Origin of the sequence: Streptomyces lothianensis (assembly GCF_047779955.1) — a bacterium.
Classification (GTDB): Bacteria; Actinomycetota; Actinomycetes; order Streptomycetales; family Streptomycetaceae; genus Streptomyces.
The window spans coordinates 1-93,792 of the sequence record NZ_JBLMKT010000066.1; the positions used below are offsets into that span (position 1 = coordinate 1).

Here is a 93,792-nt window from a genome sequence, read left to right on the forward strand (position 1 = left end):
TCGAGCCGCCGCCGCGCCGCCGCAGGCAGCGCGGGGCGCGCGTCGGGCCGCGCCGGTTCGGGCGGCGTGGCGGCGGGCCCGGGACGCAGCCCCGCCCTGCGGTGCACGGTGTGCAGCGCGGCTTCGTCGAGCAGGGCGGCGGCCGCGTCCTTGCGCCCCCGCGAGGTCGTACGCACACCGCCCTGCCCGGCCGCACGCGCATCGCCTTGTTCGGCCGCACGTGCACCGCCCTCCCCCGCGGCGTGTGCGCCGCCCTGCCCAGCCCCCTGCGTACTGCCCGGCACACCGCCCTGCCCGGCGCCCTGCGTACTGCCCGGCCCAACGCCCTGCGTACTGCCCGGCCCCGCCGGGTACGCGCTGCCCTGCCCCGCCTGGCGCGTGCCCCCGCGGCGGTCCGTGCCGAGCAGGGCGGTCGTGACGAGCTCCTCCCAGGTGCTCGTCAGCCCGTTCCCCGACTCCATCCGAGTCCCCCTTTCCTCGTGCATCAGCACAGCGACACCGCACCCCCGTCGTTCTCCCCGTCTCCCGCCCACACCGTGAGCGGAGTGAATCCGCGGTGACCGCACTCGCCGAACACGGTCACCCCGTGCCCGCCCGAGACGGCCGCAAGCCGCCACAGGCCGGGCCGGGACACCGGCACGACCGGCAGCGCACCCGAACCGTCCGCGTCGGCTAGCTGCATGCCCTCCCCGGACGGCACGGGTATGACGTTCCGCAGCATCACCGGCCAGGACTTCAGCCAGGGGTCCTCGCACAGCGCCGCACCGTACGCGGCAGCCGCCGCGTGCGTGCCCACCCCGGCCGGGCGCTCCCGGGCCGGGTGCACTTCGGTCGACGTGGCTGGTGCGACCGCTGCGACCCCTGCGACCGCTGCGGCCGGTGCGGCCCCTGTGGCCGCTGCGGCCCCTGCGACCGCTGTGGCCGGTGCGGCCCCTGCGACCGCTGTGGCCGGTGCGGCCGGTGCGAAACGCTCGCCCAGCGCGTGGCGGTGCCCACTGCCCGGATACGCGGACAGCTCGGCGTCGAGCGACAGCCCGACCGGCAGCGCCAGTTCGGGTGCGCGTCCGGCCGCCCCGTAGGACAGGAGCAGCGCCGTCGTGCCGGACTCCGCCCCGTACAGCCATATCCGGCGTGTGGTGAGCCGGGAGTCCGCCGTGTCGTACTGGGCGAGCACGAGCCACCGGTCGCGGCGCGCCGGGCCTTCGGCCGACAAGGGCAACCCGATCCGCGAACGCACCGTCGCCGCGAGGCGCTCGGGCAACTGCTCCCGGCGCAGCCAGGCCTGGTCGAGCAGCCGCAGCAGCGCGCACTCCTCCAGCAGCCGCACCGGCCAGTCGGGCCCGGACGCCGGTATCACCTCCAGTTCCCGTACCCGCGAGGCGAGTCCGGGCGCCTGCGCGTCGACCATCCTGCGGGCCGTCTCCTCACCGAGCCCTGATCCGGCCTGCTCGGCGGTGGCGAGGCCGCCGCGCAGCAGATCCGCGAGCCGCTGCTCGAGCTCGGTCACCCCCGCGGTGACCCGCTCGGCCCGCTGCGCCGCCCGGCGCCGCGCCCCCTCCTCGTCAGCCCGCTTTCCGTCCCCCCTTCCCGAAGCCGCCTTCTCCTCCGTGCGTCTGCGCCGTCCCGCAAGCCACTGCTCAGCCCACTCGGGCGCCTCCGCCTCCTCGATCACCGGGCCGGCCTCCTCGTCGCCGGCCCAGAGCAGCAGCAGCCCCAGCGCGTGCTTGCACGGGAACTTCCGGCTGGGGCAACTGCACTTGTACGCAGGCCCCGCCGTATCGACCACGGTCCGATAGGGCTTGCTGCCGCTGCCCTTGCACAAACCCCATACCGCCCCCTCCTTGGAACTGCCCGCCTCGGACCACGGACCGGCCGCCCCGAGCTTGCTTCCCGCTTTGCGTGAGGCGGCGTCAGGCGCCAGTGCCAGCACCTGATCAGCCGTCCAGCGCGCCCCCTGCTGAGTCATGTCTGCGAAGGTAGAACCCGCCACTGACAATCGCCTCTGACCTGCGAATTCATCGATGAGTGAGGCGGGTTGGGGCGGTCGCCGAGGCCGATTGTCAGTGGCGTGGTGCACCTTGGATGCAGCGCCGGGAACGGCCGCGGGGCGAGCGCTCCGCGTGAACCTGAGGGGGACCCATGACCATGCTCGACAACGGGACGCAGCGCGCTCCCGAAGGCACCGCCGAAGCCACCGCCGCCGAGGCCATCGCCGATGACGCCACGGAGGTGCTGCGCCCGCACGCGGAGGACGCGTTCGCGGACGAGCTCGCCGCGCTCGCCGCCGCCGACGACCGCCCGCGGCCCGAGCGCTGGCGCCTCTCGCCCTGGGCGGTCGCCACCTATCTCCTCGGCGGCACGCTGCCCGACGGCACCTTGATCACACCGAAGTACGTCGGACCCCGCCGCATCGTCGAGGTCGCCGTGACCACCCTGGCCACCGACCGCGCCCTGCTCCTGCTCGGCGTCCCGGGCACCGCGAAGACCTGGGTCTCCGAGCACCTCGCGGCCGCCGTCAGCGGCGATTCCACACTTCTCGTGCAGGGGACGGCGGGCACGCCCGAGGAGTCCATCCGGTACGGGTGGAACTACGCGCAGCTGCTCGCCCACGGCCCCAGCCGCGAGGCCCTTGTGCCCAGCCCGGTGATGCGCGCGATGGCCCAGGGCATGACGGCCCGCGTCGAGGAGCTCACCCGTATCCCCGCCGACGTCCAGGACACGCTGATCACCGTCCTGTCCGAGAAGACCCTGCCCATACCGGAGCTGGGCCAGGAGGTGCAGGCGGTCCGCGGGTTCAACCTGATCGCCACGGCCAACGACCGCGACCGTGGGGTCAACGAGCTGTCCAGCGCGCTGCGGCGCCGGTTCAACACGGTGGTCCTGCCGCTGCCCGAGACCGTCGACGCCGAGGTCGACATCGTCTCGCGCCGCGTGGACCAGCTGGGCCGCTCGCTCGACCTGCCGCACGGGCTCGACGGGATCGCCGAGATCCGCCGCGTCGTCACCGTCTTCCGCGAGCTGCGCGACGGAGTCACGGCCGATGGCCGCACCAAGCTCAAGTCCCCGAGCGGCACGCTCTCCACGGCCGAGGCGATCTCCGTGGTCACCAACGGTCTTGCCCTCGCCACCCACTTCGGCGACGGCGTGCTGCGCCCCGGTGATGTCGCGGCGGGCATCCTCGGCGCGGTCGTCCGCGACCCGGCGGCGGACCGGGTGGTCTGGAAGGAGTACCTGGAGGCGGTCGTGCGTGAACGGGACGGCTGGAAGGACTTCTACCGGGCCTGCCGCGAGGTGAGCGGCTGAGGGCGCGGGCGGGGCGCCGGGCGCGCGGGGGACGGCCGGCCGAGGAGCGGCCCGCGGTTCGGCTGAAGCAGTGGATGCGTCACAAGGGTGAGTACGTCACAAGGGTGAGTACGTCACAAGCGTGAGTACGTCACGAAGGCGAGTACGTCACGAAGGTGAAAGGGGGAGGCTTGATGAACGGGGAGCCGGTGCACGCCGGGGCCACGGAGGGTCCGTGGATCCTCGGGGTGCGCCATCACGGGCCCGGATCGGCGAGGGCGGTGAGGGCCGCGCTCGACGCGCAGCGCCCGCGGGCCGTACTGATCGAAGGGCCGCCCGAGGCAGACGCCCTGGTGGCGTTGGCCGCCGACGAGGAGATGCGGCCGCCGGTCGCGCTGCTCGCGCATGTCGTGGACGATCCGGGGCACTCGGCGTTCTGGCCGTTCGCGGAGTTCTCGCCGGAGTGGGTGGCCCTCACGTGGGCGCTGGAACACGGGATTCCGGTGCGTTTCATCGACCTTCCGGCGGCGCACTCGCTTGCGCTGAGGGCGCAGGAGGAGCGGGAGGCCGAGCAGAGGGCCGAGCCGGAGCGGGAGGCTGAGCAGTCGGCGTGGGAGGAGCCCGGTTCCGCGGCGGATCCGGGCCACACAACGGCGGATCCGGGCGACGGGACAGCGGATCCGGGGGAAAACGGGACGGCGGATCCGGGTGAAGTCGTGGCCGAGGCGCCCGTCGAGGACCTGCGGGTCGATCCGATCGCCGTGCTCGCCGAGACCGCCGGGTACGACGATCCGGAGCGCTGGTGGGAGGACGTCGTCGAATACCGGCGGCGGACCACACCCGACGGGGACGCCCTCGCGCCCTTCGCCGCGCTCGACGAAGCCATGGGCGCGCTGCGCGAGGTGTACGGAGCGGGCGGGCACGACCGCGACCTCGTACGCGAGGCGTATATGCGGCTGCAGATGCGCGCCGCCGCCAAGGAGTTCGGCTCCGCGTACGCCGTGGTCTGCGGCGCCTGGCACGCCCCTGCACTGCGGGCGAGGACCACCCTCACAGCGGACCGTGCACTACTCAGAGGCCTGCCCAAGGCGAAGACCGACATGACCTGGGTCCCCTGGACGCACCGCAGGCTCGCCCGCGCCGGCGGCTACGGGGCGGGCATCGACTCACCCGGCTGGTACGCGCACCTGTTCGCCGCCCCCGACCGGCCCGTCGAACGCTGGCTGACCAAGGTCGCGGGACTGCTGCGCGACGAGGACCGGTTCGTCTCCTCGGCCCATGTCATCGAGGCCGTACGCCTCGCGGAGACCCTCGCCGTGCTGCGCGGCCGCCCGCTGCCGGGCCTGTCCGAGACCACGGACGCCATGCGGGCGGTGCTCTGCGAAGGCTCCGACGTACCGCTCGCGCTCATCCACGACCGCCTCGTCGTAGGCGATGTGCTCGGCGAGGTGCCCGCATCCGCCCCCGCCGTACCGCTGCAGCGCGATCTGAACCGGATCCAGAAGCGCCTCCGGCTCAAACCGGAGGCGCTGGAGCGGGAGCTGGAGCTCGACCTGCGCAAGCCCGGTGATGCCGAGCGCAGCCGCCTCCTGCACCGGCTGCGGCTCCTCGGCATCGGCTGGGGCGAGCCCGCGGTGGCCACCCGCGGCAGTACCGGCACCTTCCGGGAGAGCTGGCGGCTGCGCTGGGAGCCCGAACTCGCCGTCCGGGTAGCCGAGGCAGGCGTCTGGGGCACGACCGTCCTCGGCGCCGCCACCGCGAAGGCCGAGGCGGACGCGGTGGGCGCGGCGGCGCTCGCCGATGTGACGGCCCTCGCCGAGCGCTGCCTCCTGGCCGAACTGCCCGCCGCGCTGCCCGTGGTGATGCAGGTGCTCGCCGACCGCGCGGCGCTCGACGCGGACGTCGGCCACCTCGCCCAGGCCCTGCCCGCGCTGGTCCGCTCGCTGCGGTACGGCGACGTACGCGGCACCGACACCGGCGCACTCACCGAGGTAGCGGCCGGGCTGGCCGAGCGGCTCTTCGTCGGCCTCGCCCCGGCCTGCGCGGGCCTGGACGCGGACGGCGCGGCCGAGATGCGTTCCCATGTGGACGCGGTCCACGCGGCGGTCTCACTCCTCGACGACGCCGCGGAGTCGGCGGGGGCGACGGGGGGCGGCGACCGCGGCGCGCCCGGGGACACCGGCAACCCCGGCGGCCCCGACGACTCGGCTCCGGACGGCATACGCCCGCGCTGGCACGGCGTCCTGCACACCCTCGCCACCCGTGACACCGTGCCCGGAGTGATCCGAGGGCGGGCGGTGCGCCTGCTGCTCGACGAGGGAGAGTTGAGCGCGGATGAAGCCGGGCGGCTGATGGGGCTCGCGCTCTCGGCCGGTACCCCGCCCGCCGAGGCGGCCACGTGGATCGACGGCTTCGTCGGCGGAGGCTCCGGCGGCATGCTGCTCGTCCATGACGAGCGGCTGCTCGGCCTGGTCGACGCCTGGCTGGTCTCGGTGCCGGACACCGCCTTCACCGACGTACTGCCGTTGCTGCGGCGCACGTTCTCCGCCTACGAAGCGGGGGTCCGCCGCACTCTCGGAGAGCTGGTGCGCCGCGACCCGGCCGCACGGCCCGCCGCGCAGCGGACGGCCGGGGTGCCCGGCTTCGCGGACGAGCCGGACGAGGAACGCGCGGCGGCCGCCCTGCCCGTGGTGCGCCTGCTGCTCGGCCTCGACGCACCACAGGCCGCCGCCGATGGCCCGGCCCGAACCGCGGCCGGAGCGACGACGGACACTCCCGACCCGACGACGGACACAGCCGACGCAATGACGGACACCGCCGACCCACCCGCCCCCGACCGTGATCGCACACCGCACAGCAACGACCTCGCGGAGGTTGCCGGATGAGCACCCACACCCCACCGACGGCCGAAGACACCGAGCGGCTGCGCCGCTGGCGGATGGTCCTCGGCGGCCAGGAGGCCGACGGCACCGGCTGCCACCTGGCCGGACGTGACGCCGCGATGGACTCCGCGCTCGAATCGCTCTACGGAAAGCGCGGCGGGGGAGGGGGCGGCCGGGAACGTTCCGCGGGGCTCGGCGCCTCCGCGCCCTCCGTTGCCCGCTGGCTCGGCGACATCCGTACGTACTTCCCGTCCAGCGTCGTGCAGGTGATGCAGCGCGATGCCATCGACCGGCTCGGCCTGTCCACGCTGCTGCTCGAACCGGAGATGCTGGAAGCCGTCGAACCGGACGTCCACCTCGTCGGCACGCTGCTCTCGCTCAACAAGGCGATGCCCGAGACCACGAAGGAAACCGCACGGGCCGTTGTCCGCAAGGTCGTCGAGGACCTGGAGAAACGCCTGGCCACCCGCACCCGGGCCACCCTCACCGGCGCCCTCGACCGCAGCGCGAGGATCAACAGGCCCCGCCACCACGACATCGACTGGAACCGCACGATCGCGGCCAACCTCAAGCACTACCTGCCTGAATACGGGACCGTCGTCCCAGAACGGCTCATCGGCTACGGGCGGGCCGCGCAGTCCGTCAAGAAGGAAGTCGTCCTCTGCATCGACCAGTCCGGGTCGATGGCCGCCTCCGTCGTCTACGCCTCGGTCTTCGGCGCGGTGCTCGCCTCGATGCGCTCGATCAACACGCGCCTCGTCGTCTTCGACACCTCGGTCGCCGACCTCACCGACCAGCTCGACGACCCGGTCGACGTCCTCTTCGGCACCCAGCTCGGCGGCGGCACCGACATCAACCGCGCGCTCGCCTACTGCCAGGCGCAGATCACCCGCCCCGCCGAGACCGTCGTCGTCCTCATCTCCGACCTCTACGAGGGCGGGATACGCAACGAGATGCTGAAGCGGGTCGCCGCGATGAAGGCCTCGGGAGTGCAGTTCGTGACGCTGCTCGCGCTCTCCGACGAAGGCGCGCCCGCCTACGACCGTGAGCACGCGGCGGCGCTCGCGGAGCTCGGTGCTCCGGCGTTCGCCTGCACGCCGGACCTTTTCCCCGAAGTGATGGCGGCGGCGATCGAGAAGCGCTCACTGCCCATACCGGACAAGGAGACCCATCGGTAACAGGGGGCTTGCGCGGGACCGGTTGCCGCGTGCGAGTATCGGCCGCGTCGCCGGAGCGAACGGTTCCGTCCCCCCACCACGCCACGCTCCCGCCTCCCCACGACATGGAGTCCTGTTGACCCACGCAGCCACGCTGTTCCCGGCCGTCCGGCGCCTGTTGCGCCCGACGGCGGTGCGGCGTGCGCTGCGGCTGGCGCTGCTGCTCGGCGCGTTCCTGGCGTTCGGAGTGCTGTGCGGGGAGCGGGCCGAAGCGGCGGAAGCCGACCCTGCGGCGCCCGCGCAGGAACAGCTCACCGAGCCGGTACGGCACGAAGCGCCCACCGAGCCCATACGCGAGTGGCGCATTGCCGAGCCCGTGGCGGCCCTCGGTGAGCCGATACGCGAACTCGCCGACCCCGCACCCGAGCCCGTACGTGAGCACGCCGAGCCCGTACGTGAGCACGCCGAGCCCGTACGCGAACTCACTGCGCCCGCACGTGAGCTCACCGAGCCCGTGCCCGACCTCGGCGTGGCCACCCCCGTCCGGGATGTCGTCGCTCCGGTGACCGCCTCCGTGACCGCCCCGGTGACCGCGGTGGCCGGCTCCCTGGAGGAGCCGATACGGGAGGCCGCCGAGCCGCTGGCCGAGCGGACCGTGCGGGTCGCCGAAGGCGTGGCCGGGGTGCTCGAACCCGTGGGGCTGCCCGAGCTGCCGCTCCCGTACGACCTGCTGCCGACCGGCGGCACCGGCGGCGACACCGCCGACGGCACGCAGCCGCAGCCGCAGCCGCAGCCGGTGAACGGCGGGGACGAGCCCGCCGATGCCACCGACCTCCCGCGCACCGACGCCTCGCAGCACCCCCTCACCCGGCGCGGCCCGACAGCCGCCCCGCATCCCTCCATACCCGAGCACCCGGCCCACCCCGCCGCCCACCCGGCGGGCGGGACCGGCGCGCCGTCCGGCGCCGCGCCCGTGCCGGGCGCGCCCCAGGGCCTCGGAGCCCACAGCACCGCCGAGTCCGGTGCCCAGCGGCACGCCGATGCGCAGGCCGCGACCCTCCCGGACCGGCACCCCGGTGCGCGGCTCCTCGTCGGCGGCGGTGACTCCACCTCGTACGACCGGATCCGCGACCGTCATCGCGACGTACTCGAATTCCCCGGCTAGGGCAGCCCCTTCCCCCGCCTGAGAGCCGGCCACCGGCTCTCGTGACCTGCCGCGCGGGGGCGGGACAGGTCTGCCCGCTGCGAAGGAGAGCCGCCGACGGCCCCTTCGTACCCTCGAATTCGAAGGATCCGAAGCCACCATGAGCAAGCACAAGAAGCCGAGCGCGGCCTCCGTCAACGCACGGAAGCTCCGCAGCTCCATCGTCATCACCGCCGCGGGCGCCACCGGCGTGGTCGGTCTCGCCTCGGCGAGCGCGAGCGCCGCCGAGCTGCCCGTCTCCGCACCGGTCAGCACCCCGGACGCCGCCGTCGACGGGTTCGACACCGCGCGCGACGGCGCCGGGACCGTCGAGGACAAGGCGAAGGCGGCGGCGGGCGGCGCCGAGGCCGTCTCGCACGTCGAGGGCGTCGAGGGCGTGGACCTCGGTGCCGAGCGGGCCGCCCTGCCGGACGGCGCGCTTGAGGCCGCGGGCCAGGCCCAGGCCGCCGTCGGCGAGATCGACTACCTCTTCGGTTCGCTCGAGGACTTCGCCCCCGAGCTGGTCGACCGGGCCCCGGGCCGGGCCACCGCACACGCACAGGCCGCGACCCGGGCCGCGGCGCCCGTGGTCGACGAGACCGCCGCCGCCGTGCTGCCGCCGGTCGCCGCGGCCGCCGTCGCGCATGTGCTCCCCGTCGCGCACCAGGCGGTCACGGATGCCGGGACGCTGGTGGACGGCGTGGCCGGCGATGTCACGCCGCTCGCGCAGGGCGTCACCTCCGAGGTGCAGCCCTTCGCCGAAGGCGTCGTCGGCGAGGTGCGCCCGGTGGCCGATGCCGTCGTCGACCAGGTGCAGCCGCTGGTCGAGGACGTCTCCACGGCCGCGACCGGCCTGGCGACGGGCGTCGGCGGCGAGGCCGACGGCCTGGCGCGCGGGGTCACCTCCGAGGTGGGTTCGTTCTCGCAGGACCTCACGGGCACCGTCACCTCGGACGCGGACCCGCTGCTCTCGAACCTCGCCTCCGGCATCGACGGCACGGCCGACGCGGTGGCTCCCAGCTACACCCCCGGCTTCTGAGCGAGCCGCAACCGAGTCGGACCGGTCACCTATTCGGCCGGTCCTGACCGACGGGGGACCGGCCCGCCAGGCCGGTCCCCGCGCGGCCGCGGGCCGGGGCGTCCTCCTCTCGTACGGTGGCGGGGACCCACCACGCGAGCGGGTGCCACGGCCCGTGGCCGGGCTGGGATTCCGTGACCTTCCGGGCCGGATCCTGTGACCGTTATCACCGCCGCAGTGTGATCTGCGATTTAGGGACCTACGTCCGGCGGCGATAACCTGCGAGACGGACATGCCGCGTCCACGGACACCGTGTACGCACTCCCTCTGTGACAGCGCCGTCACGTTGCCCTTCGCGGCACGCCCACGCAGACAACGAACGCGACAGAAGCGATCGCGATCAGCGCAACGCAATCGGCCTCGGTGCGATGACGTCGACGACGATGCAATGAGAGCGATCGCGGTGTACGTGATACCGACGCGACACGGAAAAGGGACGGACGCGCGTGGACCTGTTCGAGTACCAGGCGAGGGACCTCTTCGCCAAGCACGGTGTACCGGTGCTGGCCGGTGAAGTCATCGACACGCCTGAGGCGGCGCGCGCGGTGACCGAGCGTCTCGGCGGCAAGTCCGTCGTCAAGGCGCAGGTGAAGGTCGGCGGCCGCGGCAAGGCGGGCGGCGTCAAGCTGGCCGGCAACGCCGATGAGGCGGTCGAGCACGCGACCAACATCCTCGGCATGGACATCAAGGGCCACACGGTCCACAAGGTCATGCTGGCGGAGATGGCGCCGGGCATCGCGGAGGAGTACTACGTCTCCTTCCTGCTCGACCGCACCAACCGCACCTTCCTCTCCATCGCCTCCGTCGAGGGCGGCGTGGAGATCGAGCAGGTGGCGGAGGAGCGCCCGGAGGCCGTCGCCAAGACCCCGATCGACGCCAACGAGGGTGTGACCCCCGAGAAGGCCCGCGAGATCGTCGAGGCCGCGAAGTTCCCGGCCGACGTGGCCGACCAGATCGTCGAGATCCTGCAGACGCTGTGGAAGACCTTCGTCGAGGAGGACGCCCTCCTGGTCGAGGTCAACCCGCTGGCCAAGACCGAGTCCGGCAAGGTCCTCGCGCTCGACGGCAAGGTCTCGCTCGACGAGAACGCCGCCTTCCGTCAGCCCGGCCACGAGGCCCTCGAGGACAAGGCCGCAGCCAACCCGCTCGAGGCTGCTGCCAAGGCCAAGGACCTCAACTACGTCAAGCTCGACGGCGAGGTGGGCATCATCGGCAACGGCGCCGGTCTGGTCATGTCGACCCTGGACGTCGTCGCGTACGCCGGTGAGAACCACTCGGGCGTCAAGCCCGCGAACTTCCTCGACATCGGCGGCGGCGCCTCCGCCGAGGTCATGGCGAACGGTCTCGAGATCATCCTCGGCGACCCGGACGTCAAGTCCGTCTTCGTCAACGTCTTCGGCGGCATCACCGCCTGCGACGAGGTCGCCAACGGCATCGTCCAGGCCCTGGAGCTCCTCAAGTCCAAGGGCGAAGAGGTCACCAAGCCGCTGGTCGTGCGCCTCGACGGCAACAACGCGGAGCTGGGTCGCAAGATCCTCAGCGACGCCAACCACCCGCTCGTACAGCGCGTGGACACCATGGACGGCGCGGCCGACAAGGCCGCCGAGCTCGCTGCGGCTGCGAAGTAAGGGAAGAGGGACTGTAGAACCATGGCTATCTTCCTGAACAAGGACAGCAAGGTCATCGTCCAGGGCATGACCGGTGCCACGGGCATGAAGCACACCAAGCTCATGCTCGGTGACGGCACCAACATCGTCGGCGGCGTGAACCCCCGCAAGGCGGGCACGTCGGTCGACATCGACGGCAACGACATCCCGGTCTTCGGCACCGTCGCCGAGGCGATGGAGAAGACGGGAGCCAACGTCTCCGTCCTCTTCGTCCCGCCGGCCTTCTCCAAGGCCGCGGTCGTCGAGGCGATCGACGCCGAGATCCCGCTCGCCGTCGTCATCACCGAGGGCATCGCCGTCCACGACTCCGCCGCGTTCTACGCGTACGCGAAGTCGAAGGGCGACAAGACCCGCATCATCGGCCCGAACTGCCCCGGCCTCATCACGCCGGGCCAGTCCAACGCCGGCATCATCCCGGGCGACATCACCAAGCCGGGCCGCATCGGCCTGGTCTCGAAGTCCGGCACGCTGACGTACCAGATGATGTACGAGCTCCGTGACATCGGCTTCTCGTCCGCCGTCGGCATCGGTGGCGACCCGGTCATCGGCACGACGCACATCGACGCCCTGGCGGCCTTCGAGGCCGACCCGGACACCGACCTGATCGTCATGATCGGCGAGATCGGTGGCGATGCCGAGGAGCGCGCGGCCGACTTCATCAAGGCCAACGTGACCAAGCCGGTCGTCGGCTACGTCGCCGGCTTCACCGCGCCCGAGGGCAAGACCATGGGCCACGCCGGCGCCATCGTCTCCGGCTCCTCCGGCACGGCCGCCGCGAAGAAGGAGGCCCTCGAGGCCGCGGGCGTCAAGGTCGGCAAGACCCCGACCGAGACGGCCAAGCTCGCGCGCGCTGCCCTTAGCGCCTAGGGGGCGTCCGGCGGATCATGCCGCCCTCGGACTGCGGTGCCTTGAAAGGCTGGCTGTTGCGGTCCGTGGTGGGTGCGACACCGGATGGACAACGACGAAGGCCCGTACTCCTCCTTGGAAGGGGTGCGGGCCTTCGGCGTGCGTGAGTGGGGCGTTGTCAGTGGCGGGCGATAGCCTTGAAAAGGGCTCGGCCCCCAGGGCGGGAGGGGTCTGCCCAGGGAAACCCGGGCGCGGCCCGGCCCCCGACCCGGCACCCGCCGTGCCCTACCCCACCACCGGATGGATCCGCTCCGGCCCCGCCCCCGGCTCCCCCTGCAGCTTCTTCCGCAGCTTCTTCTCCTTCCGGTCGAGGGACTCCGGGCCGGGCATCGGAGGCACACCGGTGACCGTCTGGCCCGGGGCCTGCGGGGGCTCGTAGTCCTTCGCCGAGGTGACCCAGGTGATCGCCGAGGCGCCGATGATCAAGGCGGTGAACGCGATCGCCGCCCGCGTCCAGAACCGCACCCGCCGCTCGCCCTCCCCGCGCACGGCCGGCGCCTTGCGCGTGCCGAGCTTCTCGGCGCACGCCAACTCCTCCAGCCTGCGGTGCAGCGCGTCCGGGTCGGACAGCTCCGGCAGCCGCGCGGCCACCGCCTCGCGCGCATGCACCAGGCGGTTCGCCGCGGCCGGGGTGCTCGCCTCGGTCTCCGCCGCGGTCTCCGGCAGGCCGAGCCCCACGCCGTCGTGGAGGACGAGCGTGCGGCGGTACGAGGGCGGCAGGCTGAGCAGCGTGTCGAGCAGCCTGCGGTCCTCCGGCTCGGCGGGCGGTACGTCGGGGTGCCCGTGGCTGCGGCGCAGCCGGTGCCACGGCGAGAGCGCGTACTCGTACGCGGCCGCCCGCACCCAGCCCACCGGGTCACGGTCGCGGGCGACCTCGGGCCACTGCTCCCACGCCTTGTGGAACGCCCGCTCCACGGCCTCCTTCGCGAGCGCGCGCCGCCCGGTCAGCAGGTACGTCTGCCGTACGAGGCCGGGGGCGGTGAAGGCGTACAGCGCATCGAATGCCTGAGCGGGCGTCAGCCCTGAGCCTTCCTCCACACCCACACCCGCACCGGGGTCGGCGCCGGTCGCGGCACCCGTATCGGGCGCGACACCCGCACCCGTCTCGACACCCGCACCCGTCTTGGCGCCCGCACCCGCTTTGGCGCCCGCACCAGGCCCGGCACCGGCTCCGACCTCCCCGCGTACGCCCGATGCGGGCGACCGCTCGATGCTCCGCCCGTCACGGCCCCGTCGCCGATGCCCGGCCCGCCGATCGCAGGCCGATCCGGCGCGGGTCTGCCCGTCGCCGCCCGATCCGTCGAGGGCCGGCCCGCCACGTGCCCGGCCGTCACCGGTCTGGACGTCAAGGACTCGCCCGTCCGTGGCCTGTGTCGCCCGGGGACCGGTGCCTCCGTGTTCCCCGTGGTGGTCGCGGGGCACGCCGCTGTGTTCGTCGCGCGCCGGACCGGTGCCCGCCGGCTTCGCCGCGCGCTTGCTCGCGGGCTTCGGGCGCGTCCGGGCACCCTTGCGGCCCTTGCGCTCACGCCCGCGCTCGTCCCCCTTGACGAGATCGACGACTTCGGCGGTCCGGGGGAGTACGGCGGCCTCGGCGGCCGTGTGGGACTGACTGTGCTCGCCACGCTGGGCGGGTTCGACGGGCTTCACGGACATGGTGTGCTCGACAGCCTTTGCGGAGTGGACTGGCCGGGACGTGTGAACGGGCGCCGCCGCGGCGATATCGCCCGGCGCTGGCTTCGACGGTTTCGCCGTATTCGCGGATTTCGCGGGCTCGGAAGGCTTCGCGGGTTGAGCGAGTTCGGCCGGTTCCGAGGGTTCGGCTGGGGGCCGGGCGTCCGGGGGCGGCGCGTCGGTGGACGCCGGGGCGGTGGCGGCTCGGTCCGGGGCATCGGGCCGACGGGCCGCGTCGGCCCGGCCGCGGCTCTGCTTCCGGCGCGGTCCGGTGCCCGGCTGCGAGGTGGCGCCACGCCCACCCGTGCGAGGACCGGAGGTTTCGCCCTCGCCCTCGCCCTCGCCCTTGGCCGCTGCCGCTGCCGCTGCCGCTGCCGCGGGCCGCGTCTGCGGACGCTCGCCGTCCGGTTCCCTCGGCCCCGCCCGCCGTTTGGTGAACTCGGCCAGCAGGGCGGGCGTGGGCCGGGCCGCCGAGGCCCTGTCAACCGCGGCCCCGGGCTGCTCCCCCCTCGTACGGCTGTCCTCGGCCGCCCCCGCGCCGCCGCCCGCGGCTCCTTCCGTACGGTCGTTCCCCGCTCCCTCAGTACGACTGCTCCTTGCCGCCCCCGCCCCCGCCGCCGCGCCATGTGCCCCCCTTGCTCCACCCCGGGAAGCCCCCGCCCCAGCTCCCGTCCCGGCCGCCTTCGCGCGACCGTCCGCCCCCGAACCCTGCGCCCCCGTCCCTCGCCCACCCGCACCCTCACGCCCACCCGCATCCTCACGCCCACCCGCATCCTCACGCTCACGCGGGCCCGCACCCGCACACCCACCCGCACGCCACCCCGCCACCACCTCCGCGTACACCTCCCGCGTCCGCCCCCGCGGGGACGTGCGGCCCGTTTCCCAGGAGCGGATCGTTTCGCGGGTGACGCCGATGTGCTTGGCGAGCTGGGACTGGGAGAGGCCGTTGGCCTCCCGGAGGCGACGGCGTTCCGCGGGGCCGGGCAGGGGTGCTGCGGGGCTCTGGGGCATCTGGGACTCTCCACACCGTGTGCCGTGGCACGGGGCGCACGGCGGTACAGAGCCCCGAGCCCCGATAAGTACATAAACGTATATTGATCGACACTTCGGGCAATCGCCCGTTACCCGATGTGCACGCGTGTCGTTGGGACCATGGCGGGCGTGACCCGGACGACCGACCGCAGCGCACACCCCCAGGGCCTGGCGCCGACACCGCAGACGGCCTCCTCGAAGGCAGCGAACGCGCCCGCGGCGCCGCCGCGGACCACGACCCCGCAGACCCTGCTCAGAGCACTCGCCACCCGGCGCAGACCGGCCGCCCTGCTGCCCTGTCTCCTGGGCGGCGTCCTCGCCGCGGTCCTCGGCCTCGGCGCCTTCGCGGTTCTGGTGATGGCCTTCTGGACCACCTCGCCGTACCCGGGCAGCACCCCCGGCCAGGCCCTACACATCGCGGCCGGCCTGTGGCTGCTCGCCCACGGCACCGAACTCGTCCGCCCCGAGACCCTCACCGGCGCCCCCGCGCCCGTGGGCCTCACCCCGCTGCTCCTGCTCGCCCTGCCCGCCCTCCTCCTGCACCGCGCGGCCCGTGACGCCGCCGATGCCACGCCCGACGCGCGGACCGCGGTCTGCGGAGTGGTGGGCGGCTACCTCCTCGTGGGCACCGGCGTGCTGTTCTACGTGGCCGGCGGCCCCGTCACCGCGAACCCGTTCAGCGCCGCCGTCCACCTGCCGCTGCTCGCCCTCGCCGTCACGGCCATCGGGCTGTGGACGGCGTACGGCCGTCCGTTCGGCCGGCTGCCGGAGTCCGCGTACGGCCTGCGGAACTCCGCCCCCGTACGCACCCTCCTGGCCCGCAGGGACCAGCTGGCCGCCGCCGTACGCGCGGCGGCCGCCGGCACGCTCGTGCTCGCGGGCGGCGGCGCGCTGCTCGTGGCGGTCTCACTCGCGCTGCACCTCGATGCCGTACAGGCTTCGTTCCTGCAGCTCACGGGCGCCTGGTCGGGTCGCGCCGCGGTACTGCTGCTCGCCGTGGCGCTGGTGCCGAACGCGGCGGTCTGGGGCGCGGCCTACGCGCTCGGCCCGGGCGTCCTGCTCGGCACCGGCCAGCTCGCCTGGCCCCTCGGCGCCCCGGCCGCCGCCGCCGACGGCGGCCCGCTGCTGCCGACGTTCCCGCTGCTCGCCGCCGTGCCCTCGCCCGGTCCCGGAACCGCGCTGAACTGGGCCTGCACCGGTGTGGCCGCGCTCGCCGGCCTGAGCGCCGGCTGGTGGGTGGCCCGCGCGGCAGCCCCGGCGGGCGGCGAGCGGACCCAGGCCTGGAGCAGTGGGACCACTGCCCTGACCACCGCGTTCGCGGCCCTCGCCACCGGCCTCGCCTTCGCTCTCCTCGCCACCCTCGCGGGCGGCCCGCTCGGCACCGGCAGGCTGGCGGACTTCGGGCCGGTTTGGTGGCAGACGGGGGCCGCGGCCTGCGGCTGGGTGCTGCTTGCCGGGATGCCGGTGGCTCTGGGCGTACGGGGATGGCGGGCGCGGCTGCCGAAGGTGAGGTCGGGCGAGGTGGCGCCAGGCGAGGCGACGTCGGACGGGAGCAGGCCGGGCGAGGCGGCGTCGGACAAGGTGGCGTCGGAAGCGGAGGCCATGACCGGCGAAGCCGACGCGTCCCCGGCCCCCGGGTCCGGCCCGTCCGGCCGGTACTTCGTCGCACGCGTGCGACGGCTGCCCCGTTGGTGGCCGCGGCGGAGCTCGGAGCAGCCGGAGGCGCAGCAGCCGGACGATCCGGACGAGGAGCAGCCGGTCGGCTCGGATGCGGAGCAGCCGGACTCGCCGGCCGCGTCCGTCACGGCGCCCCCACCCGTGAAAGCGCCCCCGCCCGTACCGTCCTTCGAGCCGTACGACTTCCTCAGCGCGGTCCCGGCGACCGATCCCCCCGATCCCCCCGATCCGACCGATCCCGCCATTCCCGCCGCCCCCACCGAACAGGCCAAGCCGGCTCCGGCCCCCGATCCCACCGACGTGCCGGACAAGCCCGAAGCCCCGTAGCCGCGCACCCGCCGGAAAACCCTTGGCGCGACGCGCCGAGCGGTTGTTACCCTGCCGGCGGCCGTGCGACAGAACGAGGAGGTGGTACCCGTGACCGCAACAACGACATGGGTGCTCCCCTCAGGGGTCACGGTCGGACGGTAGGCAGGTCGTCCGGGAGCGCCGTTCCACGAGCTCTCCCGAAAGGCACGACCATGAGCCTTCACTTCACCTCCGACCACCGCCTCGACGGCAACATCCGCGAACGCGCCTTCACCCTCGACGGCATCCCCGGCTACCTGTGGACCCCCGCAGCAGCAGAGTCGGCGGCGGAACCAGCCGCAGAGGCAGAACCCGGCACCACTGCCACTGCCACTGCCACCGGCACCGGCACCGGCACCGGCATTGGCACCGGCACCGGCATTGACACCGGCACCGACACCCCACTGATCCTCCTCGGCCTCCCGCCCCTCGGCCTCAACCGCATGTACCCCCGCCTCATGGCCCGCGCCCGCCAAGCCGTCGGCGAGGGCTTCGCCGCCGCGACCCTCGAACTCCCCGGCAGTGGCGACCGCCCCCGCCTCCCCGTCGTCGACCAGGCGCGCGCCGATCTGCGCCGGGCCCTCGAAGCCGGTGAACCGGTCGGCGACGAGATCGTCGACCGCCTGGTCCTGCCGCTGGTCGACCGGGCGGTCCCGGAAGCGCGGGCCGCCCTGGACGCGCTGCTCGCGCTGCCCGGGATCGGCGGCCCGGTCGGTTACTCGGGCGGTGTGATCGCTGTCGGGGTCCGGCTCGCGGTGACCGATCCACGGATCGCGGCCGCCGGACTGTTCGCCGGGAGTTTCGTGCCGCGTGCCACCTTCGAGGAGGCACGGCAGGTCACCATTCCGCTGTACGTCCTGCTGCAGTGGGACGACGAGGGCAACGACCGGCAGGCCGCCCTCGACCTGTTCGACGCCTTCGGCTCGAAGGAGAAGGCCCTGGAAGCGAACATGGGCGGCCACACCGGCGTCCCGCAGCACGCGGGAGTGGCCGCGCAGCGCTTCTTCGCCCGGCACCTGAAGCAGCCGTGAGACACGGGCGGGGTCCGGGAGTGCGAACTCCCGGACCCCGCCCGCTCACGCGTACGCGTACCGGTACGCGTATGTGCGTACCGCTCAGTGGAAGAAGTGCCGCGTCCCCGTGAGGTACATCGTCACGCCCGCCGCCTTCGCCGCCTCGACGACCTGCTCGTCGCGGACCGAACCGCCGGGCTGGACGACCGCCTTGACGCCCGCGGCGGTCAGGATCTCCAGGCCGTCGGGGAAGGGGAAGAACGCGTCGGAGGCCGCGTACGCGCCGGCCGCCCGCTCCTCGCCGGCCCGCTCGACCGCGAGCTTCGCCGAGTCGACGCGGTTGACCTGGCCCATGCCGACGCCGACCGAGGCGCCGTCCTTGGCGAGCAGGATCGCGTTGGACTTGACCGCGCGGCAGGCCTTCCAGGCGAAGGCGAGCTCGGCGAGCTCTTCGGCGGAGAGCGCCTCGCCGGTGGCAAGCGTCCAGTTCGCCGGGTCGTCGCCGTCGGCCTGGAGCCGGTCGGTGACCTGGAGCAGCGCGCCGCCGTCGATGGGCTTGACCTCGACGGCGGAGGCGGGCGCGTCGGCGCAGCGCAGGACGCGGATGTTCTTCTTGCGGGCCAGGACCTCGACGGCGCCGTCCTCGTAGTCCGGGGCCACGATGACCTCGGTGAAGATCTCGGCGACCTGCTCGGCCATCGCCACCGACACCGGCCGGTTCACGGCGATCACGCCGCCGAAGGCGGAGAGCGGGTCGCAGGCGTGCGCCTTGCGGTGGGCCTCCGCCACGTCCGCGCCGATGGCGATCCCGCACGGGTTGGCGTGCTTGATGATGGCGACGCAGGGCTCGGTGTGGTCGTACGCGGCACGGCGGGCGGCGTCCGTGTCCGTGTAGTTGTTGTACGACATCTCCTTGCCGTGCAGCTGCTCGGCGGCGGCCAGGCCACCCGTGCCGTCCACGTACAGCGCGGCCGGCTGATGCGGGTTCTCGCCATAGCGCAGGACGTTCGCGCGTTCGTAGGCCGAGCCCAGGAAGTCCGGGAGGCCGCCCGCGGCGGAGCCGCTGATGGATGCCGTGTCGGCCGCCGCGTAGTCATCGGCGAACCACGAGGCCACCGCCACGTCGTAGGAGGCGGTGTGCTGGAAGGCCTCCGCCGCAAGGCGCTTGCGGGCGGTGAGGTCGAAGCCCCCGTCGCGTACGGCCGAGAGCACGTCCGCGTAGCGGGCGGGGCTGGTGACCACGGCGACCGAGGGGTGGTTCTTGGCGGCGGCGCGGACCATCGAGGGCCCGCCGATGTCGATCTGCTCCACGCACTCGTCGGGCGAGGCGCCCGAGGCGACGGTCTGCTTGAACGGGTACAGGTTCACGACGACCAGGTCGAAGGGCTCCACACCCAGTTCCTCGAGCTGCTCGCGGTGCGCGTCGAGGCGCAGGTCGGCGAGGATCCCGGCGTGCACCCGCGGGTGCAGCGTCTTGACCCGGCCGTCCAGGCACTCGGGGAAGCCGGTCAGCTCCTCGACCTTGGTGACGGGCACCCCGGCCGCGGCGATCCGGCCGGCGGTGGAGCCGGTCGAGACCAGCTGGACACCGGCCCCGTGCAGGCCCTGCGCCAGCTCCTCGAGGCCGGTCTTGTCGTAGACGCTGATCAGGGCCCTGCGGATCGGGCGCTGTCCGGAAGTGGCGGCGGTCTCGGCCGAAGCGGCGGTCCCAGAAGAAGCGGCGGTCACGGGATGGATACCTTTCGTCCCTCAATACGGTGGCCGTGGCGGGCGAGCCGTCCCACGACCTCGACGAGCAGCTTGCGCTCGACTTCCTTGATGCGCTCGTGGAGCGCGGATTCGTCGTCCTCGTCCAGGATCTCCACCACGCCCTGCGCGATGATCGGCCCGGTGTCGACACCGTCGTCGACGAAGTGGACGGTGCAGCCGGTGACCTTCGCGCCGTACGCGAGCGCGTCGCGTACGCCGTGGGCCCCGGGGAAAGACGGCAGCAGCGCCGGATGCGTATTGACCGTGCGCCCGCCGAACCGGGCCAGGAACTCCTTGCCCAGGATCTTCATGAACCCCGCCGACACCACCAGATCCGGCTCGTACGCCGCCGTGGCCCGGGTCAGCTCGCGGTCCCAGTCGGCGCGCGAGTCGAAGTCCTTCACCCGGCAGACGAAGGTCGGCAGCCCGGCCTTCTCCGCGCGCTCCAGACCGGCGATGTGCCCGCGGTCGGCGCCCACCGCCACGATCTCGGCCCCGAAACCGGGGTCGGCCACCGCGTCGAGCAGGGCCTGCAGATTGGTGCCCGAGCCCGAGACGAGTACGACAAGCCGCTTCGGCCGGGCGCAGGCGGGGGTTCGGGAACGGGCTGTTACGGGGGTGGCCACGGCGGGGCCCTTTCACATCGGCGGCGCAGGCTGCCTGGCGCATGCTGGGTGCACCAGTGCTTTGTACGGTCATACGAATGCTTCGGGGTTCCCGATACGGGGAACTCTACGAAGCGCCCGACCGTCAGCAACGATACCGGCACACACGGGAGCCCCCACGGGACGGTGGCGTGACCGGCAGGTAGCGTCTGGGGAGCATGGCGCTGCTTGACAAGCCTTGCAGCACGCCTTGTACGAACCGCAGCCGGGCGCGACAGCGAGCTGGGCGCCGCCGACCACGACCATGGGGAAGACGCACACCTGATGCCGGACCGCATGCCCTCGCCCTCGTCGCCGCAGGATGAGTCCACCCCTCAGTCCTCCCCGCAGGCCTCACCCCAGTCCGCCTCCCAGGTGTCCCCGCAGTCCGCGCGGGACGGCGGGACGGACCGCGAGGGCGGTGACAACCCCTTCGCACCGCCGCCCGAGGGCACCCCGGAGCAGCCCTGGCGGCCGCGCCAGCCAGAGAACGGCGGGGACGGCGAGGGCCGGAACGGTTCGGGGCCGGGCTGGAGCGACCGGCAGCCCGGGCGTTCCTCCGGCGGCTTCGGCCAGCGTCCCGGCGGATCCGAGGGCGGTTCCGGTGGTTCGGGCGGTCCGATGGGCCCGATGCGCTGGGATCCGACGGATCCGGTGCAGCGCAAGGCGCGCTATGCGCTGCTCGCCGGCATGTGGGGATTCTTCTTCGGCCTGTTCGGCTGGCCGTATCTGGCGCTGCCGCTCGGCGCGTTCGCCGTGTACTGGGCCCTGACCTCGCTGCGCGGCAAGGCCCGCACCCCCGATCCCACGCAGGCCGCCGCGGCGCGGCCCGACGCCGCCGCCAAGCCGCAGCGGACCGCCGCGATGGGCGGCCTCGTGGCGGGCGGCCTGGCGCTGGCCCTGGTCGGGCTGACCTTCCTGGCCCAGTTGGTCTACCGCGACTACTACGTCTGCGAGCGCGATGCGAACACGCATGCCGCGCAGCAGCAGTGCGAGGAGCTGCTGCCCGGCCCGCTGAGGTCGGTCCTCGGCGACCAGGACTGAATGGTCCCCGCGTCTGCTGCGTGGTTTCCGTGTCTGCCCGGCCCCTTGGACGAAGCTTCGCCCGGGGTCGGGCAGACCTGTGTCCGGCCCCGGGCAGACGGGTGTGGCCGCCCGGCCTCGGGCGGTGGCCGCTCAGGTCGAACTGCGCAGGGCCGCCCAGGTGTTCGGGCCCACCATGCCGTCGACGCCCAGGCCCTTGGCGCTCTGGAACTTCTTCACCGCGGTCCGCGTGTCCGGGCCGAACTCGCCGTCCACCCCCGCGGCGCCGACGCTGTAGCCCCGCTTGGTGAGCATGCACTGCACCTGGACCACGCGCTGGCCCTTGTCGCCGTAGACGGTCTCCGTGGTGCCCGAGTAGTACGTGCACTGGGAGATCCACGGCGGGGTGGCCGGCTTCGTCGTGGTCTTGGTGGGCGCGGGCTCCGGATCGCCGCCGGAGCCCGAACCGCCGGAGGTACCGCCGCTGGTGCCGCCCTCGGCGGGTTTGTCGGCCTCGCCGCCCGTCGATCCGGTCGGCTGGGCACCTGAGCCGCCCGAGCCGCCCTGGCCGGTGTCCCCGGACGCGCTGTCGTCGCCGCTGCCGCCCTCGTCCCCCTTGTCCTTGTCCTTGTCTGTCTCCTTCGACGACGGGGACGTGCCGATGTCCTCGGGGTGGGGCGCGTTGCCGTTCTCGGGGAGCGATGCGCTGCCGGTCACGGCCGGCCGGTCCGCGGCGTTCTGCCCGCCGTCGTCCGAGCCCTGCCGCGTCAGCGCGAACGCCCCGACGGCCACGGCGCATACGGCGACGGCGGCCACGACGGCGAACTGCACCCGCCGCCTGCCGGGTGCGCGGGTACGCGAGGTCGATGCGGCCGCGTGCGGGCCGGGGTGTGCGTGCCCCTCCGGTGCGCCGGGCACCGCGAAGGCGCCGGGCGGGGTTCCTGGTGCGTACGAACCCGGCGGTGTCCGGGGACCGTACGCGCCGGGCGGTGTCTGGAGACCGTACGCGCCGGGCGGGGTCTGCGGCCCGAACGAGCCGGGCGGGGTCTGCGGTCCGTAGGATCCCGGCGGCGTCTGCCCACCGTTCGCGCCGGGCGGCACCGGCGCCCCGTACGCGCCCTGAGTAACCGGCGGACCGAAGCCCGCTCCGGACCCCGCTCCGGACCCCGCTCCGGACCCCGACCCGGATCCTGCTCCGGATCCCGCCCCGCTTCCCGGCCCCGGACCGAACCCGGGTCCCGGCTCCGCGCCCGTCACCCGCTGCGTCGGCGCCCGGAAGTGGCCGGTCTCCTGGGCGGTGGCACGTACGAGCACCTCGTGGGCCTGCTGCCGTTCCCGGAGGCGCGCGCCGAGAGCTCCGGGCCAGGGCCGCGGCCCGTTCTGCAGGTGTCCCGAGGCCTGCGCGGCCTGGATCAGCTGCTGCGAGGTGGGTCGCCCGCCCGGGTCCTTGGCCAGGCAGGCCGCGAGCAGGGCGCCGAGCGCGGGATCGAGCGCCGCCACCTGTGCCATGACCTCGGCCTTGGGCTCCTCGAAGGCGACGCGGTGCATGACGTCCACCCCCGTGCCGTCGCCGAACGGCGCGTATCCGGTGGCCGCGTAGATCAGCGTTCCCGCGAGCGAGAAAACGTCGGACGGCGCCTCGCAGCGCCCTTCGCGCAGATACTCGGGCGCCATGTAGGCGGGCGTGCCGACCCGCGCACCGGTGGTGGTGATGGCGCTGGCGTCCGCGGCCTGGGAGATGCCGAAGTCGATGAGGTGCACGCCGTGCTGCGTGAGGATGACGTTCGAGGGCTTGAGGTCGCGGTGCACGACACCGGCCGCCGCCAGATCAGTGAGCGCCCGCCCGAGCCCGTCGACGAGCCGCCACACCCCGGCCGCGTCCAGCGTCCCGCAGTCGCGCCCGGCCTGGGCGAGATCGAGGCCGGGCAGATACTCGGCGGCCATCCACAGCAGCGAAGCGTCGAAGCCGGTGCCGAGGAACCTCGGCGCGTACGAGGTCTGCACCCGCGCGTGCACGGCCGCCTCGCGCTCGAACCGCCGCCGGAACTCGGGGTCGTCGGCGTACTCGGCCCGGATCACCTTCACCGCGGCGAGCCCCGGCGCGTCATCGGCCGGGCGGGCCAGATACACCCGCCCCATCCCGCCGCTGCCGAGCTTCCCGAGCGGTGCGTACGGCCCGATCCGCTCCGGATCACCGGACTGCAGCGGGTCCGCCCCTGCCTGTTCCCGTGCCGCACGGCCCGCCTCGGGCGTGTACGGCGCGTCCGTGGGCCGCTGGTCAGTCATCTGGAGTCCCCCGACTCTGCGCGCTGTTCATCGGCTGCGTCCGCGGCGCAGCAACAGGGCGGAGATTACCGTCCGTTGACGGGGGAAGCTGCCGCATCCGGTGCAGATCCGGGAAGAGACGGGCTGGCACGGGCCGGTGCGGGAAGCCATTTGGGGCCGCGGCGTCTCAGGGGACGCCGCGGCCACAGCGAGCGCCCCTTCCCCCGTTGGGGCGCGCACACCCCACCGTGCCCGCACGGCGGCAGGAAGGGAACCTGGAACTTTCCAGGGTCGGGATATGGAGGGGCCGACGGATCAGGCGTGCAGAGTCCGGCCGGGCGGCGCCGGGTAGCCGGAGGCGCCGTAGCCCGGCATCGCGGGCTGCTGCGGGAGCGCGGCGGGCGGCACGGCAGCCGGGGTGCGGCGCGCGGAGCCGATCGATATGGCCGCCGCGCCGACCATCAGGCCGAGCCCGGCCAGTGCGCTGACCATGGGCTCGTCCGTGCCGGGCAGATACATGCTGTTCTCGCCGATCGTCTGGCAGGTCTCCTTGGGCCTGGGCCGCTCGGCCGTCCCGGTGTTGACGGTGGTGCACTCGTAACGGAAGCTCACCGGGCTCCGCTTGCCGTTGCTCGACGAGTCGTCCAGGGCGTAGCCGAACATGCCGAGCCCGGCGAGCAGGAAGAGGATCTGGAAGGTGCGGGCCACGGGATGCATGCGGCAACTCCGGTTTCGGTGGGACGAGATCGACCGCCCATGATCTCCCGTGCCTGCCCTCGGACGGAACCTGCAATCTTCCAGGATCGCAGCCGACCTCAGCCGATCTCAGTCGCCCTCAGCCGACCTCAGCCGATCTCAGTCGCCCTCAGCTGTCCGCGCTGTCCGCGCTGTCCGCGCCGACCCCGCAGTGCTCGATGAAGCGGTGTGAGCGGGGAGCGTACGTGCCCGCCAGGTTGCCCTGGGCGCGTTGGGCGGTGCACCCGGTGCGCATCCGGGAGTCGGGGCGGGTGATGTCCTCGCCGACCGGAGTGAAGTCGCGGCCCCGGTAGTACGCGACACCGGCCCGGCCCGAGGATTCACCGCTGTTGTAGAAGATCGAGCGGACCGGTTTCTCCCGCGTCCAGAGGCAGTGCTCCTTGCCGGAGAGCCAGTCGCGGTCGTCCTGTTCCCAGGCGCACATGTCGCCCATCCCGTTCTGCTCGCTGAAGAAGCAGACGGATCCGAGCGGGCAGCGGGCATAGCCGTACGAGAGCCCGTCACCGCTCTGCGGGCGCAGCCCGAGATAGGTGAAGGCCGAGGCGGCCAGCAGGGCCACGACCGCGGTGACGGTGGCGAGCAGGGCGGGACGGCGGATCCGGCGGGTGCGGGGCCGGCGGGCGCGGGACAGTTGGGTGTGGGACGGGTGGGGCGAGCGCAACAGCCGGGGCGGGCGGAACAGCCGGGGCGGGCGACCCGTGCCCGTGACCGCCTCGACCCGCCGCAGCAGCGTGGCCGAGTCGAGCGCCGAGCGTCCGGTGTGCGTGGGCGCGAGACAGTCGGTGATGATCTCCCGCCAGGCATCGGTGAGTTCGGGCGAGAGACGCAGTGTGTCGGTACCGCGCGCATAACGTGTCGCCGCGTCGACGCGCGCCTCGGTCGTGGCGCCGGGCAGCGGATACGTGCCGGTGAGCACGAGGTGCGCGAGCACCCCGAAGGCCCAGATGTCGGCGCTCGGACGGATCCGTGCGCCGCGCTCGTCCATCTCGGGCCAGAGCAGCTCGGGCGGAGTGTAGTCGGGCGTCGCGAACGCGGGCGTGTACGCATGCGTGCCCTCCAGTTCGGCGGCCATGTTGAAGTCCGCGAGCCGCACCGAACCGTCCGCCATCACCAGGACGTTGGCGGGCTTGAGGTCCCCGTGCACCCAGCCCGCTTCATGCAGCTGGTGGATGCCCTCGGCGACCTGCGCGAGCAGCGCGGGCGCCCCGGGCGCCGGTCCGTCGGCGAGCAGGTCCTCGACGGACTGCCCGGCCTTCTCCAGTACGAGCACGGTGGCGCCGTCGAGTTCGGGATCCTCCGGGGCCTCGGCCGTCCGGGTCTCGTACATCCGGATCAGCCTGGGCGCGCGCAGCCGGCTCAGCAGCTCGACCTCGCGCTCGGCGAGTTCGCGCAGGTGGCGCAGCTGGCGGGGGGTGCGGGTGCCGGTGGGCAGGAACTTCAGCGCCACCTCGCCCGGCAGCCCGGACTCCGGCGCCTTGTGCACCCGTACGGAATCCTCCGCCTCCGCTTGTACGGAGTCCTCCGCCTCACCCCGTACGGACCCGTCCGGCTCCGCTCGTACGGACCCGTCCGCCTCAGCCCGTACCAGCTCCGCCGCGTACACCGTGGCGAAGGCCCCGGAGCCGACCGGTTCGCGGACCTTCCAGGGGCCGACCCGGAAACCGGCCGGCACGTCGACGGCGAGGCTCTCCTCCGCGCGCGGCGGCCCGCTCATCCGGCTGCCTTCCCGGCGACGGTCCTTCCGGAGGGGGCCGGCCCGGACCCGGCCCTTCCGGAACCAGGCCTTCCGGAACCAGGCCTTCCGGAACCGGCCTTCCCGGAGTCGTCCGCCCCTCCGCCCGTGGGCGCGAGGACCACGAGATCGCTCTCGCGCACCAGATCGAACCGCAGCGCCAGCGAGACCAGCGACTCCTTCTTGCCGTTGGCGCGCCGTCCGCTCTCCGCGTCCTCGGGGCGCAGCCGCAGCTTCATCGTGAGGTAGTCGATGTTCCAGTAGACCGAGGTGCGGCTGATCGCCGGACAGGTGGGGCGCAGCCGCTCCACCAGCTCCTCGACGGTCGGCAGCGGCGCCCGCGGGGCGCCGCGCAGCCGCGGCTCGCACAGGGCGGCGAGGACCGCGTAGTAGCGCTTGGTGGGGTCGAGTGAGAAGGCCGGCGCGGTGGCCGGGCCCGGCAGCGCACTGCGGTCGGCGCTGCGGAAGGCGTGCCGCGGCGCCCAGACGTCGAAGCTCAGCAGATCGCCGCCCGCCGGCAGTACCACCCGCGCGAACTCGAAGGGCACGGGCGCGTCCAGCCGCCCCGGCGTGATCTTGATGTGCTCGCCGGCGCCCTCCGGGTTCTCCACCACGTATGTCTGGTCCGTGCTGAAGTTGCTGATCAGCCAGAACGAGCGGTGCGCGGTGATCTCGCCCGCGGCCCGCGGCACACCCTCGTGATCGATGACGAGCCCGCCGTCCGCGGCAGCCGCCCGCCCGAACGCGACCCGCTCACCGCTCCCGATCCGGAACTGCCGCTCCGGCCCCGCACCGCCCGGTGGCACGACGATGACACTGAACATAGTTGTGATCCCCCCTCACGACGGCATGCAGCGTAAGGGACTGAGGTGAACGCCCGGCCCCGGTCCGCGAAGCGGCCGCGCCCCGCCTCGGTCGAGGCAGGACGCGGCCGCTTTGCGGACCATCGGATTCCGCATGGCCGGTCCGCAGGCCGCGACCCCTCGCGGCCCGTCCCCCCGTACCGCCCGTCCCCCGTACCGCCCGGCTCAGTACCGCCCGGCTCAGTACCGCCCGGCTCAGTACCGCGGACGCGCGAACCAGGCCGAGCCCGAGGGCACTGCCGGGGCGGCCGCGATGATGGCGCCGAAGACGATCCACAGGATCGGGAAGACCGTGGCGCTGGCCGTGCCGGTGTCGAGGCCGGCGAACAGCGAGATCAGACCGAAGACCGCGCCGAGCGCGCCGTACACGATGGCGGTGATGCGGATGCCCTGGCCGCCGTTGCCGAACTTCACCCCGAGGGTGATGGAGAGCGCGGCGAGACCGGCCGCGATCAGCGCGAACACGAAGAACACCCCGGCGGCCGCGTCCGCGCCGTCGGAGCCGAAGCCGTAGCCGATGTCGTCGGCGGCGTCGCCGATGTCGCTGGCGAAGGCCGCCAGGTAGACGAGGCCGAGGGCGCCGATGATCTGCACGGCGGAGATGATGAACAGGAACACGCGGGCCGTCACGAGCAGGCCCGGCATCGTCATCGGCATCATGTTGCCGCCCGGGTAACCGGGGTATCCGGGCTGCTGCGGGTATCCGGGCTGTTGCGGGTAGCCGTAGCCCGGCTGCTGCGGCGGCACGGAGGGCGGTTGCTGCTGGGGGTAGCCGTAACCGGGTGCGGCGGGCGGCTGCTGGGGCGGCTGGCCGTAGGGGTTGTTCGGATCGCCGTAACTCATGGCGGTTGACTCCTCCGTGGGTGATGCGGGGACGACGCGGTTCGCTGTACGGAGGAAGGTCTGAGTCTCGCAGCGGCCGTCCCCCCGGTCACTCCCGCGGCACTGTGCCCGCCCATGCTTCTAGGCGTGCCTGTACTTGTCCACCCGCATTCCGTATGTGTTGTGCAAGTGCAACCTCTTCGATCTTGAACCGGCAAAATGTCACGATCACGTGACGCGCCCCCGGGAGAACCGCGGCAGCCGATTGGAGACCGGAACCCCCGATCGGCGAGGATGGGGGCCATGACCGCCCAGATTCTCGATGGCAAGGCCACCGCAGCCGCGATCAAGACCGAGCTCGCCGAACGTGTGGCGGTGCTCAAGGCACGCGGCATCACGCCCGGACTCGGCACCGTGCTCGTCGGCGAAGACCCCGGCAGCCAGAAGTACGTCGCGGGCAAGCACCGCGACTGCGCCCAGGTCGGTATCGCCTCCATCCAGCGCGAACTGCCCGCGACGGCCTCGCAGGAGGAGATCGAGGCGGTCGTCCGCGAGCTCAACGACGACCCGGCCTGCACCGGCTACATCGTCCAGCTTCCGCTGCCCAAGGGCATCGACGAGAACCGCATCCTCGGCCTGATGGACCCGGCCAAGGACGCCGACGGACTGCACCCGACCAACCTCGGCCGCCTCGTCCTGAACGAGCCCGCTCCGCTGCCCTGCACGCCCAACGGCGTGATCACACTGCTCAGGCAGTACGGGGTGGAGATCGCCGGAGCCGAAGTGGTCGTCGTCGGCCGTGGCGTGACCATCGGACGCTCCATGCCGCTGCTGCTCACCCGCCGCTCCGAGAACGCGACCGTGACCCAGTGCCACACCGGCACCCGGGACCTGGCCGCGCACCTGCGCCGCGCCGACATCATCGTGGCGGCGGCGGGCGTACCGCACCTGATCAAGCCGGAGGACGTGAAGCCGGGCGCCGCCGTCCTCGACGTCGGCGTCTCGCGCGACGAGAGCGGCAGGATCCGCGGCGACGTGCACCCCGGGGTCGCCGAGGTCGCGGCCTGGATCTCCCCGAACCCGGGCGGCGTCGGCCCGATGACCCGGGCACAGCTGCTTGTCAACGTGGTCGAGGCGGCGGAGCTGGCGGCCGGAGCGCACGGTGTCGGCTGAGGGGCCGGTGACCGGGGCCGCCGGGGAGCCGTCCGCGGGGGAGCCGTCCGCGGAGCCCGCGTCCGGTTCCGAGGCGCCGCGGGCCTCGGGTGTCTCCAAAGCCGCCCGGGCCTCGGGTGCCTCCGAAGCTCCGCGGGCCCCGGCCGTCTCCGAGGCCTCCGGGACTTCCGAGGCGCCGGCCAGGAAGAAGTCCCGCCGCTTCCCCTCCATCACCAAGGACACGGCCCGGCCCGAGGGCGGTGGCCGGGCGGCGCCCGGGGACGCGCCCGCGCCCGCGCGGCAGTGGCCCATGCTCACGGTGCTCGTGCTGACCGGGACCGGTCTGCTCCTCACGGCCTTCGACGTCTGGCGCCCCGGCATCATCACGATCGGCGCCGCCCTGCTCACGGGCGCGGTGCTGCGCTGGGCGCTCCCCTCGGTCGGCATGCTCGCGGTCCGCTCACGCTTCACCGACCTGCTCACGTACGGGATCCTGGGCACCGCGATCGTGCTCCTCGCGCTGATGGCACAGCCGGATCCGGTCCTGGAGATCCCGTTCCTGGACGACACCCTCCACTTCACGATCAGCAGCTGACGGGTCCGCATCGGCAGCTGACGGGTCCGCATCGGCAGTCGACGGGCCCGCATCGGCAGCCGACCGGCCGGGCACCGGCCCTCGGCCCGGCCCGCGCTGTCGGAGCCGTCGCGTACTGTGAGCACCGACCACTGACCAGGGGTTCCCGCCGGTCCGGCCTCCGCGGATGGGACACTTCAGAAGATTGAACAGGGCGCGCACCGTGGCGGGCCCTGACCCGAATGGCTCCCGTGCGCCGGTGCCGGGGGAACCGACACCTTGCCTTTGGGCATCCCTGTGGTTAGCCATGGGGGAGCGGCCGACCGTCCTGCCTGGTCGGCGCGGGCGCCAGAGGGAACGCAGGGCGTCACACGAGGGTACGTCCGGGCACGACACGGGGGGACAAGGGGGAAGCAATGCCTCGCTGGAGGGCGCTGCCGGAGGAACTCGACCCGCAGGTGCGCGAGTTCGCGAGCCAGCTGCGGCGGCTCGTCGACCGCAGCGGGCTGAGCATCGCCGCGGTGTCGGACCGTACGGGCTACAGCAAGACGTCGTGGGAGCGTTATCTCAACGGCAGGCTGCTCGCCCCCAAGGGCGCCATCGTGGCCCTTGCCGAGGTCACCGGCACCAACCCGATGCACCTCACCACCATGTGGGAGCTCGCGGAGCGCGCCTGGAGCCGCTCCGAGATGCGGCATGACATGACGATGGAGGCGATCCGGATCTCCCAGGCGCGCGCGGCGCTGGGCGAATTCGGCCCCAACCCCCCGAGGGACGGCACCGGAAAGCCCCGCACCGGCTCCCCGTCCGCCTCAACGGCCCACCCCCCGACCCAGCCGGCCTCGACGTACCCGCCGCGCACAAGCGCCCCCTCCGCCGACCAGGGCTCCTACGGCCCGCCGTCGGGCCCGGGCCGCCCCCGGGGCGGCGCGCCCTCCGGCGGCTCTCCGGACGGACCGCCCCGCAGGGGCAGGCTCACGATGCTCCTCGCGGGCCTCGTGGGCGCCGCGGTCGTCATCGCGGCGGTCTTCTTCCTCACCGACTTCGGCAAGGGCGACGACGGCGATCCCGACGCCGGCAAGTCCCCCACCGCACCTGCCACGACTGCCCCGGAGCTGCCGGAGGGCGTGGAGTGCCACGGCGACTCCTGCACGGGCCAGGACCCGGAGACCATGGGCTGCGGCGGCGCCTTCGCCACGACGGCCCGCGAGGTCACGGTCGGCCCGGCCAAGGTCGAGGTCCGCTACAGCAAGGCCTGCGGCGCGGCCTGGGCCCGCATCACGGCCGCCAGTCCCGGCGACAAGGTGGAGATCCGCGCGGACGGCGAGACCGCCCGAACCGCCGAGGCGGACGCCGACTTCAACGCCTACACGACCATGCTCCCGGCAGCCTCCCCCGACTCCGTCAAGGCCTGCGCCACCCTCCTCGACGGCAAGAAGGGCTGCACGAAGTAGCCGAGGGCGCGGGACCCGGGGGCGAGTTCCGCGGTGTCGCCCACCGATCGGGTGCGTCCCCCTGCCCGTGTGGGCCGGACCACACATGCCCCGGAACGCAGTGCTCGTCTCGCGGTATAGCCTGGCCCGTGGATCTCCCTTGACGTCAAGAGATCGATCATCCGGCGTCAGCGGGGGAACCACAGGACTTGGGGCAGGGACCCCCACCGCCAGCTGTCTTAACGGAGATCGCCATGACCCGCACTCCCGTGAATGTCACCGTCACCGGCGCGGCCGGCCAGATCGGTTACGCGCTGCTCTTCCGTATCGCCTCCGGGCACCTGCTGGGCCCGGACGTGCCGGTCAAGCTGCGTCTCCTGGAGATCCCGCAGGGCATGAAGGCCGCCGAGGGCACCGCCATGGAGCTCGACGACTGCGCCTTCCCGCTGCTGCAGGGCATCGACATCTTCGACGACCCGAACAAGGGCTTCGAGGGCGCCAACGTCGGTCTGCTCGTCGGTGCCCGCCCGCGCACCAAGGGCATGGAGCGCGGTGACCTCCTGGAGGCCAACGGCGGCATCTTCAAGCCGCAGGGCAAGGCCATCAACGACCACGCCGCGGACGACGTCAAGGTGCTCGTCGTCGGCAACCCGGCGAACACCAACGCGCTGATCGCCCAGGCCGCCGCCCCGGACGTACCGGCCGAGCGCTTCACCGCGATGACCCGCCTCGACCACAACCGTGCGCTCTCGCAGCTCTCGAAGAAGACCGGCGTGCCGGTCGGCGAGATCAAGAAGCTCACGATCTGGGGCAACCACTCCGCCACCCAGTACCCGGACATCTTCCACGCCACGGTCGGCGGCAAGAACGCCGCCGAGGTCGTGAACGACGAGAAGTGGCTGGCCGAGGACTTCATCCCGACCGTCGCCAAGCGCGGTGCCGCCATCATCGAGGCCCGTGGCGCCTCCTCGGCCGCCTCCGCCGCCAACGCCGCCATCGACCACGTGTACTCGTGGGTCAACGGCACCGCGGACGGCGACTGGGTCTCGATGGGTATCCCGTCGGACGGTTCGTACGGTGTGCCCGAGGGCCTCATCTCCTCGTTCCCCGTCACCACCAAGGACGGCACGTACGAGATCGTCCAGGGCCTTGAGGTCAACGAGTTCTCGCGCACCCGGATCGACGCCTCGGTCCAGGAGCTCTCGGAGGAGCGTGAGGCGGTCCGCGCCCTCGGTCTGATCTGAGCCGGTCGCACGAGCCGAAGTCCCGGTCCCCGTATGGGGGCCGGGACTTCGGCTTGCTGCCCGTTCGGGGACCGGGATCAGCCCTGCTGCTTCTGCAGCTCCGCCAGGTCCACCGTCTCGCCGGCCGCCGGGGTCTCGCTCGGCACCGGCTCGTCGAAGTCCGAGAACAGGACGGTGTTCTTCTTGCCGTCCTCCTCGCTGACGATCCGCAGCGGGTAGGGCTCACCCTCGGTGGCGACGTCGATGGTGGACTCCTCGCCGTCCTCGGTCCCGTGGATCGCGATGGTCTCCTGACCGTCGACGGAGCCCTTGTCGCCCTTCTTCATGTCGCCGGAGTTGTTGTCCGACTTCATGTCCGCCTGCAGTGCCGTGAGGTTGCAGGAGGAGGAGAAGGACTGCATCTGCGGGTCGTTCGCATCGCCGACGAGGTACTTGTCGCCGACCAGCGCCGAGACGGCCTCGCCCTGCGGGCCGCCCGTGGCCTTCCAGAAGTCCTTGTCGGCCTTCATCCAGACCTTCTCGCCGACCTTGAGGATCTCGAAGCTGCCCTTGCCGGGCGCCATGTCGAAGGTGCCGGCGCAGTTGCCGTCCTGGTCGACGGCGAGGTCGAAGGCCTGCGGGCCGTCGCTTCCCGCCTCGCCGCTCTCCATCTTCATCCGCAGCGACTTGGCCTCGAGCAGCGCCTGCTGCGCCGCGTCGCTGATCTCCTTGGCGCTCTTGTCGGCGATCCCGTTCCCGCCGGAGCCGCTCGAATCGTCACCGCATGCGGCGAGTGTCCCCACCAGGAGTCCCGCACACAGTGTGATTCCCGCCGCACGCATCGTCCGTCGCTGCAACTTGGGCATTGCTTCCCCTTCGTCTGTCGCACCTGCCTGTTTGCGGTGCTTTGGTATAGATGGCCCTGACGTCGAGTGACCCCAGCCACTTTCCGTGTACGGAGACGCATGCTTTCCCGCCTTCAGGGCAGGGGCATCCGATCACCGTGGAGTACGCGGGGTCAAAAGCACCGTGATCGGAAGGCAAGGCGAGAAGTGTCGGCACAACAGACCATCCATGTGGACGGAGAGTGGCGCAGTGCCCTCGACGGTTCCACACGCGACATCCTCGACCCCGCCGAGGCCCGCCCGTTCACGAGCGTCGCCGAGGGCGGCGCCCGGGACGCCGATCTGGCGATCGCCGCGGCGCGCCGCGCCTTCGACGAGGGCCCCTGGCCCGCCACCCCGGTGGCCGAGCGGGCCGCGCTGCTGCGCAGGGTCGCGGACTTCCTCGTACGCGACCGTGAGGAGCTCGGGCGGCTCGAGGCCCAGGACGCGGGCAAGACCGTCGAGGAGGGCCGGGTCGACGTCGACTGTGTGGCCGACGCCTTCCGCTACTTCGCCGATCTCGTCGCCGCCGAGGGCCCGGGCCGGGTCGTCGACGCGGGCAGCGACACCGTGCACAGCGTCGTCGTGCACGAGCCGGTCGGCGTCTGCGCGATGATCACGCCCTGGAACTACCCGCTGCTCCAGGCCAGCTGGAAGATCGCCCCGGCGCTCGCCGCGGGCAACACCTTCGTCATCAAGCCCAGCGAGATCACCCCGCTGACCACGGTCGCGCTGATCCGCCTGCTCGAAGAGGCCGGTCTGCCGGCCGGTGTCGCCAACATCGTGACCGGCCCCGGCCACACCGTCGGCGCCCGCTTCGCCGAGCACGAGGACGTCGACCTCATCTCCTTCACCGGCGGCCTCGTCTCCGGTACGAAGGTGGCCGAGGCGGCCGCCAAGTCGGTCAAGAAGGTCGCCCTCGAACTCGGCGGCAAGAACCCCAACGTGGTCTTCGCCGATGCCTGCGCCACCGACGAGGGCTTCGACACGGCCGTCGACCAGGCGCTGAACGCCGCGTTCATCCACAGCGGCCAGGTCTGCTCGGCCGGCGGCCGGCTCATCATCGAGGAGTCCGTCCGCGAACGCTTCGTCGACGAGCTCACCCGCCGCGCCGAGCGCATCCGGCTCGGCCGCGGCACCGGCGACGGTGTCGAGTGCGGTCCCCTCGTATCGCAGCAGCAGCTGGAGAAGACCGAGGGCTTCGTGGCCTCCGCGCTCAAGGAGGGCGCGGTGCTGCGCACCGGCGGCAAGCGCCCCGAGCCGAACGAGCACCGCAGCGCCGAGGGCTACTTCTTCCAGCCGACCGTCCTCGACCACTGCCACCGCGAGATGCGCGTGGTGCGCGAGGAGGTCTTCGGACCCGTCCTGACCGTCGAGACCTTCACGACGGAGGACGAAGCGGTCGCCCTCGCCAACGACACCGAATACGGTCTCGCCGGCGGCGTGTGGACCACCGACGCGGGCCGGGCCCGCCGCATGGCGCGCCGGCTGCGGCACGGCACCGTCTGGATCAACGACTTCCACCCCTACCTGCCGCAGGCGGAGTGGGGCGGCTTCGGCAAGTCCGGTGTCGGCCGCGAGCTCGGCCCCGCGGGCCTCGCCGAGTACCGCGAGTCCAAGCACGTCTACCAGAACCTGGACCCGAAGCCGGTCCGCTGGTTCGCGGGCTGATCACGGCGTCATCCGGTGGCGCGGGCCGATCCCCCGCGCCACCTCCCCTCCCCACAGCACACCCAGCAAGAAGCCAATAAGCGCAGAACCTTGCAGCATCACGAAGAGGAGCACCGCACAATGCCTCAGTACGACTACGTGGTCATCGGGGGCGGCACCGCAGGGTCGGTGATCGCGTCCCGGCTGACCGAGGACCCCGGCGTCAAAGTGGCCGTCATCGAGGGCGGCCCCAGCGACGTGGGGCGCGACGACGTGCTCACGCTGCGCCGCTGGATGGGTCTGCTGGGCGGTGAACTCGACTACGACTACCCGACCACCGAGCAGCCCCGCGGCAACTCCCACATCCGGCACAGCCGCGCCAAGGTGCTCGGCGGCTGCTCCAGCCACAACACCCTGATCGCGTTCAAACCGCTGCCGTCCGACTGGGACGAGTGGGCCGAGAACGGGGCCAAGGGCTGGGACGCGGAGTCGATGTCCCCGTACTTCGACAAGCTCCTCAACAACATAGTTCCGGTCGGCGAGCTCGACCGGAACCAGATAGCCCGCGACTTCGTCGACTCCGCGCAGACCGCGCTCGGGGTGCCGCGCGTCGACGGCTTCAACAAGCAGGCCTTCGACGAGGGCGTCGGCTTCTTCGACCTCGCGTACCACCCGGAGAACAACAAGCGCTCCAGCGCCTCCGTCGCGTATCTCCACCCCGTGATGGACCACCGCCCCAACCTCACGATCATGCTGGAGACCTGGGCGTACAAGCTGGAACTCGACGGCACCACCGCCCGCGGTGTGCACGTCCGTACGAAGGACGGCGAGGAGCAGTACATCGAGGCCACGCGCGAGGTTCTGGTCTGCGCCGGCGCGGTGGACACCCCGCGGCTGCTGATGCACTCCGGTATCGGCCCGCGCGAGCAGCTCGAAGCGCTGGGCATCCCCGTGGTGCACGACCTGCCGGGCGTCGGCGAGAACCTGCTCGACCACCCCGAGTCCGTGATCGTCTGGGAGACGAACGGACCGATCCCCGAGAACTCGGCGATGGACTCCGACGCGGGCCTCTTCGTGCAGCGGGACCCGGAGTTCAAGGGCCCCGACCTGATGTTCCACTTCTACCAGATCCCGTTCACGGACAACCCGGAGCGGATCGGCTACGAGCGTCCCGAGCACGGTGTCTCGATGACGCCGAACATCCCCAAGCCGAAGAGCCGCGGCCGGATCTACCTGACCAGCGCGGACCCCGAGGTCAAGCCGGCCCTCGACTTCCGGTACTTCACCGACGAGGACGACTACGACGGCCGCACCCTCGTCGACGGCATCAAGATCGCCCGCGAGATCGCCAAGACCGAGCCGCTCGCCTCCTGGCTGAAGCGCGAGGTCGCCCCCGGCCCCGAGGTGACAAGTGACGAGGAACTGAGCGCCTACGCGCGCCAGGTCGCCCACACCGTGTACCACCCTGCGGGCACCTGCCGTATGGGTGCCTTTGATGATGAACTTGCCGTAGTGTCCCCGGATCTGACGGTTCGTGGGCTCAGCAACATCCGGATCGCCGACGCCTCGGTGTTCCCGACGATGACCGCGGTCAATCCGATGATCGGGGTCCTGATGGTGGGCGAGAAATGCGCCGAGCTGCTGACCGGGAGTGATGCCTGATGACCGCCGACCTGAGCAAGGACAACGAGAGCGGCCCCGTCTTCGAGGTACGGGACCTGTGGAAGGTCTTCGGACCGAAGGCGGACCGTGTCCCGGCCGACCCGGAGAACGCGGGCCTTTCCACGGCCGAACTGCGCGCGAAGACCGGCTGCACCGCCGCCGTCCGTGACGTCAGCTTCGAGGTGCAGCGCGGCGAGGTCTTCGTCGTCATGGGCCTCTCCGGCTCCGGCAAGTCGACCCTCGTACGGACCCTGACCCGGCTCATCGAGCCGACCAGCGGCTCCATATCCATCAACGGCGAGGACGTCCTCGCCATGGACAAGAACCGGCTGCGCGAACTGCGCCGGCACAGCGCCGCGATGGTCTTCCAGAACTTCGGCCTGCTGCCGCACCGCACCGTTCTCGACAACGTCGCCTACGGCCTGGAGATCCAGGGCGTCGGCAAGGCCGAGCGGCGCGCCAAGGCGATGCAGGTCGTCGAGAAGGTCGGCCTCGCCGGCCTCGAACAGCGCCGCCCCGGCCAGCTCTCCGGCGGCCAGCAGCAGCGCGTCGGCCTGGCCCGCGCGCTCGCCGTCGACCCCGAAGTGCTCCTCTTCGACGAGCCGTTCAGCGCCCTCGACCCGCTGATCCGCCGCGACATGCAGGAGGAGGTCATCCGCCTGCACCGCGAAGAGGGCCGCACCATGGTCTTCATCACCCACGACCTCTCCGAGGCGCTCCGCCTGGGCGACCGCATCATGCTGATGCGCGACGGCGGCATCGTGCAGCTCGGCACCGCCGAGGAGATCGTCGCCAACCCGGCGGACGAGTATGTACGGGACTTCGTCCGTGACGTGGCCCGCGAGCAGGTCATCTCGGTGCGCCGCGCGATGCGTCCCGGCGGCTGCGGAGCCGCCGAGCACACCCTGCCCGTGCTCGACCCGGACATGGTGGTCGCCGACGCGATCGAGACCGTCGTCCGCCGCGGGGAGAGCACCTGTGTCGTGCAGGACGACGTCTGCCTCGGCTCCGTCGACGAGTCGATGCTGCTCGCCGTCATCGCCGGACTCGACGGCGAGGGTGAGCAGCAGGGCAAGGCGGTGGCCGCCGTATGAGCCACTCCGGCAGTAGCAGAAGGGGGCGTTCCATATGACCGCCCCGACCCTTGACCGTCCCGTGAAGAGCGATGCAACGGACGAGGTGCGGCCGCCCGGTGCGTTCGCCCGGCTCGCCGCCCACCCCAAGGTCATCGCCCTGGTGGCCGCGCTGCTCGTCGCGGTGGTCTCCGCGGCCGTCGCCGGCAGCGGCGCCTGGCCCGAGGGCCTGACCGCCGATGTCCGCAGCCCGCTGCGGGACTTCAACGAGTGGCTGGTCGACAACCGCACCAGCCACCCGGTCTTCCTGTACTTCCTGCTGCACATCTCCAACACCGCCGACTCCGCCGTCGACGGCGTGTTCAGCTTCCTGGAGACGCTCGGCTTCATCGGTGTCACCGTGGCCGCCGTGCTCATCGCCTGGTACGCGGGCGGCGCGGACCTGCGCCGCCGCGCCCTGGTCACCGCGGGCACCGCGTTCGGCACCTTCGCCTTCATCGGCCTGTTCGGCATGTGGGAACCGGCGATGGACACGCTGTCGCTGATGGTGGTCTGCGTCACCGTGGCCGCCGCCATCGGTGTGCTGCTCGGCCTGTTCGCCGGTCTCTCGGACCGCGGCCAGCGGATCATGCGCCCGGTCTTCGACACGATGCAGGTGCTGCCCGCCTTCTCGTATCTGCTGCCGTTCGTGCTGATCTTCGGCATCGGTGTCCCCTCGGCCTTCGTGGCCACGGTCATCTACGCCGTGCCGCCGATGGCGCGCCTGACCGCCCTCGGTCTGCGCGGCGCCGACCCGGCGGCCCTGGAGGCCTCCGCCTCGCTCGGCGCGAGCCCGGTGCAGCGGCTGTGGACGGCCCGGCTGCCGCTGGCCCGCCGGCAGATGCTGCTCGGCCTCAACCAGACGATCATGATGTGTCTGTCGATGGTCGTGCTCGCCACGATCATCGGAGCCGGCGGTCTGGGCGAGCCCATCTACCGGGCCCTGTCCGTTCTCGACGTCGGTCTGGCGCTGCCGCCCGGCATCGCCATCGTGCTGCTCGCCATCTGGCTGGACCGCACCACGGCCGCCGCCGGTGAGCGCCTCGACGACCCCGCCGCGGCGGTCCGTACGCCTCGGACGGCGTGGATCCTGCGGGGCGCCCTCGCGGCCGCCGTCGCCGCGGCGAGCGTCATCGGCTCGGCCATCGGCCGCACCGAGTGGCCCGAGGAGTGGTCGTTGTCGATGGCCGACCCGGTCAACGACGTCACCGGCTGGATCGAACGCGAACTCTCCTCCGGCATCCCGGTCATCGGCGGTACGCACACCTGGGCCGAAGGCTTCGCAGAGCACGTGCTCAACCCGCTGCACAGTGCCCTGGTCGGCACCCCGTGGTGGGCGCTGATCCTGGTCGCGGGTGTCATCGCGTTCCTCGTGGGGCGCCTGCGTGCGGCCGTCACCGTCGTCCTCGCGCTCGGTGCGATCGGCGCGATGGGGCTGTGGGACCGCTCCATGAACACCCTGTCGCAGGTGCTCGCAGCCCTGGCGCTGACCCTGCTCATCGGCTTCGCGATCGGTGTGCTGGCCGCCCGGGTCACCTGGGTGGCGCGGCTGATCAGGCCGTTCCTCGACGCGCTGCAGACCATGCCGCAGTTCGTCTATCTGATCCCGATGATCGCCCTGTTCAGCGGTGGCCGTTTCGCCGGTGTCGCGGCCTCGGTGCTCTACGCACTGCCCGCCGTCATCCGCATCACCACCCAGGGCATCCGCGAGATCGACCCGTCCGCGCTCGAAGCGGCCCGTTCGCTCGGCGCCTCGACCTCGCAGCAGCTGCGCCAGGTCCAGCTCCCGCTGGCCCGCCCGGCGCTGCAGCTCGCCGTCAACCAGGGCGTCGTCCTGGTCCTTTCGATGGTGGTCATCGCCGGAATGATCGGCGGCGGCGCGCTCGGCTACGACGTGGTCAAGGGCCTCGCCAAGGGCGATCTGGCACTCGGCCTGACCTCCGGTATCGCGATCGTCTGCCTCGGTGTGCTGCTCGACCGCATCACCCAGCCGGCGGCCTCGGTCAAGGAGCGCACCATGCGCTGACGGCCGTCACCGCCCCCGAGTTTTGTCCACGCACAGCTCAACCTCTGCTGAAACAAAGGAAACCGACACTCATGAAGCTCAGTAAGCGGATGCGCACCTCGCTCATCGCCGGCGCCGGCGCGCTCGGCATGCTCGCCCTCAGCGCCTGCGGCGCCGCCGACACCGGCGGCGACGGCGGCAACTCGGACGAGGTCACCATCACCGTCCCGTCGTGGGTCGGCGCCCAGGCCAACGCCGAGGTCGCCAAGGTGATCCTCGAAGAGGAACTCGACGTCAAGAAGGTCACCCTCAAGACGATGGACGAGCCCATCGCCTGGGACGCCCTCAACAGCGGCGACGCCGACGCGATCCTCGAGGACTGGAACGGCCAGCCCGAGAAGCAGAAGCAGTACATCGACGAGGAGAAGACCGTCGTCAAGGGCGGCGACCTCGGCGTCACCGGCCACATCGGCTGGTTCGTGCCGAAGTACTACGCCGACGAGCACCCCGAGGTGCTCGACTACAAGACCCTGAACAAGGTCGCCAAGGACTTCGCCAGCTCGGAGTCCCAGGGCAAGGGCGAGTTCCTGGGTGCGGCCCCCTCGTACACCACGTACGACCAGTGGCTCATCAAGAACCACAACCTGGACTTCAAGATCAAGGAGACGGGCGCCGAGGCCGCCCAGATCAAGGAGATCCAGCAGAAGTACAAGAACAAGGAGCCGTTCATCACCTACTGGTGGGAGCCGCAGTGGCTCAACGCCGACATCGACCTGGTCGAGGTGAAGCTGCCGGAGTTCACCGAGGGCTGCAACGAGCCCAAGGAGAAGACCGAGTGCGGCTACGCGAACACCCCGCTGCAGAAGTACCTCAACGCCGACTTCGCCGAGAACGGCGGTGACGCGGCCGAGTTCCTGAAGAACTTCCGGTGGACCAACGACCAGCAGAACAAGGTCTCGAAGTGGATCGCCAAGGACAAGATGTCCGGCTCCGAGGCCGCGAAGAAGTGGGTCGAGGAGAACAAGGACATCTGGCAGCAGTGGCTTCCCAAGAGCTGACCCCGCAGCTCTGACGCAGCAGCTGCGAGCAGCAGTTCTGACTCAGGAGTTCTGACGCAGGAGTTCTGACTCAGCGGCTCTGACACACGTGCCGGTGCCGGGCGCCCCGCGGTGCGCCCGGCACCGGCACGTGCGCTTCCTGGGGCCGCCTCCCGCGGACCGGTGCTCAGCCTTGCGGGCGGTGTGCGAGTGAGCCCGGCGTGTAGTGCCCCGGTACGGCCCGGCTGGTGACCGCGATCCGGTTCCACGCGTTGATCACGATGACCTGCGCGACGACCGCGGCGACCTCGTCCTCCGTGAGGACCTTCGCGACGTTCTCGTACACCTCGTCCGGCACGAAGCCCTCGGTGAGGACCGTGACCGCCTCGGTCAGCTCGATCGCGGCGATCTCCTTCTCGGTGTAGAAGTGCTTCGACTCCTCCCACGCGCTCAGCTGGACGATCCGCTCCAGCTTCTCGCCGGCGGCCAGCGCGTCCTTGGTGTGCATGTCCAGGCAGAACGCGCAGTGGTTGATCTGCGAGGTGCGGATCTTGACCAGCTCCGCCGTCACCGGGTCGATGTGCTTCGCGGCCGCGCCGTCCAGGCGGACCATGGCTCGGTAGAAGTCCGGGGCCAGCTTCGCCATGTCGAAGCGGGGCGTGTGTTCGGTTACGTATCCGTTGCTCATGGCAACAAAGCTATGCGCGGGTCGGCCCGCATGTATGGTCCATTTCCATGGTGGATTCGTGGGCCAATCGGATGGCGGACGGCATCCCGGCGGATGGCGTCCCTGCGGACGGCATCCCTGCGGACGGCGCCCGGGGCGCAGGGGCCAGGGCCCTCGGTGTCGATCTGCACCTCGACGTCGGCCGCCACGGCGTGCGCAGGAGCCTCACCGACGCCCTGCGCGAAGCCGTCCGCGGCGGCCGCCTGGGCCCCGGCACCCGCCTGCCGTCCTCGCGCACCCTCGCCGTCGACCTGGGCCTGGCCCGCAACACGGTCGCCGAGGCCTACGCGGACCTGGTCGCCGAGGGCTGGCTCACGGCACGCCAGGGCTCCGGGACACGGGTGGCCGAACGAGCCGTACCCCGTCACGCCCGGCGGCGTGCCGTGAACCGCCCGGCCCGGCGCCTGCCCCGCACCGCGCACGACCTCACGCCCGGCACCCCCGACACCAGCTCCTTCCCGCGCGCCGAGTGGGCCAAGGCCGCCCGCCGCGCCCTGCTCGCCGCCCCCAACGACGCCTTCGGATACGGCGATACGCGCGGCCGCCCCGAACTGCGCACCGCACTCGCCGACTACCTCGCACGGGCCCGCGGCGTCCACGCGGACCCGGACCGCATCGTCGTCTGCGCCGGCTTCCAGCAGGGGCTGCTGCTGCTCGGCCAGGTGCTGCACCGACGCCGCTCCGTACAGGCCGTCGCCGTCGAGTCCTACGGCCTGGCCCACCACTGGCGCCTGCTCACCGACGAAGGGCTGCGCATCCCGCCGCTCGACCACGACGAGCGGGGCACCGCTGTCGGTGAGCCCGGCCCGGTCGGTGCCCTGCTCCTCACCGCCGCCCACCAGTTCCCGCTCGGCGACCCGCTCGCGCCCGAGCGCCGGGCGCAGGCCGTGGACTGGGCGCGGCGCACCGGCGGGCTGGTCATCGAGGACGACTATGACGGTGAGTTCCGCTACGACCGGCAGAGCGTGGGCGCCCTGCAGAGTCTGGACCCGGACCGCGTCGCCTTCCTCGGCACGGCGAGCAAGTCGCTCGCCCCGGGGCTGCGACTGGGATGGATGGTGCTGCCCGAGGACCTGGCCGCCGAAGTGGCCGCCGCCAAGGGCATCTCCGAGTGGGCGACCGGCGCACTCGACCAACTCACCCTCGCGGAGTTCCTGAACTGCGGGGCGTACGACCGTCATGTGCGCTCCATGCGTCTGGTGTACCGCCGTCGCCGCGACGAACTCGTGGCCGCACTCGCCGAACGCGCCCCGCACGTACGGATCCGGGGGATCGCCGCCGGACTCCACGCCGTACTCGAACTCCCGCCCGGCACCGAGCAGTCGGCTCTGCGCGCGGCCGCCTGGCACGGCCTGAAGGTCTCCGGTCTCGGCGCCCTGCGCCACCCCGACACACGTGTCCCGGGACCCGACGGGCTGGTGGTCGGCTACGGACGACCGGCGCAGCACGCCTGGGCGGGGGCGCTCGAGGCGTTGTGCGCGGCGCTGGCCTGAGCGCCTGGTGGAGCGGCGTTCACGGGGCGGGGCGTGTGAGGCATGTAAGAGGCGTGAGGGGGCTTCTGGTTGCGCCGGGTGGCTGGTTTAAGCTCTCTTTCGCAGTCGTACGGGGGAGTGAACATGACAGCCAAGAAGCGGCCGGACGGGAAACCGCGCCGGATGCGTTCCAGCACGGTGATACTCGGCGGCATGGGCGTCCTCGCCGCGGGCCTGTCCGCGTGCAGTTCGGACCCCGACAAGCGGTGCGTGGACCGCGACGACTACGACTACGTCACCGGCTACAAGGTCGTCGACTCCAAGTACTGCGGCAGCAGCTCGAGTTCGAGCTCGCGCAAGAGCCGCTCGGGCAGCTCCGGCAGGGACCGCGTGGACGGCGACTGGTACTACGACGCCGACGTCTCCGGCGGCCGCGCCGAGCACGGCACCTTCAGCCGCTCCGCCGCGGTCGACCGCGGCGGCTTCGGCTGCTCGGGCTCCGGCTCCGGCGGCGGCTGAGCAGAGAGCCGACGGACCGGACATGGAACGCCGCACCCGCACGCCCCGCCCCGGCTGGCAGCAGACCGTCGAGGACCAGGGCGTCATCTACCCGCTCACCCGCTACCCCGACGACTCCCTGCGCCCGTACTGGGACGAGAGCGCCCACTACGTCTTCTCCCTGCCCGAGGTCGAGGCGCTCGAAGAGGTCGTCGAGGAACTGCACGCGATGTGCCTGGCCGCCGCCGCGTACATCGTCGAGCAGGACCGTTTCGCCGACCTCGGCATCACTGATCCGCAGCTCGTCGCCCGCATCCGCGAGGCCTGGCACCGCCGCGCCGAACTCCCTTCCCTCTACGGCCGCTTCGACCTGCGCTACGACGGTACGGGCCCGGCGAAACTCCTCGAGTACAACGCGGACACCCCCACCTCCCTCGTGGAGGCGGCGAGCGCGCAGTGGTTCTGGATGGAGGACGTCTTCCCGGGCGCCGACCAGTGGAACTCCCTGCACGAACGCCTCGTCGAGGCCTGGCGCAGGCAGGCGAAGCTCCTCCCGCCCGGCGCCCCCGTGCACTTCGTGCACACCACAGCCGACGAGATCGGCGAGGACCTGATGACGGTCGCCTACCTCCAGGAGACCGCCGAACAGGCCGGCCTCAAGACGGCCGCCCTGCCCGTCGAGGACATCGGCTGGGACCGCCTGTCCGGCCGCTTCGTCGACCATCGGCTCGGCTTCCTGCGCGCCTGCTTCAAGCTCTACCCCTGGGAGTGGCTGGCCACGGACCGCTTCGGCGGCCACGTCCTCGACACGCTCGACAACGGCGGCGGCACCGGCAGCACCCTGTGGATCGAGCCGGTCTGGAAGATGCTCCTCTCCAACAAGGCGCTCCTCGCCGTCCTCTGGGAGCTCTACCCCGGCCACCCCAACCTGCTCCCCGCCTACCTGGACGGCCCGCGGGACCTCACCTCGTACGTGGCGAAGCCCCTGCTCGGCCGCGAAGGCGCCGGCGTCACGATCCACACGCCCGACGAGGACCGTGCCGTACGCGACGAAACCCCGGCCGTACGGGGGGATGCCCCGCCCGTACGCCACGGTGCTCCCGCCGAAGACGACGAACCCCGCTGCTACCAGGAGCTGGCCCCGCTGCCCGCCTTCGACGGCAACCACGTCGTACTCGGCGCGTGGGTGGTCGAGGACGAGGCGGCGGGACTCGGCATCCGCGAATCATCCGGCCTGGTCACGGACGAGTACGCCCGCTTCCTGCCGCACGTGATCCTCTGACGCCGGGGGCGCGGCGAGGGCGCCCCCGGCCCTACGCGTCCCCGGGCGCTACGCGTCCCCCGCGAGCACGGCCCGCAGCTGGTCGAGCCCCCAGTCCAGATCCTCCTTGGAGATCACCAGCGGCGGCGCGATCCGGATCGTCGAGCCATGCGTGTCCTTGACCAGCACACCCCGGTCCATCAGCTTCTCGGAGATCTCCCGGCCCGTCCCGTACGAGGGATCGATGTCGACCCCCGCCCACAGGCCGCGCCCGCGCACCGCCCGCACCGCGCCGCCGCCGACCAGCAGCCCCAGCTCGTGGTGGAGATGCTCACCCAGCTCGGTGGCCTTCGCCTGGTACTCGCCCGTCTCCAGCATCGCGACCACCTCGAGCGCGACCGCGCAGGCCAGCGGGTTTCCGCCGAAGGTGGACCCGTGCTCGCCGGGCCGGAACACCCCGAGCACCTCCTGCGAGGAGACCGCGGCCGAGACGGGCACGACCCCGCCGCCGAGCGCCTTCCCGAGGAGGTACATGTCCGGGACGACCCCCTCGTGCTCGCACGCGAAGGTCTTCCCCGTACGCCCGAGGCCGGACTGGATCTCGTCGGCGATGAACAGCACCCGCCGCTCACGCGTCAGCTCCCGCACCCCCGCCAGATAGCCCGGCGGCGGCACCAGGACGCCCGCCTCGCCCTGGATGGGTTCGAGCAGCACGGCCACCGTCTCGTCGGTGACCGCCCGGTTCAGCGCTTCGAGATCCCCGTACGGAACGATCTCGAAGCCCGGCGTGTACGGGCCGAAGTCCGCCCGCGCCTCGGGGTCCGTCGAGAAGCTGACGATGGTCGTGGTCCGCCCGTGGAAGTTGTCGGAGGCGACCACGATCTTCGCCCGGCCGTCCGGCACGCCCTTGACCCGGTACCCCCACTTGCGGGCGGTCTTCACGGCGGTCTCCACGGCCTCCGCACCGGTGTTCATCGGCAGCACCATCTCCATGCCGCACAGCGCGGCGAGCCTGGTGCAGAACTCCGCGAACCGGTCGTGGTGGAAGGCCCGGGAGGTCAGCGTCACCCGTTCCAGCTGTGCCTTGGCGGCGTCGATCAGCCGCCGGTTGCCATGCCCGAAGTTCAGCGCCGAGTACCCGGCCAGCATGTCCAGATAGCGCCGGCCCTCCACATCCGTCATCCACGCGCCCTCGGCCGTGGCGACCACGACGGGCAGTGGGTGGTAGTTGTGTGCACTGTGCGCGTCGGCGGACGCGATCAGCGCGTCCGTCCGGCTTTCCGTCATCGACACGGGTTCTCCGTTCATCGTGCGGTGCGTTCTGGGTTTCGCCCCCGTCCCTATCGTCGCTCGCATCCCGCACGAGGAAACCTTGCGTGCCGCGATCTCCCGGACCGGCCTTATGCGGCCACCCGCCCAGACGGTCTCCTGCCCAGGAGGTCTCCTGCTGGGGCCGGGGACCGCCTGCCCGCGCGGCCTCTACGGCCTGATGTCGTAGAGCACGTTGAACGGGTCCTCCGCCGTGGAGCGGACCACCTCGCCGAACCCGGCCTCGGCGGACAGCTCGCGCACCACCGACTCGGGCATCCCGCACGTGCCGAGGGCCGCTCCGCCGCCGGCGAGCGACGTGGTCATGCAGTAGAAGATGCTGAACCCGTAGAACATCGTGGCGATGGGCCCCACGTTGTCCTGGGCGCGGTCCTGGCAGTTGATCTCGAGCATCAGGTAGTCGCCGTCGTCCTTCACCGCGGCCCGGATCGCGGCGAGCAGCCCCTTCGGATCGGTCGCGTCGTGCACGACGTCGAAGGTGGAGACGAGGTCGTAGCGGGCGGGCAGGCCCTTGGCCACGTCGAGCGTCTCGAAGCTCACACGCTCGGCGACCCCGGCCTCCTCGGCGTTCGCCCGCGCCAGCTCCACCTGGGCCGGGAAGAGGTCGTACCCGGTGAAACGCGAGTTCGGGAACGCCTTGGCGAGCACGATCAGGGCACGGCCCGCGCCGCAGCCCACGTCCGCGACGTCGATGCCCTGCTTCAGCTTCTCGACGATGTGCGGGAAGGTGCTCAGCCATTCGTCGACCATGACGCTCTCGAACCAGCTGCCGGTGAACCGGCTCATGCCGCTCCAGAGCATCGGCGGGTAGTCGCTCTGCCGTACGCCGCCGCCCTTGCGGAACGTCTCGGCCAGCCGGTCCAGCGGGGCGAGGGCGGCGGGCGTCATCTCGTAGACACCTCCGACGAACATCTCTCCCGACTCGTCGGCCAGTGCCGGTACGTGCTCGGCGGGCAGCAGGAAGCGGCCGGGCTCCGGTTCCTCCAGATAGCCCGCGGCGGTGAGCCCGCGCAGCCATTCGCGTACGTACCGCTCGTTCAGGTCGAGCCGGTCCGCGAGCTCCTGGCTGGTGAGGGGACCGTTGGCAGCAAGGTCCTTGAACAGGCCGAGGCGGTCTCCCAGGTGGCAGAGCCCCACCACCATCATCCCGCTGATGTCGCCGACGACCTTCCCCATGAAGGCCTCGAGCTTCGCTTCGTCAAGTGCTTGTGGTGCCGTCATGATCCGCCTCGCCTACCGCTCGGGAGCACGGCCGCGGAGGGCGACCGTGCCAGGTCAGGCACGGTTTGTGTCCATGACTGAGCGTACCGAGCGGCGGGTTCCGTGGCCGTGCCATGTTCCGAGGCATCTGGTACGGGAGGCTACGGGAGGTACGGCCCTCGGTGAGCCGGGGGAGCGCCGGGGTCAGCGGGTCCCGGGAGGGGCGGGCGGAGTGCCTTGGTGGCGCGGCCCTCAGCGGGCCGGAAGCGTGCCCTGGTCCGCGGGCGCGGCGGCCTGCGGCGGAACGTACGGGGCCGCGAAGGGGAACTCGCGCAGCTTGCGCCACACCCCGTCCGCGCCCTGCTCGTACAGCGCGAAACCGGTGCAGGACCACTGCGCCTCGTAGCCGGAAAGCTCCTCGAACGCGCGGTCCATCGCCTCCTCCGCGATGCCGTGCGCGACCGTCACATGCGGGTGGTACGGGAACTGCAGCTCGCGCGCCACCGGCCCGGAGGCGTCCCGGACCCGCTGCTGCAGCCGCGTGCAGGCCTCCGCGCCCGCCACCACCCGGACGAAGACGACCGGCGAGAGCGGACGGAACGTACCCGTGCCGCGCAGCCGCATCGGGAACGGCCGCCCCTCGGCCGCGACCCGCGCGAGATGCGCCTCGATCGCGGGCAGATCGGCGGCCTCGACCTCGGTCGGCGGCAGCAGGGTGACGTGGGTGGGGATACCGTGCGCCGCCGGGTCGCCGAAGCCTGCGCGCCGCTCCTGGAGCAGGCGGCCATGGGGCTCCGGGACCGCGATCGAAACGCCGAGCGTTACGGTCCCCACGTCGTGCTCCTTCTTCGGTCTCGTTCAGCTGCAGGGGCGGATGCTGCAGGCGCTGCTCAGTGTGGCGCGCACACCGGCCTTCTGGCCAGGGTCCTTGGTCCGTTCCCTGGCCAGGACGGCGCGGCGTGCGTCGGTGCTCGGAGGGTCAGTGCTCGGAGGAGCAGTGCGAGGCGGTTGCTCGGCGGGTCAGTGCTTGGCGGGCAGGAACCCGATCCGCTCGTACGTGGTGGCGAGGGTCTCCGCGGCGACCGCGCGGGCCTTCTCCGCGCCCTTGGCGAGGATCGAGTCCAGGGTCTCCGGGTCGTCCAGGTACTCCTGCGTACGCGTACGGAACGGTGTCACGAACTCGGCCATGACCTCCGCGAGATCCGTCTTCAGCGCACCGTAGCCCTTGCCGGTGTACTTCTGCTCCAGTTCCGCGATACCGGTGCCCGTGAGGGTGGAGTAGATGGTGAGCAGGTTGCTGACGCCCGGCTTGGCCTCCGGGTCGAAGCGGATCACGGTGTCCGTGTCGGTGACCGCGCTCTTGACCTTCTTGACGGTGGTCTTCGGCTCGTCCAGCAGGTTGATCAGGCCCTTGGGGTTGGCCGTGGACTTGCTCATCTTCGCCGTCGGATCCTGAAGATCGAAGATCTTCGCCGTCTCCTTGAGGATGTGCGGCTTCGGCACGGTGTACGTCCGGCCGTACCGGCCGTTGAAACGCTCGGCGAGATCGCGGGTCAGCTCGATGTGCTGGCGCTGGTCCTCGCCGACCGGCACCTCGTTCGCCTGGTACAGGAGGATGTCCGCGACCTGCAGGATCGGATACGTGAAGAGGCCGACCGTGGCGCGGTCCGAACCCTGCTTCGCCGACTTGTCCTTGAACTGGGTCATCCGGGAGGCCTCACCGAAACCGGTCAGGCAGTTCATGACCCAGCCCAGCTGGGCGTGCTCGGGCACATGGCTCTGCACGAACAGCGTGCAGCGCTCCGGGTCGAGTCCGGCGGCGAGCAGCTGCGCCGCCGCGAGCCGGGTGTTGGCGCGCAGCTCCTTCGGGTCCTGCGGCACGGTGATCGCGTGCAGGTCGACGACCATGTAGAAGGCGTCGTGGGACTCCTGCAGCGCAACCCACTGGCGCACGGCGCCCAGGTAGTTGCCGAGGTGGAACGAGCCTGCGGTGGGCTGGATTCCGGAGAGCACGCGAGGTCGGTCTGTGGCCATGCTGCACATTGTCTCAGGTGGCGGGGAGGTCTCCGTATCAGGTGAGGGGGAGGTCACCCCCTCGGCGACGGAGGGTCTCCGGCCTCGGCGACGGAGGGTTTCCGGCCTCGGCGACGGGGAGGTCTCCGCCTCGGGTTACGGAGGGGGCTCCGCCTCGGGTGACGGAAGTCTCCGGCGACCGGGAACCGATCGGGCGGCTGCGGTGTATCAAGGCTTCTTCAAGGCGTACCAGTCGCTGGGGCGGTTCCGGGACGGCTCCTCGTTCAAGACCTGGCTGCTGCAGCTCGTGGTGAATGAGACGAGGAACACAGTCCGATCGGCCGGCCGGCGCACGACCCGGAGCAGCCGCCCCCACAACGACGGGCGGCAGCCCGCGCAGAGGGCCCGGACGGCGAGCGCGTCGATCGCCAGGGCCTGTCCGGCGGACAGACCCCGGCCCGGATCGCCGAGCCCGCCGCGGGCAGCGCGGCGAGGACCTCAGCTGAGGTCGATGCCCGGGTAGAGCGGGAAGCCGGAGAGCAGATCCGCGGCCCGGTGGGCCACCTCGTCCGCGACCTTGGCGTCCAGCACATGCTGCGCCTTGGAGGCCGCACCCGACTTGGTCACCCCCGGCACGGCGGCCGTGAGCACCGTGTCGATGAGCCCCGCGATCTCGTCCATCTCCGCCACACCCAGGCCCCGGGTGGTCAGCGCGGGGGTGCCGATCCGCACGCCGGAGGTGTACCAGGCGCCGTTCGGGTCCGCCGGGATCGCATTGCGGTTGGTGACCACCCCGGAGTCGAGCAGCGCCGACTCGGCCTGCCGTCCGGTCAGCCCGTAGGAGGAAGCGACATCGATCAGATTGAGGTGATTGTCCGTACCAGCCGTCACCAGCGTCGCGCCCCGGCGCATCAAGCCGTCCGCCAGCGCCCGCGCGTTGTCGACGACCTGCTGGGCGTAGTCACGGAAGGAGGGCTGACGCGCCTCGGCGAGTGCCACCGCCTTGGCCGCCATCACATGCGGAAGGGGACCACCGAGCACCATCGGGCAGCCGCGGTCGACCTGGTCCTTGAGCGAGTCGTCGCACAGCACCATGCCGCCGCGCGGTCCGCGCAGTGACTTGTGCGTGGTCGTCGTGACGATCTGCGCATGCGGTACGGGATCGAAGTCCCCGGTGAGCACCTTGCCGGCCACGAGCCCGGCGAAGTGCGCCATGTCCACCATCAGCGTGGCGCCCACCTCGTCGGCGATCTCGCGCATGATGCGGAAGTTCACGAGGCGCGGATAGGCGGAGTAGCCGGCCACGATGATCAGCGGCTTGAACTCCCGGGCGGACTTCCGCAGGGATTCGTAGTCGATCAGACCGGTGGAGGGATCGGTGCCGTAGGAGCGCTGATCGAACATCTTCCCGGAGATGTTCGGCCGGAATCCGTGCGTGAGGTGACCGCCCGCGTCCAGGGACATGCCGAGCATCCGCTGGTTGCCGAAGGCCGCGCGCAGCTCGGCCCAGTCGGCATCGGAGAGGTCGTTGACCTGACGGGCGCCGGCCTTCTCCAGGGCGGGCGCCTCCACCCGGTCGGCGAGCACGGCCCAGAAGGCGACCAGGTTGGCGTCGATCCCGGAGTGCGGCTGGGCATAGGCGTGGCGGGCGCCGAAGAGTTCGCGGGCGTGCTCGGCGGCCAGGGATTCGACGGTGTCGACATTGCGGCATCCGGCGTAGAAGCGGCGGCCGACCGTGCCCTCGGCGTACTTGTCGCTGAGCCAGTTGCCCATGGCGAGCAGTGTCGCGGGCGAGGCGTAGTTCTCGGAGGCGATCAGCTTGAGCATCTCGCGCTGGTCGTGCAGCTCCTGGCCGATGGCATCGGCGATGCGCGGCTCGACCCCGCGGATCACGTCCAGGGCGCTGTTGAAGGCGGTGGAGGCGGTGGAGGCGGAGGCGGAGGAGGCGGAGGGGGTGACGGAAGGATCGGTCATGAGGGTGGACCTCCGGACGAAGACGATGCGTACAGGTTCGTCGTACTCGGTTCGGCCCAGGCGCACGGCACACGGTTCATGGGCCGCTTCCCGATGGTTGACCCCATCCAAGCGCGCCAGTCACGGCCCGTGCGTCACCCTACCGCCGCACGGCCTGTCACGATCTCCTGTCCGGGATACGAACGCCCGGTGGCGATCACAGCCCGGCCTCCCCCATCCGGTGGTCGAGTTCGCGCAGGCGTTCGCGTACCGGGGCTGCCTCGTACGGGGAGAGCCCGCGCAGGAGGTCGAGTGCGCGTTGCAGGCTCTCCCGGGCCTCCTCGCCGCGGCCCGCGGCCAGCTGGGTCTCGGCCAGTTGGGGCAGGGTCTCGGCCTCGTAGATGCGTTCGCGGCCGCGGCGGAGTTCGAGGGCCTGTTCGTAGCATGCGATGGCCTCGTCGTGGCGGCCCGCGCTGCGGTGGATGAAGCCGAGGCTGTCCAAGGTGGCGGCCTCTCCCATGACGTCGCCGAGCGTGCGCAGCACGTCGAGCGCCTGGCCGCACCGCTCGCCCGCCGGTTCCAGCGCGCCCAGCTGGGCATGCCACCAGCCCGCGTTGTTGAGCGCCATTGCCTCACCGGCCCGGTGGCCGACGGCCCGGCAGTACGCGAGCGCCTTCTCGCTGTGTTCAAGTGCAGCGGAGGCATCCCCGAGCTGACCCACCAGCACGGCGATCTGGGTGTGGACCACCGCGCGGCCGACGTCGTCGCCCAGCTTCTCGTAGAGCCGCAGGGCGTGATCCAGGTGGGCCCGGCCCTCGTCGTGTTGCCCCAGCCGCGCGAGTGCCTGACCGAGACCGAAGTGGCAGTAGGCCAGGGCCTCCGGATCATTCAGGCGCTGCGCCGCCGTCAGGGCCACCCGGTGCACATCGATCTGCTCGGCGAGAAAGCCCTGCTGGTACAGGAAGGTGCGGCAGGCCCTCGCCAACTGCCAGGCATGTGTGTCGAATCCGCCCTCCGCCGCCCTCCGCACCGCGGCGGCGAGCGACTCGCGTTCGACCGTGAACCAGTCGAGTGCGGTGGTGGCGTCGGCGTGGCGGGTGACCGAGACACCGGGCTGCAGCGGTCCGGGCGTGATCTGGATCTGGTGATGCCGGTTGAGCAGCCGGTCCGCGCCGAGCGCACTGTGCAGATAGTGATCGAGCAGGCGTGCAAGGGCCGTATAGCGTTGCGCCGCGCCGAGTTGCGCCACGGCCTGCTCCTCGGCGTAGGCGCGCAAAAGGTCGTGCAGGGTGAAGCGGCCGGCCGCCTGATCCGCGAGGAGATGCACCTCGGACATCTCGGCCAGGGCCTGTTCCGCCTGCCGCTGTGGGATACCGGCCAGGCTGGCGGCGGCGGGCAGCGAGACCTCGGGGCCGGGGTGCAGGCCGAGCAGCCGGAAGACCGCCGCGGACCGGGCCGTCAGCTGTCCGCTCGACCAGGAGAACACGGCACGTACATCACTCGCGGTGTCGCCCGTGTCCAGCAGGTCGAGACGGGTGCGCGGGCCGCGCAGCTCGCCGGCGAGGTCGTCGAGTGAACGCTCCGGGTAGGCGGCGGCCCGTGCGGAGACGACCCCGAGGGCCAGCGGCAGCCGCCCGCAGGAGGCGATCAGATCGGCCGCCGCCTCGGGTTCGGCGGTGACGCGTGCGTCGCCGAGGCGGCGGACCAGCAGTTCGCGTGCCTCCGCGGGATCGAGCACGTCGAGCCCGACCAGGCTCGCGGGGTGGGTGACGGCGAGACCGGTGAGGCGGTTGCGGCTGGTGATCAGCACCGCGCAGCCGGGCCCGCCGGGGAGCAGCGGACGCACCTGCTCGGCATCGCGGGCGTTGTCGAGCACGATGAGCAGCCGGCGATCGGCGACCAGGCTGCGGTAGAGCGCCACCTGCGCCTCCGGATCGGCCGGCACCCGCGCGGGCGGGACGCCGAAGGCGCTGAGGAACCTCCTGATGGCATCGCCGGTCCGCAGCGGTCGGCCGGACGGGGCGAAGCCGCGCAGGTTCACATGGAGCTGGCCGTCGGGATACCGGGGTGCCGCCTGCCGGGCCCAGTGTTCGGCGAGCAGGGTCTTTCCGATGCCCGCAGCCCCGGAGATCACACAGATGCCCGGCTGCCCGTCGCGTTCGGACGCGCCGTGGAAGAGACCGGAGATGCGCCGGAGTTCGGCCTCGCGACCCACGAACCACGGGTTGTCGGCAGGGAGTTGCCGGGGTAGCGGCAGGGGCGCCGTCGTGACATCCGGCAGACCCGCCGCCGCGAGCGGCAGCGCGCCGCGGGGCTTGCCGGGGGAGTCCGTGGTGCGCTCCTGCGGGGCCTCCACGCGGCGCTCCTCCAGGGGCTCGCCATCGAGGATCCGCTGGTGGATCTCGCGGAGCTGGGTCATCGGCTCGACGCCGAGTTCCGCGCTCATCAGGCGGTGCAGCTCCCGGTAGGCGCCGAGCGCGTCGGCTCTTCTGCCCTGCCGGTACAGCGCCCGTATCAGCAGGCTCCACAGCCGCTCCCGCAGCGGATGGTCGCGTACGAGACCACGTAACTCCGGTACGACACGGTCGCCCGGACCGCTCGCGAGGTCGGCCTCGATGCGGGCTTCGAGCGCGGAGAGCCGCTGCTCCTCCAGGCGGGCGGCCTCGGCGTCGACGGCCGGAATGGAGCGCACATCGGCCATGGCCCGCCCGCGCCACAGCCCCAGCGCCTCGGTGAGCAACTGCGCGGCGCGGACCGGCCGGCCGGAACGCGCGGCCGCCTCCCCCCTCGCCACCAGACGGTCGAAGCGCTGCGTGTCCACGGCTTCCTCATCGGGCAGCACCAGCTGATAGCCCGGGGCCCGGGTGACAAGGATGCGACGTTCGGTGTCCCCCAGGGTGCGCCGCAGCCGCATGACGTACTGCTGGATCAGGTTGCCCGCCGCCGCTGGCGCCTCCTCGCCCCACAGCGCCTCGCTGAGCTCGTCGACGGCGACCGGACGCGAGCGCTGGATCAGCAGGGTGGCGATGAGGGCGCGCTGCTTGGCTGCCGGGATGCCGGTCCAGCGGGCTCCGTCGCACACCTCCAGGGGGCCGAGCACACGAAAGCGCATTCAATGCTCCTGGGTTCAGGGCCGGTTGGTGCGCGGGGTGGGCGCGAGCCGATCTTTCCACTCGGCCGGTGTCCCGTACAGGTCAGAGGGGGCGCGGGAAGGGCGCGGGAAGATCGCCCAAGTCGCCCTTGCAGGAGGGCGGTTCGGCCGCGATAAGTGCCGGTACAGCGGGAGTTCAGCGCCGCTCACCAACATGACTGGCGCATCCCGGGGTCCCGGGGACGGCGAGCCGGAAGGCGGTTGAGCGATGCGTTTTGCCCTGAAGGAATGTTCCTGGCAGACCGTGGGCGAGGAACTCGTCGTCGTCTTCGACCCCCGCGAGGCCATCACGCTCGAGGACCCGGACGGTCAGGTCGCCGCCTTGCTCGCCGCGCTCCGCGCGGCCCCGCAGACCATTCCGGAACTGTCCGCCTCGCTCGCCGCGGGCGGCGTCCACATCTCGGAGGACGACCTCGGCGAGGGCATCGAGGGGCTCGCGGGCCTCGGCCTCATCGAGCGTGCCGAAGGCAGGGGCACCGGCGATCCGGCCGTGGACGAGCGGCACTTCTCCAACCTCACGTTCTTCGGGACCTTCGCGGACCTCGAACGGACCAGGACCGACTTCCTCACCCCGCTGCGCAAGGCGCATGTCCTCGTACTCGGTGTGGGCGGTGCCGGCTCCTCGCTCGTGCAGTGCCTCGCCGGCCTCGGAGTGGGCGAGCTGACGCTCCTGGACCACGACCGCGTCGAGCCCCGCAATTTCGCCCGCCAGTTCCTCTACCACCACGAGGACATCGGGCGGTCGAAGGTCGAGGCGGCCAAGGCCTGGGTGCAGGCCTACGACCCGGAGATCAAGGTGCACACCGCCGACCGCTGGGTGGCCTCCCCCGAGGACCTCGCCGATCTCACCGCCGGCGTCGATCTGATCGCGGGCGGCCTCGACGGCCATCCCGACGCCGGTCTGTGGGTGAACGAGGCGGCCGTACGGGCCGGGGTCCCGCTGGTCGCGGGCGGCGCGACGCACACCATGGTCACGTATGTCTCGGTGAACCCGGGCGTCAGCCCCTGCATGGCCTGCGAGCTCTCGGACATGCCGCCGGAGGGCACCAGTTCGGCCGCCGCGGAGGATCTCGTCCACAGCATGCAGACCACCAATCCGCTGATCGGCGCGGTGGCCATGCAGATCGGCTCCCTGATCACGCTGGAGAGCCTGCGCTATCTGACCGGGTTCCAGGAGCCGGTGGCGGCGGGGGTGCGCCATCGTCTCGATCTGCGGGAGGGGCTCGCGGCCACCCAGGTGCCGTTCCCCGACGTCCCCGACTGCCCGGTGTGCGCGCTGGCTCCCGCTCGGGTCACGGCATGACCGAGGTGACGACGGGTGCGGCGAATCCGCACGAGGACACGCCCGCGGCCGATCCCGCGGAGCCGCAAGCCGGCACATCCACGGCCGATCCGGCCGATCCGGCTGATCCGGCCGGTCCGCCCGGCGACACGCCCGCGGCCGATCCGCACGACGACTCTCCCGCGACCGTGCGGCTGCGCCCGCTGACCCTCGTCGACGAGGGCGAGGACGAGGTCCTTGTGGGCGACCCGGCCACCGGGGAGTTCATCACCATCCCGAAGGTGGGCGGCGTGGTGATCGAGGCCCTGCGGCGGGGGGCCACGACGGACGAGGCCGCCGCCGAGGCCGAGGAGTTCGCGGGCGAGCCCGTGGATGTGCCGTCCTTCGTCGACACCCTGCGCGAGCTGGGTTTCCTCGACGAGGGGCAGGAGAGCGCCCCGGTCCGCTCGGCCCCCGTACAGGGCAGCAGATGGCTGACCGGTGTCCGCCAGGAGCGGGTCCGGCCGTTCTTCGGGCGGGTGGCGTGGAGCCTCTACACCGCGTGCGCGGTGTTCGCGCTCGCCGTGTTCGTGCTGTGGCCCGCCCTCTTCCCCGATCCGGCCACGGACGCGTTCATCGTGGACGACATAGGCCTCGGCAGCCTGATCCTCATCCCGCTCGCCCTGGTCGCCGCCGCGATCCACGAGCTGGGGCACTGGCTTGCGGCCCGGGCGCTCGATCTGCCCGCCCGGTTCGGCATGGACCGGCGCATGGTGTTCCTGCTCGTCTTCGAGACGGATCTGACCCAGGTGTGGACCGTGGAGCGACGCAAGCGCTACGGACCGCTCCTGGCCGGTCTCGCCCTCGACGCCGTACTGCTCGCCGTACCGCTCGCGGGGCGGCTGCTGATCGAAACCGGGGTCTGGTCGGCGCCGGGTCTGCTCGACGCGGCCCTCGCCACCTGGATCTACGTGAAGCTCACCGGGATGCTCTGGCAGTGCATGATCTTCCTGCGCACGGACCTGTACGCGGTCGTCGTGAACGCGCTCGGCTGCCGGAACCTGTGGCATGTCTCGTCCCTGATGCTCCGGCGGAGTGTCGGACGGCTGAGCCCGGACGGGGCCGCCGAACTCGCCGATGCGCATCCGGCGGACGTACGGGCCGGACGCTGGTTCCGGTGGGTGCGGCTGCTCGGGGCCGCGCTGACGCTGGCCTGGGCCGGCTTTTTCCTGGCGCCGTTCGCCTGGGAGATGGCGCGCTGGGCCGCCGACGGGCTCGGCGACGGGCCGGCCACCGGCTCCTTCTGGTGGGCGCTGCTGTGCACGGCGGTCTATCTGACGCCCTTCGTTCTTCCCGCTGCTCTCTCCGTCCGTGAACACGCACGGCGGATCACGGCCAGAGCCTGACACGCGGGGTGAGGTCTCCCGTCCGGCGCACGCCGGACCGGGTGAAGTCCGGAGCCGAGGAGGTGAATCGCATGAAGATCACGGTCCGCAAGGTGGAGAAGGTGAAGGCCACGGTGCACATCGGCTGACACATCGATACGTAGCCGCCCTGCGCTACGGATCAGACGGATGCCCGCCGTCCCCTGGACGGCGGGCATCCGCGCGCCCTTCCCTGGACGGCGGGCACACGCGCGCCACCCCCCCCGAACACCCGCCCAGCCCCCTCCCTCGCGGGACACGCGGTGTCCACTCCCGTTGCGTGGCGTCGGCGCCCTGCCACGAACGAGCGCCCGACGGGGACAGAATGACCCCATGGACTGGCTGAAGAATCTGCCCGTCATCGGGCCGCTCGTGGCACGCCTCATGGCCACCCACGCCTACCGCTCCTACGAGACCCTCGACCGGGCACACTGGTCGCGGCTCGCCGGAGCGATGACCTTCGTCAGTTTCCTCGCGCTGTTCCCGCTGCTCACCGTGGCCGCCGCGATCGCCGCCGCCACCCTCTCGGAGGAACAGCAGCAGGACCTGCAGCAGAAGCTGAGCGATCAGGTTCCCGGGATCTCCGACCAGTTGGACATCGACGCCCTCGTCGCCAATGCCGGCACGGTAGGGGTGATCGCCGGCGCCGCGCTGCTGTTCACGGGTGTGAGCTGGGTCGGCACGATGAGGCAGTGCCTGCGCGAGGTCTGGGGCAAGGAGGACGAGGACGAGAACGTGGTCCTCGCGAAGCTCAAGGACGCGGGCATCCTCCTCGGACTAGGCCTCACCGGCCTCGTCTCCCTCGCCGCCTCCGCGATCGGCACCACCGCGGCCATGTGGCTGACCCGGACGGTGGGCCTGGAGGACCGCGGCTGGGTCGGCTCCCTGCTGGTCGTCGTGGTCTTCGCGCTGGCCGTCCTCGCGGACTTCCTGCTGCTGCTCTACGTGCTCACCCTGCTGCCCGGCGTCCACCCGCCCCGGCGCCGCCTGGTCGTGGCGGCGCTGATCGGGGCGGTCGGCTTCGAACTCCTCAAGGTGCTGCTCGGCGGCTACATGAAGGGCGTCGCCGCCAAGTCCATGTACGGGGCCTTCGGCGTCCCGGTCGCCCTGCTCCTGTGGATCAACTTCAACGCGAAACTGCTGCTGTTCTGCGCCGCCTGGACGGCGACATCGAGCAAGCAGGTCCCCGAGAATCCGCTGCAGGAATCCCAGCAGGAACCGGAGCAGGAACCACAGCAGGAACCGCAGCAGAAACCTGAACACGAACCGCAGCAGGATCGCTGAAGCAGCAGCCGCCGCCCCAGCAACCGCCGCAGCAGGGTCCGCTCAGCCGCGGGGAACCTTCCGGACCAGGTCGGGCAGCGGCCAGCGACGCTTGACGAGGAAGACCCCGGCGCCGATCAGCACGAGGACACCGCCGGTGATCGCGAGGGCGATCCCGACGCCGCTCGAACCCTGCTCGGCGGCGACGTGCTCCGCGCCGCCGAGCGCCTGGCCCTCGGCGGCGGAGTCCCCCTTCTCCTGCTCGGGAGCCGCCGCTCCCTCTGTGCCCTCCGCGTCCTCACCACCGGTGTCCACACTGCGCGGCGCCACCAGCTCACCGACCGGCGTCACCTTGTCCGCGGCCTTGAATCCCCAGTCGAAGAGCCGGGCGGTCTCCTTGTAGACGGCGAGTTTCTCGTCGGAGTCCGGGTTCATCACGGTCACGAGCAGCACCTTGCCGTCGCGCTCGGCGACACCCGTGAAGGTCATGCCCGCGTGCGTCGTATAGCCGTTCTTGACGCCCGCGATGCCCTTGTACGGGTCGAGCCCGTAGTCGCCGCTCAGCAGCCGGTTGGTGTTCTGGATCTCGAAGTGCTCGCGCTTCTCGCCCTTGCCCTTGCCCGGGAACTTCGCGCGTACGGTAGAGGCGTACTCCCGGAAGTCGGCCTTCTGCAGCCCGGAGCGCGCGAACAGCGTCAGGTCGTACGCGGAGGAGACCTGGCCCTCGGCGTCGTAGCCGTCCGGGCTGACCACGTGCGTGTCGAGCGCCTGCAGTTCCTCGGCGTGCGTGTTCATGTCGGCGACGGTCTTCTCCAGGCCGCCGTACATCGAGGCCAGCACATGCACCGCGTCGTTCCCGGAGCGCAGGAACACCCCGAGCCACAGATCGTGGACGGTGTAGGTGTGGTCCTCCTTGATGCCGACGAGGCTCGACCCCTCGCCGATCTTCGCGAGGTCCTCGTCCTGGACCGTGTACACCTGCTCCTTGGGGAACTGCGGCAGCACCGTGTCCGCGAACAGCATCTTGAGCGTGGACGCGGGCGGCAGCCGCCAGTGCGCGTTGTGCGCCGCGAGGACCTCACCGGACTCGGCATCGGCCACGATCCACGAACGGCCCGTCAGGGCCTTGGGCAGGACGGGGGCTCCGGGGCCGAGATTGACCTGCGTGCCCGCCTTGCCGAGCTGCGCGCCCCCGACGGTCGACATCTTCGCCGGCGGCTTCGCCTTGTCGTCCTTCTTACTGCCCGGCTTGTCATCGGCCACGGCCGGTGAGATGGCAGACATGGTCATCAAACTGGCGCATACGACCGTGAGTACGGCCCTCTTCATGGCAGACACGGTCGAGAACGTACATGTAATACCAGTACGAATGTGTGCCGGGTCGCCCTGTGTCCGGCCGGGATCACTCTCCCCACCCCTCCCCGTGTGTGTCTTCCAGGGGATACCCCGGGACGGGAACGGAACCGCCCACCGCGATACTGGGCGTATGAAGCTCAGCCGATCCGTCTCCTGGTTCCTGCTCGCCTTCGGCGTGTGGTCGTGGATCATCTGGATCACTTTCGTCAAGAATCTGGTCAAGGACGGAAGCGGTCTGGCATTCGACGATGCGGGTGATCCGACCGGGTACTTCTGGGTCCATCTGCTGCTCGCCGTGGTGTCCTTTCTCCTGGGGACGGCCGTCGGCATCATCGGGTTCCGTGGCGTACGGGCCCTGCGCCGTACACCGGACGGCGGACAGGCCGACGACCGGACCGACGGCCAGACCGACGGAGACACGGACGAGCACGCGAGCGGTCAGCGGTGATCGCCGTCTTCGTCCTCGCGGGCCTCGCCGCCTTCTCGGTCCTGCTCGGGCTGCACTACTACCTCTGGCGCCGCCTGATCCGCGACACGACCGGGCCCGGCTCGAAGGCCCGCAAGGCGGGCACGGCCGCGATCGTCCTCGCGCTGCTCCTGATGCTCGGCGCGTTGGTGAGCGGACGGGCCGGGGCCCCGTTCTGGCTGGAACAGATCCTCGCCTGGCCCGGCTACCTGTGGATGGCCCTGTTCATCTACCTGGGCCTGTCCACCCTCGCCGGCGAGGCCGTCCGCCCGCTCCTGCTCCGCCGGCTACGGCGCCGTGACGCGGCCCGCACGACGGCGGAACCCGCACCGGCTCCGGCTGCGGAGGCCGACCCCTCGGCCGTACGGGAAACAGTGGGCGCCGGGGTAGAGGGAGCCGCACGGCAGCAGGAGCCCGCGTCGGCGCGGGAACCTTCGCAGCATCCGTCGCAGGAACCCTCACAGGAGCCGTCGTCGGGGGCATTGTCAGTGGCCGCCGATAGGATCGAAGAGGGATCGGCCCCCGGGAGGGAGGGGACTGTCCAGCGCACCCCGTCCGAGCTCTCCCGCCGCCTCTTCGTCTCCCGCATCATCGGCGGCGCGGCCGCGGCCACCGCGCTCGGAACCGTCGGATACGGCACGTACTCCGTCCTGCGCGGCCCGAAGCTCAAGCACGTCACCGTGCCCCTCGCGAAACTCCCGCGCGGCGCGCACGGCTTCCGCATCGCCGTCGTCAGCGACATCCACCTCGGCCCGACCCTGGGCCGCGCCCACACCCAGCGGATCGTCGACACCATCAACTCCACGCAGGCCGACCTGGTCGCCGTGGTCGGCGACCTCGTCGACGGCAACGTGGCGGACCTCGGCCCGGCCGCCGAACCGCTCGCGCAGCTCCGCTCTCGCCACGGCTCGTACTTCGTCACCGGCAACCACGAGTACTTCTCCGGCGCCCAGCAGTGGGTCAACCACGTACGCGAACTCGGCCTCCACCCGCTGGAGAACGCCCGCGTCGAGATCGACGGCTTCGACCTCGCGGGCGTCAACGACGTGGCGGGCGAGGGCGAAGGCCAGGGTCCGGACTTCACGGCGGCCCTCGGCGACCGCGACCGCACCCGCGCCTCGGTCCTCCTGGCCCACCAGCCGGTGGTCATCCACGACGCCGTCGAACACGGCGTCGACCTCCAGCTCTCCGGCCACACCCACGGTGGCCAGATGTGGCCCGGCAACGTGCTCGCCGACCTGGCCAACCCCACCCTCGCGGGCCTGGAACGTTACGGCGACACCCAGCTCTACGTCACCCGGGGCGCAGGCGCCTGGGGCCCACCGGTCCGCGTGGGCGCCCCCTCGGACATCACGGTCGTCACCCTCGCCTCGAAACAGACCTGACCGGCACACCCGTCGGTGAAACGTCTCCTCGACTTCGCGGACCGAGCCCACGCCCCGCTGCGAGCGAGATCACCGCACCGACGGTCAGCAGCCGGCTCTGAACGGGGTATTCGCGTAGGACGGAAGCGTCATCGCTTGGCGGGGGCGGACTTGCCGGCGGGCGCGGGTTCGCCCTCCCGGGCGGCCTGTCGGCCGGGGGTGGGCTCGTCCGCCATGCCGGGCAGGAAGTCGACGAACAGTTCGTGGACCTCGCGGACGAGCGGGCGCAACACGCGGAAGCGGGCGAGTGCCACACCGCGTGTCGTGAGCTTCGCGCCGCGGTCCGCCAGGCGGAAGCAGCGTTCGCGGCCGGGGGAGCGGTCGAAGACCCAGTACAGGACGAGGCCCATCTGGGAGAGCCAGAGCATCTCCGGGAGGATGTCCTTGAGTTCTTCCGGGATCTTGGCCTTCGAACCGGCGAGCACCTCGCGGTGCACGGCGATCGCCGCCTCGCGCGCATGCGCGGATTCGGTCGAGAAGGGGCTGAGCGGCGAGTCCGGGTCGGCGGCGTTCTTGAAGAACTGCGCCGCGAATTCGTGGTACGGCTCGGCGATCTCCAGCCAGGCCCGCAGCACGCCCGAGATCCGGGCCTCCAGATCCGTCTCGCGGTCGAGTACGGGCCGGACGGCGGCCTGGTGCTCGGCGGCGATCCGGTCGTAGAAGCCCTGGATGAGGTGCTCCTTGCCGCCGAAGTAGTAGTACGCGTTGCCGACGGAGACGCCCGCCTCCTTGGCGATGGCCCGCATCGTCGTCTTGTCGTAGCCGCGTTCCTGGAAGAGCCGCATCGCGGTCTCCAGGATCAGCGTCCGCGTCTGCTCACTCTTCGGCGCGGTCGAGCCCTTCGCCTCCGCCGTCGAGGCGGCACCCTTCGGCTCCGCTGCGGGGGCGAGATCCTTCGCCTCCGCCGCCGGGGCGACATCCTTCGGTTCCGTCGGCCCGTTCACACCTTCATCTCCTGCTGGCACGGTGCCGAGCCTAACGACTCGCGCAGCCATCGGAGTCACACGCCTCTGGCGGCCCGGCGTACGACCAGCCGTGCTGCGGGTGGTACGTCCACCCGTCGCCGCGCCGGTACACGCCGCCCTGCCACTGCGCGGTCGGGCGCTGCCCCTGCCGGTACTTGGCCGCCGCGAGCACCGCGGCCCGCGCGAACCGCGCCCCCGAGGGGGTGGCCATCCGGTGCGCGAGCGGGCGGTGTTCGGCCAGGGCCCACAGGCAGACGACCCAGGCCGCGGGGCCCCGGTAGACCTGCCCGCCGTCCGCGACGACGGTGATCTCGTCCAGCGTCGGCCCGTGGTCGATCCCCGGGAACCGCCGCCGCGCCTCCTGCGAACCGGCCGGTACGAGCTCCAGCGGCACAAGCCGGCGCTGCCGCATCAGCCAGTCGCGCACCCATGTGCACAGCGGGCACTCCGCGTCGTACAGCACGGTCAGCCGGCGGACCGGGGCGTACGCGACGCCCCGGCCCTCCTGCTTCGGGGCGGCGCCCCGGCCCCCCGTGCCCTGAGCGCTCCCCATCGCTCAGGCCCCCGTGGGCGTCGCCCACGCGCCCTGCCCGCCGCTGAATCCCTGCGGCGGTACGGGCGGCAGCTGCTCGCGCTCCATGATTCCCCGGCGCCGGATCTTGTTCAGGACCCAGACGTTGCCGAGGTGCATGACCCCGAGGACGAGCAGCACGACGCCCAGCTTCACCGACAGCTCCTCGAAGATCCCCCGCGCGTCGGTGATCAGGTCGTCCGCGTTCAGGTAGAGCGCGACGAACCCGAGATTGACGAGGTAGAAGCCGACGACGAGGAGGTGGTTCACGGCCTCGGCGAGCTTCTCGTTCCCGCGCAGTACGTCGCTGAGGAAGATCCGCCCGTTGCGGCTGAGGGTCCGTGCGACCCAGACGGTCAGCCCGATGCTGATGGCCAGATAGATGACGTATGCGACGACTGTGAGGTCCATGTCCTCGATCCCCTCCGGAAACCGGCGCGCGCATGCCGCGGCCGGCGGCTCCGAACGCTTCCTTGAACGCGTTCAAAACCTCGTGGACATGACTGTAGCGCTGCTTTTGAACGCGTTCAAGGTGGGGGTGTGGCGGGAGAGGGGCGGCCCGCCGTCTGCCGGGCGCCGCCCTTCGGGCAGGATGTGGTCCTTCAGATCGCCCAGAAACCCCGGTGGAGACTCTCCATGACCGAGCAGCCGCCCCAGCAGCCGAACCAGCAGCCTCAGCAGCCACCCCAGTCCTCCCAGCAGCCGCCCCAGCCCGGATACGGCTACCCTCAGGACGCCCCGCCGCCGTACCAGGGTGGCGCGCCCGGCCCCTACGGCCACCCCCAGTACGCCCAGCAGCCCCCGTACGGGCAGCAGCCGGGCTACCCGCCGCCCGCCTACGGCGCCCCCGGCTCCGTACCGCCCGGCTACCCCACCGGTGACCCCCACGCGCCCTACGGCTACGACCCCCTGGGGCGTCCCTACTCCGACAAGTCGAAGATCGTCGCGGGCGTCCTCCAACTGGCCCTCGGCACCTTCGGGATCGGCCGCTTCTACATGGGCTCCGTGGGCATCGGTGTCGCTCAGGTCCTCACCTGCGGCGGCTTCGGCATCTGGGCGCTGATCGACGGCATCCTGATCCTCGTGGGCAACGACCACACGGATGCGGAGGGCCGGGTCCTGCGTGGCTGACATCGTCTCCGCATCGCGTCTCGGGGCATCGCGCCTGGGAGTGTTCGCGCGGCGTCCGGAGGTGCCACCGCTCGCGCTCCTCACCGCCGGTGCGGCCGGCGCCGCCTGGCTGTACGTCACCAATCCGCACGAGCCCGGACAGTTGCTGCCCCAGTGCCCGTTCCGTCTGGTCACCGGGCAGCTCTGCCCTGCCTGCGGCGGCACGCGGATGGTGTACGACCTGATGCACGGCGATTTCGCACAGGCCTGGCTCGACAACCGTGTCCTGCTTCTGGCCTCGCCTCTCGCCCTTGCCCTGGTGGGCCGTTGGGCCTGGGAGGGCGTACGTCACCGTCGCAGCTGGCGCCCGCGCCTCAGCCGCCGCACCCAGGCGCTCATCCTGGGGACCGCGGTGGCCTGGACCGTGGTGCGCAACGTGTGGTGAGCCCGTGGGGTTGACTGCGCGCCGTCTGTTGGCCGGGGGCGATCGGGAGTTGACTGAAAACAGTCACGATCACAGCACGATCGTGCCCCACATCTCCCGCCGGTCACACCGGCCTCAATAGAGTCACCTTCACGGGGGGTGGCCGTGCTGTACATGTGTGCGCTCCTCGGCACCTGGAGCCGTCCGGCTCCGGGCCAATTCATGCATTCCAGGAGCAGTTGACATGAGCGTCCCCACCCCTGAGGCACCCTACGGCGTCGACCCGATGGGCCGCCCCTACTCGGACAAGTCGAAGATCGTCGCGGGCATCCTGCAGCTCTTCCTCGGCGGCCTCGGCATCGGCCGTTTCTACGTGGGCTCCGTGGGCGTCGGCGTCGCCCAGCTCCTCACCTGCGGTGGCCTCGGTATCTGGGCGCTGATCGACGGCATCATGTTCCTCACGAGCAACGACCGCACCGACGCGCAGGGCCGCCCGCTGCGCGGCTGACCCGCACCGCCGCCGTCATGGCGGCAGCTGCCGCTTCCACGCCCCGTCGACCATCCCCGTCGGCGGGGCGTCGCGCTGCCCTCGCCCTCCGGGCCACAACTGCCGAGCGCCCTCCCGGGGCGCACCCCGGGAAGCCCCGTGCCCTCCCGGGGCGCACCCCGGGAAAGCCCCGCCCCCTCACCGCCCCCGGGCCAGCTCCGGCCGCTTGGAGTAGTCGGTGAACCCGAGGACGTTGCCCCACGGGTCGGTCAGTTCGGCGGTCCACCCCGTCGACGAGGAGAACGGAGCCTCCGGCGCGAGCCCGGCCGCCGTCAGCGAGGCCGCCGCCGCCCGCGCGTCCGGCACCTCGAGCCACACCCGTGGAGCCCATGGCCCGGCCGGTTGCCGCGCCAGCCCGTCCTCCTGCCGCAGCAGCACACCGGGTGTCTCCTCGCCCACCTTGAACAGGGCGATCCCGGCCTCGTCCACCCGGAAGCCCAGCGGAAACCCGGCCCGCTCATAGAAGCCCACGGCTTCACCGAGGTCCCCGACGGGGAACAGGACATGGTCGAAGCCGAGCAGTTCCAGTGACATGACGTCAGATTAGGCCTGGCCCGCCCCACCACGTCGGAGGCGCGGGACGATTGCGTTCTCGGCCTCCCGAACGGCGCCCCCGGCCTCCCGAACGGCCGAGGGCCCCGCCTCCCTGACGGGAAACGGGGCCCTCACCCACGTACGAGGAGTACGGGAGGGAACTCAGAAGCGCCGGGTGATCAGCGCGCGCTTCACTTCCTGGATCGCCTTGGTGACCTCGATGCCACGCGGGCAGGCGTCCGTGCAGTTGAACGTCGTGCGGCAGCGCCACACGCCGTCGCGGTCGTTGAGGATCTCCAGGCGCTGCTCGCCGGCCTCGTCGCGCGAGTCGAAGATGAAGCGGTGCGCGTTGACGATCGCCGCCGGGCCGAAGTACTGGCCGTCGTTCCAGAACACCGGGCACGAGGACGTGCACGCGGCGCACAGGATGCACTTGGTGGTGTCGTCGAAGCGCTCGCGGTCCTCGGGGGACTGCAGCCGCTCACGCGTCGGCTCGTTGCCCTCGGTGATGAGGAACGGCATGACGTCGCGGTAGGCCTGGAAGAACGGCTCCATGTCGACCACGAGGTCCTTGAGCACGGTGAGGCCCTTGATGGGCTCGACCGTGATCGGCTTCTCGGGGTTGATGTCCTTGATCAGCGTCTTGCAGGCGAGCCTGTTCTTGCCGTTGATCCGCATCGCGTCCGAGCCGCAGATGCCGTGCGCGCACGAGCGGCGGAAGGTCAGCGTGCCGTCGAGGTCCCACTTGATCTTGTGGAGGCCGTCGAGCACACGCTCCTTCGGATCGATGTCGATCCGGAAGTCCTCCCACATCGCTTCCTCCGCAACCTCGGGGTTGAAGCGGCGGATGCGGAAGGTGACCGTGATGTACGGGGAGGCCTTGGCCGCCTCGGCCTCGGCCTTGTCCATGACGGGAGTTGCCATCAGTACTTACGCTCCATCGGCTGGTAGCGGGTCGTGACGACCGGCTTGTAGTCGAGGCGGACGGAATCGGAGCCGTCGTCGCCGACCTCGCGGTACGCCATGGTGTGGCGCATGAAGTTGACGTCGTCGCGGTTGGGGAAGTCCTCGCGGTAGTGACCGCCGCGGGACTCCTTGCGCGCGAGCGCGGAGACCGCCATCACCTCGGCCAGGTCGAGCAGGTTGCCCAGCTCGATGGCCTCGAGGAGGTCGGTGTTGAAGCGCTTGCCCTTGTCCTGGATCGCCACGTTCCTGTAGCGCTCGCGGAGCTCGGCGATCTTCTCGACGGCCGACTTGATGGTCTGCTCCGTACGGAACACCATCACGTTGGCGTCCATCGTCTCCTGCAGCTCCTTGCGCAGGTCCGCCACGCGCTCGCTGCCCGTGGAGTTGCGCAGCCGCTCGACCTGCTCCTCGACCAGCGAGGCCGGGTCCTCGGGCAGCTCGACGAAGTCGGCCTTCGAGGAGTACTCGGCGGCGGCGATGCCCGAGCGGCGTCCGAAGACGTTGATGTCGAGCAGCGAGTTGGTGCCCAGGCGGTTGGCGCCGTGCACCGACACGCAGGCGACCTCACCGGCGGCGTACAGACCGGGAACGACGGTGGTGTTGTCCGCGAGGACCTCACCCTCGACGTTCGTCGGGATGCCGCCCATCGCGTAGTGCGCGGTCGGCTGGATCGGGATCGGGTCCGTGTACGGCTCGATACCGAGGTACGTACGGGCGAACTCGGTGATGTCCGGGAGCTTGGCGTCGAGCTGCTCCGGCGGCAGGTGCGTCAGGTCGAGGAAGACGTGGTCGCCCTCGGGGCCGCAGCCGCGGCCTTCGCGGATCTCGGTGTAGATGGCGCGCGAGACGACGTCACGCGAGGCGAGGTCCTTCATGACCGGCGCGTACTTCTCCATGAAGCGCTCGCCGTCCTTGTTGCGGAGGATGCCGCCCTCACCGCGGGCGCCCTCCGTCAGCAGGATGCCCATGCGCCAGATGCCGGTCGGGTGGAACTGGAAGAACTCCATGTCCTCCAGCGGCAGTCCGCGCCGGTAGCAGGCCGCCTGGCCGTCACCGGTGAGGGTGTGCGCGTTGGAGGTCACCTTGAAGAACTTGCCGGTGCCGCCGGAGGCGTAGATCACGGCCTTCGCCTGGAAGACGTGGATCTCGCCGGTGGCCAGCTCGTACGCCACGACACCGGCGGACTTCCGGACGCCGTCGACCTCGGTGATGAGCTGGTCGAGGACGTAGAACTCGTTGAAGAACTCCACGCCCTCCTTGATGCAGTTCTGGTAGAGCGTCTGGAGGATCATGTGGCCGGTGCGGTCGCCCGAGTAGCAGGCGCGGCGGACCGGGGCCTCACCGTGGTTGCGGCTGTGCCCGCCGAAGCGCCGCTGGTCGATCTTCCCGTCCTGGGTGCGGCCGAACGGCAGGCCCATCTTCTCCAGGTCGAGGACCGCGTCGATGGCCTCCTTCGCCAGGATCTCGGCGGCGTCCTGGTCGACCAGGTAGTCGCCGCCCTTGATCGTGTCGAAGGTGTGCCACTCCCAGTTGTCCTCCTCCACGTTGGCCAGCGCGGCGGCCATGCCGCCCTGCGCGGCGCCCGTGTGGGAGCGGGTGGGGTACAGCTTGGTGAGCACGGCGGTACGGCTGCGCTTGGTGGCCTCGATGGCCGCACGCATACCGGCGCCGCCGGCGCCGACGATGACGGTGTCGTACTTGTGGATCTTCATGAGTGGTTACCTCAGCCCCGGGCCTAGCGGATGTTCGGGTCGAAGGTGAAGATCACCAGCGTGCCCAGGAGGACGGTGAACACCGTGGCGGTGTAGAGCAGCATCTTCAGCCAGAAGCGCGTGTTGTCCCGCTCGGCGTAGTCGTTGATGATCGTGCGCAGGCCGTTGGCGCCGTGCAGCATCGCCAGCCACAGCATGATCAGGTCCCAGGCCTGCCAGAACGGCGAGGCCCAGCGGCCGGCCACGAAGGCGAAGCCGATCTTGGAGACGCCGCCGTCGAGCACCAGCTGGATCAGCAGGTGGCCGAGGACCAGGACGACCAGGACGATGCCGGACAGGCGCATGAACAGCCAGCCGTACATCTCGAAGTTGCCGCGGGTGGCCTTCGGGGTCTTCTTGGTGCGCTTGCGCGGCGGCTCGATGACGGGGGCGGGGTTGTCCACGTCGTAGAGGGCCACGCCCTCGACCTCGCCGATGCCCTGCGTAGTGGTCTCAGACATCTGCCTCAGCTCCCGAACAGTTCACGAGCGGCGTGGCCGAGCACCGGGTAGACGGCGCCGGCCATCAGCACCACCCAGATGCCGACGACGGTCCAGAGCATCTGCTTCTGGTAGCGCGCGCCCTTCGACCAGAAGTCGACGGCGACGATGCGCAGGCCGTTGAGCGCGTGGAACAGGATGGCCGCGACAAGGCCGTATTCCAGCAGCGCCACGAGCGGCGTCTTGTAGGTGGCCACGACATCGTCGTACGCCTCGGGGGAGACGCGGACGAGAGCGGTGTCGAGGACGTGTACGAACAGGAAGAAGAAGATGAGGACGCCGGTGACTCGGTGAGCCACCCAGGACCACATTCCTTCCCGGCCGCGGTACAGCGTTCCAGCCGGCACGGAAGAACCCTCCGGGAGCGGGGATCGGGGTCGGCCGGCTTGTCTGTCGGTCGGACCCGGCCGGGTACGGTCCACCGGCCGCTCGTCATCGTATCGACCAGGTGTCGGTATGCCCGGCGGGGGGTCTATAGGTGTGATCAAACAGGCACGGACGGGCTAGCAGGCCCGGATAATTCACCCTATGCGCGTATACGTCCGTACGTATCCGCGCGTACGCCTGCCCCCGTACGCGGCCGGAAACGCAGCCGTCGGGCAGGGCCCGCAGCCGTCGCGCAGCGGGCGCGTGCGTCAGTACGCGGCGGGGATCCGCGGTCCGAACAGGGCCTCGGTGATCCGCTCGCGCACCAGCCGGCGCAGTTGCTCGGCGGCGATGCTGCGCTCCTCGTCCACCTCGTGCGCCAGGCGTTTGCGCAGGCCGGCGAGGACCTGGTCGAGGTGCTCGTCGTGCCGGTAGTCGTCGAGGGAGAGCAGGAAAGCATGGCCGAAACGCGCCTCGTACGCGGCGTGCGCGGCGCGTAGTGCGGTGAGCGCCGCCTGCGGGGTGGCGCCGGGCGCGGGCAGTTCGCTCCGCTCGGCGGCGAGCGCCCGGCCCAGCTCGGCGGGCGCGAGGTCGTAGCCCGCCTCGTCGCAGGCCGCGAGCAGCGCGTCCGGATCCGGATACGGGCGGTACTCGGCCACGCGCCGCGCCCAGCGCTCGCTCGCACAGCAGTCGAGGAGCAGGCGGTGCACGTCCTCGGCCGGTGCGCTGTTGAAGTGGTCGAGTCCCGGGTGCGCGGTGGCATCGGACCGGGCTTGTCCCGGTATGGCCTGCGCGGGCAGTGCGGCTGCGGTACGGGACGGGCTGGGCGAAGGCAGCGTGCGCTCCTCGGAAGCGGCCAGGCGGCCTGAATCGGGCAACGGCAGGGGCAAGGGGGTGCCCTCACGGTATCGAGAGCTGTCGGTGGCTGTACGCCCGATGTGCGAATTTCACCCGGACGGGAGAGTTTGGGAACGAGTGGTGGACGTTCGGGGCAGTCACCTGGCGGACTTTCGCGGCCCATGGGAGGTTGCACAGCGTGAAGTCGATCTTTTCGCGGTCCGGTTCCCCGGAGCCCGACCCCTCCGGGTCCGGCCCCTCAGGCCCCGCCCCTTCGGGCCGAGGCCGTTCACGTCCCGGCGGGCGCCGCCGCCTGGCCCTCGTCGCGGGCATCACCGCGGGCTGCGCGGCGCTGCTCACCCTCACGCTGTGGCCCGAAGGCTCCGGCACGGGAAACGGCGCCGGGGCCACCCCCACCCCTTCGCCGGCCACCACCGCCGACAGCCGCTCCCCGGCCTCCGCCGCCGCGACCCACCCCGTGTCGAAACCCCCGCTGACCATCCCCGCCGTTCGCGAGCACGAGGCGGCGCGCGGCCCCGGCTGGCATCCCGACCGCGGCGGGCAGGTGATCGTCGCCGAGGACTCGGCGGAGGAACTCGCCGACGAGGGCAGGCTCATCGCCCAGGAACTGGGCCTCACCTACGCACAGGGCGCCGAGCCCGGCAAGGGCGACGTGGAACTCGCGCTCGTCTCCGGCGAGTCGAACACGGACGCCGACCCCGAGGCGTACACGATCCGTGTCGCCGACGAGCGGGTCCGTATCACCGCCGGCGACGACGCGGGCGTCTTCTACGGCACCCGCACCCTCAAGCAGGCCGTCCGCCAGGGCGGCACCGCACCCGAGGGCGTCATCCGCGACGCACCCGCCAAACCGCAGCGCGGTTTCATGCTCGACATCGCCCGCAAGCACTTCACGGCCGCCTGGATCGAGGACCGGGTCCGCGAACTCGCCGACCTCAAGTACAACCAGATCGGCCTGCACTTCTCCGACGACCAGGCCTTCCGCATCGAATCCAGCTCCCACCCCGAGGTGGTCTCCCCGGTCCACCTCAAGAAGTCCGAGGTCAGGCAGATCATCGCCCTCGCGCGCCGCCTGCACATCGAGGTCATCCCCGAGATCGACTCACCCGGCCACCTCGGCGCCGTCCTCGCCGCCCACCCGCAGCTCCAGCTCCGCGACACCCGGGGCAACCCGGCGCGCGGTGCGATCGACATCTCGAAACCCGGATCGGCGAAGATCGTCGACGAACTGCTGCGGGAGTACGCGGACCTCTTTCCCGGCACGTACTGGCATCTCGGCGCCGACGAATACCGCGCCCTGATGGTCGCGGACCCGGAGGCCCGCTACCCGCAGCTGGCCGCGCTCGCCCGCGAGAAGTACGGCCCGGACGCCAAGGTGCAGGACCTGGCGACCGGCTGGGTCAACGACCGGGCGAAGGTGGTCCGCGCCGAGGACAAGAAGCCGAAGATGTGGAACGACGGCATGTTCGCCGGCGGAGTGGTCCAGGCCGACGAGGACCTGGAGGTCGAGTACTGGACGGGCAAGGAACTGCGCGCCCGCGAGCCCGTCGAGTATCTGAAGGCCGGCCGCAAGCTCGTCAACCTCAACGACGAATACCTCTACTACGTGCTCGGCGAGCCCAACCAGTTCACGTACCCGACGGGCGAACGCATCTACAAGGAGTGGAACCCGCTGGTCGTCCGCGGCTCCGAACCCGTCCCCGCCACCTACGACGACCAGATCCTCGGCGCACGCTTCGCCGTCTGGTGCGACTTCTCCACCGCCCAGACCCCGGGCCAGGTGGCCGACGGCATCCGCCTGCCCCTGCGGGCACTGGCCCAGCGGGTCTGGGACGAGCGGACCCCGGAGCTGCCCTGGGGAGAGTTCAGGGCATTGGCGGAAAAGCTGGGCTGAGCTGCGGTTTCGCCGGATTCGGCGGGGCCGGTAATGGGTGGACAGGCGGCGCGGGGGGGCACGTAGATTCCGCGTGCCGAGGCGCCTTGGGGAGAAGGCGCCATGGCACGCGCATCTGTGCGGTGGCGCGGAGGGCTCCGTCCCGCCGCCCCGCCGCTGTTTCCATGACCCGTGGGGGGTTTCTCGTATGTCCGGCATGTCCGGCTCTTCTTATACGTCCAGCAATTCGCAGCTGTCCGGCTATCCGCAGAACACCGGCCGCCCGGCGTCCACCGTGCGCCCGTCGGCCTACCTCAAGTCGCCGCACGGCCTGGCCAAGGCGCTGGTGATCCTCTTCGGCGCGCTGATCGCCGCCGACCTCTTCTCACTATGGGTCGGCTTCCACCTGCGGTCGGCCATGGCGGACCTGCGCGCCACGCCCTTCTCCGAGGAGCTCGTCGACAGTGTCACCGACGCCGAGACCCTGTACGGGATCAGCGGCATCCTCCAGTCCGCGCTCTGGACCGCCCTGATCGTCGTCTTCCTCGTCTGGTTCTGGCGGGTACGCGTGAACGCCGAGGTGTTCGGACCCGAGTACCAGTCGATGAAGCGTGGCTGGACGATCGCCGCCTGGTTCGTCCCGATCGCCAACCTCTGGCTGCCGCGCCGTGTCGCCTCCGACATCTGGGGTGCGAGCGAGACCACCGAGCGCTCCCCCTCCCAGGCCCTGCTCACCGGCTGGTGGCTGCTCTTCGTACTGGACGTGCTGCTCGGTCGCTTCGCGACCAAGGAGTACGCCCGTGCCGAGAGCTACGAGGAGATCCGGTCCGCGGTGTCGTCCCTCGCCGTCTCCGACGCGGTCGACATCGCGGCCTGCATCGCGGCGATCCTCTTCGTACGTCGCCTCACGGCGATGCAGCAGGAGAAGGCGCTGCGCGGCCTGGAGCAGTGACGGCCCGCCGCACCCCGCACGTCCCCAGACTGCACCACCGGCGGCGGCCCGCGGAGTCCAGGAACAGCCAGCCGCAGTCCTCGCCCGGACAGACCCGCAGCTCGTGCACCTGGGGCGTGGCGAGCAGCCCCGCCGCGCTGTGGGCGGCGGCGAGCAGCGGCAGCCGCAGGCCTGCGGCCGGGCTGACCCGCCAGCGGCCGAGCCGACTCTCGCCGTCTTCGTCCTCCCGGACGAACTCGGCGCTGCGCGCGGCCTCCTCGGCCGTCGCCGCGACCGCCTTGAACGCACGCGTGTCACCGGGATCGGTGAACACCGCGTACATCGCCGACCGCAGCTCCCGTGCCTCGTCGAGGACCGCGGCGGCGCGTTCCGGCCGCCGCGCGGCCTCGGCGAGCAGCCGGTCGACGGTGCGTTCCCCGGCGAGAGCGAGATGTCCCGCCCAGACGGCCAGCGAGGCGTAGCCGGTGAGCCAGTCGGATCCGGGCCGTTCGCGTTCCGCATGCCAGCCCGCGTACGTGTTGCAGAACTCCAGCGCCGGATGGCCGCTCGTGCTCCACGGCAGCCACACGTCGCGTACCCGGACGGCGTACACCGGGCCGGGCGGCCGGTCCAGGCGCGGGTCGGCCGCGAGGATCCGCGCGTGCAACTCGCGCAGCTCCGCGCCGGGTTCGAGCCCCAGCTCCGCGACGAGCGCCGAGCGCGTCTCCTGGTACAGGCCCAGCGCCTCGGGGGTCCGCCCGCTCCGGTACAACGCGGTCATCTGCGCGGCGACCAGCCGCTCGCGCGCGGGCCCCTTCCGTATCTCCGGCAGCAGATCGGCGACCACCCGGTGGTGCCTGCCCAGCGCGAGCAGATCCTCCGCCCGCCGCTCCACGGCGGCCATCCGCAACTGTTCCAGCACCCCGCCGAGCCGGCCGCGCAACGGTTCCTCCGCGAGCCCCTCGAGCAGCGGGCCGCGCCACAGCGCGAGCGCCTCGTCGTGAAGTTCCACCCGCAGGACCGGATCGCCCGTCGCGGCCGCCTGCTCCACGAGCTCCGTGAACCGGGCCGTGTCGATCCGGTGCCCGTCCGGCTCCACGCCATACCCGTCGTCGTACGTGCTCAGCCGCACCCCGTGCCCGCCGAGCGCGGCCCGCAGCCGCCCGATGTACGTGTGCACCGTGCCGCGCGCCGCAGCCGGCGGCCTGCCCTGCCACAGCAGCTCGACGAGCCGCTCGACCGGCACGGTACGGCCCGCGTCGAGCAACAACACGGCAAGCAGCAGTCGTTCCTGTCGGCGTATGCCCGTCAGCGCGGGGCGGCCGAGGTGGCGGGCCTCGAAGGGGCCGAGCAGCTGGAAGTCCATGTCTGTGGAGCGTACGGCGTGGTCCCCGCCGTGACCCGGCCGTGGTGAGCGAATGGTGAGGCGGGCCGTGAACGCTGGGTGGAAATCCAGGCAACCCACCAGGAGGACTCATGCACGTCACCGCTGCCGCCCTGCTCACCCTCTCCGCCGCCACCGGAGGCGGCTGGGTGCCCGCGCCTTCCGCCCCCTGGGACGTCGCCGCCGGTGCCCGCTGCGACGTTGCCGTGCACGGCGAACCCGTCGTCGACGAGGTGGTCAGGCGGGTCGTCTCCACCAACCCGGACGGTTCGGTCAAGTCCGAGGCGTACAAGGGCGACCTGGTCATCCGCCTCACCAACACCACCGAAGGACCGGACGGCCCCTCCTACGACGCGGACGCGAGCGGCAGGGCCTACATCACCTACGGAGACGACGGCTCCCAGCACTGGACGGTCGCCGGCCCCGTCCTCGTCGGCTTCGCCGAGAACGGCGGCACCCTCCCGCGCGGTCTCTACCTCATCGACGGCCTGTACACCCTCGACATCACCGCGACCGGCCACAAGACCCTGAAGCTGTACCAGGGTTCGATCGACGACCTGTGCAACCGCATCGACTGACCGCACCGCACCACTGCATGCCACGCCGCACCACCGCGCCCCGCACCGCACCACCGCACCCCACACCGCACCACTGCGCCCCACACCGCACCACCTGAGACAGAACCCGAAACCCCCCGAAACGCGTCCCCCATGCATACGGGAGCGCGGCCATCCGCTGCTCCGGACGTGGGCTCATCGGTACTTATGGGTGGCGAACTCCCGTGCAGATGTGTTGGATTCACATCAAAGGCGTCGTGGCGGGGAGTAAGGCATGGGGTTCTGGGGGTACTACGTCGTCGGCCGCGCGGAGCGGCCTCTCGCGGAGTACGCCGCGTTCGAGGGCGTACGCGACGGGCTCGCGCTGCATGAGCAGCGGCCCGACGGCTGGCAGGTATGGGAGGCCTCGGTCCCCGAGCTCGGCTCGATGGCGGCGCTCGCCGGACAGACCGGCGCGCCCGCGCTGTTCGGCTTCGTGATGGACAGCGCGTGCGTCGCCGTCGAGGCGGCCGGGCCGGAGAGCGGCGCATGGAATGCCTGCCTGGCCCGCGAGGCCATGGCCGCCTTCCTGGCGGCGGACGGCAAGGAGCCCGACGACCTCTTCCTCCCCGCCCGCGATGCGGCGGAACGGGCGACGGCCTGGGCGGCGGAGGCGGGCTATACGGTGCCGACGGCAGACATCACCGCTGCCCTGACCGCCCCCGCCGAGCCGTCCGCGGAGCTCCTCTTCTTCCGCTTCCTGGAGAAACTCGGAATTCCTGACAACTGACGCAGTCGCCCCCGCCATGCCTCCCGGCGTGGGAATCACCATGACCCCGGCGGGGGAGTCGCCATGACCCCGGCGGGGGAGTCACCACGACCCTGGCTCGGGAGTGACGCTTCCGGGTGTCCCGGCGCTGTAAGGGGAAGTACCGCGTCCGGAACGGAGAGGCGTCATGGGTCTGGTGGAGCTGATCGCGCAGAGCGACGAGCGGGGGCTGGCCGCGAGCGGGCTCGCGTGCCTTGACCGGTGCCTGCCGGTCCTCGGCGCGGAGGACGACACCCTGCGCCCGCTGTGGGCCGCGCTCGCCTCGGACACACCCTGGGCACCTCTCGTCGATGCCGTACGGGAGTCCGTACCGCGAGGCACCGCCGACGAGACGACGGCGACGCTCACCCACCGCATGCTGGACGCCCTCCCCGCCGACCGCTCGGGCCCGGACCTGCGCACGTGGTCCGACGCCTGCTCCACAGCGGCCCTCCAGATCCACCGAACCCTGGACCCCACGGCCGACGGCCCACTCGCGGCAGGCGAACTGCGCCGCCAGATCACCGTCCTCGAACTCCTGGCCAAGGGCGACGGCCTCCGCCAGGCCCTCGACGTGTCGACGGAGGGCCGCCGGGTGCTGCGGGCCGTGGTGGCGCGGCGGGGGAGGGGGAGGGGCTGAACGACGTCCGTTCCACGATCGAGCGGTGGCTGGCAGCGGCAGACCGGACGCCGTGTCCGAGGTGAAGGCGCACGTCCATGAAAGCCGCAACTACACCGGCTACGTGTGCGCAGGGACCCTCCTGGACGGAACCCCGGTCTCCGAGCCGATCCGGAAGCGCTGCACCGCCACCAGCGAAGTGGGCGACCGCCTCGCCATGATCATCGACCCGGCCGGCCAGGCCACCCCGACGGAAGAACGCGTACCGCCCGCGCTCGACACGGTATCGAGGACGACCTTCCATGCGCTGCTCTTCGCCGCCGCCTACTGCTTCGCCGCGGTGCGCTCACCTCGCGGCCGGAACACCGGCCACGGGCGGGCATCTTGACGCCCCGGCCTGCACTCCGCGGTCCGTACGGATGCCGGGAGTGGTCAGGCTCGACGCGGCCGGTCTGACGGACCTTCGGCAGGCGGTGTTTGCGGTCTGCGTGGCAAGCACGACGGGCTCTCCGGGAAGGGCGCTGTCGAACCAGTGAAGTGCCGCCGCGCATGCTTCGGCGGCATACCCGGATCCCCACGACTGTGGCAGGAACAGGTAGCCGAGCTCGGTCTTCCCCGCGGCGGCCGGGCGATGGTGCTCCGGCGCTCTCCGGAGCAGAACACGGCCGATCATCGCCCCGTCGAGCTCGACGGCGAAGCTCCCGGGCCACCGCCCGGGCACCTCGGGCAGCTCGCGTTCGAGCTCGTCGCGCGGGCGGGGGCCACCGAGGTAGGCGTTCACATCCGGCGCTGCCAGCAGCTCTACGAACGTCACACGGTCCCGGGCCTCGGGTTACGCAGCACGAGCCGCTCGGTTCTGTTCGGTGCGGGCGGCCAGGCAACGGCTCCTGGATCGGTCATGCCGGTTGGCCAAGCAGTGCGCACAGCCGGCGATCAAGACGCGGCAGACGCCACGTTCAACCGCATCGCCCGCAGCGGACGCCCGCTGGGCGACTCCGACACCCACATCGCTAGCCGAGCGGCAGCCACACCGGCCACCACTGCGGTATCCCGTCAGGGGCGCAGCTCGGCCCCACTCCCGCCAGGGCATGCCACACTGCCATGGCTGGCCACAGAAGCACCACGGCGGGCACCAGGACACCCAGGGCAGGTCGGCCCCAGCTTCCGGCCCGGCCTCCGGAGACGTTCGTCCCGCGCTGGAGTGCGAACCAAGCCCCCACGCAGGCCGCGGCTGCCACCGTCGAACTCGTCAGGGCGTGGACCATGTTGGTCCAGCTCCCGCCGGACTCACACGTACGCCAGGCGAGGCCCAGGGGCAGCCCGTGCGCGTAGAAGACGGCCACGAATATCAGCCGGGCCACAAGCGTCGAATGCGGAGGCATCGCAGGAGACCCCAAGCGAGCACCCCAGGCGGCAAGCGCACGACGACAGAGATACCACCAGGCCAGGAGTCCCGCGGCTGCGTAAACGACTCGGATGAGGACGGAGTGATCCGACATCACGGCCCGTCCCGGGCCGCCCACCGCGAACATGGCCGCCAGAATGAGCAACCGCATGGCCCTCCCTCGTTGCTCAAGTCAGTTGATGTCCCGCGGGGACGTCAACTTCTGCAGTTGGCGGCGGGCACGATGTGGCGTCGGCGCGCCAGGCAGTCCGCGAGGTCACTGACCTCCTTGCGCTCAGGGCATCACGCGGCCGAGTTGAGCTCGACTTCAACTCGCCGTCAGGGTAGTGCGACGACGCCACTGCGCCCGCCGCCAGGGAATCCGCAAGCCGTGCCGCGCGATCAGGCGCGGCACGGCTTGGGAGGCGTGGGCCGGTGTCAGTTCGTGGCGTACGGGGAGGCTCCCGCGGCCGTGCGGATTTCCGGGAGGGCCGCGTAGAGGGACTTGCCCGGGCACAGGGTGTTGTAGCCGTCGCGGTGGCCGGAGACGGTGAACAGGGTCGCCTCCTCGCCGTTGTTCCACACGCCGGTGTCGGCCTTCGCCGTCAGCGTGACCTTGGCCTCCGGGTCGACGCCGTGCAGGCCGAGCTTCCATGCGGCGATGTCCGCGACGGCCTGCTTCGCCGCGGCCGACGGCATGCCGCCGTCCTCGTGGTTGCCGAGGACGGAGACGCCGGAGGAGTACGAGTTGAAGCCGTACGTGTGGGCACCGCGCACCGGCTTGTCGACGCCGCCCGCGCGGCCCTCGAAGATGGTGCCGCACTTGTCGACGAAGAAGTTGTAGCCGACGTCGTTCCAGCCGTTTTCCTTGACGTGGTAGATCATGATCGCGCGGATGATCGCGGTCGATTCGGAGCAGTCGTAGTCGTTCGTACCGGCGGTGTGGTGGACGAACATCGCGTCGATGTCGTCCAGGTACGCCGGCGGATCCTGTACGAGTGACTCGTCGGCGCCCCACTCGGCGCGGCTCACGATCGTCGGGGTGGTGGGCGCGGGCGGCTCCGTGGATGTGGACGGGACGGGTGCGGTTGGCTCCGGCTCCGGGTCCGTGGTCGTCTCGTCAGCCGGGTCGGTCGAGGGGGCCGGATCCGTCGGGTCCGGGTCCTGCGGGGACGAAGGCTGGGGCGTCGGTTCGTCCGTGGGCGCCGGGGCGGTCGGCTCCGTGGTGGTGCCGCCGGTCTCGGCCGGGGGTTCGGTCGGCTCGTCGGTGGTCGGCTCCGTGGCCGGCTCCGTGGTCGGTTCGGGCTCCGCGGGGGTGTCGGACGTGGCGGGAGCACCGGTCGGCTCCTCGCCCGGAGCCTTGGTGGTGGGGTCGGTGGTCGGCGGCGGGGTCGGCTCAGCGTCGCCGCCGCCGCTCGTACCGCCGTCCGTACCCTCGGAGGGAGCCGGATCGGTGGTCTCGTTCTCCGCCGGCTTGCCCGGCTTCTTCGAGTGCTCGGGCTTCGCGGTGGGCTTCCCCTTGCCGTTCCCCTTGCCCTTGTCGCCCTTGGTCGCCTCGGCCTCCGTCGTACCCGGGTCGACCATGTCGAGCCTCAGCGCCTCTGGTACGGCGGTCTCCTCGCCGTCGGCGATGACCCGCGCCTCGACGCCGTCGGACGGCCCGACCCACAGCGGCTCGGACGCCCCGCGGACACCGGCGTCGTCACCCTCCGCCGACTCCGGTGCGCGGATGCCGAATTCGAGGTCGCGCCAGTCGGTCCAGGTCCCGTCGGCGGCGCTGCGCGTACGTATCTGGGCCGTGCCCTCGAAGGTGTCGTCGCTGTCCTCCCACGAGACGCCGACCAGCGAGAACGACTGCGTCTCGGTACGCGGCAGCTCGCGCTTCTTCGGGTCCTTGCCGTCGAGGCGAAGCGAATGCGCCTGCGCCGGGCGTCCGTTGCCTTTGCCGTCGTCGTCCCCGGAGTCACCGGTGACCGCGATCGCCGTCACGCCCGTACCGGCGAGCACGGCGACCCCTGCCGCCAGCCAGACCGTACGCCGCGTACTGCTCGCCCGACGGGCGCGAGTTCCTCTTGGGCTCATTTCCCATCCTCAAAATCAAGTGACGGCCTTGATCGGCCTGTTGGCTGTCTCGCCGTGCCCGGCCTCATGGGGGCTCGGCAGGTTCGGCGGTCAGCTGCTGGCGGGTAGTTCGCCGGTGCAGGTGGCCCGGCCGTACTCACCCGTGGCGGTGGCGCGCTGGACGTGCTGGTCGCGGACGGCGAGGGTGCAGGCCGCCTGGCCGCCCTCGCCGTCGAGCGTGATGGCGACCACCGGGTCCTTCCCGAGCGGGACCTGGACCGTCTTCTTCCACGGCAGCGTGACGCCCTTCTCGACCGTGGCCGTGCCGGATTCACTGCGGGCCAGGTAGGAGATCTCGACGGTGCCCTCGCCTGTGACCTCGTAGGTCACCTGGGCCGTGGGCGCCGCACGGGCCTTCGGCTCCTCCTCCTCGTCGGAGCCGAGCAGGCCGTAGCCGACGAGGCCTGCGCAGGCGAGCAGCACCGCGGCGGCGATGGCCACCCCCTGGCGCCCGCCACCTGCCTGCTTCTTCACCGCGGGCTCTGCAGGTGGCGTCGAGGCGTCGGCTTCTTTTGCGTCGTTTTCCGAGGAGGACATACGGGGCCCGGCTCTCACTGCTGGGACTGACGGCGAACCGGGCGGTTATACAACGCCGCTTCGGTGTGAGTCGAGCGGCCGGACAAAGCCGGGCGAAGTGGCGCTGTTACGCGGTCCAGCTGTCCGGAAATGTCCGCGCCCTTGATTTGTGGACGATCAAGGAATTAGACAGCCGGATGTCGCGCGGAGGGTTGAAGTCCGTTTTCAGCCAGCCATGTTGAGTGCAGTGCCCGAGCTGGCCGAAATTCGTCGACCGGCTTACTCGGCATGCCCTTTTCGTGCTTTCGCGGTACGGAAACGGGCGGCCAATACCGAGAGGTATCGAGGTGAAAGTTCCGAACGGGAGATATATCTCCTGTCTTGTGGCCGCGGCACTGGCGGGAACGCTATTGCCGCAGGCGGCCTATGCGGCGCCGCCCTCCGGGCAGTCCGACGGCGGCAAGGGGATCGTCGACACCGTCGCATCGTGGTTCAGCGATGACGATGACGACGATGGGGGCGGCAAAAGCCCAGAGCCCGCCCACGAGGACGAGCGGATCGCCGACCGCGAGAAGCTGCCGAAGGGAAAGGCGCAGAAGCCCGCGAAGCGCGTCAAGGAGCTGAAGTCCCGGCGTACGCCGTCGGCGCGGTTCTACGAGCTGTCCGACGGCCGCGTCGAGGCGGAGCTCTCCGCCGTGCCGACCAGCTACCGCAAGGGCAAGTCCTGGGCGCCGATCAGCGTCGACGTACGCGAGAGCGACGCGAAGGGCTTCGAGCTGGCCAACACCACCAACGTGGGCCGGAGTTTCTTCGGCGCCACCGAGGACCGTCTGGTGCGCTTCGAGGGGCCGGGCGGCTCAGGCCTCACGATGGGTCTGGAGGGCGCGGGCAAGCTGGCCCCGAAGGCCGAGGGCAACAAGGTCACCTACGCGGACGCGGCCGCCGGGAACGCGGATCTCGAATACGTGGTGGGGCGAGGCCAGGTGAAGGAGAACCTGGTCCTGGACGCGAAGCCGTCCAAGGCGTCCGAGCCGCTGAAGTTCACGTTCACCCTGGACCTGGACAAGGGCCTCACGCCGAAGCAGCGCAAGGACGGCTCGGTCGCGATCTTCGGCGAGCATCCCACGCAGCCGGTGATGACGATCCCCGCGCCGTATATGACGGACGCGAAGAAGGACGAGCTGTCCCCGACGGGCGGCACGTACTCCACCAAGGTCACGCAGAAGCTGGCCAAGGCGGGCAAGGACGGCTGGACCTTGACGGTCGAGCCGGACGCCGAGTGGCTTGCCTCGCCCGAGCGCCGGTATCCGGTGACGATCGACCCGACGATCACGATCGTGCCGGATGCGGCGGCCTCGCAGGACACGATGGTGCTGTCCGATGCCGCCTCGACGAACTTCAACAGTTCCTGGAAGCTGTCGGCGGGCAAGACCGACACGGGCATCGCACGCTCCCTGGTGAAGTTCCCGCTGAGCGAGATCCCGGCGGGGACGACGGTCGACGCGGCGCGTCTGGAGATGTACTTCGACCAGTCGCACACCACCAACGGCAACGACGTGAAGATCGGCGCCTACCGCGCGACCGGAGCGTGGGACGAGTCGACGGCCACCTGGTCGAACACCTCGTCGCTGGTGGGTGAGCTGTCGGGGACCACCGTGCAGGTGGACGACGGCGATGCGGGCACGACGGCCGCGGTCGGCGCCTGGAACCCCGGGTCCTCGACCCAGTACGGCATCGGCGGCGACTACCTGTGGAACAAGGGCAGCGCTCTCGGCGACACGTACACCTGGCAGCCGCGTCTCGCGGAGGGCGCCAGCTACCGGGTCGAGGCGCACTACGTCCCGTGGACCGACCGGGACACCGCCGCCCCGTACACGGTGACGGGCCGGGACGGCACGGCCACGTACACGGTGGACCAGACCGCGGGTTCCGGCGGCCAGTGGGCGCCGCTGAACGGCGGCAAGCAGATCTGGTTCAGCAAGGGCACCGCGGGCAAGGTCGTCCTGAAGGACACCACCGCCGACAAGGCGGTGATCGCGGACGCGGTGCGGTGGATCAACCCCGCCTCCATCGTGAAGGACCGCGGTGAGTACAACCAGTGGCACAAGTTCGCGGTGAAGGACACCGTCCAGAAGTGGCTCGACGGGACGGCCGGAAACCACGGCTTCGTCCTCAAGGCCACGGACGAGTCCAGCGGCGCGCCGACGGGTGGCCCGCGCTATGAGGCCGGCGATGGCGAGTACGGCGGCGAGACCTCCACGGTCCCGCGGCTGACCGTCACGTACGGCAAGGTCGGTACCGCGCTCGACTCGCCCACCGTGGTGCACTCCACGGGCCCCGAGCTGTCGTGGAAGGCCTACGACAACACCAGCGGTGACAGCGGCCTGGACATCGTCGAGTACCAGCTGCACCGCTCGACCTCGCGTACGTTCACGCCGTCGGCGGCGACCCTGGTGGCTCCGATCGCGTCCTCGGTCACCACTTATACAGACACCACTGCGGTCCCGACCCCGGACTCCAGCTCCTCGGAGATCGGAAAGTCGTACTACTACCAGATCACGGTCAAGACGAAGGACGGCCAGCTCCTCGGCTCGCCGACCCGCACCGTCGGCATCCCCAAGGCCGGGCGCACGATGAAGCTGATCCAGGGCACTTCCGGGGTCACGGACACGACGCTCTCGTCTGCGCAGCCGTCCACCAACCAGGACACGATCCAGTCCTGGGGTGTGGGCCAGAAGTGGCTGTCCGTGGGCAACAACTCGGGCACGTACGGCAAGACGCGTGCGGCGCTGAAGTTCGACACGAGTGACATCCCGGCCACGGCGACGGTGCTGGAATCCCGGCTGTTCATGTGGGCCGCGCAGACCACGACCGACACCGACGGCGCGGTCTACGAGCTCCACGGTCTGACCAGGGGTTTCAACGAGACCCAGGCGACCTGGAACAACGCCGCCACAGGCACGGCATGGACCAGCCCCGGCGGCGACTACTCCTCCGCGGTCTCGGACTACACCCCGCAGTGGAGCAATGACGTCGGACGCCACTGGTGGGACGCCACGGGCCTGACCCAGGGCTGGGTCGACACCCCGTCGGCCAACAAGGGCGCGATGGTCAAGCTGAGGGACGAGTCGTCCACCGGGCCGCAGGAGCGCACCCTGTTCCTGACGTCCGAGGCCGCCGACTGGCAGCTCGGCCCGATGATCCGCGTGATCTACGTCGACGCCACGACGGAGGACACCTACTACGCGCCGCAGACCCCCGCCCGGATGACCCCCAACTCCACCTACACGGTGGACGTCACGGTCACCAACACCACGTCCTCGGCGTGGGCGGCCGGCGAGCGCGAGCTGTCGTACACCTGGAAGCTCCCCGACGGCACGGACATGACCACGGGCGGCAACCAACTGGAGACCGCCATCCCGGCGCTCCTCCCGGGCAAGTCGGCCACCCTCCAGGCCCAGGTCCAGACCCCGATCAACTCGGACTCGGGCAACAAGCGCACCGAGTACGTGCTCGGCTGGGACGTCCGCAAGACCTCCGACGGCACGTGGCTCTCCGGCGGCACCGGCGGAATCCCGTCCCTGAAGCAGAACGTCGCCGTGGAGGACCCGACCTCCAACCAGATCGGCCTGGAGAAGTTCTACTCCTACGCGGGGAAGAACACGGGCGCCGGCGCGACGGTGATGAGCAACCTCGCCGCTGGTAACAGCGTGTGGTCCTACAACGCGTTCAACAACCCCGGCCGGGGCCTGAACACGTTCTTCCGCATGTCCTACAACTCACTGGACACCTCCGACACGGTCTCCGGCCACGGCTGGTCTTTCCAGGCCTCGGGCCCGATCCGTCTCGGGGCCCCGCTGGACTTCCACCCCAACCCGCACCCGACCGAGATCCGACTCCCGGACGGTGACGGAACGACCCATGTCTTCCGCAAGCAGGAAGACGGCTCGTGGAAGGCCCCTGCGGGCGTGCACTACAAGGTGACGCCGAAGGCGGGCCTCGACTGCACCCCGGCCAAGGACCCGATCCCGGACGCGTGGACCCTGCTGCGCCCGGACGGCACCCGCTTCCTGTTCGGCTGCGACGGCTATATGACGTCGGCGGTCGACAAGAACGGCAACACGCAGCTCTTCACGTACGAGGAGCGCAAGTCCAACAACAAGCCGACGAAGTTCCTGAGGTACATCACCGATCCGGCCGGCCGTCAGTCGATGACCGTCGACTACTACGACAAGGCCGAGGCGACCTCGCCGAAGATCCAGGACCACATCCAGTCGGTCACGGACATCTCGGGCCGCAAGCTCACGTTCGAGTACTCGGACAAGGGCCTGCTCACCAAGATCACCGACGGCGCGGGCTCGTCGCAGCCGAAGGCGTTCGGCTTCACGTACGACGCCACGCAGGGCAACAAGAACGTCAAGCTCGTCGAGGTCACCGACCCGCGCGGCAACGGCACGAAGCTGGCGTACTACGCGCCGCAGGCCGGGGACGACCCGAAGTACCACTGGTTCACGAAGACGGTCACCGACCGTCTGGGCGGCAACACCGGGTTCACGTACGCGGCGAACGCGTCGAACGCGAAGTTCACCGACACCAAGGTGACCGACGCGGAGGCGCACACGACGACGTACGTCCAGGACGACTTCGGCCGCCCGGTCCAGACCACGAACGCCAAGTCCCAGACCACCAAGATGACCTGGGACGCGGACAACAACGTCACGTACCTGGAGGAGGCCAACGGCGCGAAGACGGCGTACTGCTACGACCAGAAGACGGGCTACCCGCTCTGGTCGCGCGACGCGGAGAACAACAAGTCGGGCGTCCCGCCGGCATCGGACTGCGCTCCGGGTACGTACCCGGCCAACTCGCAGCAGTACAGCTACCAGACCCGCGCGGACGGCTTCTCGGCCGACCTGTTCACCAAGACCTCCCCGGAGGGTCGCACGTGGCAGTTCGGCTATGACACCTTCGGCAACCTGAAGACGGTCACCGACCCGAAGGGCGTGGCGACCTCCACCGCCGACGACTACACCACTACGTACGAGTACAACGCCTACGGTCAGCTCACCAAGGCGACCGACGCCAACGGCAACCCGACGACGAACAGCGAGTTCGGTCCGACGGGATACCCGGCGAAGATCACCGACGCACTCGGCAAGTCGACCTCGTTCGTCTACGACGAACGCGGCCAGGTCACCTCGGTGACCGACGCGCTGGGCACGAAGACCACACAGACCTACGACACGTACGGACGTCCGCTGGTCTCCACGGTGCCGAAGGACCAGGCGGCGGGCGAGTTCATCACCACCCCGGCGCCGGTGTACGACGCGAACGACAACGTCACGAAGTCGACGGCACCGAATGGTGCGGTGTCCACCGCCGTCTACGACGCGACGGACCAGATCACCTCGGCCACCGCGCCGAAGGACACGTCCACCTCGGCCGAACGCAGGTCGCTCTACACCTACGACAAGGTCGGCAACCTCAAGACGACGACCGAGCCGAAGGGCACCCTGACCACGTCGGACGCGACCGACTACGTCACCACGCAGCACTACGACGCGATATACCAGCTCACGTCGGCAGTGAACGCGGCCGGTGACAAGGTCAGCTACGAGTACGACAACGTCGGCAACCTGACCACGGTCATCGACCCGAAGAAGAACGCGACCACGGACGCCACCGACTACACGACCAAGACCGCCTACGACCTGAACCACCGGGTCACCACGGTCACGGACGCGGACGGCAACACGACCTCGCGCACGTACGACAAGGACTCCCTCGTCGTCCAGTCCGAGGACGCCGAGGGCAACATCGCTTACGTCGACTACGACGAGCGCGGCAAGCAGAAGGAGACCCGTACCCCCTACGAGGGCACGACGTTCCGTACGACGCGCTTCGAGTACGACCAGGTCGGCAACACGACCAAGGTGCTCACGCCGCGTTCGGTGGCGGCGGGCAGCACGGAGGCGTTCACCGCGCGCACCGAGTACGACGCGCTGAACCGTCCGGTCAAGCAGTACCAGCCGTACGACCCGAACGACGCCCGCTACAACGACCCCAACGTCTACACGCAGACCGTGTTCGACGCCATGGGCCGGGTGAAGAAGACGTCGCTGCCGCCGTCGGAGGGTCAGACGGTCCGAAACGACACGGTCTACGACTACTTCGACAACGGCTGGGTGAAGAAGGCCACCGACCCGTGGGACATCTCCACGGCCTACGACTACACCGCGCTCGGGCAGCAGAAGGCCCGCACGCTCACGTCGGCGGGCGGCTCCTCGGACCGCACGATGACGTGGTCGTACTACCCCGACGGCAAGCTGAAGTCCAAGGCGGACGACGGTGTGCCGGTGGGCAAGTCAGTGGTCCTCGTCGACAACTCCGACAGCCAGCACACCTCTGCCACGGGCACGTGGGCGAAGGGTGACGTCGATGGTCAGCAGGGCTACGACCACCGCACCCACGCGGCAGGTACGGGCACTGACGCCTTCACGTGGACGCTGAACATCCCGAAGGACGGCACGTACACCGCGTACGTGAAGTACCCGGAGGTGACCGGCGCCGCGACCACGGCGAAGTACACGCTCTCGCAGGGCTCGACGGAGCAGCCGTCGGTCACCAAGGACCAGAACGCCACCCCCGGCACCTGGGTCGCACTCGGCTCCTACAGCCTCAAGCAGGGCAATGATGCCAAGCTGAAGCTGGAGGAGAACAGCGGCGGGATCGTCATCGCCGACGGCGTGAAGCTGGTGCGTGACACGTCCGGCGAGACGGACTCCGAGAAGAAGTCCTTCACCTACGCCTACGACGTCAACGGCAACCTGACCTCGATCGACGACACGTCATCCGGCGCGAACGTCGACGCGTACACGATCGCCTACACGGGCCTCAACCAGGTCCAGAAGGTGACCGAGTCGCTCGCGGGCCAGGAGAAGAAGGCCACGTCGTACACGTACGACGCCAACGGCCAGCCGGAGACGGTCACGCACCCCGACCAGTTCTCCGAGTACACCTACGACCTGCGCGAGCTGGTCAAGACGGTCTCGGTCGGCAAGACCGCGGCGGACGCCTCACCGAAGGTGACCTCGTACACCTACACGGACCGCGGCCAGAAGCTGAAGGAGACAAAGAACAACAACAACACCGTCGACTACACCTACTACCTCAACGGTGCGGTCAAGACGACGGCCGAGAAGAAGCCGAACGGCACTCTCGTCTCCTCGCACACCTACGCCTACGACCCGAACGGGAACAAGGCGCAGGACGTCGCGAAGAAGATGAACGCCGACGACAACACGGCATATCTCTCCTCGACCACGGACTACACCTACGACCCCGCGAACCGGCTCGCCAAGTCGGTCAAGACCGGCAATGGCGCGGGCACCGAGACGTACGTCCACGACAACAACGCGAACGTCATCAGCCAGTCGGTCAAGGGCACGTCCACGACGTTCACCTACGACCGCAACCGGCTGCTCTCCGCCACCGCGGGCGGTTCAACGGCCTCGTACAACTACGACCCGTTCGGCCGCCAGGAGTCGGTGACCAGCGGCGGCAAGGTGATCGAGCGCTCTGTCTACGACGGCTTCGACCACGTCATCGAGACCCAGAAAGTGGACGACGCGGGGACGCTGAAGTCGACGAAGTACACCTTCGACCCGCTCGACCGCACCGCCTCGAAGACGGCCGACGGCAAGACGACCGACTTCACCTACCTCGGCATGTCCGGCGAGGTACTGGGCGAAGAGGTCGCCGGCGAGCTGACCAAGTCCTACCAGTACAGCCCATGGGGCCAGCGCCTCTCCCAGGTCAAGCACAACACCGACGGCACCAGCGAGGACAGCTACTACGGCTACAACTCGCACACCGACGTCGAAACCCTGACCGACAAGGACGGCAACACCAAGGCAACCTACGGCTACACGGCCTACGGTTCGGACGACGAGTCCGAGTTCACCGGCATCGACAAGCCGGACGCGGCCGACCCGACCAAGGAGGAGTACAACCCCTACCGCTATAACTCCAAGCGGTGGGACGCAGGGTCGGGCACGTACGACATGGGCTTCCGCGACTACAACCCCGGACTCAACCGATTCACCACTCGGGACATGTATAACGGCGCCCTCGCCGACATGGGGCTCGGTGCAGACCCGTATACAGGAAACCGGTACGCCTTCACCGGTGGAAATCCCGTCAGTTTCATTGAAATTGACGGCCACTACTCCCTCGGGGACCTCGTAGATGACGTGAGGGATGTGGCTAAGGGAGGGCTGAAGCTCGTCGGCAAGCGTAACCCGGCTGGTCTGGTCAGTTCCGTGTCTGGCCTACTCTTCGACTTCGATCCAGTAGGCGACGGAGTTGATACGCTCGTGGACTCCATTTTCGGCGGCGGAGATGATGGTGGCGATGGGCGGATACTCACCCTCGAAGATTTCTGCGAAGAGGATGAAATCTTCACCTCTGAAGGTTGCGAAAATCCAACCGATGCCATGCAGCGTGTCACAAATAGGGTTAATGAGGAGTTCCGGAAGAATCCAGACCAATATCTCGATGAACTCACCGACGCGGAGCGGGCGGCGGCTGTGGAGAATCCATTCCTGGCCAGAATGAACTACGGCAAGGCAATGGAGCGAGCGGTGGCGCGGGACCCCGACATTGCGAACCACTTCGAGCATGTCGGAGGTGCCGGCCGTCCGGACTTCGTCTTTCTCACCCGATCCGGGGGGCAGGTAGAGAACTATGAGCTGACCACGAACAGTACGGCTGCCGCGCTAAGTCATCTGCCGCGCCCGTACGTTGACCCGCTCACGTACGTGACCTACCCTTCAGTTCCCTACGGGTTTGGAGTGTTGTGATCTAAATCGTCACAATGGAGCGTAGGGCTTCACGGCTTGTCCCCGACCCGCACGCGGGTCGGGGACAAGCCGGTTCAGTTTCCATCGGTCTTTGTCTCAGGGTGGTGTGGCTGTGTTTCGGATGACGCCGGGACGCCGGATTTCTGGTCTGCGAGCGGAGTCGGGTACGTGGCTCCGTGGCGGCGAGTGGAGCGGCTATCAATTCCTTAATTGTCAATGTCGTTGCGCTGCGGATGTCGAGCACCGCGTGCGTATTTCGGAGGTGAAGCTTACTGCGTGTTCTACGTCCGACTGTTACGTAGAGGGGGCGATTCTGGAAGATGTGACCGTGGACGGTCTGGGGGTTGAAGGTGACATTCCGCTAAAGCTTGCCGGGTGCGCCTTCTCGCGAGTAACACTACGCGGGGAATTGGGTCAGGTGATGATAAGGTCGCGACTCCACATGGCATTCAAGCAGTATCAGGCAGTTTATGATGTTGCAAATTCTGCCTTCTATGGCAAGGTTGAGTGGGCGATCGACATCTCGCAGGCTCAAGGTCCGGCAGTGGACATCAAGGGAATTCCCGGAAATCTGATTCGAAGGGATCCTCAAACTCAAGGCTTGATGACATTTGAGCAGGCCCTTGAGGGTAGGTGGCGTTCTGTCGATCTCTCGGGAACCACCTTCGGAGTTAAGGCTCAAATTATCCTTGAATCCGGCGCGCCAGACGGGGTGCTGATCGCTGACCGGAGCAGTCCCAATTTTTCCCATCAGGTGCAGAAGTTGGAGGAACTGCGCAGGGCTGGATGTGTCTTGCCGGAATGATTTCAAGCTTGAATCGAGTGGAGTGCTATGGGATCCCCTTGACGTAGGGGATGAATGGGTGCCAGGACACAGGGAATCTCTGTAGTGCCGGCCCATCCTGATAAGTTCCTGCCGGGTTTGCTGTGACGGCCTGGCTCGGGATGGCAGTGGCCGAGGGTGACACGGGCACGGTGTGCATCGCCGTAGGGATGAGTTGGGAACGTGAGTGGGGCAAGTGGCGCGCGGCGGGGATGACGGGCTGGGGGAGGCCGTCCTACGGGCGCAGGGTGGGGACGAGCAGGCCTTCGACGCGGTGTACCGGATGGTGCAGCCTGGCCTGTTGGGGTTTCTGCGGGGGCTCGTCGGTGATGAGGCCGAGGACGTGGCCGGTGATGCCTGGCTGGAGATCGCCCGGGACCTGCCACGGTTCCGGGGCGACGGCGCCGGTTTCCGCGGCTGGACCGCGGTCATCGCCAGGAACCGGGCGCTCGATCTGCTGAGGCGGCGGAAAGCGCGCCCGCAGCCGAGCGCGTATGACAGCGATCTCCTCGAACTGCCCGGCACGTACGACACCTCGGCCGAGGCCATGGAGGTCGTCTCGACCGAGCAGACCCTCACGCTGATCGCGGAACTGCCGCGCGACCAGGCCGAGGCGGTCCTGCTGCGTGTCGTCATCGGGCTCGATGCTCCCTCGGTCGCTCGTGTGCTCGGCAAGCGGCAGGGGGCCGTGCGGATGGCCGCGCACAGGGGGTTGAAGAGGCTGGCCGGTCGGCTTGCGGTGCGCGGGGTGCCGGAGGGGGCATCCACGACGCTGGAGGAGCGTGGAGTGGAAACGGTGGGGAAGCCCGTATCGAGGACTGCGGGGGATGCGCGGTGAACGGCGACTGGTTGCGCGGGAACGTCGGGAACGGCGGGAGTGACGGGAACGGTGGGAACCGTGGGAGCGACGGGGGTTGGTACGGCCCCGGGCCGGATGCTGAACACGTGCCGGACGACGGCGCGGTGTCCGCGGCCCTTGGTGGGCTGGCTTCCACGAAGGTCGACCCCGACGCGCAGGCCGCGGCCGTCGCCGCGTTCCGCGCCGCACGCGACAGCGGTGCGCACAGCGCCGTCAGGACGCGGCGACGCGACGACTGGCGTCCACGCCGGCCGCGCCGCGGCATGGCCTGGCGCCCGGCCCTCGGTGCGCTGCTGGCCGGACTGACCGTGGGCGGCGTCGCGTTCGCGGCGGCCGAAGGAGGTGGCCGGACGCCGGAGGGTGAGGCGGGGGCACCGACGACGGCTCCGGTCGCTCCTGAGCGGCAGGAGCAGGAGCAGGAGGGGGATGGGGAGCGGACGGGGCGTGGTGCTCCGACGGGGGCGCCGAGTGCTCATCCGTCAGGTCCGGGCTTCGAGCACAGCACCGAGGCGCTCTGCCGCACCTTCGACAAGGCGGGTGGCAAGGCACTCGACGCGAGCGCACGGCAGCGGCTTGTCGATGCGGCGGGCGGGGAGGAAGCGGTGGCCGCGTACTGCCTGCGCATGTCGGAGGAGGCCGAAGCGGCGGCAGGCGCGGGGCCCGGCGATCCGGGGAACGACAAGAGTCGCCCGGCGAAGGGCGACACCGCCGAACACGGACAGGCCGGGCACACCTCCGGTCAGGGCTCGCGGCCTCAGGTCCGCTGACGCTCGCCGACGAGGTGTGAGGTGTGAGGTGTGAGGTGTGAGGTGCGAGGTGCGAGGTGCGAGGCTGACCACGCCACCGGGGTGGCGAGCAGGAGTGGGCCTGGCGGGATTTTGAGTCGTGGTCCGCAACGATGTCCCGCAGGTTGCGGGCGACTTCGACGCACTCTCCATTGCCGCTGCTGTAGCTGGACTTGACGAACTCGTCGTGCGGCACGGTCTACAGCTCCTTGCGGATGCGCTCTATGAGGGCGACGGAATCACTCAGGGAGAGCCCGCTGCGGGCGATGCGCTCGAACGTGGCGTTGTGCCGTGCCGCGTTCGCCTCGCTCTCCAGCCACAGGGGAGAGGACGCGGTGTCCATGTAGACCACGTCCATCGCGCCTTGTTCGGCGAACGAGACGATGCTGAAGGCGCCGGTCATGCCGGGGTGCGGGCCCGGCGAGGAACGGGACCACCTGGACTTGACTGCAGGGTTCGCCGAAATCGGCCTGAAGTAGCCCTTGCTTCGGCATTGACGCGTCGCGGACGAATGAGAACGGTCGAGGGTTGTACGTGTCGGCTGGATTCGCGGCGTGAGAAGGCGCACGTCCGGACAGTGTGATGGTTTCGCGGGCCCATGCGCTTGGTCCGGCGAGGGGAACGAGGGTTCTCGTCGGTCGAGCCGAGGGCGTGTGGATGAGTCAGATGCTGGGCGGGGATGGCGACGGTCAGGTTGCCGTGGGGCTGCGGATGCGGGCACATGCGCGGGGATTCGTCGCGCATGTGAGGCGCCGCAACCGGCTGCCGCTCGACTTCTCCGTGGCCAGCCTGCGCGTTGCCGACTTCATGGTGGAGGGACTGCGCAAGGGTGGCGCAGAGGCTCCGCGTCCCGATGGAGTGTTGTACGGGCTCGGGGCCTACGTGGGTGAGGTGCTTGTGCGTCAGGCAGGGGGTGCGTGGGTCGAGGTCGAGGGGGCTGAGCGCGAACTGTTCGGCCAGGATGTGGGCGTGCGGATGCCTGATGGGCGCGTATGGAACCCGCTCGGGAAGGTGGTGAACCGGTTCGAGGCGGGGGCGGAGGAGTCCCTGCAGGTCTTCTATCTGACGTTGCATGGGCGGGCGCGTAAAGGTGCGTGAGAATTCCGGCTTCGGGTTCCGGGTTCCGGGTTTCGCGTTCCGGGAGATCCGGGCTGAATGTCCGTCGACTTGCGTCGCCTGCTCCTGTTTGCGCTGGATACCGGGCGGGTCTTGTGGACTGGGCGCGATAGGTGAGATGGGTGCGATGGGTACGAAAGGAACGGAACGGGTGAGTGGGATGCGGTCAAGGCGTCGTCGTTCGCGTAGTGGGCGGTATGTGAGCGCGGTCCTCATGAGCGTGGTGCTCACCGGCTCGCTCGCCGCGTGCGGGTCCGATGGCGGGTCGGACGCGTCCGGCGTACGTGACGATGGCGCCGGGCAGGTCGAGGCGCTGGAGAGTGCGAGCCCGACCGGCGGGGAGCCGAGCGAGTCGGCTTCGCCGTCCGCGAGTGCTTCGGCCAGTGCGAGCGCGTCGGCGTCAGCGAGTGCTTCGGCGAGCGCCAAGCCGAAGGCCTCGGACGGTGCATCAGGGTCCGGGTCCGGGGCCGGCTCAGGATCGGACTCAGGGACCGGCTCCGGGGCAGGGTCCGGGGCGGACCAGCCCGCCCAGGAGGCCCCCTCCGCCCCGGACTTCCCGGTCCCGGTCGAGGTCGGCAACGCCACTCAGCTCATCACCGTCAAGTCCAGCGGCTCGTACGCGACCGTCACCGCCTGGGCCAAGGGTTCGAGCGGGTGGAAGTCCGTGCTGTCGACGAAGGCCGGGCGTGTCGGCTCCAACGGGGTCGTGCCGGGGTCGACGCGGCAGCAGAGCACGTGGACGACGCCCGGCGGCACGTACACGATCACCGAGGGCTTCGGGCACGAGGCGGGCGGCACCTCCATGCCGTACACCCGCATCAACTCCTCGCACTGGTGGGTGCAGGACCCCGAGTCGAAGTTCTACAACCAGATGCACACCGAGGAGGGCGCCGACTTCCCGCTCACGGAGAGCGGCGAGCGCGGCAGCGAGCATCTGATCAACTACCCGACGCAGTACGCGAAGGCCCTGGTCATCGACTTCAACCGCTGGCCGGCCACGCCCGGCCGGGGCGCGGGCATCTTCCTGCACGTCAACGGCAAGGGCGCGACGGCCGGTTGTGTCTCGGTGCCGCGCGCGACGATGGACTCGATCATGGCGTGGATCAAGCCGGGCGCGAACCCGCGGATCGCGATCGGATAGTCGGTACGAGCCTGTCGGCGCAGGCCTGTCAGTACGGGCCTGTCAGTACGGGCCTGTCAGTACGGGCCCGTCAGTACGAGCCTGTCAGCGCAGGCCTGTCAGTACGGGCCTAGTGACCTGAGTCGGAGATTCGTCGTTAGTTGGGTATGAGTCGTCCGGGTCC

At 70.8% G+C, this 93,792-nt stretch carries 76 protein-coding genes, 3 pseudogenes and 1 riboswitch; of the genes and pseudogenes, 43 read left to right on the top strand and 36 right to left on the bottom strand.

All coding sequences use genetic code 11. From position 1 onward, the window contains the following. Both ACLF6P_RS22580 and ACLF6P_RS22585 read right to left on the bottom strand, forming a co-directional pair. A partial coding sequence (locus tag ACLF6P_RS22580; protein ID WP_463315324.1) for a DUF5691 domain-containing protein occupies positions 1–461 on the bottom strand: 461 nt, incomplete at its 3' end. Between the two features lie 23 nt (positions 462–484). After that, positions 485–1,966 (bottom strand): SWIM zinc finger family protein, encoded by a 1,482-nt coding sequence (locus ACLF6P_RS22585; protein WP_415952462.1) that lies wholly within the window; start codon positions 1,964–1,966, stop codon positions 485–487. 173 nt (positions 1,967–2,139) lie between these two features. Between ACLF6P_RS22585 and ACLF6P_RS22590 the strand changes: the two genes are divergently transcribed. The 7 genes from ACLF6P_RS22590 to sucD all read left to right on the top strand — a co-directional run bounded on the left by ACLF6P_RS22590 (position 2,140) and on the right by sucD (position 12,116). Next, a complete protein-coding gene (locus ACLF6P_RS22590; RefSeq protein ID WP_415952463.1) occupies positions 2,140–3,303 on the top strand; it encodes an ATP-binding protein in 1,164 nt (387 codons plus the stop codon). 173 nt (positions 3,304–3,476) lie between these two features. Further along, complete coding sequence (locus ACLF6P_RS22595) at positions 3,477–6,167, top strand: DUF5682 family protein (RefSeq protein WP_415952464.1); 2,691 nt, start codon at positions 3,477–3,479, stop codon at positions 6,165–6,167. Further along, on the top strand, positions 6,164–7,342 hold the full coding sequence (locus ACLF6P_RS22600) for a vWA domain-containing protein (RefSeq protein WP_415952465.1): 1,179 nt from the start codon (positions 6,164–6,166) through the stop codon (positions 7,340–7,342). Before ACLF6P_RS22595 ends, ACLF6P_RS22600 begins: the two co-directional genes overlap by 4 nt. Positions 7,343–7,457: 115 nt before the next feature. After that, positions 7,458–8,486 (top strand): hypothetical protein, encoded by a 1,029-nt coding sequence (locus tag ACLF6P_RS22605; RefSeq protein ID WP_415952466.1) that lies wholly within the window; start codon positions 7,458–7,460, stop codon positions 8,484–8,486. A gap of 139 nt (positions 8,487–8,625) precedes the next feature. Next, on the top strand, positions 8,626–9,543 hold the full coding sequence (locus ACLF6P_RS22610; RefSeq protein ID WP_415952467.1) for a hypothetical protein: 918 nt from the start codon (positions 8,626–8,628) through the stop codon (positions 9,541–9,543). Positions 9,544–10,028: 485 nt separating this feature from the next. Next, a complete protein-coding gene (gene sucC, locus ACLF6P_RS22615) occupies positions 10,029–11,210 on the top strand; it encodes an ADP-forming succinate--CoA ligase subunit beta (protein ID WP_415952468.1) in 1,182 nt (393 codons plus the stop codon). 21 nt (positions 11,211–11,231) lie between these two features. Then, positions 11,232–12,116 (top strand): succinate--CoA ligase subunit alpha, encoded by an 885-nt coding sequence (sucD, locus tag ACLF6P_RS22620; protein WP_415952469.1) that lies wholly within the window; start codon positions 11,232–11,234, stop codon positions 12,114–12,116. A 264-nt stretch (positions 12,117–12,380) separates the two neighbouring features. Here sucD and ACLF6P_RS22625 read toward each other — a convergent pair whose 3' ends face one another. Both ACLF6P_RS22625 and ACLF6P_RS22630 read right to left on the bottom strand, forming a co-directional pair. Next, positions 12,381–13,808 (bottom strand): RNA polymerase sigma factor, encoded by a 1,428-nt coding sequence (locus tag ACLF6P_RS22625; RefSeq protein ID WP_415952532.1) that lies wholly within the window; start codon positions 13,806–13,808, stop codon positions 12,381–12,383. Between the two features lie 921 nt (positions 13,809–14,729). Then, positions 14,730–14,837, bottom strand: a pseudogene (locus tag ACLF6P_RS22630) (RNA polymerase subunit sigma-24); the annotation flags it as partial. 150 nt (positions 14,838–14,987) lie between these two features. On the opposite strand from ACLF6P_RS22630, the gene ACLF6P_RS22635 reads away from it, so the two are divergent. Further along, positions 14,988–16,862 (top strand): cell division protein PerM, encoded by a 1,875-nt coding sequence (locus ACLF6P_RS22635; protein ID WP_415952470.1) that lies wholly within the window; start codon positions 14,988–14,990, stop codon positions 16,860–16,862. A 194-nt stretch (positions 16,863–17,056) separates the two neighbouring features. Next, positions 17,057–17,914, top strand: coding sequence for a dienelactone hydrolase family protein (locus ACLF6P_RS22640; protein WP_415952471.1), 858 nt, complete (start codon positions 17,057–17,059; stop codon positions 17,912–17,914). Positions 17,915–17,998: 84 nt separating this feature from the next. Here ACLF6P_RS22640 and purH read toward each other — a convergent pair whose 3' ends face one another. Both purH and purN read right to left on the bottom strand, forming a co-directional pair. Beyond that, positions 17,999–19,624, bottom strand: coding sequence for a bifunctional phosphoribosylaminoimidazolecarboxamide formyltransferase/IMP cyclohydrolase (purH, locus tag ACLF6P_RS22645; protein ID WP_415952472.1), 1,626 nt, complete (start codon positions 19,622–19,624; stop codon positions 17,999–18,001). Then, positions 19,621–20,271 (bottom strand): phosphoribosylglycinamide formyltransferase, encoded by a 651-nt coding sequence (gene purN, locus ACLF6P_RS22650; protein WP_415952473.1) that lies wholly within the window; start codon positions 20,269–20,271, stop codon positions 19,621–19,623. Before purN ends, purH begins: the two co-directional genes overlap by 4 nt. Before the next feature lie 207 nt (positions 20,272–20,478). Between purN and ACLF6P_RS22655 the strand changes: the two genes are divergently transcribed. Continuing rightward, the gene (locus ACLF6P_RS22655) at positions 20,479–21,333 is read left to right on the top strand and encodes a hypothetical protein (RefSeq protein WP_415952474.1); all 855 of its coding nucleotides are present in this window, start codon (positions 20,479–20,481) and stop codon (positions 21,331–21,333) included. 132 nt (positions 21,334–21,465) lie between these two features. On the opposite strand, the gene ACLF6P_RS22660 is transcribed toward ACLF6P_RS22655, so the two are convergent. The 5 genes from ACLF6P_RS22660 to ACLF6P_RS22680 form a co-directional block, all read right to left on the bottom strand. Then, entirely contained in the window at positions 21,466–23,598 is a 2,133-nt protein-coding gene (locus ACLF6P_RS22660; protein ID WP_415952475.1) for a protein kinase domain-containing protein, read from the bottom strand. A 294-nt stretch (positions 23,599–23,892) separates the two neighbouring features. Then, positions 23,893–24,294 (bottom strand): hypothetical protein, encoded by a 402-nt coding sequence (locus tag ACLF6P_RS22665; RefSeq protein ID WP_415952476.1) that lies wholly within the window; start codon positions 24,292–24,294, stop codon positions 23,893–23,895. 148 nt (positions 24,295–24,442) lie between these two features. Then, positions 24,443–26,047 (bottom strand): protein kinase domain-containing protein, encoded by a 1,605-nt coding sequence (locus ACLF6P_RS22670; protein WP_415952477.1) that lies wholly within the window; start codon positions 26,045–26,047, stop codon positions 24,443–24,445. Beyond that, positions 26,044–26,889: an FHA domain-containing protein gene (locus tag ACLF6P_RS22675; RefSeq protein ID WP_415952478.1), complete on the bottom strand. Its 846-nt coding sequence runs from the start codon at positions 26,887–26,889 to the stop codon at positions 26,044–26,046. The genes ACLF6P_RS22670 and ACLF6P_RS22675 overlap by 4 nt, the downstream gene beginning before the upstream one ends. A gap of 234 nt (positions 26,890–27,123) precedes the next feature. After that, on the bottom strand, positions 27,124–27,771 hold the full coding sequence (locus tag ACLF6P_RS22680) for a hypothetical protein (protein ID WP_415952479.1): 648 nt from the start codon (positions 27,769–27,771) through the stop codon (positions 27,124–27,126). A 282-nt stretch (positions 27,772–28,053) separates the two neighbouring features. Between ACLF6P_RS22680 and ACLF6P_RS22685 the strand changes: the two genes are divergently transcribed. The 4 genes from ACLF6P_RS22685 (at position 28,054) to ACLF6P_RS22700 (ending at position 32,153) form a co-directional block, all read left to right on the top strand. Further along, positions 28,054–28,923 carry a bifunctional methylenetetrahydrofolate dehydrogenase/methenyltetrahydrofolate cyclohydrolase gene (locus tag ACLF6P_RS22685; protein ID WP_415952480.1) on the top strand — a complete coding sequence of 290 codons (870 nt, stop codon included), beginning with the start codon at positions 28,054–28,056 and terminating at the stop codon, positions 28,921–28,923. Continuing rightward, positions 28,913–29,497, top strand: coding sequence for a DUF3017 domain-containing protein (locus tag ACLF6P_RS22690; RefSeq protein WP_415952481.1), 585 nt, complete (start codon positions 28,913–28,915; stop codon positions 29,495–29,497). The genes ACLF6P_RS22685 and ACLF6P_RS22690 overlap by 11 nt, the downstream gene beginning before the upstream one ends. 395 nt (positions 29,498–29,892) lie before the next feature. Beyond that, positions 29,893–30,930, top strand: coding sequence for a DUF2690 domain-containing protein (locus ACLF6P_RS22695; protein WP_415952482.1), 1,038 nt, complete (start codon positions 29,893–29,895; stop codon positions 30,928–30,930). A gap of 233 nt (positions 30,931–31,163) precedes the next feature. Next, positions 31,164–32,153: a malate dehydrogenase gene (locus tag ACLF6P_RS22700; protein WP_415952483.1), complete on the top strand. Its 990-nt coding sequence runs from the start codon at positions 31,164–31,166 to the stop codon at positions 32,151–32,153. A gap of 77 nt (positions 32,154–32,230) precedes the next feature. On the opposite strand, the gene ACLF6P_RS22705 is transcribed toward ACLF6P_RS22700, so the two are convergent. Continuing rightward, the gene (locus ACLF6P_RS22705; protein ID WP_415952484.1) at positions 32,231–32,998 is read right to left on the bottom strand and encodes a hypothetical protein; all 768 of its coding nucleotides are present in this window, start codon (positions 32,996–32,998) and stop codon (positions 32,231–32,233) included. Positions 32,999–33,184: 186 nt separating this feature from the next. Here ACLF6P_RS22705 and ACLF6P_RS22710 point away from each other — a divergent pair, with 186 nt between their 5' ends. From ACLF6P_RS22710 to ACLF6P_RS22730, 5 genes are all read left to right on the top strand, one after another. After that, complete coding sequence (locus tag ACLF6P_RS22710; RefSeq protein ID WP_415952485.1) at positions 33,185–34,687, top strand: aldehyde dehydrogenase family protein; 1,503 nt, start codon at positions 33,185–33,187, stop codon at positions 34,685–34,687. A gap of 120 nt (positions 34,688–34,807) precedes the next feature. Continuing rightward, positions 34,808–36,328, top strand: coding sequence for a GMC family oxidoreductase (locus ACLF6P_RS22715; RefSeq protein WP_415952486.1), 1,521 nt, complete (start codon positions 34,808–34,810; stop codon positions 36,326–36,328). Next, positions 36,328–37,422, top strand: coding sequence for a quaternary amine ABC transporter ATP-binding protein (locus ACLF6P_RS22720; protein ID WP_415952487.1), 1,095 nt, complete (start codon positions 36,328–36,330; stop codon positions 37,420–37,422). The genes ACLF6P_RS22715 and ACLF6P_RS22720 overlap by 1 nt, the downstream gene beginning before the upstream one ends. A gap of 34 nt (positions 37,423–37,456) precedes the next feature. After that, the gene (locus tag ACLF6P_RS22725) at positions 37,457–39,466 is read left to right on the top strand and encodes an ABC transporter permease (RefSeq protein ID WP_415952488.1); all 2,010 of its coding nucleotides are present in this window, start codon (positions 37,457–37,459) and stop codon (positions 39,464–39,466) included. Between the two features lie 71 nt (positions 39,467–39,537). Beyond that, a complete protein-coding gene (locus ACLF6P_RS22730) occupies positions 39,538–40,503 on the top strand; it encodes an ABC transporter substrate-binding protein (RefSeq protein ID WP_415952489.1) in 966 nt (321 codons plus the stop codon). A gap of 166 nt (positions 40,504–40,669) precedes the next feature. On the opposite strand, the gene ACLF6P_RS22735 is transcribed toward ACLF6P_RS22730, so the two are convergent. Beyond that, positions 40,670–41,170 carry a carboxymuconolactone decarboxylase family protein gene (locus ACLF6P_RS22735; protein WP_415952490.1) on the bottom strand — a complete coding sequence of 167 codons (501 nt, stop codon included), beginning with the start codon at positions 41,168–41,170 and terminating at the stop codon, positions 40,670–40,672. A gap of 47 nt (positions 41,171–41,217) precedes the next feature. Here ACLF6P_RS22735 and pdxR point away from each other — a divergent pair, with 47 nt between their 5' ends. From pdxR to ACLF6P_RS22750, 3 genes are all read left to right on the top strand, one after another. Then, positions 41,218–42,702 (top strand): MocR-like pyridoxine biosynthesis transcription factor PdxR, encoded by a 1,485-nt coding sequence (pdxR, locus tag ACLF6P_RS22740; protein ID WP_415952491.1) that lies wholly within the window; start codon positions 41,218–41,220, stop codon positions 42,700–42,702. A 123-nt stretch (positions 42,703–42,825) separates the two neighbouring features. After that, positions 42,826–43,200 carry a hypothetical protein gene (locus ACLF6P_RS22745; protein ID WP_415952492.1) on the top strand — a complete coding sequence of 125 codons (375 nt, stop codon included), beginning with the start codon at positions 42,826–42,828 and terminating at the stop codon, positions 43,198–43,200. Positions 43,201–43,222: 22 nt separating this feature from the next. Beyond that, positions 43,223–44,461: a glutathionylspermidine synthase family protein gene (locus tag ACLF6P_RS22750; protein WP_415952493.1), complete on the top strand. Its 1,239-nt coding sequence runs from the start codon at positions 43,223–43,225 to the stop codon at positions 44,459–44,461. Positions 44,462–44,509: 48 nt separating this feature from the next. Here ACLF6P_RS22750 and rocD read toward each other — a convergent pair whose 3' ends face one another. The 4 genes from rocD to trpS all read right to left on the bottom strand — a co-directional run bounded on the left by rocD (position 44,510) and on the right by trpS (position 49,003). Continuing rightward, positions 44,510–45,727: an ornithine--oxo-acid transaminase gene (gene rocD, locus ACLF6P_RS22755; RefSeq protein WP_415952533.1), complete on the bottom strand. Its 1,218-nt coding sequence runs from the start codon at positions 45,725–45,727 to the stop codon at positions 44,510–44,512. A gap of 192 nt (positions 45,728–45,919) precedes the next feature. Further along, a complete protein-coding gene (locus ACLF6P_RS22760) occupies positions 45,920–46,990 on the bottom strand; it encodes a methyltransferase domain-containing protein (protein WP_415952494.1) in 1,071 nt (356 codons plus the stop codon). Between the two features lie 231 nt (positions 46,991–47,221). Next, the gene (locus ACLF6P_RS22765; protein ID WP_415952495.1) at positions 47,222–47,803 is read right to left on the bottom strand and encodes a 2'-5' RNA ligase family protein; all 582 of its coding nucleotides are present in this window, start codon (positions 47,801–47,803) and stop codon (positions 47,222–47,224) included. A gap of 186 nt (positions 47,804–47,989) precedes the next feature. Next, positions 47,990–49,003 carry a tryptophan--tRNA ligase gene (gene trpS, locus ACLF6P_RS22770; protein ID WP_415952496.1) on the bottom strand — a complete coding sequence of 338 codons (1,014 nt, stop codon included), beginning with the start codon at positions 49,001–49,003 and terminating at the stop codon, positions 47,990–47,992. Here trpS and ACLF6P_RS22775 point away from each other — a divergent pair. Further along, positions 49,002–49,505 carry a sigma factor gene (locus tag ACLF6P_RS22775; RefSeq protein WP_415952534.1) on the top strand — a complete coding sequence of 168 codons (504 nt, stop codon included), beginning with the start codon at positions 49,002–49,004 and terminating at the stop codon, positions 49,503–49,505. The genes trpS and ACLF6P_RS22775 overlap by 2 nt on opposite strands. On the opposite strand, the gene ACLF6P_RS22780 is transcribed toward ACLF6P_RS22775, so the two are convergent. Together ACLF6P_RS22780 and ACLF6P_RS22785 are read right to left on the bottom strand one after the other, a co-directional pair. Then, positions 49,481–50,956: a glycine hydroxymethyltransferase gene (locus ACLF6P_RS22780; protein WP_415952497.1), complete on the bottom strand. Its 1,476-nt coding sequence runs from the start codon at positions 50,954–50,956 to the stop codon at positions 49,481–49,483. The two genes, ACLF6P_RS22775 and ACLF6P_RS22780, sit on opposite strands and share 25 nt — an antisense overlap. 47 nt (positions 50,957–51,003) lie before the next feature. Further along, positions 51,004–51,090: riboswitch (ZMP/ZTP riboswitch) on the bottom strand. A 62-nt stretch (positions 51,091–51,152) separates the two neighbouring features. Beyond that, the gene (locus tag ACLF6P_RS22785) at positions 51,153–54,047 is read right to left on the bottom strand and encodes an AfsR/SARP family transcriptional regulator (RefSeq protein ID WP_415952498.1); all 2,895 of its coding nucleotides are present in this window, start codon (positions 54,045–54,047) and stop codon (positions 51,153–51,155) included. A 247-nt stretch (positions 54,048–54,294) separates the two neighbouring features. Between ACLF6P_RS22785 and ACLF6P_RS22790 the strand changes: the two genes are divergently transcribed. The 3 genes from ACLF6P_RS22790 to ACLF6P_RS22800 all read left to right on the top strand — a co-directional run bounded on the left by ACLF6P_RS22790 (position 54,295) and on the right by ACLF6P_RS22800 (position 58,055). Next, on the top strand, positions 54,295–55,389 hold the full coding sequence (locus tag ACLF6P_RS22790; protein WP_415952499.1) for a HesA/MoeB/ThiF family protein: 1,095 nt from the start codon (positions 54,295–54,297) through the stop codon (positions 55,387–55,389). Beyond that, positions 55,386–56,753: a hypothetical protein gene (locus tag ACLF6P_RS22795; protein ID WP_415952500.1), complete on the top strand. Its 1,368-nt coding sequence runs from the start codon at positions 55,386–55,388 to the stop codon at positions 56,751–56,753. Before ACLF6P_RS22790 ends, ACLF6P_RS22795 begins: the two co-directional genes overlap by 4 nt. Before the next feature lie 351 nt (positions 56,754–57,104). Beyond that, the gene (locus tag ACLF6P_RS22800; protein ID WP_415952501.1) at positions 57,105–58,055 is read left to right on the top strand and encodes a YihY/virulence factor BrkB family protein; all 951 of its coding nucleotides are present in this window, start codon (positions 57,105–57,107) and stop codon (positions 58,053–58,055) included. Positions 58,056–58,097: 42 nt separating this feature from the next. Here the strand turns inward: ACLF6P_RS22800 and ACLF6P_RS22805 are convergent, their stop codons facing one another. Then, positions 58,098–59,324 (bottom strand): D-alanyl-D-alanine carboxypeptidase family protein, encoded by a 1,227-nt coding sequence (locus ACLF6P_RS22805; protein ID WP_463315325.1) that lies wholly within the window; start codon positions 59,322–59,324, stop codon positions 58,098–58,100. Between the two features lie 196 nt (positions 59,325–59,520). On the opposite strand from ACLF6P_RS22805, the gene ACLF6P_RS22810 reads away from it, so the two are divergent. Both ACLF6P_RS22810 and ACLF6P_RS22815 read left to right on the top strand, forming a co-directional pair. Continuing rightward, a complete protein-coding gene (locus ACLF6P_RS22810; protein WP_415952503.1) occupies positions 59,521–59,838 on the top strand; it encodes an SCO4848 family membrane protein in 318 nt (105 codons plus the stop codon). Beyond that, positions 59,835–61,241 (top strand): metallophosphoesterase, encoded by a 1,407-nt coding sequence (locus ACLF6P_RS22815; RefSeq protein WP_415952504.1) that lies wholly within the window; start codon positions 59,835–59,837, stop codon positions 61,239–61,241. The genes ACLF6P_RS22810 and ACLF6P_RS22815 overlap by 4 nt, the downstream gene beginning before the upstream one ends. A gap of 128 nt (positions 61,242–61,369) precedes the next feature. On the opposite strand, the gene ACLF6P_RS22820 is transcribed toward ACLF6P_RS22815, so the two are convergent. The 3 genes from ACLF6P_RS22820 to ACLF6P_RS22830 are packed head-to-tail and all read right to left on the bottom strand — an operon-like array spanning position 61,370 to position 63,227. Then, positions 61,370–62,224: a TetR family transcriptional regulator gene (locus ACLF6P_RS22820; RefSeq protein WP_415952505.1), complete on the bottom strand. Its 855-nt coding sequence runs from the start codon at positions 62,222–62,224 to the stop codon at positions 61,370–61,372. A gap of 31 nt (positions 62,225–62,255) precedes the next feature. Beyond that, entirely contained in the window at positions 62,256–62,798 is a 543-nt protein-coding gene (locus ACLF6P_RS22825) for a thiol-disulfide oxidoreductase DCC family protein (RefSeq protein WP_415952506.1), read from the bottom strand. 3 nt (positions 62,799–62,801) lie between these two features. Next, on the bottom strand, positions 62,802–63,227 hold the full coding sequence (locus tag ACLF6P_RS22830) for a hypothetical protein (RefSeq protein ID WP_415952507.1): 426 nt from the start codon (positions 63,225–63,227) through the stop codon (positions 62,802–62,804). A 225-nt stretch (positions 63,228–63,452) separates the two neighbouring features. Here ACLF6P_RS22830 and ACLF6P_RS22835 point away from each other — a divergent pair, with 225 nt between their 5' ends. The 3 genes from ACLF6P_RS22835 to ACLF6P_RS22845 all read left to right on the top strand — a co-directional run bounded on the left by ACLF6P_RS22835 (position 63,453) and on the right by ACLF6P_RS22845 (position 64,858). Next, positions 63,453–63,947 carry a TM2 domain-containing protein gene (locus ACLF6P_RS22835; RefSeq protein ID WP_415952508.1) on the top strand — a complete coding sequence of 165 codons (495 nt, stop codon included), beginning with the start codon at positions 63,453–63,455 and terminating at the stop codon, positions 63,945–63,947. A gap of 1 nt (position 63,948) precedes the next feature. Next, complete coding sequence (locus tag ACLF6P_RS22840) at positions 63,949–64,371, top strand: DUF2752 domain-containing protein (protein ID WP_415952535.1); 423 nt, start codon at positions 63,949–63,951, stop codon at positions 64,369–64,371. 223 nt (positions 64,372–64,594) lie between these two features. Next, on the top strand, positions 64,595–64,858 hold the full coding sequence (locus tag ACLF6P_RS22845) for a TM2 domain-containing protein (protein WP_415952509.1): 264 nt from the start codon (positions 64,595–64,597) through the stop codon (positions 64,856–64,858). 177 nt (positions 64,859–65,035) lie between these two features. Here ACLF6P_RS22845 and ACLF6P_RS22850 read toward each other — a convergent pair whose 3' ends face one another. From ACLF6P_RS22850 to ACLF6P_RS22875, 6 genes are all read right to left on the bottom strand, one after another. Then, positions 65,036–65,431: a VOC family protein gene (locus tag ACLF6P_RS22850; protein ID WP_415952510.1), complete on the bottom strand. Its 396-nt coding sequence runs from the start codon at positions 65,429–65,431 to the stop codon at positions 65,036–65,038. 162 nt (positions 65,432–65,593) lie between these two features. After that, positions 65,594–66,355 (bottom strand): succinate dehydrogenase iron-sulfur subunit, encoded by a 762-nt coding sequence (locus ACLF6P_RS22855; RefSeq protein ID WP_415952511.1) that lies wholly within the window; start codon positions 66,353–66,355, stop codon positions 65,594–65,596. Next, positions 66,355–68,109 (bottom strand): succinate dehydrogenase flavoprotein subunit, encoded by a 1,755-nt coding sequence (gene sdhA, locus ACLF6P_RS22860; RefSeq protein ID WP_415952512.1) that lies wholly within the window; start codon positions 68,107–68,109, stop codon positions 66,355–66,357. Before sdhA ends, ACLF6P_RS22855 begins: the two co-directional genes overlap by 1 nt. Before the next feature lie 23 nt (positions 68,110–68,132). Further along, positions 68,133–68,609, bottom strand: coding sequence for a succinate dehydrogenase hydrophobic membrane anchor subunit (locus ACLF6P_RS22865; RefSeq protein WP_415952513.1), 477 nt, complete (start codon positions 68,607–68,609; stop codon positions 68,133–68,135). A gap of 5 nt (positions 68,610–68,614) precedes the next feature. Then, positions 68,615–68,995 (bottom strand): succinate dehydrogenase, cytochrome b556 subunit, encoded by a 381-nt coding sequence (gene sdhC / locus ACLF6P_RS22870; RefSeq protein WP_415952514.1) that lies wholly within the window; start codon positions 68,993–68,995, stop codon positions 68,615–68,617. Between the two features lie 288 nt (positions 68,996–69,283). Beyond that, a complete protein-coding gene (locus ACLF6P_RS22875; RefSeq protein WP_415952515.1) occupies positions 69,284–69,904 on the bottom strand; it encodes a 2-oxo-4-hydroxy-4-carboxy-5-ureidoimidazoline decarboxylase in 621 nt (206 codons plus the stop codon). 146 nt (positions 69,905–70,050) lie between these two features. Between ACLF6P_RS22875 and ACLF6P_RS22880 the strand changes: the two genes are divergently transcribed. Together ACLF6P_RS22880 and ACLF6P_RS22885 are read left to right on the top strand one after the other, a co-directional pair. After that, positions 70,051–71,766 carry a beta-N-acetylhexosaminidase gene (locus ACLF6P_RS22880; protein WP_415952516.1) on the top strand — a complete coding sequence of 572 codons (1,716 nt, stop codon included), beginning with the start codon at positions 70,051–70,053 and terminating at the stop codon, positions 71,764–71,766. 187 nt (positions 71,767–71,953) lie between these two features. Continuing rightward, entirely contained in the window at positions 71,954–72,697 is a 744-nt protein-coding gene (locus ACLF6P_RS22885) for a DUF4328 domain-containing protein (protein ID WP_415952517.1), read from the top strand. Here ACLF6P_RS22885 and ACLF6P_RS22890 read toward each other — a convergent pair. After that, a complete protein-coding gene (locus ACLF6P_RS22890; RefSeq protein WP_415952518.1) occupies positions 72,651–74,042 on the bottom strand; it encodes a BTAD domain-containing putative transcriptional regulator in 1,392 nt (463 codons plus the stop codon). The two genes, ACLF6P_RS22885 and ACLF6P_RS22890, sit on opposite strands and share 47 nt — an antisense overlap. Positions 74,043–74,152: 110 nt before the next feature. Here ACLF6P_RS22890 and ACLF6P_RS22895 point away from each other — a divergent pair, with 110 nt between their 5' ends. The 4 genes from ACLF6P_RS22895 to ACLF6P_RS22910 all read left to right on the top strand — a co-directional run bounded on the left by ACLF6P_RS22895 (position 74,153) and on the right by ACLF6P_RS22910 (position 76,411). Continuing rightward, on the top strand, positions 74,153–74,638 hold the full coding sequence (locus ACLF6P_RS22895) for a hypothetical protein (protein WP_415952519.1): 486 nt from the start codon (positions 74,153–74,155) through the stop codon (positions 74,636–74,638). Between the two features lie 253 nt (positions 74,639–74,891). Then, complete coding sequence (locus tag ACLF6P_RS22900) at positions 74,892–75,386, top strand: hypothetical protein (protein ID WP_415952520.1); 495 nt, start codon at positions 74,892–74,894, stop codon at positions 75,384–75,386. 166 nt (positions 75,387–75,552) lie between these two features. After that, complete coding sequence (locus ACLF6P_RS22905; RefSeq protein WP_415952521.1) at positions 75,553–76,044, top strand: hypothetical protein; 492 nt, start codon at positions 75,553–75,555, stop codon at positions 76,042–76,044. A gap of 25 nt (positions 76,045–76,069) precedes the next feature. Next, complete coding sequence (locus tag ACLF6P_RS22910; RefSeq protein WP_415952522.1) at positions 76,070–76,411, top strand: hypothetical protein; 342 nt, start codon at positions 76,070–76,072, stop codon at positions 76,409–76,411. On the opposite strand, the pseudogene ACLF6P_RS22915 reads toward ACLF6P_RS22910, so the two are convergent. From ACLF6P_RS22915 to ACLF6P_RS22930, 4 genes and pseudogenes are all read right to left on the bottom strand, one after another. Continuing rightward, positions 76,370–76,923: pseudogene (locus tag ACLF6P_RS22915) on the bottom strand (GNAT family N-acetyltransferase). The gene ACLF6P_RS22910 and the pseudogene ACLF6P_RS22915 sit on opposite strands and share 42 nt — an antisense overlap. A 110-nt stretch (positions 76,924–77,033) precedes the next feature. Then, entirely contained in the window at positions 77,034–77,405 is a 372-nt protein-coding gene (locus ACLF6P_RS22920) for a hypothetical protein (RefSeq protein ID WP_415952523.1), read from the bottom strand. Positions 77,406–77,845: 440 nt separating this feature from the next. Next, on the bottom strand, positions 77,846–79,489 hold the full coding sequence (locus ACLF6P_RS22925; RefSeq protein WP_415952524.1) for a peptidoglycan recognition protein family protein: 1,644 nt from the start codon (positions 79,487–79,489) through the stop codon (positions 77,846–77,848). A 90-nt stretch (positions 79,490–79,579) separates the two neighbouring features. Then, positions 79,580–80,002, bottom strand: coding sequence for an MmpS family transport accessory protein (locus ACLF6P_RS22930; protein WP_415952525.1), 423 nt, complete (start codon positions 80,000–80,002; stop codon positions 79,580–79,582). 1,409 nt (positions 80,003–81,411) lie between these two features. Here ACLF6P_RS22930 and ACLF6P_RS22935 point away from each other — a divergent pair. From ACLF6P_RS22935 to ACLF6P_RS22950, 4 genes are all read left to right on the top strand, one after another. Next, positions 81,412–88,905, top strand: a complete 7,494-nt coding sequence (locus ACLF6P_RS22935; protein WP_415952536.1) for a DNRLRE domain-containing protein — start codon at positions 81,412–81,414, stop codon at positions 88,903–88,905. Between the two features lie 442 nt (positions 88,906–89,347). Beyond that, positions 89,348–89,710, top strand: coding sequence for a hypothetical protein (locus ACLF6P_RS22940; protein WP_415952526.1), 363 nt, complete (start codon positions 89,348–89,350; stop codon positions 89,708–89,710). 205 nt (positions 89,711–89,915) lie between these two features. Then, positions 89,916–90,566, top strand: coding sequence for an RNA polymerase sigma factor (locus tag ACLF6P_RS22945; protein ID WP_415952527.1), 651 nt, complete (start codon positions 89,916–89,918; stop codon positions 90,564–90,566). A 107-nt stretch (positions 90,567–90,673) separates the two neighbouring features. Continuing rightward, positions 90,674–91,354: a hypothetical protein gene (locus ACLF6P_RS22950; protein ID WP_415952528.1), complete on the top strand. Its 681-nt coding sequence runs from the start codon at positions 90,674–90,676 to the stop codon at positions 91,352–91,354. A gap of 133 nt (positions 91,355–91,487) precedes the next feature. Here the strand turns inward: ACLF6P_RS22950 and ACLF6P_RS22955 are convergent. Next, positions 91,488–91,568 (bottom strand): annotated as a pseudogene (locus ACLF6P_RS22955) (DUF397 domain-containing protein); the annotation flags it as partial. 3 nt (positions 91,569–91,571) lie between these two features. Further along, a complete protein-coding gene (locus tag ACLF6P_RS22960; protein WP_415952529.1) occupies positions 91,572–91,775 on the bottom strand; it encodes a Scr1 family TA system antitoxin-like transcriptional regulator in 204 nt (67 codons plus the stop codon). 254 nt (positions 91,776–92,029) lie between these two features. Between ACLF6P_RS22960 and ACLF6P_RS22965 the strand changes: the two genes are divergently transcribed. Next, a complete protein-coding gene (locus tag ACLF6P_RS22965; protein WP_415952530.1) occupies positions 92,030–92,470 on the top strand; it encodes a hypothetical protein in 441 nt (146 codons plus the stop codon). Between the two features lie 217 nt (positions 92,471–92,687). Further along, positions 92,688–93,629, top strand: a complete 942-nt coding sequence (locus ACLF6P_RS22970) for a L,D-transpeptidase family protein (protein ID WP_415952531.1) — start codon at positions 92,688–92,690, stop codon at positions 93,627–93,629. Positions 93,630–93,792: the final 163 nt, after the last annotated feature.

Excerpts from the sequence above, each read along its gene's own strand:
- ACLF6P_RS22585 (WP_415952462.1), bottom strand. The coding sequence starts at position 1,966 with ATGACTCAGCAGGGGGCGCGCTGGACGGCTGATCAGGTGCTGGCACTG.
- ACLF6P_RS22590 (WP_415952463.1), top strand. The coding sequence starts at position 2,140 with ATGACCATGCTCGACAACGGGACGCAGCGCGCTCCCGAAGGCACCGCC.
- ACLF6P_RS22595 (WP_415952464.1), top strand. The coding sequence starts at position 3,477 with ATGAACGGGGAGCCGGTGCACGCCGGGGCCACGGAGGGTCCGTGGATC.
- ACLF6P_RS22600 (WP_415952465.1), top strand. The coding sequence starts at position 6,164 with ATGAGCACCCACACCCCACCGACGGCCGAAGACACCGAGCGGCTGCGC.
- ACLF6P_RS22610 (WP_415952467.1), top strand. The coding sequence starts at position 8,626 with ATGAGCAAGCACAAGAAGCCGAGCGCGGCCTCCGTCAACGCACGGAAG.
- sucD (WP_415952469.1), top strand. The coding sequence starts at position 11,232 with ATGGCTATCTTCCTGAACAAGGACAGCAAGGTCATCGTCCAGGGCATG.
- ACLF6P_RS22625 (WP_415952532.1), bottom strand. The coding sequence starts at position 13,808 with ATGTCCGTGAAGCCCGTCGAACCCGCCCAGCGTGGCGAGCACAGTCAG.
- ACLF6P_RS22640 (WP_415952471.1), top strand. The coding sequence starts at position 17,057 with ATGAGCCTTCACTTCACCTCCGACCACCGCCTCGACGGCAACATCCGC.
- ACLF6P_RS22660 (WP_415952475.1), bottom strand. The coding sequence starts at position 23,598 with ATGACTGACCAGCGGCCCACGGACGCGCCGTACACGCCCGAGGCGGGC.
- ACLF6P_RS22665 (WP_415952476.1), bottom strand. The coding sequence starts at position 24,294 with ATGCATCCCGTGGCCCGCACCTTCCAGATCCTCTTCCTGCTCGCCGGG.
- ACLF6P_RS22670 (WP_415952477.1), bottom strand. The coding sequence starts at position 26,047 with ATGAGCGGGCCGCCGCGCGCGGAGGAGAGCCTCGCCGTCGACGTGCCG.
- ACLF6P_RS22675 (WP_415952478.1), bottom strand. The coding sequence starts at position 26,889 with ATGTTCAGTGTCATCGTCGTGCCACCGGGCGGTGCGGGGCCGGAGCGG.
- ACLF6P_RS22680 (WP_415952479.1), bottom strand. The coding sequence starts at position 27,771 with ATGAGTTACGGCGATCCGAACAACCCCTACGGCCAGCCGCCCCAGCAG.
- ACLF6P_RS22685 (WP_415952480.1), top strand. The coding sequence starts at position 28,054 with ATGACCGCCCAGATTCTCGATGGCAAGGCCACCGCAGCCGCGATCAAG.
- ACLF6P_RS22695 (WP_415952482.1), top strand. The coding sequence starts at position 29,893 with ATGCCTCGCTGGAGGGCGCTGCCGGAGGAACTCGACCCGCAGGTGCGC.
- ACLF6P_RS22700 (WP_415952483.1), top strand. The coding sequence starts at position 31,164 with ATGACCCGCACTCCCGTGAATGTCACCGTCACCGGCGCGGCCGGCCAG.
- ACLF6P_RS22705 (WP_415952484.1), bottom strand. The coding sequence starts at position 32,998 with ATGCCCAAGTTGCAGCGACGGACGATGCGTGCGGCGGGAATCACACTG.
- ACLF6P_RS22715 (WP_415952486.1), top strand. The coding sequence starts at position 34,808 with ATGCCTCAGTACGACTACGTGGTCATCGGGGGCGGCACCGCAGGGTCG.
- ACLF6P_RS22720 (WP_415952487.1), top strand. The coding sequence starts at position 36,328 with ATGACCGCCGACCTGAGCAAGGACAACGAGAGCGGCCCCGTCTTCGAG.
- ACLF6P_RS22725 (WP_415952488.1), top strand. The coding sequence starts at position 37,457 with ATGACCGCCCCGACCCTTGACCGTCCCGTGAAGAGCGATGCAACGGAC.
- ACLF6P_RS22730 (WP_415952489.1), top strand. The coding sequence starts at position 39,538 with ATGAAGCTCAGTAAGCGGATGCGCACCTCGCTCATCGCCGGCGCCGGC.
- ACLF6P_RS22735 (WP_415952490.1), bottom strand. The coding sequence starts at position 41,170 with ATGAGCAACGGATACGTAACCGAACACACGCCCCGCTTCGACATGGCG.
- pdxR (WP_415952491.1), top strand. The coding sequence starts at position 41,218 with ATGGTGGATTCGTGGGCCAATCGGATGGCGGACGGCATCCCGGCGGAT.
- ACLF6P_RS22745 (WP_415952492.1), top strand. The coding sequence starts at position 42,826 with ATGACAGCCAAGAAGCGGCCGGACGGGAAACCGCGCCGGATGCGTTCC.
- ACLF6P_RS22750 (WP_415952493.1), top strand. The coding sequence starts at position 43,223 with ATGGAACGCCGCACCCGCACGCCCCGCCCCGGCTGGCAGCAGACCGTC.
- rocD (WP_415952533.1), bottom strand. The coding sequence starts at position 45,727 with ATGACGGAAAGCCGGACGGACGCGCTGATCGCGTCCGCCGACGCGCAC.
- ACLF6P_RS22760 (WP_415952494.1), bottom strand. The coding sequence starts at position 46,990 with ATGACGGCACCACAAGCACTTGACGAAGCGAAGCTCGAGGCCTTCATG.
- ACLF6P_RS22775 (WP_415952534.1), top strand. The coding sequence starts at position 49,002 with ATGCTGCACATTGTCTCAGGTGGCGGGGAGGTCTCCGTATCAGGTGAG.
- trpS (WP_415952496.1), bottom strand. The coding sequence starts at position 49,003 with ATGGCCACAGACCGACCTCGCGTGCTCTCCGGAATCCAGCCCACCGCA.
- ACLF6P_RS22780 (WP_415952497.1), bottom strand. The coding sequence starts at position 50,956 with ATGACCGATCCTTCCGTCACCCCCTCCGCCTCCTCCGCCTCCGCCTCC.
- ACLF6P_RS22785 (WP_415952498.1), bottom strand. The coding sequence starts at position 54,047 with ATGCGCTTTCGTGTGCTCGGCCCCCTGGAGGTGTGCGACGGAGCCCGC.
- ACLF6P_RS22790 (WP_415952499.1), top strand. The coding sequence starts at position 54,295 with ATGCGTTTTGCCCTGAAGGAATGTTCCTGGCAGACCGTGGGCGAGGAA.
- ACLF6P_RS22795 (WP_415952500.1), top strand. The coding sequence starts at position 55,386 with ATGACCGAGGTGACGACGGGTGCGGCGAATCCGCACGAGGACACGCCC.
- ACLF6P_RS22800 (WP_415952501.1), top strand. The coding sequence starts at position 57,105 with ATGGACTGGCTGAAGAATCTGCCCGTCATCGGGCCGCTCGTGGCACGC.
- ACLF6P_RS22805 (WP_463315325.1), bottom strand. The coding sequence starts at position 59,324 with ATGACCATGTCTGCCATCTCACCGGCCGTGGCCGATGACAAGCCGGGC.
- ACLF6P_RS22810 (WP_415952503.1), top strand. The coding sequence starts at position 59,521 with ATGAAGCTCAGCCGATCCGTCTCCTGGTTCCTGCTCGCCTTCGGCGTG.
- ACLF6P_RS22825 (WP_415952506.1), bottom strand. The coding sequence starts at position 62,798 with ATGGGGAGCGCTCAGGGCACGGGGGGCCGGGGCGCCGCCCCGAAGCAG.
- ACLF6P_RS22830 (WP_415952507.1), bottom strand. The coding sequence starts at position 63,227 with ATGGACCTCACAGTCGTCGCATACGTCATCTATCTGGCCATCAGCATC.
- ACLF6P_RS22835 (WP_415952508.1), top strand. The coding sequence starts at position 63,453 with ATGACCGAGCAGCCGCCCCAGCAGCCGAACCAGCAGCCTCAGCAGCCA.
- ACLF6P_RS22845 (WP_415952509.1), top strand. The coding sequence starts at position 64,595 with ATGAGCGTCCCCACCCCTGAGGCACCCTACGGCGTCGACCCGATGGGC.
- ACLF6P_RS22850 (WP_415952510.1), bottom strand. The coding sequence starts at position 65,431 with ATGTCACTGGAACTGCTCGGCTTCGACCATGTCCTGTTCCCCGTCGGG.
- ACLF6P_RS22855 (WP_415952511.1), bottom strand. The coding sequence starts at position 66,355 with ATGGCAACTCCCGTCATGGACAAGGCCGAGGCCGAGGCGGCCAAGGCC.
- sdhA (WP_415952512.1), bottom strand. The coding sequence starts at position 68,109 with ATGAAGATCCACAAGTACGACACCGTCATCGTCGGCGCCGGCGGCGCC.
- ACLF6P_RS22865 (WP_415952513.1), bottom strand. The coding sequence starts at position 68,609 with ATGTCTGAGACCACTACGCAGGGCATCGGCGAGGTCGAGGGCGTGGCC.
- ACLF6P_RS22885 (WP_415952517.1), top strand. The coding sequence starts at position 71,954 with ATGTCCGGCATGTCCGGCTCTTCTTATACGTCCAGCAATTCGCAGCTG.
- ACLF6P_RS22890 (WP_415952518.1), bottom strand. The coding sequence starts at position 74,042 with ATGGACTTCCAGCTGCTCGGCCCCTTCGAGGCCCGCCACCTCGGCCGC.
- ACLF6P_RS22895 (WP_415952519.1), top strand. The coding sequence starts at position 74,153 with ATGCACGTCACCGCTGCCGCCCTGCTCACCCTCTCCGCCGCCACCGGA.
- ACLF6P_RS22900 (WP_415952520.1), top strand. The coding sequence starts at position 74,892 with ATGGGGTTCTGGGGGTACTACGTCGTCGGCCGCGCGGAGCGGCCTCTC.
- ACLF6P_RS22905 (WP_415952521.1), top strand. The coding sequence starts at position 75,553 with ATGGGTCTGGTGGAGCTGATCGCGCAGAGCGACGAGCGGGGGCTGGCC.
- ACLF6P_RS22920 (WP_415952523.1), bottom strand. The coding sequence starts at position 77,405 with ATGCCTCCGCATTCGACGCTTGTGGCCCGGCTGATATTCGTGGCCGTC.
- ACLF6P_RS22925 (WP_415952524.1), bottom strand. The coding sequence starts at position 79,489 with ATGAGCCCAAGAGGAACTCGCGCCCGTCGGGCGAGCAGTACGCGGCGT.
- ACLF6P_RS22935 (WP_415952536.1), top strand. The coding sequence starts at position 81,412 with ATGGTGCTGTCCGATGCCGCCTCGACGAACTTCAACAGTTCCTGGAAG.
- ACLF6P_RS22940 (WP_415952526.1), top strand. The coding sequence starts at position 89,348 with ATGGCATTCAAGCAGTATCAGGCAGTTTATGATGTTGCAAATTCTGCC.
- ACLF6P_RS22960 (WP_415952529.1), bottom strand. The coding sequence starts at position 91,775 with ATGACCGGCGCCTTCAGCATCGTCTCGTTCGCCGAACAAGGCGCGATG.
- ACLF6P_RS22965 (WP_415952530.1), top strand. The coding sequence starts at position 92,030 with ATGAGTCAGATGCTGGGCGGGGATGGCGACGGTCAGGTTGCCGTGGGG.